This window comes from Streptosporangium sp. 'caverna', from assembly GCF_003203775.1.
In the GTDB taxonomy this organism is placed as follows: domain Bacteria; phylum Actinomycetota; class Actinomycetes; order Streptosporangiales; family Streptosporangiaceae; genus Streptosporangium; species Streptosporangium subroseum.
Window position 1 is genome coordinate 1,547,255 of the sequence record NZ_CP029711.1, and the last position, 113,589, is coordinate 1,660,843.

Annotated in this window: 108 protein-coding genes, 1 tRNA gene and 2 riboswitches (1 of these 111 running past the window's edge); of the genes, 74 read left to right on the forward strand and 35 right to left on the reverse strand. The window is 68.8% G+C overall.

Going from position 1 to position 113,589, the window contains the following annotated elements:
* Nucleotides 1–685 carry the end of a DEAD/DEAH box helicase gene (locus tag DKM19_RS06930; protein ID WP_204358681.1) on the forward strand. The gene continues 1,067 nt to the left of window position 1, outside the view, so only the last 685 of its 1,752 coding nucleotides appear in the window; the start codon falls outside the window, past its left edge; its stop codon occupies nt 683–685.
* A 153-nt stretch (nt 686–838) separates the two neighbouring features.
* Here DKM19_RS06930 and DKM19_RS06935 read toward each other — a convergent pair whose 3' ends face one another.
* A complete protein-coding gene (locus tag DKM19_RS06935) occupies nt 839–1,402 on the reverse strand; it encodes a hypothetical protein (protein ID WP_110694998.1) in 564 nt (187 codons plus the stop codon).
* Nucleotides 1,403–1,602: 200 nt separating this feature from the next.
* Here DKM19_RS06935 and DKM19_RS06940 point away from each other — a divergent pair, with 200 nt between their 5' ends.
* Nucleotides 1,603–1,890 (forward strand): hypothetical protein, encoded by a 288-nt coding sequence (locus DKM19_RS06940; RefSeq protein WP_110694999.1) that lies wholly within the window; start codon nt 1,603–1,605, stop codon nt 1,888–1,890.
* 9 nt (nt 1,891–1,899) lie between these two features.
* Here the strand turns inward: DKM19_RS06940 and DKM19_RS06945 are convergent, their stop codons facing one another.
* Nucleotides 1,900–2,475 (reverse strand): isochorismatase family protein, encoded by a 576-nt coding sequence (locus DKM19_RS06945; protein WP_110695000.1) that lies wholly within the window; start codon nt 2,473–2,475, stop codon nt 1,900–1,902.
* 5 nt (nt 2,476–2,480) lie between these two features.
* Entirely contained in the window at nt 2,481–3,770 is a 1,290-nt protein-coding gene (locus DKM19_RS06950) for a nicotinate phosphoribosyltransferase (RefSeq protein ID WP_110695001.1), read from the reverse strand.
* A gap of 40 nt (nt 3,771–3,810) precedes the next feature.
* On the opposite strand from DKM19_RS06950, the gene clpS reads away from it, so the two are divergent.
* From clpS to DKM19_RS06975, 6 genes are all read left to right on the forward strand, one after another.
* A complete protein-coding gene (gene clpS, locus DKM19_RS06955) occupies nt 3,811–4,098 on the forward strand; it encodes an ATP-dependent Clp protease adapter ClpS (protein WP_089208117.1) in 288 nt (95 codons plus the stop codon).
* Between the two features lie 100 nt (nt 4,099–4,198).
* Nucleotides 4,199–4,708 (forward strand): DUF2017 domain-containing protein, encoded by a 510-nt coding sequence (locus DKM19_RS06960; RefSeq protein ID WP_110705523.1) that lies wholly within the window; start codon nt 4,199–4,201, stop codon nt 4,706–4,708.
* A 9-nt stretch (nt 4,709–4,717) separates the two neighbouring features.
* Entirely contained in the window at nt 4,718–5,134 is a 417-nt protein-coding gene (locus DKM19_RS06965; RefSeq protein ID WP_110695002.1) for a Mov34/MPN/PAD-1 family protein, read from the forward strand.
* A 52-nt stretch (nt 5,135–5,186) separates the two neighbouring features.
* The gene (locus tag DKM19_RS49315; protein WP_162641340.1) at nt 5,187–5,324 is read left to right on the forward strand and encodes a hypothetical protein; all 138 of its coding nucleotides are present in this window, start codon (nt 5,187–5,189) and stop codon (nt 5,322–5,324) included.
* A 95-nt stretch (nt 5,325–5,419) separates the two neighbouring features.
* Entirely contained in the window at nt 5,420–5,698 is a 279-nt protein-coding gene (locus DKM19_RS06970) for a MoaD/ThiS family protein (RefSeq protein ID WP_110695003.1), read from the forward strand.
* Nucleotides 5,699–5,781: 83 nt separating this feature from the next.
* Nucleotides 5,782–6,729: a PLP-dependent cysteine synthase family protein gene (locus tag DKM19_RS06975; protein ID WP_089208118.1), complete on the forward strand. Its 948-nt coding sequence runs from the start codon at nt 5,782–5,784 to the stop codon at nt 6,727–6,729.
* Between the two features lie 286 nt (nt 6,730–7,015).
* On the opposite strand, the gene DKM19_RS06980 is transcribed toward DKM19_RS06975, so the two are convergent.
* Entirely contained in the window at nt 7,016–8,938 is a 1,923-nt protein-coding gene (locus DKM19_RS06980) for a DUF3352 domain-containing protein (RefSeq protein ID WP_110695004.1), read from the reverse strand.
* A 532-nt stretch (nt 8,939–9,470) separates the two neighbouring features.
* On the opposite strand from DKM19_RS06980, the gene DKM19_RS06985 reads away from it, so the two are divergent.
* The 6 genes from DKM19_RS06985 to DKM19_RS07010 all read left to right on the forward strand — a co-directional run bounded on the left by DKM19_RS06985 (nt 9,471) and on the right by DKM19_RS07010 (nt 15,445).
* Nucleotides 9,471–10,262: a thioesterase family protein gene (locus DKM19_RS06985; protein WP_110695005.1), complete on the forward strand. Its 792-nt coding sequence runs from the start codon at nt 9,471–9,473 to the stop codon at nt 10,260–10,262.
* Nucleotides 10,263–10,425: 163 nt separating this feature from the next.
* A complete protein-coding gene (murI, locus tag DKM19_RS06990; protein WP_369988216.1) occupies nt 10,426–11,280 on the forward strand; it encodes a glutamate racemase in 855 nt (284 codons plus the stop codon).
* Nucleotides 11,281–11,385: 105 nt separating this feature from the next.
* Entirely contained in the window at nt 11,386–12,138 is a 753-nt protein-coding gene (locus DKM19_RS06995) for an MBL fold metallo-hydrolase (protein WP_110695006.1), read from the forward strand.
* 5 nt (nt 12,139–12,143) lie between these two features.
* Nucleotides 12,144–12,860, forward strand: a complete 717-nt coding sequence (gene rph / locus DKM19_RS07000; protein ID WP_089208119.1) for a ribonuclease PH — start codon at nt 12,144–12,146, stop codon at nt 12,858–12,860.
* A complete protein-coding gene (gene rdgB / locus DKM19_RS07005) occupies nt 12,818–13,462 on the forward strand; it encodes an RdgB/HAM1 family non-canonical purine NTP pyrophosphatase (RefSeq protein ID WP_110695007.1) in 645 nt (214 codons plus the stop codon). Before rph ends, rdgB begins: the two co-directional genes overlap by 43 nt.
* Nucleotides 13,463–13,753: 291 nt before the next feature.
* A complete protein-coding gene (locus tag DKM19_RS07010; protein ID WP_110695008.1) occupies nt 13,754–15,445 on the forward strand; it encodes a molybdopterin-dependent oxidoreductase in 1,692 nt (563 codons plus the stop codon).
* Nucleotides 15,446–15,498: 53 nt separating this feature from the next.
* Here DKM19_RS07010 and DKM19_RS07015 read toward each other — a convergent pair whose 3' ends face one another.
* Nucleotides 15,499–16,422: an SDR family oxidoreductase gene (locus DKM19_RS07015; protein ID WP_110695009.1), complete on the reverse strand. Its 924-nt coding sequence runs from the start codon at nt 16,420–16,422 to the stop codon at nt 15,499–15,501.
* Nucleotides 16,423–16,525: 103 nt separating this feature from the next.
* Between DKM19_RS07015 and DKM19_RS07020 the strand changes: the two genes are divergently transcribed.
* A complete protein-coding gene (locus tag DKM19_RS07020) occupies nt 16,526–17,203 on the forward strand; it encodes a TetR/AcrR family transcriptional regulator (protein WP_110695010.1) in 678 nt (225 codons plus the stop codon).
* 63 nt (nt 17,204–17,266) lie between these two features.
* Here DKM19_RS07020 and DKM19_RS07025 read toward each other — a convergent pair whose 3' ends face one another.
* Complete coding sequence (locus tag DKM19_RS07025; RefSeq protein WP_110695011.1) at nt 17,267–17,833, reverse strand: NADPH-dependent FMN reductase; 567 nt, start codon at nt 17,831–17,833, stop codon at nt 17,267–17,269.
* Between the two features lie 86 nt (nt 17,834–17,919).
* Here DKM19_RS07025 and DKM19_RS07030 point away from each other — a divergent pair, with 86 nt between their 5' ends.
* The 3 genes from DKM19_RS07030 (at nt 17,920) to DKM19_RS07040 (ending at nt 19,654) form a co-directional block, all read left to right on the forward strand.
* Nucleotides 17,920–18,492, forward strand: a complete 573-nt coding sequence (locus DKM19_RS07030) for a MarR family winged helix-turn-helix transcriptional regulator (RefSeq protein ID WP_110695012.1) — start codon at nt 17,920–17,922, stop codon at nt 18,490–18,492.
* An 83-nt stretch (nt 18,493–18,575) separates the two neighbouring features.
* On the forward strand, nt 18,576–19,388 hold the full coding sequence (locus DKM19_RS07035; RefSeq protein ID WP_239514123.1) for a toxin glutamine deamidase domain-containing protein: 813 nt from the start codon (nt 18,576–18,578) through the stop codon (nt 19,386–19,388).
* Nucleotides 19,385–19,654 (forward strand): hypothetical protein, encoded by a 270-nt coding sequence (locus DKM19_RS07040; RefSeq protein WP_089207993.1) that lies wholly within the window; start codon nt 19,385–19,387, stop codon nt 19,652–19,654. Before DKM19_RS07035 ends, DKM19_RS07040 begins: the two co-directional genes overlap by 4 nt.
* A gap of 30 nt (nt 19,655–19,684) precedes the next feature.
* On the opposite strand, the gene DKM19_RS07045 is transcribed toward DKM19_RS07040, so the two are convergent.
* From DKM19_RS07045 to bcp, 8 genes are all read right to left on the reverse strand, one after another.
* A complete protein-coding gene (locus tag DKM19_RS07045) occupies nt 19,685–22,204 on the reverse strand; it encodes an ABC transporter permease (protein WP_110695014.1) in 2,520 nt (839 codons plus the stop codon).
* Between the two features lies 1 nt (nt 22,205).
* Nucleotides 22,206–22,976, reverse strand: a complete 771-nt coding sequence (locus DKM19_RS07050; RefSeq protein WP_110695015.1) for an ABC transporter ATP-binding protein — start codon at nt 22,974–22,976, stop codon at nt 22,206–22,208.
* A gap of 180 nt (nt 22,977–23,156) precedes the next feature.
* Nucleotides 23,157–23,747 (reverse strand): LysE family translocator, encoded by a 591-nt coding sequence (locus DKM19_RS07055; protein WP_162641341.1) that lies wholly within the window; start codon nt 23,745–23,747, stop codon nt 23,157–23,159.
* 114 nt (nt 23,748–23,861) lie between these two features.
* Nucleotides 23,862–24,527 carry a response regulator transcription factor gene (locus tag DKM19_RS07060; protein WP_239514418.1) on the reverse strand — a complete coding sequence of 222 codons (666 nt, stop codon included), beginning with the start codon at nt 24,525–24,527 and terminating at the stop codon, nt 23,862–23,864.
* Nucleotides 24,528–24,535: 8 nt separating this feature from the next.
* Complete coding sequence (locus DKM19_RS07065; RefSeq protein WP_110695017.1) at nt 24,536–25,696, reverse strand: sensor histidine kinase; 1,161 nt, start codon at nt 25,694–25,696, stop codon at nt 24,536–24,538.
* Nucleotides 25,697–25,992: 296 nt separating this feature from the next.
* Complete coding sequence (locus DKM19_RS49320) at nt 25,993–26,133, reverse strand: hypothetical protein (protein WP_162641343.1); 141 nt, start codon at nt 26,131–26,133, stop codon at nt 25,993–25,995.
* Between the two features lie 124 nt (nt 26,134–26,257).
* A tRNA-Leu gene (locus DKM19_RS07070) sits at nt 26,258–26,330 on the reverse strand.
* Nucleotides 26,331–26,870: 540 nt separating this feature from the next.
* A complete protein-coding gene (bcp, locus tag DKM19_RS07080) occupies nt 26,871–27,335 on the reverse strand; it encodes a thioredoxin-dependent thiol peroxidase (protein WP_110695018.1) in 465 nt (154 codons plus the stop codon).
* Nucleotides 27,336–27,446: 111 nt separating this feature from the next.
* Between bcp and DKM19_RS07085 the strand changes: the two genes are divergently transcribed.
* On the forward strand, nt 27,447–27,773 hold the full coding sequence (locus DKM19_RS07085; protein ID WP_089207999.1) for a DUF3618 domain-containing protein: 327 nt from the start codon (nt 27,447–27,449) through the stop codon (nt 27,771–27,773).
* Between the two features lie 137 nt (nt 27,774–27,910).
* Here the strand turns inward: DKM19_RS07085 and DKM19_RS07090 are convergent, their stop codons facing one another.
* Complete coding sequence (locus tag DKM19_RS07090) at nt 27,911–29,110, reverse strand: amino acid deaminase/aldolase (RefSeq protein WP_110695019.1); 1,200 nt, start codon at nt 29,108–29,110, stop codon at nt 27,911–27,913.
* Between the two features lie 148 nt (nt 29,111–29,258).
* Between DKM19_RS07090 and DKM19_RS07095 the strand changes: the two genes are divergently transcribed.
* Entirely contained in the window at nt 29,259–29,879 is a 621-nt protein-coding gene (locus DKM19_RS07095) for a DUF6286 domain-containing protein (RefSeq protein ID WP_162641345.1), read from the forward strand.
* A gap of 227 nt (nt 29,880–30,106) precedes the next feature.
* Here DKM19_RS07095 and DKM19_RS07100 read toward each other — a convergent pair whose 3' ends face one another.
* The 5 genes from DKM19_RS07100 to DKM19_RS07120 form a co-directional block, all read right to left on the reverse strand.
* A complete protein-coding gene (locus tag DKM19_RS07100; RefSeq protein ID WP_204358683.1) occupies nt 30,107–32,119 on the reverse strand; it encodes a hypothetical protein in 2,013 nt (670 codons plus the stop codon).
* Nucleotides 32,120–32,457: 338 nt separating this feature from the next.
* Nucleotides 32,458–33,834 (reverse strand): L-serine ammonia-lyase, encoded by a 1,377-nt coding sequence (locus tag DKM19_RS07105; protein ID WP_110695021.1) that lies wholly within the window; start codon nt 33,832–33,834, stop codon nt 32,458–32,460.
* Nucleotides 33,835–33,908: 74 nt separating this feature from the next.
* Complete coding sequence (gene gcvH, locus DKM19_RS07110; protein ID WP_110695022.1) at nt 33,909–34,298, reverse strand: glycine cleavage system protein GcvH; 390 nt, start codon at nt 34,296–34,298, stop codon at nt 33,909–33,911.
* Nucleotides 34,295–35,386 (reverse strand): glycine cleavage system aminomethyltransferase GcvT, encoded by a 1,092-nt coding sequence (gene gcvT / locus DKM19_RS07115; protein ID WP_110695023.1) that lies wholly within the window; start codon nt 35,384–35,386, stop codon nt 34,295–34,297. Before gcvT ends, gcvH begins: the two co-directional genes overlap by 4 nt.
* Before the next feature lie 33 nt (nt 35,387–35,419).
* Nucleotides 35,420–35,514: riboswitch (glycine riboswitch) on the reverse strand.
* Nucleotides 35,515–35,613, reverse strand: a riboswitch (glycine riboswitch).
* 146 nt (nt 35,614–35,759) lie between these two features.
* Nucleotides 35,760–36,374 (reverse strand): PadR family transcriptional regulator, encoded by a 615-nt coding sequence (locus DKM19_RS07120; protein WP_110695024.1) that lies wholly within the window; start codon nt 36,372–36,374, stop codon nt 35,760–35,762.
* A 64-nt stretch (nt 36,375–36,438) separates the two neighbouring features.
* Here DKM19_RS07120 and DKM19_RS07125 point away from each other — a divergent pair, with 64 nt between their 5' ends.
* Both DKM19_RS07125 and DKM19_RS07130 read left to right on the forward strand, forming a co-directional pair.
* Nucleotides 36,439–37,149, forward strand: coding sequence for an ABC transporter ATP-binding protein (locus DKM19_RS07125; RefSeq protein WP_110695025.1), 711 nt, complete (start codon nt 36,439–36,441; stop codon nt 37,147–37,149).
* Complete coding sequence (locus DKM19_RS07130; protein WP_110695026.1) at nt 37,146–39,923, forward strand: FtsX-like permease family protein; 2,778 nt, start codon at nt 37,146–37,148, stop codon at nt 39,921–39,923. Before DKM19_RS07125 ends, DKM19_RS07130 begins: the two co-directional genes overlap by 4 nt.
* Before the next feature lie 17 nt (nt 39,924–39,940).
* On the opposite strand, the gene DKM19_RS07135 is transcribed toward DKM19_RS07130, so the two are convergent.
* From DKM19_RS07135 to DKM19_RS07150, 4 genes are all read right to left on the reverse strand, one after another.
* Nucleotides 39,941–40,636 (reverse strand): gamma-glutamyl-gamma-aminobutyrate hydrolase family protein, encoded by a 696-nt coding sequence (locus DKM19_RS07135; protein WP_110705526.1) that lies wholly within the window; start codon nt 40,634–40,636, stop codon nt 39,941–39,943.
* Between the two features lie 388 nt (nt 40,637–41,024).
* Nucleotides 41,025–41,789 carry a 3-oxoacyl-ACP reductase gene (locus DKM19_RS07140; protein WP_110695027.1) on the reverse strand — a complete coding sequence of 255 codons (765 nt, stop codon included), beginning with the start codon at nt 41,787–41,789 and terminating at the stop codon, nt 41,025–41,027.
* Between the two features lie 5 nt (nt 41,790–41,794).
* Complete coding sequence (locus DKM19_RS07145; protein WP_110695028.1) at nt 41,795–43,141, reverse strand: aldehyde dehydrogenase; 1,347 nt, start codon at nt 43,139–43,141, stop codon at nt 41,795–41,797.
* Nucleotides 43,142–43,143: 2 nt separating this feature from the next.
* Entirely contained in the window at nt 43,144–44,487 is a 1,344-nt protein-coding gene (locus DKM19_RS07150) for a glutamine synthetase family protein (RefSeq protein WP_305000299.1), read from the reverse strand.
* Nucleotides 44,488–44,607: 120 nt separating this feature from the next.
* Between DKM19_RS07150 and DKM19_RS07155 the strand changes: the two genes are divergently transcribed.
* Both DKM19_RS07155 and DKM19_RS07160 read left to right on the forward strand, forming a co-directional pair.
* The gene (locus DKM19_RS07155) at nt 44,608–45,327 is read left to right on the forward strand and encodes a FadR/GntR family transcriptional regulator (protein ID WP_110695030.1); all 720 of its coding nucleotides are present in this window, start codon (nt 44,608–44,610) and stop codon (nt 45,325–45,327) included.
* Nucleotides 45,328–45,380: 53 nt separating this feature from the next.
* Nucleotides 45,381–46,136, forward strand: coding sequence for a hypothetical protein (locus DKM19_RS07160; RefSeq protein WP_239514124.1), 756 nt, complete (start codon nt 45,381–45,383; stop codon nt 46,134–46,136).
* A 222-nt stretch (nt 46,137–46,358) separates the two neighbouring features.
* Here the strand turns inward: DKM19_RS07160 and DKM19_RS07165 are convergent, their stop codons facing one another.
* Nucleotides 46,359–46,853: a GNAT family N-acetyltransferase gene (locus DKM19_RS07165; RefSeq protein WP_110695032.1), complete on the reverse strand. Its 495-nt coding sequence runs from the start codon at nt 46,851–46,853 to the stop codon at nt 46,359–46,361.
* Nucleotides 46,854–47,121: 268 nt separating this feature from the next.
* Between DKM19_RS07165 and DKM19_RS50520 the strand changes: the two genes are divergently transcribed.
* From DKM19_RS50520 to DKM19_RS07185, 4 genes are all read left to right on the forward strand, one after another.
* Nucleotides 47,122–47,319 (forward strand): hypothetical protein, encoded by a 198-nt coding sequence (locus DKM19_RS50520; RefSeq protein ID WP_204358685.1) that lies wholly within the window; start codon nt 47,122–47,124, stop codon nt 47,317–47,319.
* Between the two features lie 335 nt (nt 47,320–47,654).
* Entirely contained in the window at nt 47,655–49,382 is a 1,728-nt protein-coding gene (locus DKM19_RS07175) for an ABC transporter ATP-binding protein (RefSeq protein WP_110695033.1), read from the forward strand.
* Nucleotides 49,383–49,805: 423 nt separating this feature from the next.
* Entirely contained in the window at nt 49,806–51,491 is a 1,686-nt protein-coding gene (hutU, locus tag DKM19_RS07180) for a urocanate hydratase (RefSeq protein WP_110695034.1), read from the forward strand.
* Nucleotides 51,492–51,581: 90 nt separating this feature from the next.
* Nucleotides 51,582–52,406: a MurR/RpiR family transcriptional regulator gene (locus DKM19_RS07185; protein ID WP_089208014.1), complete on the forward strand. Its 825-nt coding sequence runs from the start codon at nt 51,582–51,584 to the stop codon at nt 52,404–52,406.
* A gap of 37 nt (nt 52,407–52,443) precedes the next feature.
* On the opposite strand, the gene DKM19_RS07190 is transcribed toward DKM19_RS07185, so the two are convergent.
* From DKM19_RS07190 to DKM19_RS07200, 3 genes are all read right to left on the reverse strand, one after another.
* Nucleotides 52,444–53,208 carry an ABC transporter permease gene (locus DKM19_RS07190; protein ID WP_110695036.1) on the reverse strand — a complete coding sequence of 255 codons (765 nt, stop codon included), beginning with the start codon at nt 53,206–53,208 and terminating at the stop codon, nt 52,444–52,446.
* Nucleotides 53,209–53,236: 28 nt separating this feature from the next.
* A complete protein-coding gene (locus DKM19_RS07195) occupies nt 53,237–54,196 on the reverse strand; it encodes an ATP-binding cassette domain-containing protein (RefSeq protein ID WP_204358687.1) in 960 nt (319 codons plus the stop codon).
* 180 nt (nt 54,197–54,376) lie between these two features.
* Nucleotides 54,377–54,907, reverse strand: coding sequence for a PadR family transcriptional regulator (locus DKM19_RS07200; RefSeq protein WP_110695037.1), 531 nt, complete (start codon nt 54,905–54,907; stop codon nt 54,377–54,379).
* A 38-nt stretch (nt 54,908–54,945) separates the two neighbouring features.
* On the opposite strand from DKM19_RS07200, the gene DKM19_RS07205 reads away from it, so the two are divergent.
* The 6 genes from DKM19_RS07205 to DKM19_RS07230 all read left to right on the forward strand — a co-directional run bounded on the left by DKM19_RS07205 (nt 54,946) and on the right by DKM19_RS07230 (nt 61,029).
* Entirely contained in the window at nt 54,946–55,272 is a 327-nt protein-coding gene (locus tag DKM19_RS07205) for a hypothetical protein (protein ID WP_162641348.1), read from the forward strand.
* A 10-nt stretch (nt 55,273–55,282) separates the two neighbouring features.
* Nucleotides 55,283–55,969, forward strand: a complete 687-nt coding sequence (locus DKM19_RS07210; RefSeq protein WP_110705528.1) for an SDR family oxidoreductase — start codon at nt 55,283–55,285, stop codon at nt 55,967–55,969.
* 90 nt (nt 55,970–56,059) lie between these two features.
* Nucleotides 56,060–57,223 carry an allantoate amidohydrolase gene (locus DKM19_RS07215; protein ID WP_110705529.1) on the forward strand — a complete coding sequence of 388 codons (1,164 nt, stop codon included), beginning with the start codon at nt 56,060–56,062 and terminating at the stop codon, nt 57,221–57,223.
* Nucleotides 57,211–58,584 (forward strand): formimidoylglutamate deiminase, encoded by a 1,374-nt coding sequence (locus DKM19_RS07220; protein ID WP_110695039.1) that lies wholly within the window; start codon nt 57,211–57,213, stop codon nt 58,582–58,584. The genes DKM19_RS07215 and DKM19_RS07220 overlap by 13 nt, the downstream gene beginning before the upstream one ends.
* Nucleotides 58,585–58,673: 89 nt before the next feature.
* Complete coding sequence (gene hutI / locus DKM19_RS07225; RefSeq protein ID WP_110695040.1) at nt 58,674–59,843, forward strand: imidazolonepropionase; 1,170 nt, start codon at nt 58,674–58,676, stop codon at nt 59,841–59,843.
* Between the two features lie 247 nt (nt 59,844–60,090).
* Nucleotides 60,091–61,029, forward strand: coding sequence for an RNA polymerase sigma factor RpoD/SigA (locus tag DKM19_RS07230; RefSeq protein ID WP_110695041.1), 939 nt, complete (start codon nt 60,091–60,093; stop codon nt 61,027–61,029).
* Between the two features lie 386 nt (nt 61,030–61,415).
* Here DKM19_RS07230 and DKM19_RS07235 read toward each other — a convergent pair whose 3' ends face one another.
* Nucleotides 61,416–62,345: an ABC transporter substrate-binding protein gene (locus DKM19_RS07235; RefSeq protein WP_110695042.1), complete on the reverse strand. Its 930-nt coding sequence runs from the start codon at nt 62,343–62,345 to the stop codon at nt 61,416–61,418.
* A gap of 264 nt (nt 62,346–62,609) precedes the next feature.
* On the opposite strand from DKM19_RS07235, the gene DKM19_RS07240 reads away from it, so the two are divergent.
* The 7 genes from DKM19_RS07240 to DKM19_RS07270 all read left to right on the forward strand — a co-directional run bounded on the left by DKM19_RS07240 (nt 62,610) and on the right by DKM19_RS07270 (nt 71,268).
* Nucleotides 62,610–63,923 (forward strand): ammonium transporter, encoded by a 1,314-nt coding sequence (locus DKM19_RS07240; protein ID WP_110695043.1) that lies wholly within the window; start codon nt 62,610–62,612, stop codon nt 63,921–63,923.
* Complete coding sequence (locus DKM19_RS07245; protein ID WP_110695044.1) at nt 63,920–64,258, forward strand: P-II family nitrogen regulator; 339 nt, start codon at nt 63,920–63,922, stop codon at nt 64,256–64,258. The genes DKM19_RS07240 and DKM19_RS07245 overlap by 4 nt, the downstream gene beginning before the upstream one ends.
* Before the next feature lie 3 nt (nt 64,259–64,261).
* A complete protein-coding gene (locus tag DKM19_RS07250) occupies nt 64,262–66,541 on the forward strand; it encodes a [protein-PII] uridylyltransferase (protein WP_110695045.1) in 2,280 nt (759 codons plus the stop codon).
* A 260-nt stretch (nt 66,542–66,801) separates the two neighbouring features.
* A complete protein-coding gene (locus DKM19_RS07255; RefSeq protein ID WP_162641349.1) occupies nt 66,802–69,891 on the forward strand; it encodes a nitrate- and nitrite sensing domain-containing protein in 3,090 nt (1,029 codons plus the stop codon).
* Nucleotides 69,888–70,310, forward strand: a complete 423-nt coding sequence (locus tag DKM19_RS07260; RefSeq protein ID WP_089208025.1) for a roadblock/LC7 domain-containing protein — start codon at nt 69,888–69,890, stop codon at nt 70,308–70,310. The genes DKM19_RS07255 and DKM19_RS07260 overlap by 4 nt, the downstream gene beginning before the upstream one ends.
* 27 nt (nt 70,311–70,337) lie before the next feature.
* A complete protein-coding gene (locus DKM19_RS07265) occupies nt 70,338–70,700 on the forward strand; it encodes a DUF742 domain-containing protein (protein ID WP_089208026.1) in 363 nt (120 codons plus the stop codon).
* A 10-nt stretch (nt 70,701–70,710) separates the two neighbouring features.
* Complete coding sequence (locus DKM19_RS07270) at nt 70,711–71,268, forward strand: ATP/GTP-binding protein (protein ID WP_110705530.1); 558 nt, start codon at nt 70,711–70,713, stop codon at nt 71,266–71,268.
* A 262-nt stretch (nt 71,269–71,530) separates the two neighbouring features.
* Here DKM19_RS07270 and DKM19_RS07275 read toward each other — a convergent pair whose 3' ends face one another.
* On the reverse strand, nt 71,531–72,460 hold the full coding sequence (locus DKM19_RS07275) for an ABC transporter substrate-binding protein (RefSeq protein ID WP_204358688.1): 930 nt from the start codon (nt 72,458–72,460) through the stop codon (nt 71,531–71,533).
* A gap of 809 nt (nt 72,461–73,269) precedes the next feature.
* Between DKM19_RS07275 and DKM19_RS07280 the strand changes: the two genes are divergently transcribed.
* Nucleotides 73,270–75,885: a nitrate- and nitrite sensing domain-containing protein gene (locus tag DKM19_RS07280; protein ID WP_239514127.1), complete on the forward strand. Its 2,616-nt coding sequence runs from the start codon at nt 73,270–73,272 to the stop codon at nt 75,883–75,885.
* A 159-nt stretch (nt 75,886–76,044) separates the two neighbouring features.
* Complete coding sequence (locus DKM19_RS07285; RefSeq protein ID WP_255415506.1) at nt 76,045–76,521, forward strand: DUF742 domain-containing protein; 477 nt, start codon at nt 76,045–76,047, stop codon at nt 76,519–76,521.
* Between the two features lie 52 nt (nt 76,522–76,573).
* Here DKM19_RS07285 and DKM19_RS07290 read toward each other — a convergent pair whose 3' ends face one another.
* Nucleotides 76,574–77,626, reverse strand: a complete 1,053-nt coding sequence (locus DKM19_RS07290; RefSeq protein ID WP_110695048.1) for an SIS domain-containing protein — start codon at nt 77,624–77,626, stop codon at nt 76,574–76,576.
* A 79-nt stretch (nt 77,627–77,705) separates the two neighbouring features.
* On the reverse strand, nt 77,706–78,674 hold the full coding sequence (locus DKM19_RS07295; protein WP_110695049.1) for an aminoglycoside phosphotransferase: 969 nt from the start codon (nt 78,672–78,674) through the stop codon (nt 77,706–77,708).
* Nucleotides 78,675–79,037: 363 nt separating this feature from the next.
* Between DKM19_RS07295 and DKM19_RS07300 the strand changes: the two genes are divergently transcribed.
* From DKM19_RS07300 to DKM19_RS07315, 4 genes are read left to right on the forward strand one after another with little or no spacing between them, the layout of a single operon-like run.
* Nucleotides 79,038–80,180: a spermidine/putrescine ABC transporter substrate-binding protein gene (locus DKM19_RS07300; protein WP_204358689.1), complete on the forward strand. Its 1,143-nt coding sequence runs from the start codon at nt 79,038–79,040 to the stop codon at nt 80,178–80,180.
* Nucleotides 80,180–81,061 carry an ABC transporter permease gene (locus tag DKM19_RS07305; protein WP_204358690.1) on the forward strand — a complete coding sequence of 294 codons (882 nt, stop codon included), beginning with the start codon at nt 80,180–80,182 and terminating at the stop codon, nt 81,059–81,061. Before DKM19_RS07300 ends, DKM19_RS07305 begins: the two co-directional genes overlap by 1 nt.
* A complete protein-coding gene (locus tag DKM19_RS07310) occupies nt 81,054–81,827 on the forward strand; it encodes an ABC transporter permease (protein ID WP_110705534.1) in 774 nt (257 codons plus the stop codon). Before DKM19_RS07305 ends, DKM19_RS07310 begins: the two co-directional genes overlap by 8 nt.
* Nucleotides 81,827–82,852, forward strand: coding sequence for an ABC transporter ATP-binding protein (locus DKM19_RS07315; RefSeq protein WP_089208031.1), 1,026 nt, complete (start codon nt 81,827–81,829; stop codon nt 82,850–82,852). Before DKM19_RS07310 ends, DKM19_RS07315 begins: the two co-directional genes overlap by 1 nt.
* On the opposite strand, the gene DKM19_RS07320 is transcribed toward DKM19_RS07315, so the two are convergent.
* A complete protein-coding gene (locus DKM19_RS07320) occupies nt 82,846–83,472 on the reverse strand; it encodes a TetR/AcrR family transcriptional regulator (RefSeq protein WP_089208032.1) in 627 nt (208 codons plus the stop codon). The genes DKM19_RS07315 and DKM19_RS07320 overlap by 7 nt on opposite strands.
* A 126-nt stretch (nt 83,473–83,598) precedes the next feature.
* Between DKM19_RS07320 and DKM19_RS07325 the strand changes: the two genes are divergently transcribed.
* The 6 genes from DKM19_RS07325 to DKM19_RS07350 all read left to right on the forward strand — a co-directional run bounded on the left by DKM19_RS07325 (nt 83,599) and on the right by DKM19_RS07350 (nt 90,989).
* Nucleotides 83,599–84,870: a glycosyltransferase gene (locus DKM19_RS07325; RefSeq protein ID WP_204358691.1), complete on the forward strand. Its 1,272-nt coding sequence runs from the start codon at nt 83,599–83,601 to the stop codon at nt 84,868–84,870.
* Nucleotides 84,871–84,905: 35 nt separating this feature from the next.
* Nucleotides 84,906–86,303, forward strand: coding sequence for an aminobutyraldehyde dehydrogenase (locus tag DKM19_RS07330; protein ID WP_110695050.1), 1,398 nt, complete (start codon nt 84,906–84,908; stop codon nt 86,301–86,303).
* Nucleotides 86,304–86,498: 195 nt separating this feature from the next.
* Nucleotides 86,499–89,612: a nitrate- and nitrite sensing domain-containing protein gene (locus DKM19_RS07335; RefSeq protein WP_162641351.1), complete on the forward strand. Its 3,114-nt coding sequence runs from the start codon at nt 86,499–86,501 to the stop codon at nt 89,610–89,612.
* Nucleotides 89,609–90,031 carry a roadblock/LC7 domain-containing protein gene (locus tag DKM19_RS07340; protein ID WP_110695052.1) on the forward strand — a complete coding sequence of 141 codons (423 nt, stop codon included), beginning with the start codon at nt 89,609–89,611 and terminating at the stop codon, nt 90,029–90,031. Before DKM19_RS07335 ends, DKM19_RS07340 begins: the two co-directional genes overlap by 4 nt.
* Nucleotides 90,032–90,040: 9 nt before the next feature.
* On the forward strand, nt 90,041–90,442 hold the full coding sequence (locus tag DKM19_RS07345) for a DUF742 domain-containing protein (RefSeq protein WP_089208036.1): 402 nt from the start codon (nt 90,041–90,043) through the stop codon (nt 90,440–90,442).
* 7 nt (nt 90,443–90,449) lie between these two features.
* Nucleotides 90,450–90,989, forward strand: a complete 540-nt coding sequence (locus tag DKM19_RS07350; protein ID WP_089208132.1) for an ATP/GTP-binding protein — start codon at nt 90,450–90,452, stop codon at nt 90,987–90,989.
* 680 nt (nt 90,990–91,669) lie between these two features.
* Here DKM19_RS07350 and DKM19_RS07355 read toward each other — a convergent pair.
* Entirely contained in the window at nt 91,670–92,443 is a 774-nt protein-coding gene (locus DKM19_RS07355; protein ID WP_239514128.1) for an ABC transporter ATP-binding protein, read from the reverse strand.
* A 254-nt stretch (nt 92,444–92,697) separates the two neighbouring features.
* Here DKM19_RS07355 and DKM19_RS07360 point away from each other — a divergent pair, with 254 nt between their 5' ends.
* The 9 genes from DKM19_RS07360 to ffh all read left to right on the forward strand — a co-directional run bounded on the left by DKM19_RS07360 (nt 92,698) and on the right by ffh (nt 103,387).
* Nucleotides 92,698–93,684, forward strand: coding sequence for an ABC transporter substrate-binding protein (locus DKM19_RS07360; protein WP_162641352.1), 987 nt, complete (start codon nt 92,698–92,700; stop codon nt 93,682–93,684).
* Nucleotides 93,681–94,460, forward strand: coding sequence for an ABC transporter permease (locus DKM19_RS07365; RefSeq protein WP_110695055.1), 780 nt, complete (start codon nt 93,681–93,683; stop codon nt 94,458–94,460). The genes DKM19_RS07360 and DKM19_RS07365 overlap by 4 nt, the downstream gene beginning before the upstream one ends.
* Complete coding sequence (locus tag DKM19_RS07370) at nt 94,457–95,326, forward strand: ABC transporter permease (protein ID WP_110695056.1); 870 nt, start codon at nt 94,457–94,459, stop codon at nt 95,324–95,326. Before DKM19_RS07365 ends, DKM19_RS07370 begins: the two co-directional genes overlap by 4 nt.
* A 25-nt stretch (nt 95,327–95,351) precedes the next feature.
* Nucleotides 95,352–96,641 carry a flavin-dependent oxidoreductase gene (locus tag DKM19_RS07375; RefSeq protein ID WP_110695057.1) on the forward strand — a complete coding sequence of 430 codons (1,290 nt, stop codon included), beginning with the start codon at nt 95,352–95,354 and terminating at the stop codon, nt 96,639–96,641.
* Nucleotides 96,642–96,889: 248 nt separating this feature from the next.
* On the forward strand, nt 96,890–100,045 hold the full coding sequence (locus DKM19_RS07380; protein ID WP_110695058.1) for a nitrate- and nitrite sensing domain-containing protein: 3,156 nt from the start codon (nt 96,890–96,892) through the stop codon (nt 100,043–100,045).
* Nucleotides 100,046–100,100: 55 nt separating this feature from the next.
* On the forward strand, nt 100,101–100,514 hold the full coding sequence (locus tag DKM19_RS07385; protein ID WP_204359038.1) for a roadblock/LC7 domain-containing protein: 414 nt from the start codon (nt 100,101–100,103) through the stop codon (nt 100,512–100,514).
* A gap of 303 nt (nt 100,515–100,817) precedes the next feature.
* Complete coding sequence (locus DKM19_RS07390; protein ID WP_089208134.1) at nt 100,818–101,174, forward strand: DUF742 domain-containing protein; 357 nt, start codon at nt 100,818–100,820, stop codon at nt 101,172–101,174.
* A gap of 13 nt (nt 101,175–101,187) precedes the next feature.
* Nucleotides 101,188–101,748 (forward strand): ATP/GTP-binding protein, encoded by a 561-nt coding sequence (locus DKM19_RS07395; protein WP_089208133.1) that lies wholly within the window; start codon nt 101,188–101,190, stop codon nt 101,746–101,748.
* A gap of 85 nt (nt 101,749–101,833) precedes the next feature.
* Nucleotides 101,834–103,387 (forward strand): signal recognition particle protein, encoded by a 1,554-nt coding sequence (gene ffh / locus DKM19_RS07400; protein WP_110695059.1) that lies wholly within the window; start codon nt 101,834–101,836, stop codon nt 103,385–103,387.
* A gap of 303 nt (nt 103,388–103,690) precedes the next feature.
* On the opposite strand, the gene DKM19_RS49325 is transcribed toward ffh, so the two are convergent.
* Nucleotides 103,691–103,987, reverse strand: a complete 297-nt coding sequence (locus tag DKM19_RS49325) for a hypothetical protein (RefSeq protein ID WP_162641354.1) — start codon at nt 103,985–103,987, stop codon at nt 103,691–103,693.
* A 267-nt stretch (nt 103,988–104,254) separates the two neighbouring features.
* Between DKM19_RS49325 and rpsP the strand changes: the two genes are divergently transcribed.
* The 12 genes from rpsP to dprA all read left to right on the forward strand — a co-directional run bounded on the left by rpsP (nt 104,255) and on the right by dprA (nt 113,382).
* On the forward strand, nt 104,255–104,761 hold the full coding sequence (gene rpsP / locus DKM19_RS07410) for a 30S ribosomal protein S16 (protein ID WP_110695060.1): 507 nt from the start codon (nt 104,255–104,257) through the stop codon (nt 104,759–104,761).
* A gap of 1 nt (nt 104,762) precedes the next feature.
* Nucleotides 104,763–105,005: an RNA-binding protein gene (locus tag DKM19_RS07415; protein WP_089208046.1), complete on the forward strand. Its 243-nt coding sequence runs from the start codon at nt 104,763–104,765 to the stop codon at nt 105,003–105,005.
* Between the two features lie 103 nt (nt 105,006–105,108).
* A complete protein-coding gene (gene rimM, locus DKM19_RS07420) occupies nt 105,109–105,624 on the forward strand; it encodes a ribosome maturation factor RimM (protein ID WP_110695061.1) in 516 nt (171 codons plus the stop codon).
* A gap of 1 nt (nt 105,625) precedes the next feature.
* The gene (gene trmD, locus DKM19_RS07425) at nt 105,626–106,399 is read left to right on the forward strand and encodes a tRNA (guanosine(37)-N1)-methyltransferase TrmD (protein ID WP_110695062.1); all 774 of its coding nucleotides are present in this window, start codon (nt 105,626–105,628) and stop codon (nt 106,397–106,399) included.
* Nucleotides 106,400–106,702: 303 nt separating this feature from the next.
* Nucleotides 106,703–107,056 carry a 50S ribosomal protein L19 gene (gene rplS / locus DKM19_RS07430; protein WP_089208049.1) on the forward strand — a complete coding sequence of 118 codons (354 nt, stop codon included), beginning with the start codon at nt 106,703–106,705 and terminating at the stop codon, nt 107,054–107,056.
* A 155-nt stretch (nt 107,057–107,211) separates the two neighbouring features.
* Nucleotides 107,212–108,081, forward strand: a complete 870-nt coding sequence (gene lepB / locus DKM19_RS07435; protein WP_110695063.1) for a signal peptidase I — start codon at nt 107,212–107,214, stop codon at nt 108,079–108,081.
* 9 nt (nt 108,082–108,090) lie between these two features.
* Nucleotides 108,091–108,720 (forward strand): signal peptidase I, encoded by a 630-nt coding sequence (gene lepB / locus DKM19_RS07440; protein WP_110695064.1) that lies wholly within the window; start codon nt 108,091–108,093, stop codon nt 108,718–108,720.
* Between the two features lie 64 nt (nt 108,721–108,784).
* A complete protein-coding gene (locus DKM19_RS07445) occupies nt 108,785–109,471 on the forward strand; it encodes a ribonuclease HII (protein WP_089208052.1) in 687 nt (228 codons plus the stop codon).
* Nucleotides 109,472–109,510: 39 nt separating this feature from the next.
* Nucleotides 109,511–109,834, forward strand: a complete 324-nt coding sequence (locus DKM19_RS07450) for a DUF2469 domain-containing protein (RefSeq protein ID WP_089208053.1) — start codon at nt 109,511–109,513, stop codon at nt 109,832–109,834.
* Nucleotides 109,835–110,140: 306 nt separating this feature from the next.
* A complete protein-coding gene (locus DKM19_RS07455; protein ID WP_110695065.1) occupies nt 110,141–110,494 on the forward strand; it encodes a YraN family protein in 354 nt (117 codons plus the stop codon).
* A gap of 63 nt (nt 110,495–110,557) precedes the next feature.
* Nucleotides 110,558–112,204 (forward strand): YifB family Mg chelatase-like AAA ATPase, encoded by a 1,647-nt coding sequence (locus DKM19_RS07460; protein WP_110695066.1) that lies wholly within the window; start codon nt 110,558–110,560, stop codon nt 112,202–112,204.
* Nucleotides 112,198–113,382 carry a DNA-processing protein DprA gene (gene dprA, locus DKM19_RS07465; protein WP_204358692.1) on the forward strand — a complete coding sequence of 395 codons (1,185 nt, stop codon included), beginning with the start codon at nt 112,198–112,200 and terminating at the stop codon, nt 113,380–113,382. The genes DKM19_RS07460 and dprA overlap by 7 nt, the downstream gene beginning before the upstream one ends.
* Nucleotides 113,383–113,589: the final 207 nt, after the last annotated feature.

A 113,589-nucleotide genomic window follows, 5' to 3' on the forward strand; every position in this document is an offset into this window, starting at 1 on the left:
CGGCGTCTACGCCACGAGCATCTCGACCCCGCTGTTCTTCGCGCAGGCCGTCGGTCGTTTCGTCCGCGCGCGCAAGCGAGGGGAGTTCGCCTCGGTGTTCCTGCCCTCGGTGCCGACCCTGATGGGGCTGGCAGGGGAGATGGAGACCGAGCGCGACCACGTGCTCGACCGCAAGCTGCCCGAGGAGGGGCTCGACGACCTCCTCCTCGAAGACGCCCAGCGCCAGAAGGACAATCCGGATGTCCTGGGTGACGAGCTGCCGTTCGAGACCCTGGAGGCGGTCGCCACCTTCGACCGGGTGCTCTTCGACGGCGGCGAGTTCGGCAGCGCCGCCGAGACCGGCTCCCCCGAGGAGGAGGATTTCCTCGGACTCCCCGGGCTGCTGGAGCCCGACCAGGTGCGGACCCTGCTGAGCAAGCGCCAGTCCGACCAGCTCAAGGCCAAGCGGAACAAGCCCGAGCCCAAAGAGCCTCAGATCACTCCGCACGAGCTCATCGCCAACCTCCGCAAGGAGCTCAACGGCCTGGTCGGAGCCTGGAACCACCGCACCGGGCAGCCCCACGGCGTCATCCACGCCGAGCTCCGCCGGGCCTGTGGCGGCCCGGCCATCGCGCAGGCCTCCGCCGAGCAGATCCAGGAGCGGATCGGCAAGATCCGCCAATGGGCCACCCAGCGGTCTCACTAGGGGCCACCCGGCGGGTCCAACGGGTCACCCAGCGGGTTCCCCATCAGGGGTCACCAGGCGGGGTTCCCAATGGGCCGTCCAGCGCGGTCCCACTAGGGGCCTACCCGGCGGTCCCGATGGCCACCCGGCGGTCCCGCCCAGGACGCAACCTGCTCAACGCAGGGCGATCGGTCTGCCGCTCCGGCCGTCGATCGCCCTGAGCTCCCCCGTGTCGAGCAGCGGCGGCGCGAGGGGCACCTTCATGGAGGCCACTCCGTCCGCCACGCTCACCGGGAGCGTCCTGGCGCCGGTGGGCCTGCGCTTCATGTCTCCCTCGTGCATCCAGACCTTGATCGCACGCTTCCCGTGGCGCAGGACGACGGTCGCGGTGCCACACTCGTCCGTCCTGGCCGCCCAGAACAACGTCATGCTGCGCAGCGTGCCCTGGTGCCGGGCCAATCGCGCCCGCTCAGGGGCGGGCAGCCGGGTGGGGCAGGATGCCGCCTGCCGGATACCTTTCGCCGCAGGGGTCGCAGGGGTCGCAGGGGCCGCAGAGAACGGGGACGCGGCGACCGGAGTCGGCTCGGGAGGCTGGGCGGCCGAACTGGCCCAGATCGTGGCCGCCTCCAGCGAGACCAGCACCATGACGCTCGTCAGCCGGATCAGCGTCCCGCCTCTGAACAGATTCCACAGGCACAGAGGGGTCAGGACCAGCCATGAGATACCGAGCACGAACACGTGAGATCACCACCGGTGGTATGAGGATTGCAACTCTCCGTGATACTCCTGTCGCACCGGGTCGCGACGGTGTTTAACCTTTCATATCCAATCGGTGATCGTGCGCATTCCAAGCGTTACGATCCTTGAAGTCGTCTGGCCCACGACCATCTCCGGCCCCCTCCACCGGCGCCCAGGTATTTTCGTTCGAAAGAGGTCGCATGTTGTCAGAGTTGATGCGCGTGGAGATCCGGGAGTACGTGGCTCCGATGTTCGAGCAGGTCATGACGAGGATGGACACCCTCGCCACCAAGGAGGAACTCAAGAAGGTCCAGGACGATGTGTCGGTCCTGAAGGAGGACGTGTCGGTCCTGAAGGAGGATGTGTCGGTCCTGAAGGAGGATGTGTCGGTCCTGAAGGAGGACGTGGCAGGTCTCAAGGAGGACTTCAGGGGCATGGACGGGAAGCTCGATCGGATCATCCAGTGGCTGGGGATGCCGCCGAGCTGAGGGCGTCGGTCAGGCCGAGCGGACCACCGGGGTGCCGGTGAGCAGGACTCCGGCGGAGTCGAGCTCGGACAGGGCGGCCTTGGTGGTCGGAGCGGCCACTCCGGCGGTCAGATCCAGCAGCACCTGTACGGCCAGGCCGTTCCTGGCCGCGTCCAGGGCGGTGGCCCGTACGCAGTGGTCGGTGGCGATGCCGACGACGTCCACCGTGTCCACCTGGCGTTCGGAGAGCCAGTCGGCGAGGCTCGAGCCGTCGGAGGAGGCGCCCTCGAAGCCGCTGTAGGCGGCGGCGTGGGCGCCCTTGCTGAACACCTCCTCGACACGTGCCGTGTCGAGGGCCGGGTGAAAGTCCGCACCCGAGGTGCCGGCCACGCAGTGGATGGGCCAGGTGTTCAAGTAGTCCGGTTCGGCGGAGAAGTGGGCGCCGGGATCCACGTGGAAATCCCGGGTGGCCACGATGTGGTCGTAGTGGTGTGAGGCGGCGTGCAGGGAGATGGCGGCGGCCACCTCGCTGCCGCCGCTCACCGCCAGGCTGCCGCCCTCGCAGAAGTCGTTCTGGACATCGGTGATGATCAATGCGGTGGCCACGCGCCCTAGTCAAACATGGTCGGGATCGCGGCGTAACCCCGGGACAGCTGATGGGCAGGGGCCGGGAGCTCGGCGACCGCGTCGCGGTGCCGCCCGCGGATCTTCTCCAGGGTCTCCCGGCCGACGACCTCGCCGTCCTTGACCAGCTGGACCTGGAGCGGGCGTGCATCCGCGGGCGGGTCGCCTGCGACGGTGACCAGCTCGGCGATCGCCGTTCCGGTGGCGTCGAGCTTGCGGAAGGCGTCCTTGCGACCGCCCCTGCTGGGTTTGCCCACCGACTTCTTGGCGACCGGCCGCATGATCCCGTCGGCGTCCTCGCGGGCCACGAGCTTGTAGACCAGCGCGGCCGTGGGCGAGCCGGAGCCGGTGACGAGCGAGGTGCCGACGCCGTAGACGTCCACGGGGGCGGAGGCCAGTGCCGCGATGGCGTACTCGTCCAGGTCGCTGGTGACGATGATCCGGGTCTTGTGCGCCCCCAGCGCGTCAAGCTGCTCGCGGACCTCGTGGGCGACCTGGGCCAGGTCGCCGGAGTCGAGGCGGACGGCGCCCAGGCTGGGGCCGGCCAGATCCACCGCGGTCCGTACGGCCTGCGCCACGTCGTAGGTGTCCACGAGCAGCGTGGTGCCGGTGCCGAGCGAGTTGATCTGGGCCTGGAAGGCCTGTTCCTCGGAGTCGTGCAGGAGCGTGAAGGCGTGGGCCGCGGTCCCGGCGGTCGGCACGCCGTACGCGTGGCCGGCCATGAGGTTGGAGGTGGCGGAGAACCCGGCCAGGTAGGCGGCCCGGGCGGCGGCCACGGCCGACATCTCGTGGGTGCGCCGCGATCCCATCTCGATGAGCGGCCTGGATCCGGCGGCGTGGATCATCCGGGAGGCCGCGGTGGCGATCGCGCAGTCATGGTTGAGGACCGACAGGATCACCGTCTCGAGGAGCACGGCCTCGGCGAACGTGCCCTCCACGGTCATGATCGGAGAGCCGGGGAAGTAACACTCACCCTCGGCATAGCCGTACAGGTGTCCGGAGAACCGGTAGTCGGCGAGAAACTCCAGGGTGCGCGCGTCGACCACATGGTTGTCCCTGAGGAAGGTGAGATCCTCGTCTTCGAAGCGGAAATGCTCCAGCGTCTCAAGAACGCGGCCGGTCCCCGCGACCACCCCGTATCGCCGTCCTCCGGGCAGTTGCCGCGCGAAGACCTCGAACACCGCGCGCCGCGATGCGGCCCCGCTGCGCAATGAGGCCTCCAGCATCGTCAGCTCATAGTGATCAGTAAGCAACGCACTGCTCATGGCCATCGTCATGAGTCGAAGACTAAGGCCGGGGTAGGGCAGACTGGTGAATGTGGGTAGCACCGCTCCAACGGAGGTCGAGCGTCCGTCAATCGACGTACGGCCCGATCTGCCATGGTTGACGATCGTCTGGAATGACCCCGTCAACCTGATGTCCTATGTGACCTATGTCTTTCAGTCCGTCTTCGGTTACTCGAAGGAGAAGGCGGAGAAGCTGATGCTGGACGTGCATCACAAGGGCCGGGCCGTTGTGTCCAGCGGTACCCGCGAGGAGATGGAGCGCGACGTGCAGATCATGCACTCCTACGGCCTGTGGGCGACCGTTCAGCGGGATTCATGAGCGGTCGGCGGACCAGGTCCGGCTCGTCGCGCGACGGGCGGCGTTCGAGCCTCCCGCGAGGCCGGCGAAGAGTGGTGGGTGAGAAGTGAGCTCGGGGTTCATGCCTGGACGCAGGGGCGGTGTGATCACGGTCTTCGACGCGGCCGAGGTCTCGATCCTGCGCTCGCTGGTCTCCCAGATCCTCGGCCTGATCGAGCCGGGGGAGACCGGAGACGACCCCCTGGAGCGGGCGCTCGGCATCGGCTCGTCCGAGCAGTCCACCGATCCGGTGCTGGCCCGGCTGTTCCCCTCGGCCTACGAGGATCATGAGCAGTCCGCGGAGTTCCGCCGCTACACCGAGGCGACCCTGCGCGACGGCAAGCGGGCCGACGCCCAGACCATGCTCGACAGCGCCGAGCCCGGCCGGGTGGAGCTCACCCAGGAGCAGGCGCAGGCGTGGATGCGCGCGCTGAACGACGTACGGCTGGCGCTCGGCACCCGGCTGGAGGTGACCGAGGAGATCCATGACGAGATCGCCGAGATGCCGGAGGACGATCCCCGCTACCCGGCGTATGTCACTTACGACTGGTTGACCTACCTCCAGGACACCCTGGTCCGTGCCCTTTGGTAACTTCCAGACATGCTCACCATCTCTCGGGAACTGGTTGACAAGATCATCGCGCATGCCCGGGCCGACCACCCGGACGAGGCCTGTGGCGTGATCGCCGGGCCGATCGGCTCGGACTCCCCCGAGCGGTTCGTCGCGATGGAGAACGCCGAGCGGTCGCCCACGTTCTACCGCTTCGACTCGCTGGAACAGCTGCGCGTCTGGCGGGAGATGGACGACCTCGACGAGGAGCCGGTGATCATCTATCACTCGCACACCGCGACCGAGGCCTACCCCTCCCGCACCGACATCAGCTACGCCTCCGAGCCGAACGCCCATTACGTGCTGGTCTCCACCCGCGAGGAGCTGGGGGAGAAGGCGGAGTTCCGCTCGTACCGGATCGTCGACGGGGTCGTGAACGAGGAAGAGGTCACGATCACTTTGGGGTGATCGGCGGCCCGCTGACCGATACGGCCGTGCGGGGATGGGTAAACTGGCAAGCATGTTGACCGCTGACCCGAGCCCGGAGGACGTCGTGCTCTCGCGTCCCGGTGCGTGGGCGCGGCAAGCGGATGTCGCGCCGGTACAGAACTTCCTGTTCGCGCACACCCCGTCCGTCGTCGTCTACGACTGTCGCTGACCCGGTATTCCGGAATCCTCCCGTGCCCGCCGGTGTTCTGAATCCGGTGGGCGGCACTCCCATGACGACTGACGACACAAGGAGATTGACCCGCGATGGCCATCGAGATCCGCATTCCGACCATCCTGCGCACCTACACCGACGGAGCCAAGGCCGTGGACGCCAAGGGCGCCACGCTGGAGGAGCTGATCGACGATCTGGAGGCCGGGCACCCCGGGCTGAAGGACCGTCTGATCGACAAGGGCGCGCTGCGCCGCTTCGTGAACGTGTACCTGAACGACGAGGACGTCCGCTTTCTGGGCGGGCTGGAGACCCCGGTCGCGGACGGCGACACGGTCACCGTCCTGCCCGCCGTGGCCGGCGGCGCCCGCTAGTCGCACAGCGCCGCCTGCCCCACCGGGCCGGCGGCGCCCGCTGATGTTCCCTGTTCGTTGGCACGATGCGGAAGCCGTACATCATGCGCTTTGACTCACTGATCGACTCGGTCGGCCGCACGCCCCTGGTCGGGCTGCCCCGGCTGTCCCCCTCGCAGGACGTGCGGATCTGGGCCAAGCTCGAAGACCGCAACCCGACAGGTTCGATCAAGGACCGCCCGGCGCTGTGGATGATCGAGCAGGCCGAGAAGGACGGGCTCCTCCAGCCGGGCTGCACCATCCTCGAACCCACGAGCGGCAACACCGGCATCTCGCTGGCGATGTCCGCCCGGCTCAAGGGCTACAAGCTGATCTGCGTGATGCCGGAGAACACCTCCGAGGAGCGCCGCCAGCTCCTGCGCATGTGGGGGGCGAAGATTATCTCCTCTCCCGCGGCGGGTGGTTCCAACGAGGCGGTCAGGGTCGCCAAGGGCCTGGCCGCGGAGAACCCGGACTGGGTGATGCTCTACCAGTACGGCAACCCGGCCAACTGGCGTTCCCACTACGAGTCGACGGGCCCGGAGATCCTTGAGGACCTCCCGTCCGTCACCCACTTCGTGGCCGGTCTCGGCACCACGGGCACGCTGATGGGCGTCGGCCGGTTCCTGCGCGAGCGCGTCCCCGACGTGAAGATCGTCGCCGCTGAGCCGCGTTACGGCGAGCTGGTGTACGGCCTGCGCAACGTCGACGAGGGCTTCATCCCGGAACTCTACGATCCCGATGTCCTGACCACGCGCTTCTCCGTCTCCTCCGCTGACGCGCTCCGGCGCACGAGGGAACTGCTGAGCACCGAGGGCATCTTCGCCGGTGTCTCCACCGGCGCGGCCCTGCACGCCGCCCTCGGCATGGCGAGCAAGGCCGTTCAGGCAGGGGAGCGGGCCGACATCGCGTTCGTGGTGGCGGACGGCGGGTGGAAATACCTGTCCACCGGCGCCTACGAGGGGACGCTGGACGAGGCCGAGGAGCGACTCGAAGGCCAGCTCTGGGCGTGACCGGCCCCGCCGCGAACGAACCCCGAGATGGATCCGGCTCCGGCGTGAACAGGCCCTGAGACGACAGAGCCGGGAGCGAACGGGCTCCGAGAAGAACGCGGTTCCTGGAGTGAACAGGCCCTGAGACGACGGGGTCGAGAGCGAACGGGCTCCGAGACGAACGGGCTTCTGATGTGAACGGGTCCTGAGATGACAGGGCCGACGACAAGGGCGGGCGTCCCCGATGGGGGCGCCCGCCCTTGTCGTCTCCGGTCGGCTGAGATCGCCGATCACCGGCTGGAGCCGCTTAGTTGAACAGGACCCTCAGGGCGAACGAGGAGTCGCTGCCGGACTGGGTGCCGCTCATGCCCACGGCGCGCAGGGTCTGGAGGTTGGCCTTGTCGTCGCCCTGCAGGCCCTGGAGGTAAAACTTCTCGACCTTGTCCAGGTCGACGTAGACCGCGAAGGTCGCCTCGTCGGCATTGGGGATCGCGATCTTGAAGCTCTCGCTGTCGCCCAGCGTGCCGTCCTTGGCGAGCTCGGCGGCGTAGTCCTGCGCGCTGGCCAGGACGTAGGTGCCGTCACCGGGAGTCTTGGCGAGCTGCGGGACGGCGGTCCCGGAGTCGGCCAGGAACTTCTCGATCTTGCCGACGACCTCCTGGGCCTTGGCCGGGTCGGTGACGATCCGGGCGCCGAACCTGGGCTGGTTACCGTCGAGGCCGGTTCCGTCCAGGGCCAGGGTGAGGTTCTTGCCGAGCAGCGTCGCCAGGTCGTCGGGGAGCGTCAGCCCGTACTTCTGCTGGGCCTGCTCGGCGAACTGCTTGAAGGACACGCCGCCGGTCTTTTCGGCCGACTTCATGATCTCTGCCCACTGTTTGCCGATCACGTCACCGAGGCCGGAGATCGAGACCGCACCGGCGGTGGAGGCCGGAAGCACGCTGATCCGGGAGGGCTCGGGGGTGCCCATGTCCAGGTTCTGCGCGCCCCGGCCGATGCCGGCCAGCTCGACGTAGTCGCCGTCGAAGCGGAGCGCGCCCGCCACGCGAAGGTTCTTGATCTGGGCGAGGGCGGTGTCGTCCGCGGCGGCCAGCTCGGGGGCGAGTGCCGCGATCTTGCTCGCGTCCATCCAGAAGGAAAGCACGCCGGTCTCGCCGAGGGCGCTCAGGTCCTCGGAGAAGTTGGCGTTCTCCGCCAGCGGCGGGGCACCGACGGCCTGGTCGGCCTCCGCCTGGGTGGGGGTGAGGAGCGCGTAGTCCTCGCGGAAGGCGATGCCGTACTTCTCCTCGCCCATCAGCTTGGCGATCCCCGTCTTGGCCGCGGCCTCGTCGGTGACCTGAACGGCCACCACGACGCCGGGCGTGGGGTTGCCCTTGGGGGGAGCGAGCACGGCCAGGCCGATGCGTTCGCCGAGCCAGGGCTGGACGTCGGCGGCGTAGTCGATCTTGCTGAGGTCCTGGTTGTCCTTCTTGATCAGGTCGAAGATGGCCGCGCGCGGGTCGTCGCCGCTGAAGGAGTCCTTGGTGACGGTGAACTTCCGCGCGATGCTGAACAGCGCCAGCTTCTGGTTCGCCGCCGGGTCGAGGTCGAGACGCACGTACCCCATGGCATCGCCGGGCAGGACATCGTGCGGCTGCGTGCCGCCGCCACTGAGCAGGTTGACCGCGAAGACACCGCCACCGCCCACGAGGACCACGATCAGCGCGGCGATCGCCGCGAGCAGCCAGCCCTTGCCACCCTTGCGGGTGGGCGGTGCGGGCGGCTGTCCGGTGCTCAGGTAGTCGGGGCCCTGCTGTTGCCAGCCGGCCTGCTGTCCGTAGGCGGGCTGCCCATAGGTCGGCTGCCCGTAGCCGGGCTGCTGTCCACCGGCCTGCTGGCCGTAAGCCTGCTGTCCGTAGGCCGGCTGCTGGTGACCCTGCTGGGTGTGACCCTGCTGGGTGTAACCGGGCTGGGTGTAGCCGGGCTGGGCCTGCTGGTAGCCCCCCGGGGGCTGCTGGGTGTAGCCGGGCTGGGCCTGACCCCCCGCGTTCTGCTGCGGGTAGCCAGGCTGCTGCGGGTAGCCGGGCTGGGGGTATCCAGGCTGGGCCGGCTGCGGGTAGCCGCCCTGCTGGGGATGGTTCTGGGCGTATGGCTGATCGTTCTGCTGCCCACCCTCGTTCCTGCGGTAGGCGATCGTCCTGTCGGATTGCTCATCCGGCGTAGGCGACTGGTCGGGGGGGTTATTGGCAGGCATGCTCACTCACAATGTGGGTTTCTCGGATATAGAGAAGTAAGTTAGTGCACATTGCTAGCAATCGGCTTGCATTGAACTAACTGCGTGATTGCTTCGTCTAAGCCGAATCAGGCCCTTCCAGGGCCTGGACCAGCTTCATCGGCACGATCCCGTCGTTTTCGGTGGTGGCCATGGCGTCTCGGAAGACCAAATCGCCCCCGTTGCAGAACGTCGTAGAAGAGCCGGAACATTGTTATGAACAATCGGCTCGCCCGGTCGCCCGGGTTGCGGATGGACCCCGGCATCATCGGGGGCCGCCATCCCCCGCCCCCCTGGAAAACCTCCCGAAGACCCTCCGCGGCCCTCCTCGCGAACCTCTCCGAGACCTGCCGAGAGTGGCTCCGAGAACCTTCCGGCACCTCCCTGAAAATGGTTGCCGGTCTTTTGGTGAAAGCACGTTTTCCCTGTTAGCGACACGTTTGAGAGGTCGGGGAGGCGAGGTTCACCCGGAATGGGTAGGGTGAGTTCTCTAGAACAAGGTTCGGGAGCGTGGATGACGAAGTTCGATGAGGCGACACGGGCCGTCCGGGTGGACGAGAACACCTACGACGTGTCGCTGGACCCCGGATACTCGGTCGGTGGTCCGCTCAACGGTGGTTACCTGATGGCCGTGATCCTGCGCGCCGTCGTGGACGCCTCCTCTCACGAGCACCCGGTGACCACCAGCGCGCAGTTCCTGCGCGCGCCCCGGCCCGGTCCCGCCCGGGTGCGGTTGGAGCAGATCAAGGCCGGTCGCACTGCCACGATGACCCGCGCCACCCTGATCCAGGACGACAGGTCCTTCATCGAGACCCTCGTCACAACGGCGACCCTCGCCGACGTCGTCCCCGACTGGATGGACGGTCCCTCGGCGGTCATGCCGCCTCTGGAGCAGTGCGTCAGGCTGCCCGATCCCAAGCCCGAGTCGAACATGACGCTCAACGAGCAGATGGAGATGGCGTTCGACCCGCCCACCATCGGCTGGCTTGACGGAAGGCCCACCGGACGCCCCGAGGGCCGCGCCTACTTCCGGATGGCCGAGCCGCAGGATCCCGACCCGTATGTGCTGGCCCTGGCCGTGGACGTGCTCCCGCCGGTGGTCTTCTCCGCCGGAGAGCGCGGCTGGGCGCCCACGGTCGACCTCACCTGGCACCTGCGCGCCTTACCCGCCCCGGGCTGGCTCACCCTGCTCGGCAGCGGCCGCATGATCAGCGACGGCTGGTTCGACGAGGACGTGGAGGTCCGCGACTCCACCGGTCGCCTGGTCGCGCAGTCCCGTCAACTGGCCCGGGTCGGGCGCGGCTGAGCCGGCGACGGCCGGAAGCCGGCGCGATCGGTCCGGGCACGGCGCCGCCCGACGGGGCCGCGCGCCGGCCTCTGGGCCGGGCACGGTGGAACGGCTATCCCTGAGATGAGAATCGTCGATGTGAGGATTCTTACCGTGATCTATCGGCCCAGGTCGCCTAACCTTGGGAACCGTGTCGCAAGCGAGTATTGGAATATTTGACAGTGGCGTGGGCGGTCTCACGGTGGCCAGGGCGATCATCGATCAGTTACCCAACGAATCGATCTTCTACGTGGCCGACACCGCGCGGCAGCCGTACGGCCCCAAGACCATCGCGCAGGTCCGTTCCTACGCGCTGGAAGTGATGGATCACCTCGTCGAACACGACGTCAAGATGCTGGTGATCGCGTGCAACAGCGCCAGCGCGGCAGTGCTGCGGGACGCGCGCGAACGCTATGACGTGCCGGTCGTCGAGGTGATCCAACCGGCGACGCGCCGTGCCGTACGGGCCACCCGCAACGGCAGGGTCGGAGTGATCGGGACCCGGGCCACGATCGAGTCGATGGCGTATCACGACGCGTTCGCCGCGGCACCCGACGTCCGGCTGACCGGAGTGGCGGCTCCCCGGCTGGTGGAGTTCGTGGAACGGGGAGAGACGATGAGCGACGAGCTCATCGAGGTCATCCGCGGTTACATGAAGCCGATTCTGGACGACGGATGCGACACGTTGATTCTGGGATGCACGCACTACCCACTGCTCACCGGGCCGATCTCCTACGTCGTGGGAAACGGGGTCACCCTCGTGTCCAGCGCCGACGAGACGGCCAAGGACGTCTACCGGATCCTGCACGACCGGGGCATGGCCGCCGTAGGGGGCGCGCCTGAGCACCGTTTCCGTGCCACCGGTGACGCGAGCGTCTTCGCCCAACTCGGACGCAGGTTCCTCGGACCTGAGATCGAGGCGGTCGAAGTCGCAGTAGTGGGGGATGTTTCCACCAATGGACTGGACGGTTCTCGTGAGGAAGCTCCGGTGATCTGAACCGAGGACCGAATGGGCACAGCGGATGAGCGGCGTGAGAAGACGCCGGTCACCGGTGCCCGAACTGTGACGCGTAGCGTCGCAATGGGAGAGTAGGAGGCCGCCTTGAAATTGACAATCATCGGGTGCTCGGGAAGTTTCCCCGGCCCGAACAGCCCTTCCTCCTGCTATCTGCTGGAGGCCGAGGGGTTCCGCATGCTGCTGGACTTCGGCAACGGCGCGCTCGGCGCGCTGCAGAGGCACATCGGTCTCTACGACGTGGACGCGATCTGCCTGTCCCACCTACATGCCGACCACTGCCTCGACATGTGTCCTTACCACGTGGTGCGCACCTACTCCCCGCAGGGCCCGCAGCCCCGGGTGCCGGTCTACGCTCCCGCCGACGCGCCGCAGCGGCTGTCGTCCGCCTACGCCATGCCCGACGAACCACGGCTGGAGACCGCCTTCGACTTCATCGGGCTGACGCCCCGGGTGTTCGAGGTGGGTCCGTTCGAGGTGACGGCCGCGCTGGTGAACCACCCGGTGGAGACCTACGGGTTCAGGGTCTCGTACGGCGGGCGCTCGGTGGCCTACTCGGGTGACACCGGTGAGTCCGCAGAGCTGGTCAAGCTCGCCGCGGGGGCTGACGTGCTCCTGTGCGAGGCATCGTTCCTGGACAAGCCCGACCTTCCCCATGATCTCCATCTGAACGGCCGGCAGGCCGCCGAGCACGCGGCGAGGGCGGACGTGGGGACACTGGTGCTGACCCATCTCGTGCCCTGGAACGACTGCGGCCAAATCCTGGAGGACGCCTCCCGGGGTGGGTTCGGGGGACGGACGGAGCTCGCACGGAGTGGGGCCACGTATGACCTAGGGTGAGTTTCATGGCTCGCGCAGATGGACGTTCTCCCGATCAACTCCGCCCCGTCACCATCACCCGTGGTTGGCTCGCACACGCCGAAGGGTCGGTGCTCGTCGAGTTCGGCGGCACCAAGGTGCTCTGCGCCGCCTCCGTGCAGGACAGCGTGCCACGCTGGCGCCGGGGCAGTGGCCAGGGCTGGGTCACGGCCGAGTACGCCATGCTGCCGCGGGCCACGAACACCCGTAACGACCGCGAGTCGGTGCGCGGCAAGATCGGCGGCCGGACGCACGAGATCTCCCGCCTGATCGGCCGCTCCCTGCGGGCCTGCGTCGACTACAAGACCCTGGGCGAAAACTCGATCGTCATCGACTGTGACGTGCTCCAGGCAGACGGCGGCACCCGTACCGCCGCGATCACCGGAGCCTACGTGGCGCTGGCCGACGCGGTGAGCTGGATGCGCGAGCGGAAGATGTGCAGCGGCGACCCGCTGATCGACTCGATCGCCGCCGTGTCGGTCGGCGTCGTCGGATCCACGCCGCTGCTGGACCTCTGCTACACCGAGGACGTCGCGGCCGAGACCGACATGAACGTCGTGATGACGGGATCGGGCGAGTTCGTCGAGGTTCAGGGCACGGCCGAGGGCAAGCCGTTCAACCGCGCCGCATTGGACGAGCTGCTCGACCTCGGCATCGCCGGATGCGCGGAGCTCACCCGTCTGCAGCGGGAGACGCTGGCGTGAGCGCGCGAGTGGTCCTGGCCACCCGTAACGCAGGGAAGATCGTCGAGCTCCGCCGGATTCTGGCCGACGCCTCGGTGCCCATCGAGATCGTCGGTCTTGAGGAGTTCCCCGAGATCGGCGACGTCGCCGAGACCGGCCTGACATTCGCCGAGAACGCCCTGCTCAAGGCCCATGCGGTCGCCAAGCAGTCCGGCCTTCCCGCGATCGCCGACGACTCCGGCCTGTGCGTGGACGCGCTGAACGGCATGCCGGGCATCTTCTCCGCTCGCTGGTCCGGCAGGCACGGTGACGACGAGGCGAACCTGAACCTGCTGCTCGCGCAGGTGTCGGACGTGCCGCGCGAGCGCCTCGGCGCCCACTTCGCGTGCGCCGCCGCGCTGGCCCTGCCTTCGGGGGAGGAGCGGGTGGCCGAGGGCGCGCTGTACGGCGTGATCATCGACGCGCCGCGCGGGAGCAACGGCTTCGGCTACGACCCGATCTTCGTGCCCGAGGGGGAGAGCCGGACGACCGCCGAGCTGTCGGCGCAGGAGAAGGACGCCATCAGCCACCGGGGCCGCGCCTTCCGCGCCCTGGTCCCGATCCTCGTGGAAACGGTCGGATAGCCGGTCCTCTCTGGACTGGAACGGGAATCGGCGAGGACCAGGATCGATCGACGCTGTGGAAAGCGCGGGGCCGCCGGGTTCCTTTCGGGGCCGGGCGGCGCGAGAGTCGGCGAAGATCGATCTACGCTGTAGAAGGCGCGGGGCAGCCGGATTCCTCCGAGGGCCCGGCGGCGCGAGAATCAAGCTCGATCGATGCGGCGGAGAGCCTGGCGCCCCGATGACGGCGGGTCCGGGCCGGGCTGTAATCGGCGCGTAAGATCTTACGGTCCCCGGGGGGCGTAGCGTCGGAGCATGAAGAGCAACAGGCGCACGCCCCTGTGGGCGGCGGCGCTGATCGGCCTGGTATCCGGTGCGATGGCGGTCGGGGTCTCCCTGCTGGTCGCGGGTGTGGTGAAAGCCTCGGCCTTCCCCGTCATCGCGGTCGGCAACGCCGCCGTCGACCTCACCCCGGCCGGGCTCAAGGACTGGGCGATCCGCGCCTTCGGGGAGAACGACAAGAACATCCTGCTGCTCGGCATCTTCGTGGTCGTCGCGGCGCTCGCCGCGGGCCTCGGCATCCTCGCCCTCCGCGAGATCCGGTACGGCCTGGCGGGCCTGGCCGCGTTCGGTGTCATCGGGATCATCGCCGTCCTGACCCGCCCCGGCGCGGGCGTCGTGGACGTCGTCCCCACGCTGGCCGGCGTCGGCGCAGCCATGTTCGCGCTCCACTGGCTCATCAACCGCGCCTTCGTCCCCCGCCCGTCCGTCTCCCGCCCTCCCGGTTCGGCTCTCCCCAGTCCTCCTGCCTCCGGCTCTCCCGTCTCCAACCCGTCTCCCTCCGGCTCGTCCTTCTCCGCGGAGAGCGGCACGGAGACGGCGGAGCGGCAGAACGCGCCGGCGCCGCCGATCATGCGGGCGGGCAACGACCTCCGTTCGTTCGACCGGCGAGGACTGCTGACCGGAGTGATCGGGGGTGCCGTCGTCGCCGGAGTGGCGGGGGCGGCCGGGCAGATGCTGTCGGGCCGGGCGGCGGTGAGCGCGGCCAGGGTCGACCTCACGCTGCCGCGACCCGCGGTCCCGATGGCCCCGCTTCCCGCCGGAGTCGACTTCAAGATCAAGGGGCTGTCGCCGTTCGTCACCCCGAACAATGACTTCTACCGGGTGGACACCGCCCTCATCGTGCCCCAGGTCGACCCCCGCAACTGGACGTTGAAGATCTACGGCCTGGTGGACCGGCCCGTCGAGCTCACCTTCGCCGATCTGATGAAGCGCTCCATCGAGGAGGCCGACGTCACGCTGTGCTGCGTCTCCAACGAGGTCGGCGGGCCGTACATCGGCAACGCCCGCTGGCTGGGCGTCCGCATGGCGGATCTCCTGCGCGACGCGGGCATCCAGAAGAACGCCGACATGCTGCTCAACACCTCCGCCGACGGCTGGACCTCCGGCACCCCGATCGACATCGTCCTCGACGGCCGCGACTCGATGCTGGCCTTCGGGATGAACGGCGAGGCGCTCCCCGTGGACCACGGCTTCCCGGTCCGGCAGGTCGTCCCCGGCCTCTACGGTTACGTCTCGGCCACCAAGTGGGTGACGGAGATCAAGGTCAGCCGGTTCGACCAGGAGGAGGCCTACTGGACGTCCAGGGGCTGGTCGGCCAAGGGGCCGATCAAGACGGAGTCGCGGATCGACCTGCCGCATGACGGCGACAGCATCCCGGCGGGCCGTACGGTGATCGCGGGCGTCGCCTGGGCGCAGCACAAGGGGGTGGACGCGGTCGAGGTGCGCGTCGACCAGGGGCCGTGGCGTCAGGCCCGGCTGGCCGAGGCGCCGACGGCCGACACCTGGCGCCAGTGGGTGATCGACGACTGGGACGCAGTCCGGGGAAGCCACGTCATCCAGGTGCGAGCCACCGACGCCACCGGCTACACCCAGACCGAGGCCCTGGCCGACGTTGTCCCGGACGGGGCCACCGGCTGGCACACCATCACCGTCGAGGTCGCCTGACCCCGGCTCCGGTTCCGGCTCCGGCCTGGGTCAGGTCCTGGCTCCGGCCTCGGTCAGGCGACGTGGGCGGCCAGGGTGACGCCGGTGAGGCGTTCGGCCTCGGCCCACAGGCGGGCGTTGGTCACGGGGTCCAGGGCCCTGCGGGGCGGGCGGGCGGTGACGGTGGGGCCGACCAGGCCGCCCCATCTGCCGGGACCGTAGTAGCCGCCGGTGACGGCCTCGGGGCTGGTGGCGGCGTACAGCAGTGGCTCGGTGCCCTGCTCGACGCCCTGCGAGGGCACGACGGTGTTGAGCAGGGCCTGCAGGCGCGACGGCCTGCCGCCTCCGAGGCTCGCGCCCGCCGTCTGGAGGTTGGTGAGGGTGTAGCCGGGGTGGGCGCCGTTGCTCATCAGGTTCCAGCCGCGCTGGGCGGCGACGGCGGCGAGGTGCCGGGTGAGCATGAGGTCGGCGAGCTTGGACTGGGCGTAGGCGCGGTTGGGGCTGTAGCGGCGCTCCCGCTGCAGGTCCTCGAAGGTGATCCGGCCGTAGTGGGCCGTGCCGCTGCTCATGGTGACCACGCGCGGCGCGGCGGCGGCGAGCACCGTCGGCAGGAGCCGGACGGTCAGGGCGAAGGGGCCGAGGTAGTTGCTGCCGAACTGCAGCTCGAAGCCGTCGGCCGTGGTCATACGGGTGGGCGGAGCCATCACCCCGGCATTGTTGATCAGCAGGTCCAGTGGGGTGCCGTCGGCGATGAGCCCGTCGGCGAACTCCTTGACCGAGGCGAGGTCGGCCAGGTCGATCCGGCGGATCTCAAGGTTGGCGTGTGGGTGCCGCGCCAGGATCTCGGCGCGGGCCTGCTCGCCCTTGGCGACCGTGCGGACGGCCATCACCACGCGTGCCCCGGCGGAGGCGAGGCGCCGGACGGCTTCCTTACCGGTGCCGCTGTTGGCACCGGTGACGACGGCGAACTTCCCGCTCTGGTCGGGGACGGTGTACATAGTGACTCCTGCGCGACTTGTTAGAGACTGGCGGTCTGTTGTTCTGAACATTAGCGGACCGGCAGTCTGTTAACAAGGGACCGCCGGTCTGTAGAATGCTGGCATGGTGACCTTCCAACGTGCACGCAGCGAGGAGCAGCGCGCGGAGCGCAGGCGGGTGATCCTGGACACCGCGGCCGCGATGCTGGCCGAGATGCCGGTGGCACAGGTGAGCCTCAACGAGCTGAGCCGGCGCGTCGGCCTGGCGAAGTCGAACGTCCTGCGCTACTTCGAGTCCCGCGAGGCGGTGCTGCTGGAGTTGCTCGACGTCGCCTTGCGAGAGTGGCTGGAGCAGCTCGACGGCGCGCTCACCGCCGCGGTCGACGCCGGCGCGGCGCCGTTCGAGCGCGGAGACCAGGTGGCCGCCACGCTCGCGACCTCGCTGGCGGCCCGCCCGGTGCTGTGCGATCTGATCAGCGCGCAGGCGGCGGTGCTGGAACGCAATGTCTCCCCGCAGATCGCCGCGCAGTACAAGCACGCCGCCGTCGCGAACGCGCACGTGCTGGTCCGGCTGGTGCGCGAGCACGTGCGGGAGCTCGGCGAGCACGACGCGATACGGTTCGCCGGCGCCGCGATCATGGCGACCGGCGCGGTGTGGATCCACGCGCAGCCCTCGGCCGCGATGCTGGCCGCCTACGAGGCCGACCCCTCGCTGGCGGCCATGCGACTCGACTTCACCGACACCCTCCGCGGGATACTCGAGGTGCTGCTCACGGGGCTGCTCGCCCGCCCATCCCGCTGAATGGGAGCAGTCCACCGCCATTCGCGCGTGAGCGCGCCAGGCGACCGGCAGGCGGCGGAGCGGCTAGGCCGATGTCCGCATCGCGGACATCGCCTGGGTGAGCCTCCCGAGCTCGTCCAGCATTCCGGTCGCCGAGGCGGACAGGTCGTCGTCGACGACCAGCCGGCCGTCCGCGTCGAGCTGCCTGCGGGTGAAGATGGTCACCGCCTCGCCGGCGGGCACCATGCGCAGGGTGGTGACCACCTGCTTCATCATCTGGACGGCGCGCAGGCCACCTGACATCCCGCCGTAGCTGACGAAGCCGACAGGCTTGTAGCGCCATTCGTGGTACAGGAAATCGATCGCGTTCTTCAACGGTGCGCTGAAGGCGTAGTTGTACTCCGGCATGACAAACGCGAACGCGTCCGCCTCGCCGATCGTGGCGCTCCAGTCCTTGCTGTGCCGGTGGAGGTAGTTTCCCGTGGCGGGGTGCTCGGGCTCGTCCAGGAACGGCAACCCCACCTCGGCCAGGTCGACGATCTCCACGGTGAATCCGCCGTGCTCCACGGCGTGCCGGGCGAACCAGTCGCCGATGTTCCGGCCCACCCGGCCCGGCCGGGTGCTGGCGACGATGACCTTCAACAGCGGCATGGCGTGCTCTCCCTCAAATTGTTTACGTGTAAACAGAGATTGCCAATGCTTTGGTTACATGTCAACCAGTGGCTAGGGTGGCTCCCATGACGGACCCGCGATGGCTCGACGAGCGAGAGTTCCGGGCATGGCTCGGCTACCGCCGGATGCGCCTGCTGCTCGACGCCCAGATCGCCCGTGACCTCACCCGCGACTCGGGTCTGTCCGACCCCGACTACGACGTGCTGTCGACGCTGAGCTCCAGCCCTGACCGCCGTTGGCGGCTCAACGCGCTCGCCGCGCACATGCTGTGGTCCAAGAGCCGCCTGTCCCGCCACATCAGCCGGATGGAGGAGCGGGGCCTGGTCACCCGCGAGAACTGCGCCACGGACGCGCGAGGTGCGATCATCGTCCTCACCGACGGCGGTATGCGCGCCATCGAGGCGGCGGCGCCCGACCACGTCGAGTCCGTCCGCCGCCATCTCATCGACGTGCTCACCGGCGAGCAGATCGAGGTCCTCGGTGACATCGCCGACACGGTCCTGCGCCACCTCGTCGATGAGCTCGGCACCGAGAAGGATGAGCTCGGCACCGAGAAGGCCGAGGTCGTCGGCACCGCTGCCGGCCCCGCTGTCGGCACGGCCCCGGTGCGCCTCTCAGGGGACGCGGAAGAACGTTAGGCCCCCGATCTGGCCAACTGGCCTGCGTCGTGCGGTCGGTCGCCTTAACATCGGGCTCTCGGTGACTGGGCGAGGGGGACCGCGTGACTGAGTGTTTTTTGCCTGCGGGCGTCTACAACCCCGTCGTGACCGCGGACGGGAAGCGGTGGCGGGACTTCGAGCTGGAGGCGCAGGTGCCGGTCGCGGCTGCGGGGCCGCAACAGACCGAGCGAGTACGGGAGCATGAGCGGGCACGGGAGCCCGAGCGGATGCGGGAGCCCGAGCGCGCGCAGCGGATGCAGTGGCGGCCCGCGGTGCTGGACCGGTGCAGGCCGTACGGCGTGGCCGGAGGGCTGGCGCGGCCCGACCCGCAGACCGAAGAGGACATGGTGCGAGCCGTGCCGGTGACCGAGCAGGGGGTCCCGCGCCGTTTCCCGGATCCCCGGGGCATGTGGATCAGGCTGATCAACGGGTCCGGGGCCGCGGAGGACCCGTTCAGGGCGACCAACGCGGTCGACTGCGCGCTGTCGGTGCTGTCCACCTGGCACGGCGTGCCGGCCGTGGCCGCACCCCGGCGGCCCGAGTACGACCGGGTCGGCAAGCCGCTGCTCAGCGGTGAGGCCGGTGGAGCGGCCAGGGCCGAGAGATGGCTGGGACAGCGGTTCCAGTACGTGGGGCAGGGGCGGCACGCCTACGTTCCGATCGCCCAGGCGCTGCTGGCCGGGGGACACGGGGCCGCCGCCATCATCATCACCCGCTGGCCGGCCGGTGGCAGCCACGCGTGGAACGCGGTGAACTTCGACGGAGAGGTGATCTGGATCGACGCGCAGCGGGGTCACATGGCGGTCGACCCGCCGTACGAATCGGTGACCGGCGTCTTCTGCGTCGTGATCGACAGGGAGGGAAGGCGACTGTGAATCCCGACCAGGCCAGGGCCGTCGCGGAGGAGTATTTCAACGGCGTCCGGAATCCGGGCTCCGCCACCGAGATCAGGATTTATGCCTTCAAGGAGGGATATGTCGCCTGGTCAAAGGAGCCCGAGGCCGACGATCCCAGCGTGCTGCCCGACACGGTCGGAGCCGGATGCGTGGTCATCGACAGGGCCACCGGAGAGCTTGTCATCCGGCCGCTTCTCAACCCCGAGACGGTGGCCGAGCAGTGGCCGGGGCGCCGCCCCCGATAGAAGACGCCCCGGCCACGGGGATGACTCCGGTCAGCCGGCGGCGAGCGATCCCACGATGGAGGCGCGCGCCGCCCTGCGGGCCGGAAGCACCGCGGCGAGCACCCCGGCCAGGCCGGACAGTGCCACGAACGCCAGAATCTGCAGGACCGGCAGCTGGAACGCGACGTCGGCGGCCAGTGTCTGCCCTGCGGCCCAGCCGAACGTGACGCCGAGCACCACGCCGACCAGCGCGCCGATGAGTCCCAGGATCAGCGCCTCGACGACGAGCATCCGCCGCAGCTGGGGCCGGGTCAGACCGAGCGCCCGCAGGAGCGCCGACTCCCGGGTCCGCTCGTGGACCGAGAGGGACAGCGTGTTGGCGATGCCCAGCAGTGAGATGAGGACCGCCAGGCCCAGCAGGCCGGTGATGATCATCAGCATCATGTCGAGTGTCTCGTCGAACGCGCCCCGGAGCTCGGTGGAGCTGGCGACCTTGGCCGTGGGATACGGCTGCGCCGCCGCGTCGACCGCCTTGCGGGCCTGTTCGGGGCTGACGCCGTCCTTGGCGTTGATCATCACCCAGCTGTCGTCGACCGGGCCGAAGTAACGGTCGAACTCCTCCGCCGGCACGGTCACGCCGGTCAGGTTGCTCTCCCCGGAGTCGAAGGTGCCCACGATCGTGAGGTCGACCGTGCCCGCCTCCGTGGTCCGTACCGGGATCCGATCGCCGACCTTGACGCCGAGCCGCTTGACGACGTAGTCGGAGACGACCGCGGTCCCGGGCTTGAGGACGTCGATCGAGCCCGCGTCGAGCTTCGGCCTGAAATCCGATCCCGCGGTGAACGCCCCGACCTGATACTCCTCGTCCTTGTCCCCGATCTTGGTGGAGGTCTCGCGGGACGCGACGACCGAGGTGAGCTCGGGTCTGGTCCGCAGGTCCTCGGCCAGGGCGCGGGGCAGCCCCGACCCGCGGTCCTGGGTCTGGACCATGTAGTCGACGGGAAACTGGTCGTCGAGCTGCTGGGTGAACGTCACCCGCATCGTGCCGGTGAGGACCGCGATGAGCGTCATCAGCGTCACGCCGACGGTGAGCGCGACGGTGGTGGTCGCCGACCGCTTCGGGTTGCGCCGGGAGTTGTCCACGGCGAGCCTGCCCGGCACCCCGAAGAGCCTGGTGGGCAGCCAGCCCACGAAGGCGCCGAGCGGCTTGACGATCACCGGCCCGAGAACCAGCACCGCGAGGAAGACGAAGGAACCGCCCGCCGCCACCGCGAGAAGCGCGGCCTCTCCGGGTCCCATGCCCACCCCGGCCACCGTGCCGCCCACGCCCACGACCAGGAGCAGCGCCGCGAAGATCACGCGGAACAGGCCGGCCTTGAAGGTGTGCTCCTCGACCTGCGAGCGCAGCGCCGCGATCGGTGCGACCTTCGTCGCCGACCGTGCGGGCAGCAGCGCCGCCCCCACCGTGACGACGAGGCCGATCAGCAGGCCGAGGCCGATCGTGCGCGTGGTCAGGGCCGCGCTCCCGGTGGGGGGCAGCGACGTGCCGGCCCCGGCGAGTACGGCGAGCGCCCCCGCGCCCAGCCCGTAGCCGAGCAGCAGGCCCAGCACCGACGAGAGGAGGCCGACCACCGCCGACTCCAGCACGATGGAGCCGAACACCTGTCCGCGCGTCGCCCCGATGCAGCGCAGCAGGGCCATCTCGCGGGTCCGCTGGGCGACCAGGATGTTGAAGGTGTTGTAGATGACCAGCGCGGCCACGAACATCGCCACCAGGCCGAACATCAGCAGCCCCAGCGTCAGCAGCTGAGTGTTGGCGCCGTTGCTCTGGGCCAGGTCGGCGGCGTACTGCTCCCCGGTCCTGACCTGGTAACCCGCGCCCAGGGCCGCGGCGACCGAACCGCGCACCGCCTCCTGCGTCGCACCCTCCGAGGCGAGGACGTCGATCTCCTTGAAGCCCTTCGCCCCGGTCATCGCCTTGGCCGTCTCGGTGGTGTAGCCGACCGCACCGCTGTAGAGGAGCTGCTGGTCGAGGCCGGCGTCGAACAGGCCCACCACCGTGAACTCGTGCCTGGCGTTCTTGGAGTCCAGCACCGCGATGGTGTCACCGATCTTGAAGCCGCGGGTCTCGGCGGTGTTCTCGTCGAGTACGGCCTGCGTCGCGGCCTTCGGGGCGGCGCCGCTGGTGATCGAGGTGCGGTTCAGCGAACTCTCGGGGATGGAGATGCCCGCCGTGGGGAAGTCCCCGGCGGCCTTGCCGTCCTTGCCGATCAGGGCGGACGTGCCCTGCACGAGCCCCTGCGCGTCGGCCACGCCGTCGGCGGCACGGATCTTCTCCAGTACGGCGCCGGACATGGGCCGCGCCACGCCGGTGCTCTCGTCCCGCACGGGAAGCACGGAGACATCGATCTTGTCCGCCGCCGCGGAGAACTTCTGGCTGAAGCCCACCTCGATGGTGTCGGTGAGCACAAACGTGCCCGCGATGAAGCCCACCCCCAGCGCGATCGCCAGCGAGGTGAGCAGCAGGCGCAGCTTGTGCGCCCGCAACCCGGCCAGGGTCGTCCTCAGCACCTCAGGCCTCCAGCTTGATCAGCATGTCGAGCACGGACTGCGGGCTCGGCTCCGCCAGCTCGCTGACCAGTAGGCCGTCACGCAGGAACACCACGCGTCCGGCGTAGGAGGCCGCGACCGGGTCGTGGGTGACCATCACGATCGTCTGGCCGAGCTCCCGTACCGACGTGCGCAGGAAGGACAGGATCTCGGCGCCGCTGCGCGAGTCCAGGTTGCCGGTCGGCTCGTCGGCGAAGATGACCTGCGGCTTGCTGATCAGGGCACGGGCCACCGCGACGCGCTGCTGCTGGCCGCCCGACAGCTCGGTCGGCTTGTGGCCGAGCCGGTCACGCAGGCCCACGGTCTCCACGACCCGGTCGAACAACTCCTTGTCGGCCTGACGTCCGGCGATCTCCAACGGGAGCCGGATGTTCTGCTCGGCGGTCAGCGTGGGCAGCAGGTTGAACGCCTGGAAGATGAAGCCGATCCGCTCACGGCGGAGCAGGGTGAGCTGCTTGTCGCCCAGCCCGGTGAGCTCCACGTCTCCGATGTGCACCTGCCCGGCGCTGACCGTGTCCAGCCCGGCCAGGCAGTGCATCAGTGTGGACTTGCCCGATCCGGAGGGGCCCATGATCGCGGTGAAGGCACCGGTCGCGAAGGAGACGTCCACCCCTCGGAGGGCATGCACGGCCGTGTCCCCCTGGCCGTACACCTTGGTCAGACCTCTGGCCGTCACGGCCGGTGCCGTGTTCTCCCGCGCGTTCCACGCGCCGACCTCTCCGGTGATGGTCACGTCAATTCTCCTCGGCAACGTATGCGTTATGGCTGGACAAACGCTATTGCTGGGGCGAATGGGATTCATCGGACTGGCGGACGGACTTCCCCTCCACCGCAGGACTCTTCCGGACGGGCCGGTCCTACCTGCGGGGTAGACCCGCCTCGGCCATTCGGCCGAGAGCTGCGGAGTCCGGGCTCAGACGAGGTTGTCCCCGGCGAGGATTCCGGCGAGGCCGAGGAAGCACGCGCCGCTGCCGGCATCGACCCTGCGCTGGGTCCGAGCCGGGATGCCGGTGGCTCCGAGACGGCTGCCGAGTCCGACGTAGGTGAGGCCGACGAGGAGTTCGATGCCGAGGTAGGCTCCGCCGAGCATGGCGAGTTGCGTGTCGGTGCCGCCTTTCGGCCCGCCGGTGAACTGGGGCAGCAACGCGGCGAAGAGCAGCAGGGCCTTGGGGTTGCTGATCGCGACGATGAATTCGTTGATGACCAGCGGCCGCAGACCCCTGCCGGCCGCGGGGGCCGAGTCGGCCGCCGCGGGTGGGGCCCGCCAGGCGCGCCGCAGACTTGAGAACCCGATCCACGCGAGGTAGACGACGCCCACCCACTTGATCACCGTGAGCGCTGTGGCCGATGCCGTGAGCGCCGCGCCGAGCCCTGCCACGACCAGCCCGATGAGGATGACGAAGGCGACCAGCCGCCCGCCGATTCCGGCGAGGGCGTACGCGGTGCCGTGACGTACGGCGTTGCTCAGGCCGAGGAGCTGATTCGCGCCGGGGATGAGGGACACGAGCAGAGCGGTAGGGATAAAACCAGCCCAATTGATCATAAATGTCCACTTTAGTACTCAAAGTGTAGATTATTGGGCTGGGCAATCGGGGACGGGCGGGCGGCCCGTTCGTCCCTAATCCGTTGAATGCGGCGTCACAAGTCCTGTCTCGTAGGCGTACACGACCACCTGGGCCCGATCCCTCAGGCTCAGCTTGGCCAGCACCCGGCCCAGATGCGTCTTGACCGTCGCCTCCGCCAGACTCAGCCGGACCGCGATCTCCGTATTCGACAGTCCCCTGGCCACCAGCACGAGAACCTCCCGCTCCCGCGAGGTCAGCCCGGTCAGCCTCGCCTGCTCGGCCGCCCCGGGAGAGGGAAGATGCACGGCGAAACGCTCCAGCAACCGCCGCGTCGTACTCGGCGCCACCACCGCGTCCCCGCTGTGCACCGAGCGGATCCCGCTGACCAGGTCCGGAGGCGGCACATCCTTCAGCAGAAACCCCGAGGCGCCCGCCTTCAACGCCGCGAACGCGTAGTCGTCCAGGTCGAACGTGGTCAGGATCAGCACCCGGGGCCTCTCGCCCGCCGCACAGATGAGCCGGGTCGCCTCCACTCCGTCCATGACCGGCATCCGCACATCCATCAGCACGACGTCGATCGCCGTCGTCCGCGCGGCCTCGACCGCCCCGACCCCGTTGGCCGCCTCCGCGACGACCTCGATTCCGGGCTGCGCGCTGAGAATCATGCGGAACCCGGCGCGCAACAACTCCTGATCGTCGACCAGCATCACGCGAATCACCTGCTCGCTCAAGCCGCCCGACTCTCCCCGATCTCACCCGTCGGCAGCCGGGCGGTCACCCGGAACCCGCCCCCCGTCAGAGGCGCGGCCTCCACGGTCCCGCCGAACATGGCGACCCGCTCTCGCATGCCCACCAGGCCGTGCCCACCCTCGCGCCCAGGTGCCGCGGCGCCACGACCGTCGTCGGTCACCCGTAAGAGCAGCTCACGCACGCCGTACTCCATCTCAACCGTGGCCCTGCTGCCGGGGCCGCCATGCTTGAGGGTATTGGTGAGCGCCTCCTGGACGATCCGGTACACCGTCAACTGCTCGCCCTCGGGAAGTTCCTGCGGGACGCCGGTGACCCGCAGATCGACGGGCAGCCCGGACGAGCACACCTGTGCCACCAGATCGTCCAGCTGCGACAGGCTCGGCTGCGGTGCGTACTCCTCGGGGCCGCTGTCGGTCCGCAGCACGCCCACCATCCTGCGCATCTCGGCCAGCGCCTGCCGCCCCGTGGCCGACACCGCCTGCATGGCCCTGCGCGCCTGCTCGGGATCGGTGTCGATCGCGTAACCCGCCCCGTCGGCCTGAACGATGATCACACTCACGTTGTGCGCGACCACGTCGTGCAGCTCGCGGGCGATCCGGGCCCGCTCGGCCGCCGCGGCCAGCCTGGCCTGCTGGTCACGCTCGTGCTCGGCCCGCTCGGCCCGCTCCTCCAGGCTCTCCAGATAGCGGCGGCGGGTGTTGGAGTAGATCCCCGTGATCCAGATCGCGACGACGAACACCGAGGTGTTGATGAAGCCGGTGAAGTTGGGATTCGCCGCGATCTGCCCGAAGGAGAGGAGGAGCCCCAGCTCGGCCACCAGGCCCGCGGCGACCGCCCAGCGCGGAGAGCAGCGGGACGCCACGCCGTACATGGCGATGAGCACGGCGAGGTTGAAAAAGAGGAGCGGGACGCCGAGGAGCCACTGGCCGAAACTCACCAGCGAGACGATCGCGAACACCGTCAGGGGACGCTTGCGCTGCCAGAACAGCGGCACGCTCAGCAGCAGCCCGAGCCCCAGAAACCCCGGCAACCCGAGGCCGAGACCGAGACCGCCCCAGGGCATCCTGTCGTCCACGACGACGAGCCACATGTTGAGCAGCGATACCAGCAGGAACGGTGTCAGCCACAAGGCGTCCACGGTCCCGGGATGGCGCCGACTCCAGGCGCGTAGTCTGCCGAACACATCACCACGATACGTAGGTGGAGATCAAAGCCCTTCCCCCTCAAGGGGGAACCTGATGTACGACCCAGGTCGCACATTTTGTCCTGCTTACGCAGTCTTTACGACTCTTCCGGAAGGATGCTTGCTGGGAGCACCCTTCGGGGTGAGTAAAGGGAGATTGTTTGTGGTGATCAATCACAACAACGCCGGGTCGCGCGGCGAGTGAGAACCGCCGCGCGATCCGGCGGCCCAGCCCGGTTCAGTGAGGATCATCACACCGGATCGCCGATCCCGTCCTTGACGGTGGAGTCCGGCGGCTTCGCCTCTTCGCGCTCGCCCATCTCGCTGAAGGCGGCGGCGTAGTCCTCTTCGATGGTGGATTCGCGCAGCAGTTGAATTGCTTTGCGGATCACCGCGGATCTCGATTTGGCGCGCTTCTGGTCCAGGTAGTATTCGATGAAGAATACGTCTTGGCTTGAAATGGTGACGCTGGTGTTTATTGGTTTGAGATCGACGGTGTAATCTTTAAGGCGGTTGTGGGGTCGACGAGATTCGAACTCGCGCTGGACGACACCTAAAATCGTTGCCTCTACCGTTGGGCTACGACCCCTATTCTTTCCTGCGAAATTATCTGTCTGTGAATGGCAGTTCGGACAGAGGAATCGCAGGTTTTCTTTTCTGTTGTCCAGCCAGTCGCCGCTGATGTGATCAACGTGCAGGGTCAGCCCCCGGCCCAGCCAGACGCCCTCGATCTTACAGGCAGCGCACTGGTACGGCATCCCGATTGCCGTCAGGGTCCGGCGAAGCTGGGAAGGGTCTGGTCGAGGACTTCCCTCGGGTCGCACGGTGAGAACCTGTTCCGGCCGACGGCGCTGGGGCGAGACCTTCCCCTTGTTCGGGGCGACCCTGCGGAAGTGAGAGGTGTCGATCCCGAAGCGCTTCAGCTGGCGGCTGATGTGGGCGTGGTTGCCGCCCGCGATGGTGATGCCGAGATGGCGGAGGACGTCGGCGATGCTGAGGGAGACGGCCGCCGCTGCGGCCAGCATTTCGGGGGTGTATTTGTATTTGATGGGCATGCCCCAAGGTTATGCAATGGGACCGACAATTCTTGGGGCATGCGCGGGCCACATTAAATGGCGAAATGGGGCATTTAATCGAGGCCGAGTTCGCGGCGCAGGCGGGCCACGTGGCCGGTGGCCTTCACGTTGTAGAGGGCCTTTTCGATTTTGCCGTCGGCGTCGATGACGAAGGTGGAGCGGATGACGCCGACGGTGGTCTTGCCGTACATCATCTTCTCGCCGTAGGCGTCGTAGGCCTTGTGGACCTCCAGCTCGGGATCCGACAGGAGGGGGAAGGTCAGGGCGTCGCGTTCGACGAAGTCGGCCAGCTTCTTCGGCTTGTCCTTCGACACGCCCAGGACCACGAAGCCGGCCGCGGTCAGGGAGGCGAGGCTGTCGCGGAAGTCGCAGGCCTGCTTGGTGCAGCCGGGGGTCATCGCGGCGGGATAGAAGTAGAGGATGACCCGCTTGCCACGGTAGGTGTCCAGGGACACGGTGGCGCCGTCGGCGGCGGGAAGCGTGAAGTCCGGGGCGGCGTCGCCGGGCTCGAGTTTCATAAGGTTTCCTCCGAGGAATCGTCCCCGGCCAACTTACCGGGCTGTCTGAAGTGTCGTGAGAGGGTCGGACCTGACAGACTGATCAATGTCAAGGGGTATGAGAGGAGAGCCATGGCGGACACCGATCCTGCGGAGCTGGAGCGGCAGATCGAGCGCACGCGCGGGGAGCTGGCCCAGACGGTGGACGCCATCGTGGACCGGGTGAGCCCGAAGCGGGTCGCGGAGCGGGGCGTGGCGAAGGTCAGGTCGGACGTGGAGCACTTCGTCGCGCAGGTCGGCGACCTGGTGAACGGGGCGGCGGCGCGGCCGGCCAGGTTCGAGGGTGAGCCCGAGGGCCTGTGGACGGACGAGCAGCCGAACCTGGCGCCGGTTCTGATCGGTGTGGGGGCGGTGCTGGCGATCGGCGCGGTGATCATGCTTTGGCGACGCCGACGGTAGGCCGGCGGTGGAGCGGCGCCCGTGGTGAGCGGCGCCCGTGGTGATCCGGCTTTTCGCGGTGGGCTGAGGATCCAGGGGCCGGAGGTTGACGGTGATCCGGCCTGTCCGTGATGGATCCGCCGGTTGAGGGTCGAGGGTCAGAGGAAGGTACGGCCCTCGCCTCGGTAGGTGGGGACCTCGTCCACGACCTTGTCGCCGTCGATCAGGTGCAGGCTGGCGAAGCGCTCGCAGAGTTCGCCCGCCTTGGCGTGACGGAACCAGACGCGGTCGCCGATGCGCAGGTCCTCGGCCGCCTGGCCGAGCAGGGGGGTCTGGACCTCGCCCGCACCCTCGTCGGAGTCGTAGCGCAGTCCGCACGGCAGGTAGGGCTGGGGCAGGCGGTTCTGTCCGGGGGAGCCGGAGGCGGAGTAGCCTCCGCCGAGGACGGTGACGACGTCGGGCGCGGGGCGGCGGACGACGGGCAGGGCGAACAGGGCGGCGGGGCGGCCGGTGAAGCCGCGGTAGAAGTCGAACAGGCGGGGGTGGAAGAAACCAGATCCCGCGGCGACCTCGGTGACGGCCTTCTCACGGACGGTCTTCTCGATGCTGCCGGTGCCGCCGCCGTTGACGAACTCCAGCTCGGTGACCTGGCGGACGGCCTGGACGATCCGGCCCCTGCGCATGATCAGCTCTCGCCGGGACTGGGCCTGCATCCAGCGGATGGCCTGTGTGAGGGCGGGGTTGCCCGGCGGGTCGTCGCCGACTCCGGCGATCTGCGCCTCGTAGGCCATGAGACCCACCAGCCGGAATCCGGGCCGCTTGGCGGTCGCGGCGGCCAGGTCGGCGGCCTGTTCGGGCTCGCGGATGGGGGAGCGGCGGACGCCCGCCCGGAACCTGCCGCCGAAGGCGACGAAGCTCGCGTCGATGTCCAGGCATACCCGGATCTCGTGGCGGTTGCGATTTTGGACGTCGGCGACCGCGGACTCGATGAGGTCCAGGTGCTCGATCCGGTCCACCATCACCGTGATCTCCTGTGCCGCGGTGGTGTCGGAGGCCAGTTCGGCCAGCGCGGCCCGGTCCGCGGTCGGGTATGCGACGAGCACGTCGCGCACGCCGGTGGAGACCAGCCAGAGCGCCTCGGGCAGGGTGAAGGCCATGGTCCCCGTGAACCCGTCCATGGCGAGGATCCGCTCAAGCACGGGCCGGGACCTGATGGACTTGCTGGCGACTCTGATCGGCTTGCCCGCGGCCCGCTGGACCATGCCGGAGGCGTTCGAGCGCAGGGCCGCGAGGTCGAGAACGGCGAAGGGCGGATCCAGGTGCGCGGTGGCCTGGTCGTAGCGCTGTCGATCGTCCATAACGGCAGGATAACCCGACCCGACAGAATATGAGCATCATTCATGTTAGGGATTCGGCGGTAAATTCTCCTGCCGGGACGATCCCGAGATCGTGCAAGTGGGCGATTGCACCCCGCCGGGGAACGCGAGGCCGCGTACACATGTCCGGGTGACGACTACTCTCCAGGAACCCCTGGCGGGCGCGGAGGCCAAGGCCGCCGGCGAACACCTGCACACGGTGCGTCGCAGGTCGGTGCGGATGCTGAGGCCGGGGAGGTCTCCGGCTGGCGTGGTGGTGGCTCTGACGGCGTCCGTCGTGCTGTCCGCCGCGGCCGTGATGACGGTCGGCCTGATGATGGGCTCGCCGGTCGGGCGGGTGCCGTACAGGAGGCTCGTCAACGGGCCCGGGGCGTGGAGCTGGTCGGATCCCGCAACCGTCGCCGTGGCATTTCTCCTGATCATGGTCGGGCTCCTGCTGCTCGGGCTGGCGGCGGTGCCGGGACGGACCCGGCTGGTGCCGTTGGAGTCCGGGGACCCCCTGACGGTGATGGGCCTGACCAGGTCCGGGCTCCGCCGTACGCTGCGGCAGGCCGCCGAGTCGGTGAACGAGGTGAGTAGGGCGCGGGTACGGCTCACGTCGCAGGACGTCGAGGTCACCGTGTTCACCGACGCGGACAGGACCGGACCGTTGCTGCGCCGGGTGGGCGCGGCGGTGGGCGATCGGCTGGCGGGCCTGGGCGCGATGTGCGGGGGCGAGGTCGTGGTACGGCTGCGCAGGAGAAGGGGCTGATGAAGGCATACCTGGGCAACCGGATCGGCCTGGCCGTCACCGGGGCGGTGCTGACCGGAGCCGGGCTCTACGGTTTCCTGCGGGGATGGGGCAGGATTTCCAGCCTGCCGAGTGGAGAGCGGATCCTGAGCCGGGAGTTCCCCGGCAGGCTGGCCGGGCATCCGTGGGCGGGGTGGCTGGTCTCGCTGACGCTGGTGGTGCTGGCGCTGCTCGCGATCCGGTGGCTGCTACACGCCGTCGGATGGAGGCGCTGGGGGAGGCGCACCAAGGCCGGGACCGCGATGCTCGTCGGTGCCCTTGAAGAAGTCGAAGGGCTCAGCCGTGCTCGCGTGAGGTTCGTAAGGGACGAGCGAGTTCGGATCAGGGTGAGCTGTACGCCTACGGCCGATGTCGGCAAACTCGTGACGCGGCTCAACAAGGGCGCCGTCGGCAAGGTTCGCGGGACGCTCGGGGATCCTGAACTGGGGGCGGTCGTCCGCCTGCACGTCCGCCGCCGCTGACCGCTCGCGCAGGAACCTTTCGCGCCGGGGCTCATCCTTCCAGAACCCTTCGTGCGGGGACTCCTCGCGCGGGGGCTCCTCGCGCCAGAACGCTGAGCGAGGAGAACTGTCGCGCTGCAGTCCCTCACGCTGGAATCCTTCGCGCAGGAGCCCCTCGCGTTGGAATTCCTCACGCGCGAGCCCTTCGCGCAGGAGTCCCTCGCGCAGGGTCCCCTCGCGGAACCCCTCGCGCTGGGATTCCTCGTGCCGGATCTCCTCGGGCTGGGACTCCTCGATCGGGGACTCCTCGTGCCGGGACCTGCCGTGCCGGGGTCGCCGGCTCCCGGCCTCCTCATGTTCGGGGCTCTCCTGCCGGGCGCCGAAGGCCAGACCGGCGGCCAGGCAGAGCAGCGGGAGGGCGGGCACGACGTAGCGGTGGTCGAAGGCCGCGATGAAGGGCGGCAGGATCAGCAGCATGGTCCCCGCGGCCCACGGCAGCAGTACGGCGCCGCCGAGCCGCCGCAGGCGCATCAGGACGCCGACGAGGCCCACCAGCAGGATCACCGCCAAGAACGGGCCACGCACGAAGCCGTTCTGCTGGTAGGCGCGCAGCCAGCCGGCGTACGGCTCGACCAGGGAGGGCGCGCCGGAGGTGCCCTGGTAGGCCGTCGTCAGCTCCTCGGCGGTCTTCCCCTGCGAGGCGACCCCCTTGGGGAAGGGTTTCGCGTCGTCGGGGAAGACATACGCGCTCTGCGGTCCGGGGACGGGGTAGACGCGGCGGTCCCAGTCGAATATGTGGGCCACGTCGGTCAGGCCCGCCCGGAGGAAGTCCAGGGGCTGGGCCAGGATGGCCTGGGTGGCGAAGGCGCCGGCGAGCTTGTCGCGTTCGGCCCAGGTGCCCTTGATCTTGTTCAGCGGGGACTTGCCGTCCCAGATGTAGACCGGCGGCGCCGCTCGTTCGCTCACCGGCTCCGTGGGGCAGAGCGCGGCCTCCGGTCCGGCGGGCTTGATCTTCGCGCAGTCGGCGAAGGTGACGGTGCGCGCCCACAGGAAGGCGTTGCCCCGGGTCAGCCCGTAGCTCCCGTACTCGGAGCCGAACCAGACGGCATAGGAGCCCAGGCCGATCACGGCGGCCAGCGTGGCGGCGGTGATCGCCTTCCACCCGGCCCGGCGGATCAGCATGCAGACCAGTGCCACGGCGATCAGCGGCAGCCCGATCGTCCGGGTGACGGTCCCCGCGGCCAGCAGGAACCCGGCGAGCAGCGCGATCCACACCGGCGGCCGCCGCCACCACAGCAGCAGCGTGACCGCGAGCACCGCCAGGAACTGGAAGAGCAGGTCCGCCATGACGAGGTGTTCGAGCTGGACCTGGTGGACGTCCAGCAGCACGGGCAGCGCGGCGAGTGTCGCGCCCCATCCGGGCAGCCCGCCCAGACGGCGCAGCAGCAGGTAGACGCAGACGGCCACGGCCAGCCCGAGCAGGTGCTGGACCACGACCACGGCCTGGACGCTGGACAGCGGTTGCAGCATCCACAGGAACAGCGAGTAGCCCGACGGGCGCGACTCCATGGGCCGGGGGTCGAGCCCGCCGCCGAGGTAGACGAAGGAGTCGGCCCAGAACCACAGGGCCGGCCGGTAACCCAGCACGGCCAGGGCCCGGAGCCCGCCGCCGACCAGCAGGGCGGCCAGGAAGAGCCAGTGTGCGCCGAGGAAGCGGAGCAAGCGCGGAGCGCGACTCGCCGGGGGCGTTCCCGTTGACACCAGAACCTCCTGAGTCTCTCCGACAAGGCCACCCAGCATAGGTGCGAGATCAGATGGTCTTGTACGAGATAGCGAAGGTTGCGGTGATTGGTCTGTTTGTCGAATGGGTGAATCGGTGGTCAGCGCGGCCGGCCGGCACGGGGTGTGGGCCGGCCGGCGGTCAGCGCGGGCCGACCGGCACCGGGTCTGAGCCGGTCGATGGCCGGCGGGGGCCGGCCGGCGTCAGGTGCGGGCCGGCCGCCGGTCGGCGCGGGCCGACCGGCACCGGGTCCGAGCCGGTCGGCGGCCGACGAGGACCGGCGGGCATGCGGGGCCGACCGGTCGTCGACGACGGTCGATCAGCATTCGATGACGTTCACGGCGAGGCCGCCGCGACTGGTCTCCTTGTACTTGTCGAGCATGTCGCGACCGGTGTCGCGCATCGTTTTGATCGCCTTGTCCAGGGACACGAAGTGCCGGCCGTCGCCGCGCAGCGCGATCCTGGCCGCGGCGATGGCCTTGATCGAGGCCACCGCGTTGCGCTCGATGCACGGAATCTGGACCAGCCCGCCGATCGGGTCGCAGGTGAGACCCAGGTTGTGCTCGATGCCGATCTCGGCGGCGTTCTCCACCTGCTCGGGGGTGCCGCCCAGCACCTCGGTGAGCCCGGCGGCGGCCATCGAGCAGGCCGAGCCGACCTCGCCCTGGCAGCCGACCTCGGCGCCGGAGATGGAGGCGTTCTCCTTGAACAGCACACCGATCGCTCCGGCGGTCAGCAGGAAGCGGACCACGCCCTCGTCGTCGGACTTCCGCGTGAAGCGGTCGTAGTAGGTGAGCACCGCGGGGATGATGCCCGCGGCGCCGTTGGTGGGGGCGGTGACGATCCGGCCGCCGGCGGCGTTCTCCTCGTTGACGGCGAGGGCGAACAGCGAGACCCAGTCCATCGTCTGCAGCGAGTCCTTGTCCGGGGACTCGCTCTGCAGCTGCCGGTGGAGCTGGTGGGCGCGGCGGCGGACCTTCAGGCCGCCGGGCAGCACGCCCTCCTTGGCGATGCCCCGCCGTACGGACTCCGACATGACCTGCCAGAGGTGGAGGAGCTGGGCGCGGATCTCGGCCTCGGTGCGGCCGAAGGCCTTCTCGTTCTCCAGCATCAGCCCGGAGATCGACAGGCCCGTCTCGCGGCAGTGGGCGAGCAGTTCGACGGCCGACAGGAAGGGGTACGGCACCACGGTGTCGTCCTGCTTGATCCGGTCGGCGCCCGTGGCGTTCTCGTCCACGACAAAACCGCCGCCCACCGAGTAGTAGACCTTCTCGCGGTGGGCCTCGCCGTTCTCCGCGAAGGCGGTGAAGCGCATGCCGTTGGGGTGGCCGGGAAGGGAGATCTTGCGTTCGAAGACCAGGTCCTCGCCGATGACGAAGGGGATCTCGTGGGAGCCGTACAGGGAGATCCTGCCGGACGTTCGCATGGCGGCCAGCCGCTCGTCCACGGTGTCGACGTCGACAAGCTCGGGCTTCTCGCCCGCCAGGCCGAGCAGGACGGCTTTGTCGCTGCCGTGCCCCTTGCCGGTCAACCCGAGCGAGCCGTACAGGATGACCTCGACCCTGGCGGTTTTCTCCAGGAGCCCATCCTCGTTGAGCCCCCGGGCGAACTTGTGGGCGGCGGCCATCGGGCCACCGGTGTGGGAGCTGGACGGGCCAATTCCGATCTTGAAAAGATCGAAGACACTGATCGTCATTGATCTGGTCCTTCACATCGCCGTGATCACGCGTACGCGTCGGTACGCGTGATCACGGCGCAAGATGGGAGATTTTATGACTCACCGGAGGTGAGCGCGGTGTACTCCTCGGGCGACAGCAGGTCGTCGGCGGTGCCCTCAATACGGATGCGGAACAGCCAGCCCTCGCCGTAGGAGTCGCTGTTGACCAGCGAGGGGTCGTCCACGACCGTCTGGTTGACCTCGACGATCTCGCCGCTGACCGGGGCGAAGATGTCGCTCACCGACTTGGTCGACTCGACCTCGCCGACCGCGTCGCCGGCGGCGACCGTCGTACCGGCCTCGGGGACCTGTACGAAGACCACGTCACCCAGCGCCTCGGCGGCATACGCGGTGATGCCCACGGTGAGGGTCAGGCCGTCGTCGACGCCGGCGATCCACTCGTGTTCCTTGGTGTACTGCAGGTCCTCGGGAATGCTGCTCACTTTTTCCTCCTGTAGAAAGGCAGTTCGACGACGTCGACTGCCTCGTGGCTACCCCGGATGTCCACGGCCAGGCCGGTGGACAGGCCGTTGTCCACATAGGCCATCGCGATGGGCCTGCCCAGTGACTGGGAGGGCGCTCCGCTGGTGACCTCGCCGACGACGCTGCCGTCACCGGCGACGACCACCGGATACCCATGGCGGGGCACCCTGCGGCCGGTCGCGATCAATCCGACCAGGCGGCGGGTCGGCGGGACGTCCTTGAGCGGTTCCAGGGCGGCCCGGCCGACGAAGTCGCCCGGTTTGTCAAACCTCACCACACGGCCCAGCCCGGCGTCGAACGGAGTGTGCTCCGCCGACAGTTCATTGCCGTAGAGCGGCATGCCCGCCTCCAGGCGGAGGGTGTCGCGTGCGGACAGTCCGGCGGGGATCAGGCCGTACGGCTCGCCCGCCTTGGTGAGCGCCGCCCAGAGCGGCTCCGCGTCACCGGCCGGGACGAACAGCTCGAAGCCGTCCTCGCCGGTGTAACCGGTGCGGGCGACGAGCGCCTCGCGGCCGGCCACGGTGGCGGGAAGCCCCGCGTAATATTTGAGCCCGTCGAGGTCGGCGTCGGTGAGCTCGCCCAGGATGGCCTGTGCCCGCGGGCCCTGGACCGCGATCAGCGCGTACTCCTCGGAGCGGTCGTCCACCGTCGCGTCGAAGTCCTTGGCGCGATCGGTGAGCTCGGCGGCGACGCGGGGATAGTTGGAGGCGTTGGCGACGACCATGAACTCGTCGGGGGCCAGCCGGTAGACGATCAGATCGTCCAGCACGTGGCCTTCGGCGTCGACGATCATCGTGTAGCGGGCGCGGCCCGGCTCGACGGCGGAGATGTAGCCGACCAGCGCGTAGTCGAGGGCCTCGCCGGCCTGCGGGCCGGTCACGAAGATCTCGCCCATGTGGGACAGGTCGAACAGTCCTGCCGCCTGGCGGACCGCGTTGTGCTCGGTGGACTCGCTGCCGTAGCGGAGCGGCATCAGCCAGCCCGCGAAATCGGTCAGCGTCGCGCCGAGGGTCTCGTGGACGCCGCGCAGCGGCGTAGGTCGGGACATGTTCGCACCTCAGGCAGGGGACAGATGAGAGCATCCTCCCCCTCTGTCATGGGTGCCTGAGAGTTTCGCCCGATTTTTGCCGGACTTTCACCTTCGGCGAGGCCGCGGGGCCTGCTTTCCAGAGGACACCTACCCGTACGGTCCTTTGCCTTGAGAGGTTCGCGGGGAGGGCTTGCTCCTTCAGGGGTCCTGGTCTGGCTGTCAGGACGCTCTCCCGCACGGGATTCATCGGTGTTGCGACCAGCCTAACGGCCCGCACCTGCCCGGCGAAATCCCCCTGCGGTGAGGCCCCCTTCCCGGCGCCTCCCCGTGCCTGGCCCGCCTTGCCGGCGGGTCGCTCCGCGCCCCGGGATCGGACATCGGGAAGGCGGGGTCAGGCGCTTTCGCCCGCCGTGAGCAGACCGTCGCCGGGGAGGTCGTCCTCGGCGGGCGCGTCCTCGGTCCGTACGGTGCGCACCGCTCCGCCGCCGGCGGCCGTCGCGGCCAGACGTTCCTCGGCGCCGTCGACGATCTGCAGGTCGGCCCTGGTGTGCGCGATGGCCGCGTCGACGAGCAGGGACACCAGGGGGTCGTTCTGCTCGCGGCGAAGGCGCGTCAGCGCGGCCAGGTCCGACAGGTATGCCCTGCGCTGCGCGGACACGAACGCGCCGAGGGACTCCGTGCCCAGCCGGCCGGCCGCGAGCAGCTTGAGGAACAGCTCGTCCCGGAACCCCGACGAACGGATCCACGGGGTGCCCGCCCACTCCCGGAGCTCGTCGGCGCCCGCCTCGGTCAGCTGGTAGAGCGTCTTGTCCGGGCGGTCGCTCTGCGCCACGTGGCTGCGGGTCACGTGACCGTCCCTGACCAGCCGTTCCAGGATCTGGTACAGGTGCCCGATGTTGAGACCGCCCCACTGGGGGCCGACCGCCGACTCGAACCGGGCCTTGAGTTCGTAGCCGTGGCTGGGCCCGTCGGCCAGCAGGGTGAGTACGGCATGGCTAAGCGGCATGGTTCCTACATTGCCACAGGGTAAGGGTTTCGCGGCCTTCATACATTGTGACAATGTATCGACCATGAGCGTTGACGTCAGCTTGAGAGGCATCAGCCGCGCCTACGGCTCGACCAGGGCGCTCGACGAGGTCAGCCTGGAGGTCGAGGCAGGTCAGGCGGTCGCGTTCATGGGGTCCTCCGGAGCGGGCAAATCCACGCTGCTCCATCTCGTCGGTGCGATGGATCTCCCTGACGGGGGCGAGATCCACGTGGCGGGGGAGCGGGTCGACATCCTCGGACGCAGAGGTCTGGACCGGCACCGGCGCCGCGTGGGTTTCGTCTTCCAGCGGTTCCACCTGCTTCCCGCCCTCAGCGTGCTCGACAACGTTCTTGCTCCCGTGCTTCCGCGGCGGGTGGACTTCGACCGCCGGGCGCGGGCCCGCGAGCTGCTCGGCTCGGTCGGGCTGACGGGCAGGGAACGGGCGCTGCCGGGAGAGCTGTCGGGAGGCCAGCAGCAGCGGGTGGCGATCGCCCGGGCGCTGATCGGCCACCCGCCCCTGCTCCTGGCGGACGAGCCGACCGGCAACCTCGACAGCGTCACCGGACAGGAGATCGTCGACCTGCTGTTCTCGATCCGGGAGGAGTACGGGATGACCATGCTGATCGCCACCCACAACCCGGAGGTGGCGGCGGCGTGCGACCGGGTGGTCCGGATGCGGGACGGCCGGATCGTCGGGGACGACCGGGTGACGCCCACCGAGGACGTGCTCGACCGGATCGGGCGTCTCGGATGATCCGCCTGGTCCGGGCACAGCTCCGACATCGGCTCGGCCGGGCCCTGGTGCTGCTGCTCGGCATCGTGATCGCGGCGACGGGCTTCACCGTGCTGACCGGGACCGCCGCGACCCAGCGCCTGGAGATCATCGGCACGGTGGAGAAGAACTTCCGCTCGCAGTACGACATCCTGGTCCGCCCGAAGGGCTCCGCCACCACGCTCGAACGCTCGCAGGGGCTGGTCCGCGCCAACCACCTGTCCGGCATCTTCGGCGGCATCACCATGGAGCAGTACGAGAAGGTCAAGGCTGTCAACGGCGTCGACATCGCCGCCCCCATCGCCATGATCGGCCACTTCGAGCAGATCGGGAGGTCCCTGATCGACGTGACGGACCTGCTGCGCCGGGGCGACCGCACCATGTTCCGGGTGGAGCGCACCCGCGTCACCGACCGGGGCCTCACCCGGATCCCGTTCCGGCAGCCGCAGTACGAGTACGTCACCCGCCGCCAGGTCGCGCTCAGCATGCACAAGTACAGGGAATACGACCGTCTCACCGCGGGGGCGTGGGAGAAGCTCGACGGCGGCCGGCAGGTCCGGTTGAGCACCTCGCTCGACTGGCCCCAGGGATTGGCGGCCAGCGCCTTCCCCTCCGAGCGGACGATCCCTACCAGTGGGTACTGGTCGCTGCAGAACGGCGAGGGACCGCTGTTCGGCCCCGGGCTGTGGGACCCGCCGCGCGGGCGGGCGGCGATCCGGATCGAGCAGGAATTCCCCTTCCTGCTCGCCGCCGTCGACCCGGTCGCCGAGGCCCGCCTGACCGGGCTGGACCGGGCGGTGGTGGAGGGGCGTTACCTCGGGTACGACACGCCCCAGGAGGTGTCGAGCGAGGTCAAGATGCTCGCGGCGTCCATTCCCTACGTCGACCAGCAGGACGAGATCGTGATCCGGCGACTGCCCGAGGAGGTGACGGAGAAGGTCATCCAGGGCATGCCGGCCAAGCGGTTCCTGTCCTACCTGGACACGCGGCGAGGCGAGGCGGTCAAGCGGACGACCATCGGCGCCGAACAGGTCTACGAGAAGATGCTCGACGACTGGACGGACTTCCCCCCGAACCAGTTCTGGCCGCTCAAGCGGTACTGGACGTCGGCGCCTGCCGAATACCGAGAGCGGGACGGGCGCAGGCTCGCCGCGCTCCCGGTGCGGAACGCCCCCGAGGCCTGGACGACTCCGTTGGTGAAGGAGAACAGCTCCCCGGAGAACAACGCCCCGACCGCCCCGGTCGGGGCGGTCGACACCCAGTTCCGCACCCTGACCTACCGGACGATCCAGGGCTGGGTCTTGGACGGACTCAACAGCCGCGTCGTCGGCAGGTTCGACCCCCGCAAGCTGCCGGGGTTCACCGAGCTGACCCGTCTGGCGATGCAGACCTACAGCGCTCCCGTCGCCCGGCCGGGCGACGACCGGACCGCGGCGTTGCTCGGGAACCGGACCCTGCTGCCCAACGACAACGTCGCCGGATACCTTCAGGCTCCGCCGCTGCTGCTCGTCAACCTCCAGGAACTGGAGAAGATCAACCGGAGGACCGAGGGGCAGCCCGCGCTGAAGGCGCCGCTGAGCGTGATCCGGGTGCGGGTCGCCGGTGTCACCGGGCCCGATCCGGTGAGCCGGGAGCGGATCAACCAGGTGGTCAGGGACATCGTCGCCGCCACCGGGCTGGAGGTGGACATCACGGTCGGCTCGTCGCCGTCGCCGGTAACGGTGGAGCTGCCCGCGGGGTCCTTCGGGCGTCCCGCGCTGACTCTCGAAGAGGGATGGGTGAAGAAGGGCGTCGCCTACCGGATCCTGGACGCCGCCGACCGCAAGTCGCTCGTACTGTTCGTCCTGGTCCTGGCCGTCTGCGGGCTGTTCGTGGTCAACGGCGCGGCGGCGGCCGTGCGGGCCAGGAGGTCCGAGCTCGGCGTGCTGGCCTGCCTGGGCTGGTCACGGCCGAAGCTGTTCGGGACCGTGCTGTCCGAAGTGGGGACGGTCGGGCTGCTGGCGGGCGTCGCGTCCGCCGCGCTGGCAGGCCCGGTCGCGTCGTGGTCGGGGGTGGCGCCGCCGGGGCAGCGGGCATGGCTGGCGGTCCCCGCCGCGATGACGCTGGCGCTGCTGGCAGGCCTGGTCCCGGCCTGGCAGGCCTCACGGGTGCCGCCCGCGGAGGCGGTACGGCCCGCCGTACGGCTGCCGCGCCGGGCGCGCTCGCCGCGCGGGGTGGCCGGGCTGGCGATGAGCGGGCTGACCAGGTTTCCCGGCCGGACCCTGCTGGGCGCGGCGACGCTGGCGGTCGCGGTCTTCGCGTTGACCGTGCTGCTCGGCGTCACCTACGGCTTCGAGGGCCGGGTGGTGGGCTCGCTGCTCGGTGACGCCATCGTGGTCCAGAGCCGACCGGCCGACTACGCGGCGATCGCGGTGATGTTCCTGCTCGCCGCGCTGGCCGTGGCCGACGTGCTCTACCTCGGTGTGCGGGAGCGCGACACCGAGCTGGCGGCACTGCGCGGGTCCGGCTGGACGGGCGGCGCGCTCGCCCGCCTGATCGTCCTGGAGGGGGCCGGCCTCGGCCTGCTCGGCGCGCTCGCGGGAGCCCTGGGCGGGGTGACGGCGTCGTTCGCGCTGGCGGGCGAGCTTCCGGCCGTGGTGATTCTGGGAGCGGGCGTGGCGGTGATGGTGGCCGTCGTACTCGCCACCCTCGCCTCGGTCGTCCCCGCCCTGCTCGTCCAGCGGCTGCCGTTGGCCCGCATCCTCGCCCAGGAGTGAGGAGGCGGAGATCTCGCTCAGAGGCGGATGTGCTCGACCAGGGCCTCGAACAGGGCGGACTCGTCCTCGGTCTCGGGGTGCCACTGGACCGCGAGGGCGAACGGGTGGTCCACCAGCTCGACGGCCTCGATCGTGCCGTCCTCGGCGTGAGCGGTCACGGTCAGGCCCGTCCCCAGGCGGTCGATCGCCTGGTGGTGGGAGTGGGCCACGTCCACGCTCTCGGTATCGAAGATCTTGGTGATCTGGCCGCCCGGCTCCAGCCGTACGGGCATCCGGCCGTAGCGACCGGGGGCCGGGGCATGCCCCTGGTGGCCGACGACGTCGGGAAGGTGCTGGTGGAGGCTGCCGCCGAGGGCGACGTTCAGGATCTGGAGGCCCCGGCAGATCCCCAGGAACGGGACGCCCCGCTCCAGGGCCGCCCGGGTCACCCCGAGCTCGGCCTCGTCGCGGAAATCACGGACGTAGCCGGTCCGCTCGTGCGGGATCTCGCCGTACCGCGCCGGGCTGACGTCTCCGCCACCGGCCAGGACCAGCCCGTCCAGGCGGCCCACCAGCGCGGAGGGGTCGCCCGCCGGGGGCAGGATCACCGGTTGCCCGCCCGCGCGGACCACGTGGTCGACGTAGTCGTACGGCAGGAGCGCGGTGTTCATCTCCCAGGCGGCGAACTTCGCGGGTTCGACGTAACAGGTGATTCCGATGACGGGACGGGCCATGATCTCTCTCTTACCGGATGCCGGGACGTAGGGCATCGTGCCCGCGTCCCGGCACGTTATCGATGACGACGATCTGACGTCCTCCGCGGCTGTGAAAACCGGGGATTCCAGCACCCGGCCTTCCGGCCGGGTCTGTCGGTTCGCGGTTCACCGGCCCGGGCAACCCCGAAGCCTCCCCGCGCGGACACGGCAACGCCCCGCCGCGCTCGAACAAAAACATGCTCCACTTGGCTGTCGCGGAACACCTCAACCCTACCGACCCCGACCCCACCCAGGGAAAACACAAGAAGTGCTTCCCGCCCGCCCCGAATATCCGGTGACATAAGACACCCCTGGGGGGGTGAGGTACGACATGCCGCCCCAAGACGGTGGCGTACGTCCCGAGCGGCTACATCGGGGTCACGTACGCGCCCGAGATGCCGCCGTCCACCAGGAACTCCGACCCGGTGATGAAGCTCGCGTCGTCCGACGCCAGGAAGGCCACCGCGGCGGCGATCTCGGAGGCCTCGGCGAACCGGCCGACCGGGATGTGCACCAGGCGGCGCTGCGCCCGCTCGGGGTCCTTGGCGAACAGTTCCTGCAGCAGCGGCGTGTTCACCGGTCCCGGGCAGAGGGCGTTCACCCGGATGCCCTCGCGGGCGAACTGCACGCCGAGTTCGCGGGACATGGCCAGCACGCCGCCCTTCGACGCGGTGTAGGAGATCTGGCTGGTGGCCGATCCCATCACGGCCACGAAGGACGCGGTGTTGATGATCGAGCCCTTGCCCTGGCGCTGCATGTAGGGGATGGCGTATTTGCAGCACAGATAGACCGAGGTGAGGTTGACCTCCTGGACCCGGCGCCAGGCGTCGATGCCGGTCTCCAGGATCGAGTCGTCGTCCGGCGGCGAGATGCCCGCGTTGTTGAACGCGATGTCCACGCTGCCGTAGGTGTCGAACGCGGTCTGGTACATCCGGATGACGTCACTCTCGCTGGTGACGTCGGCCTTGACGAACAGGCCGCCCACCTCGGCCGCGGCCGCGGATCCGCTCGGCTCGTCCAGGTCTGCGCACACGACGTGGGCGCCCTCCTCGGCGAACCGGCGTGCGGTGGCCAGGCCGATGCCGCTTCCCGCACCGGTGATGACGGCCACCCGGCCCTGCAAACGCTGCATATCTGTCAATCCTCCGAAATGAAGACGTTCTTGGTCTCGGTGAACGCGGACAGGGCGTCCGGGCCCAGTTCGCGTCCGAGCCCGGACTGTTTGAAGCCGCCGAACGGCGTCCAGTAGCGGACGCTCGAATGGGAGTTCACGCTGAGGTTGCCCGCCTCGACCGCCCGCGCCACCCGGAGCGCGCGGCCGACGTCCCGGGTCCAGATGGATCCGCTGAGTCCGTACCGCGTGTCGTTGGCGATCCGTACGGCGTCCGCCTCGTCGTCGAACGGCACCACCGACACCACCGGCCCGAAGATCTCCTCGGTGTACGCCGGGTCGTCCAGCGTCCGCGGGGTCAGGATCGTCGCGGGGAACCAGAAGCCGGGGCCGGACGGGCACGAACCCTGTAGGTGGGGGGTCCCGGTGACGAAGGAGGCCACCCGGCTGCGGTGCTCGGCGCTGATCAGCGGGCCCATCTCGGTGCTCTCGTCGCGGGGGTCGCCGACCTTGACCTTCAGCACCGCCTCGGAGAGACGCGCCAGGAAGTCGTCGTACACCGAGCGCTCGACCAGGATCCGCGAACGTGCACAGCAGTCCTGGCCCGCGTTGTCGAACACGGCGTACGGCGCGGTCGCCGCCGCCTTCTCCAGGTCGGCGTCGGCGAAGACCACGTTGGCGTTCTTGCCGCCCAGCTCCAGCGTGATCCGCTTGACCTGCCCGGCGCATTTCGCCGCGATCTCCTTGCCGACCTCGGTCGAGCCGGTGAACACGATCTTCACCACGTCCGGGTGGTCGACCAGCCGGACGCCCGCCACCTCCCCGACTCCGGGCAGGACCTGCAGCACCCCTTCGGGGAGACCCGCCGCGAGAGCGAGCTCGGCCAGTCGCAGGGCGGTCAGCGGCGTCCACTCGGCGGGCTTGACGATCACGGTGTTTCCCGCGGCCAGTGCCGGGGCCACCCCCCAGGTCATGATGACCATCGGGAAGTTCCACGGCACGATCACGCCGACGACGCCCAGCGGCTCCCGGAACGTGACGTCCAGCCCGCCGGGCACCGGGATCTGCAGGCCGTGGTTGCGCTCGGGCGCTCCGGCGTAGAAGTTCAGCACGTCCCGGACGTTGCCGGCCTCCCAGCGGGCGTTGCCGACCGTGTGCCCGGAATTGGCGATCTCCAGCTGGGCCAGCTCCTCGGCGTGCTCCTCCACCAGCGAGGCGAACCTCCGCAGCAGCCGGGCCCGGTCCCCGGGTCCGACGTTCCGCCAGGTGGTGAACGCGCGCCTGGCGCGCTCCACCGCCCGGTCCACCTCGGCGGCGTCCGCCATCTCGACGTCGGCGACGACCTCTTCGGTCGCCGGGTTGATGATTTTCACGCTCACATCCGTTCGAATCCCCTGAAAAGCTCCCAGTCGGTGACCGCCGCGTCGAAGGCGGCCAGCTCCACCCGGGCGTTGTTCGCGTAGTGCGCCACGACATCCTCGCCGAAGGCGGTCCTGGCCAGCTCCGAACCCTCCCACAGCCCCAGCGCCTCCCGCAGCGTGGACGGCACGGTGTCGGCGCCCGAGACGTAGGCGTTCCCCGTGAACGCCTCCTCAAGGGGCAGCTCGTGCTCGATGCCGTACAGCCCGGCCACGATCAGCGCGGAGACCGCCAGGTAGGGGTTGACGTCGCCGCCGGGCACCCGGTTCTCGATCCGCAGCGACTGCCCGTGGCCGACCAGGCGCAGCGCGCAGCTCCGGTTGTCCACGCCCCACTTGATCGCGGTGGGGGCGAAGCTGCCCGGCACGTACCGCTTGTAGGAGTTGATGTTCGGGGCGTAGAGGAGGGTGAGCTCGCGCATGAAGGCGAGCTGTCCGGCGATGAAGTGCTGCCCGATCCCGGACAGCCCGTGCGGTTCGGACCCGGCCATGATCGGCTCCCCGTCGCCGCTCCTGAGCGAGATGTGGATGTGGCAGGAGTTGCCCTCGCGCTCGTTCGGCTTGGCCATGAAGGTGATCGACCGGCCCTCCTGGGAGGCGATCTCCTTGGCGCCGTTCTTGTAGATGGAGTGGTTGTCGCAGCTGGCGAGGGCGTCCGCGTAGCGGAAGGCGATCTCGTGCTGGCCGAGGTTGCACTCGCCCTTGGCCGACTCGACGTACATCCCCGCGCCCTCCATGCCGAGCCTGATCCTGCGCAGCAGCGGCTCGATCCTGGCGGTGCCGAGGAGGGAGTAGTCGACGTTGTAGAGGTTGGCCGGGGCCAGGTCGCGGTAGCCGCGCCGCCAGGCGTCCTCGTAGGTGTCGTCGTAGACCACGAACTCCAGCTCGGTCCCGACGAACGCCCCCCAGTCCCGCTCCTGGAGGCGGGCCAGCTGCCTGCGCAGGATCTGCCGCGGGGAGGCGGTCACGTCGGAGCCGTCCTCCCACACCAGGTCGGCCATCAGCAGCGCCGTACCCTCCTGCCACGGCACCCGCCGCAGGGTGGACAGATCGGGCTTCATCACGAAGTCGCCGTATCCTCGTTCCCATGACGACATCGCGTAGCCATCGACCGTGTTCATGTCGATGTCGACCGCGAGCAGATAGTTGCAGCCCTCGGAGGCGTGGTCCAGCACCTCTTCCAGGAAGTAGCGCGCGGACAGTCGTTTTCCCTGCAGGCGACCCTGCATGTCGACCACCGCAAGCAGTACGGTGTCGATTCGTCCTGCCCGTACCTCGTCGTGAAGCTCACCGACGTCCACTGCGCTCTCCTCGCCGGAGTCCTTTGGGCTAGTATCAGACCATTGATGCATGAGGGGTCTCTTGTCAAGGGGGCGCGGGGGATTGGGCGGGATCTCGCGACCGTCAAGGGGGGAGGCAGGATGAGCGAGGTGTCGCGACTGGCAGCCGTACTGCGTCCCGTGCGCGGAGGCAACGCCTTCGAGGAGACCGTGGAACGCCTGCTCCAGGTCATCAAACTTGGCATGGTGACCGAGAAGCTGCCACCGGAGCGGGAGCTCGCCGTACAGCTCGGGATCAGCAGGGTCACCCTGCGCGAGGCCATCCGCGCCCTTCAGGAGGCGGGTTACCTCGACGTACGGCGAGGCAGGTACGGCGGCGCGTTCGTCACCTACGCCCCGCCGCCCCCGAGCCAGGTAGAGCTGCGCAAGGCCGTGAACGACATGGGCACCGACGACCTGGCCGACGCGCTCACCTTCAGGATGGCCGTGGACTGCGGCGCCGCCCAGGTGCTCGCCACCGCCGAGCTGAGCCAGGCGCAGCGGAACACGCTGCGGGAGCGCCTGATGGAGGTCAACTCCGCCGGGCCCGACGACTACCGCCGCCTCGACACGGCCTTCCACCTGGCCATCGCGGAGATGACCGGCTCTCCGCTGCTCGCCGCGACCGGCGCCGACGCCCGGCTCCGGGTCACCGACCTGCTCAACGCCATCCCGGTGCTCCAGCGCAACATCGAGCACGCCGCCACCCAGCACGAGGCGATCCTGGCGGCCATCCTGAACGGTGATCCCGACGCCGCGCGTCGCGCGGTGGCCGAGCACCTTGAGGGCACCGCGGCGCTTCTGCGCGGTTTCCTCGCATAAGCGGATCTCTCGCATAACCTGGGAGAGCAGTGGGGGATTTGTTCGGGCAACGCATGGTGGACACAGAACGGCTACCGCTGTTCTGTTTCTTCGCCGCGCTGATCGTCACCTTCGTGCTCACCAGGATCAACGTCCGGCTCATCCGCGCCAAGATCGGCTGGTTCCGCAACCTCAACGTCGGTGAGATGCACATCCACCACGTGGTGTTCGGCGTGGTGCTGACCCTGCTCGGCGGGGTGTCAGGTCTGATCATGTCGGACATCTCCGCCGGCTGGTACGCCGTGACGGCCGCCGTCTTCGGCATCGGCGCCGCCCTGATCCTGGACGAGTTCGCGCTGATCCTGCACCTGCGCGACGTCTACTGGGAGGAGGAGGGCCGCGCGTCGGTCGACGCCGTGTTCATCGCGATCGCGGTCACCGGCCTCCTCCTGATCGGCCTGCGCCCGCTGGGCTGGGAGAACTCCGACGGCACGCTCCGGGGAACGTGGATCACGGCCGGCTTCATCGTGGCCAACCTCGTGCTCGCGGTGATCACCTTGCTCAAGGGCAAGATCTGGACCGGTCTGGCGGGCCTGTTCGTCCCGGTCCTCCTGGTTCCCGGCGCGGTACGGCTGGCCCGCCCGGGATCTCCCTGGGCCCACCTGTTCTTCGCCCCCGGCGCCCGCCGTCCCCAGCCCCGCAAGATGGCCACGGCCGAACGCCGGGAAGAACGCTGGCGCCGTCCGGTGATCCGCGCCAAGATCGCTTTCCAGGAGTTCGTCTCCGGCCGGCACGACCTCCCCTCCACCCGCCGCCGATCCCGGCGCTGAGCACCTCGCCCGCCCGTGTAACGAGGAACTCTTCTCGCCAAGGCGGCCTCAACGCCGGCCGGCGGAAGCTTGAAAGCTCAGGCGGGCTTCGCCGTTGGGATGGGTTCCCATCTAGTGCCGCGTCAGGCTACGTTCGCCTTCTTGCCGCGAGCGTCTCCGCAAGGTCGTGGCTCGGGTGAACGTCGCGTGGCCGCTGGTCCCCGATCGCCGGATGGAGATGCGTCAGTCGGCCGACGGCGTGCCTGGCTCCCTGCTCAGTAAGATTCCGCGAGGTCCGAAGCCCGCCGAAGAATAGAAGCGGACGGCTTCCTTGTTCGGCGCGAAGATGCCGGCATAGACGATCGCGACACCGCGCTCTGCGGCGGCTTGCTCCGCCGCCGCCACCAAGGCCAACCCCACGCCCTGGCCGCGATGTCCGTCCAGGACGACAGTGTGGATCTCGGCCGCGCGGCGGGGAACCAGGATCTGATGGTCCGGGGGATCTGCCAGCAAGACCACCTCCACCATGCCCACCACCTCGCCCGCCGCTTCAGCGACCAAGATCACTACCTTGGACTCGACCGAGAGTGTCTCCTCGAAGTGCCCGCGCACGGTTTCGATGTCGGGCACGCGGTAGATGACCGGATCGAGTTGGACGTGCCTTTCGGCATTCGCGAGACGCAGGCGGACAAGCGCGGGCACGTCCTCGCGCTCGGCAGCCCTGACCAAGATCGCCATGAGCCGGATCCTTCCACCGCGCCCACTCAACCACAAGGCATGTGGGCCAGCTCAAGACGAGGCGAACGTTGCCTGAAGCGGCACCGGTCGCCTCGCGCATCTGATCGTCCGATGGCCTTCTCCACGAGCGGATGTCCTCTGGCGAGATGCCTGCCGGATTAGGCCGGTGGTGAGGCTGAGGGCTCAGGAGGGACGGCAAAGGTCCTGAGGCGCATAGTCGGCCGTTTATGGGGCAGTTGACGGCCCTTCCTGTCGAAGGGTGTGGATCATGGGTCTCATGGAGAAGCTCAACCTGCGTGCGATGAAGGCTCAGGCCAAGCTGAAGCTGGGTCGTCGCACCGGGAACCGCCGGTTGGCCGCCGAGGGCCGGACCGAGGAGGCCGAGGCGAAGCTGCTCAAGACCCAGGACGAGATCCTGGACACCGTGGCCGAGATGCGCAGGGAGTACGGCGTCAAGCGCCGCTGATCTTTAGAGCATCGCATCGAATGCCGGTGTTCCGTTGATCGGGGAGTGATCCCGATCAACGGAACACCGGCATTCGGCGATTCGGGCTGCTTTCCCGCCCTGCCGGTCAGGGGCTCGGAGTCCGCGGCGGAGGTGCCTGGAGCTTTCTCCGGGGCATTTCCGGATCCCTGGCCGTCAACTTTGGTTGACAGGATCGACCATGTCAACTTATGTTGACGTGGTCGGTTTTTGGCTGTGGAAATGGAATCGGGCGGAACGCCCGGGGTGAGCGCGTGCGAGGTAGACAAGAAGAACAGCGACCGGGGGCCGGTCCCTTCAGTCCAGAGGAGACCGCAGTGCCCGAGACCGCGTCCTGGCGGCTTCTGATCGGCTATATCCGGCCCCACAGACGGGCCCTGCTGCTGGGAGGAGTGCTCAGCCTCGTCGGTTCCGTGGCCGGGCTGGCGATGCCGCTTCTCGCCAAAACGGTGATCGACGCCTTCGGTGAGCAACGCTCCCTGCTCGGGCCGGTGCTCGGCCTGACGGCCGCGGTGCTCCTGGGCGCGGGCGTCGGCGCGCTCGGCAGATACGTGCTGGAGCGGATGGGCGAGGGCATCGTGTACTCCGCCCGGCGGAGCCTGGTGGACAGGATGCTGCGGCTGCGAGTGCCGCAGGTGGACCAGCTCAAGCCGGGGGACCTGCTGTCCCGCGTGACCTCGGACACCACGTTGCTCCGGGCGGTGTTCACCGACGGCGTCGTGGAGACGATCAGCGCGGTGTTCATGCTCGTGGGCGCCATCGTGATGATGGCGATCATGGATGGGCTGCTGCTGCTCATCACGCTGGCGGTCCTGGTCGTGGTGGGTTCGCTCGTGGGCCTGGTCATGCCGCGGATCCGCAAGGCCGCCATGCAGGCGCAGATCGCGGTGGGCGAGATGGGCGCGGTGCTCGACCGGGTGCTGCAGGCCTTCCGCACGGTCAAGGCCAGCGGAGCCGAGGAGCGGGAGATCGCCGCGGTGGGAGAGGCGGCCAGGGAGGCGCGGGACCGGGGCATCGCGGTGGCCTGGCTGACCTCGATCGCCGGGATCTCCGCGTGGCTCTCCGCGCAGCTCGCCTTCGTGACCGTGCTCGGCGTGGGCGGGGCGCGGGTCGCCGCCGGCACGCTTGAGGTGTCCTCGCTGATCGCGTTCCTGCTCTACCTGTTCTACCTCGTCGCTCCCATGGGCCAGCTGATCCAGGGATTCACGCAGGTGCAGAACGGCCTGGCGGCGGTGAAGCGGATCCGGGAGATCGAGGAGCTCCCGGCCGAGGAGCCGGACGACACGGTCTACCACGTCGGCAGGACCCCCGCGGGGGTCCGCTTCGAGGGCGTGGTCTTCCGCTACGGCGACGACCGGCCGATCGTCCACGACGACGTCTCCTTCGAGGTCCCCGCGGGCGGGCTGACCGCCCTGGTCGGCCCGTCGGGCGCGGGCAAGTCCAGCGTGTTCGCCCTGCTCGAACGGTTCTACGAGCAGCAGGCCGGGACGATCACGGTCGACGGCCGCGACATCAGGCAGTGGCCGCTGGCCGAGCTCCGCGCCGGTCTCGGCTACGTCGAGCAGGACGCGCCGGTGCTGGACGGCACGCTCAGGGAGAACCTCGTCTTCGCCGCGCCGGGGGTGGATGAGGCCGACATCTGGCGGGTGCTCGCGCGGACCCGCCTGGAGGACCTGGTCTCCCGGCTCCCCGAGGGACTGGAGACCAGGGTCGGCCATCGCGGGATCATGCTCTCCGGCGGCGAGCGACAGCGGGTCGCCATCGCACGCGCCCTGCTGCGCACCCCCCGGCTGCTCCTGCTCGACGAGGCCACCTCCCAGCTCGACGCGGTCAACGAGCTACGGCTCCGCGAGGTGATCGCCGAGGTGGCGACGGAGACGACCGTGCTGGTGATCGCCCATCGCCTGTCCACGGTGACCAGCGCCGACCGGATCGTGGTGATGGAGGCGGGCCGGGTGCGGGCCGTCGGCACCCACCGCGAGCTGCTCACCGACGACGATCTCTACCGCGAGCTCGCCGCCACCCAGTTCCTGCTCCCCACCTGAGAGCGTGATCTCCCCGGTCACGGTCCGCCGCTGGTCTAGTCCGCTCCTCAGGTTTGGCGCGAATTATGCAAATGTGCGGGGTGAGTAGGGAGATCGTTCGGACACGGGGTCCATTGGCTGATTCGCCACCGGGAAAACCGGGCATCCACGCCTGTGCGGAGCCTCTCCTTCGCGTGAGGGCGTCCATCGGACGCTTGCCGAGCTCGACCCCCCGGACTCGTCCGTGCGGGACGAGTGTGGGCGATGATCGTGACGGCGACCAGGGGTCGGGGGCATTTCAGGGTACGTCGCCCGGAGTGCCCCCTTCTTCTGATCCGATCTGACCTGTGGTTCTCGGTCTGATCTCTGTCCGCCGGGTTGACCTGTGGCCTTCGAGTGACAAATATGAATGCGTTCATTCAGGTCTGATGGGGAGGCTCGGCGATGACCGGCAGCCGGATCGTGCGCGCGCCGCGCGGCACCACGCTCACCGCGAAGGGGTGGCCGCAGGAGGCCGCGCTTCGCATGATCCAGAACAATCTGGACCCCGAGGTGGCCGAGCATCCGGAGGAGCTCGTCGTCTACGGCGGTTCGGGCAAGGCCGCGCGAGACTGGCGTTCCTTCGACGCGATCACCCGCACCCTGACCACGCTGGAGGGTGACGAGACGCTGCTGGTGCAGTCCGGCCGCCCCGTCGGGGTGTTCCGCACGCACGAATGGGCGCCGCGGGTGCTCATCGCCAACTCCAACCTGGTGCCCGACTGGGCGAACTGGGAGGAGTTCCGCCGCCTGGAGGCCGCGGGCCTGACCATGTACGGGCAGATGACGGCCGGGTCCTGGATCTACATCGGCACCCAGGGCATTCTGCAGGGAACCTACGAGACCTTCGTGGCCGTCGCCGCCAAGCTCGCCGCCAGGAAACCCCTCCACCGCGCCGGCTCGTCGGCCGACCTCTCCGGGACGATCACGCTGACCGCCGGGCTCGGCGGCATGGGCGGCGCCCAGCCGCTGGCCGTGACCATGAACGGCGGCGTGGTCATCTGCATCGACTGCGACCCGAGGTCGATCGACCGGCGGATCGAGCACCGTTACCTGGACGTGAAGGCCAAGGACCTCGACGAGGCGCTGCGCCTCGCCTACGAGGCCCGTGACCAGGGCAGGCCGCTGAGCATCGGCGTCGAGGCCAACGCGGCCGAGGCCGTTCCCGAACTGCTCCGCAGGGGCGCCGAGATCGACATCGTCACCGACCAGACGTCGGCGCACGACCCGCTCATGTACCTGCCGGCCGGCATGGCCTTCGCGGACATGGCCGCCGAGCGGGAGAAGGACCCTGCCGCCTTCACGCGGAGGGCGCGCGAGTCCATGGCCAGGCACGTCGAGGCCATGGTCGGCTTCCAGGACGCGGGCGCCGAGGTCTTCGACTACGGCAACTCGATCCGGGGCGAGGCGCAGCTCGCGGGCTACGCCCGGGCCTTTGACTTCCCCGGCTTCGTGCCCGCCTACATCCGGCCGCTGTTCTGCGAGGGCAAGGGCCCGTTCCGCTGGGCGGCGCTGTCAGGATCCGCCGAGGACATCGCCAAGACCGACCGGGCGATCCTGGAGCTGTTCCCGGACAACGAACCGCTGACCAGGTGGATCCGGATGGCCCAGGAGAAGGTCCACTTCCAGGGGCTGCCCGCGCGGATCTGCTGGCTCGGGTACGGCGAGCGCCACCTGGCGGGGGAGCGCTTCAACGACATGGTGGCCTCCGGCGAGATCGAGGCCCCGCTGGTGATCGGCCGCGATCACCTCGACTGCGGCAGCGTCGCGAGCCCGTACCGGGAGACCGAGGGCATGGCCGACGGCTCCGACGCGATCGCCGACTGGCCGCTGCTCAACGCCATGCTCAACGTGGCCTCCGGAGCCGCCTGGGTCTCCATCCACCACGGCGGCGGCGTCGGCATCGGCCGTTCCATCCACGCCGGCCAGGTCACCGTGGCCGACGGCACGAAACTCAGCGCCGAGAAGCTCAACCGGGTCCTCACCAACGACCCCGGCATGGGAGTGATCCGCCACGTCGACGCCGGTTACGACGACGCCGTCACGGTCGCGGAGGAGCGCGACGTCCGTATTCCGATGCGCGAATCCTGAGGACACGGCCTGCCCCGGGCCCCGTCTCGGTGTATGAACGACATGGGGCCCGGGGGAATGCTCGTGGGGTGTCGGGCGGTTGGAGGGGGCGTGGGGGACGGACTCGATCAACTTCTGGAGGGTCGGCGGCTGTCGCCCGTGCAGCGGCGGATCGCGCGCTACCTCGGAGACCATCTGGCCGAGGCCATCTTCCTGTCCAGCGTGGAGCTGGCCGAGCGGGCCGGGGTGAGCCAGCCGTCGGTGACCAGGTTCGCCATGGTGCTCGGGTTCGCGGGATACCCGGAGCTCAGGCAGGCGCTGCGACCCTTCGTCGTGGGCGGGCGGAGCTCGTCGCGGGCCAACGACCTGCAGACCGCGATCGACGTGGAGATCGAGAACCTGCGGAGCGTACGGCAGGGACTGGCCGACCCCTCGACCATCGTGGAGCTGGGCACCACGCTGGCCGGGTGCGAGCCCCTGCCGGTGCTGGGGCTGCGGGTGTCGAGCGGGCTGGCCACCACGTTCGCCTACTTCGCCCGCCGGATCCATCCCGACGTCCGCCTGCTGACCCACGGCGGCTCCGAACTCGCGGACGGGCTGCACGCCGCGCGCAGGGCGGGAGCGGGCTGGCTGATCGCGGTGATCCTCCCGCGCTACCCGGCCGAGGCCGTGCAGGCCCTCAAGAGCGCCCGCGAGATGGGTCTGCGGATCGCGGTGATCACCGATCGGTGTGACGTGCCGTTCGAGGCCGACGTGATCCTGGACGCCCCGGTCGGCGAGCGGCTGGTGTTCGACTCGCACGCGGCGCCGCTCGCCCTGGCCATGGTGCTGGTGGAGGCCATGGCGGACGCGGCGCCGCTGCGGACGCGGGCCCGGCTGGAGGAGTACGAACGGATGACCGACCAGGCGGGGGTCTTCACCGGCCAGCTCGACTGACCCGCCGGCCCCTGACCCGCCGGCCCCGGCGGGTCGTTCAGCCCGCGATGCGCTTCATCGAGCGGACCGCCCAGCCGAGGGAGAGCACGGCCAGCACGAGGAAGAGGCCGAAGGCCAGCGGGATCGAGCCGTCGGAGAAGTTGTCGGCGAACAGCGCCCGACCGGCCTCGACCGAGTAGTAGAGCGGGTTGAACCTGGCCGCCGTCTGCATCCAGTCGGGTCCGAGTGAGATCGGCAGCATCATGCCCGCGAGCAGCATCAGCGGCAGCGTGAAGAGCTGCACGACCTGCGACATGCCGCCCTCGTCGCGGATGGACAGGGCCAGGCCGTAGGAGAGGCTGGAGGCGAAGAGGCCGGTCGCGGCCATCAGCAGCAGCACGAGGAGCAGCGCCGGCAGGCTCAGCCGCAGTCCCATCAGTACGGCCACACCCATCACCAGGAGCGCCTGGAGGATGAGCACGATCATGTCCTTGAGCACGCGGCCGAGGATGATCGCCGGCCGCCACGCCGGGCTGACCGCCAGCCGCTCCAGCACGCCGTTGCGGGTCTCGTTGATCATGGAGAAACCGGTGAACAGCGAACCGAACAGGGCGACCATCATCATCACGCCGGGGGTGAAGACCAGCAGCGCGTTGGCAAGCGTCCCGCCGGAGGGTTTCCCGCCGATGGGCAGGCCGGTCAGCAGGGGAGCGAACAGCAGGAGATAGAGGATGGGCTGCATGAGACCGAACAGCGGCCATACCGGGTTGCGGCGGACATTTCCCAGCTCGTAGCCCAGAAACAGCATGGTGTGTCGAAACATGGGGGGTTCCTAAGGGGGTCGGACGGCGTCAGGCGGCGTCGCGGAGGGAGCGGCCGGTGTGCCGCAGGAAGACGTCGTCGAGCGTGGCCCGGTCGAGGGAGATGGACCGGATCGCCAGGCCGCCCACCTCCAGGGCACGGAGCAGCGCGGGCAGGTTGTGCTCGCCGTCGTCGAGGTAGGCGCGCAGGGCGTCGCCCTCCGCCTGGGTCTCCTTGATGTACGGCTGCGTGGACAGAAGCTCCCGGGCGGCGGCCTGGTCGTCGATCCGGAGCGTGACGACGTCGCCCGCCACCTCCTTCTTGAGCTCCCCGGGGGTGCCCTCGGCGACGATCAGGCCGTGGTCGATGATGACCAGCCGGTCGCACAACGCGTCGGCCTCGTCCAGGTAGTGGGTGGTCAGCAGCACGCTGGTGCCCTGGTCGCGAAGGGCGCGGACCTCGTCCCACAGGTTGGCGCGGTTCTGCGGGTCCAGGCCGGTGGTGGGCTCGTCCAGGAAGATCAGCGGCGGCCGGTTCACCAGGCCGATGGCCAGCGCGAACCGTCGCTTCTGACCACCGGAGAGCGTCTTCGCCGGGCGGTTCGCGATCTCGGTCAGGCTGAAGGTCTCCAGCAGTTCGTCCGCGCGGACGAGCGCCTGCCTACGGGAGAGCCCGGTGATCCGCGCGGCCAGGAGCAGGCTCTCGCGGCCCGGGGCGTTGTCGTCCACGCCTCCGGCCTGGCTGACGTAGCCGATCTTCTCCCGGACCTTGCCTGCCTCGTTCACCACGTCGTGCCCGGCCACCCGGGCGGTCCCGGAGGTGGGGGCGGTGAAGGTGGCGAGCATGCGGACGGTGGTCGTCTTGCCGGCGCCGTTCGGGCCCAGGCAGGCGAAGACCTCGCCCTCGTCGACGGTCAGGTCGATGCCCCGGACCGCCTCGACCTCCTCGGTCCTGCCCCGCCCGCGTTTGGCGGTGAAGGTCTTGCGCAGGCCGTGCGCTTCGATGATCATGATTCTCCGTTTCGGGGGGAGTTCCGGGCGCCGGAGGGCGCGTTCGGGAAGTGCCGGGAGCCGGGGGCGTTCGGGAGGATCGGGGGAGGCGGGGAAGGTGAGTTTCCGGGGCCGGAAGGGAGGGGCGGGGGGCTCCGGAGAGACTAGGACCCTCCTCCGCTGGAAACTCAACTGGTTTTTTCAGGGGAGCTTGCCGTTCCTGACCTTCTCCACGGCCTCGTCGAGCCAGGTCAGCTGGGCCTGGAGCTGGAGGACGTTGAGCCGCAGGCATTCGTCGATGTGCCGGGGGGCGCCGTGGGCCGTCTTGGCGCCCATGGCGCGTTCGGTCATTCCGATGGCGAACTGGAGCTGGGCGGCCCTGGCCTCCATCGCGGACTTCAGCTCGGAGGACGTCAGGCGGTCCATGAAGGTGAGCGCCACCTGGAACGGATCCACGATGGGCTTGATCTCCCACCAGTTGCTCAGCAACTGCCGCCCGAACTCGGCCCGGCCGACGGCGGTGATCGCGTAGACCGTCTTGCCGCCCTTGCCCTCCACCTCCCGCTCCAGGAGGCCCTCGTCGGCCATCTTGCCCAGTCCGTGGTAGATCGAGCCGTAGGCCACGTTGGCCCAGTGCTGGGTGCCCATGAGTTCGAGGCGGCGCCGTACCTCGTAGCCGTTCAGGGGGCCGTCGAGCAGTACGCCGAGAAGGAGGACGCGAGTGGAGGACATATTCAAATTTGTATTCAAGTTTGTATATGGTGTCAACCATGCGAGAGATCAGACGTGACGCCGACGGCGCCCTGCTGGGCTTCATCCGGCCGGTCGGCGAGGCGTGGGAGCCCGTGACCGTGTTCGGCTATCCGCTCGGGGAGCCGTGTTCGGAGGAGGAGGCGTTCGACGAGGTCCACCGCACCGGTCTGGAGGTGCTGATGCGCCGCTGGGAGTTCCTGGAGGACGGCGAGTGGTACCGGTGCGTGATCCTGGAGGCCGCGCCCGAGGAGGTCCGGATCCAGCCGAGCGATCACCGTTACCCGCACAACGTTTACGCCCTCACCCTGGAGCGCCCCGGGCCCGCGACATTCCGCCACGAGTAGGGTGGCCCGCATGTCTGAACGACCGACCGCGCTGGTCACCGGAGCCTCCAGAGGGGTTGGGGCCGCGATCGCGCACGCCCTGGCCCCGACACACGACCTGCTGCTCGGCGGCCGGGACGCCGAAGGGCTGGCCAAGGTGTGCGACGGCCTGCCGGGCGCCCGGCCGTGGCCGGTGGAGCTCACCTCCGTCACCGAGGCCGACGTCGCCGGGATCGACCGGCTCGACGTGCTGGTGCACAGCGCGGGCGTGATGGCCCTGGGGCGGATCGAGGAGACCCCGGCCGAGGTCTGGCGGCGCACGATGGAGATCAACGTGGTCGCGGTGGCCGAGTTGACCCGCCTGCTGCTGCCCGCGCTGCGCGCGGCGCACGGTCATGTCGTGTTGATCAACTCGGGATCCGGGCAGCGGTCCAACCCCGGCTGGGCCTCGTATTCGGCCAGCAAGTTCGCACTGCGCGCCCTCGCCGACGCGCTCCGGGCGGAGGAGCCCGGCCTCCGGGTGACCACCGTCTACCCGGGGCGGACCGCCACCGACATGCAGCGCGAGGTCCGGGCCCAGGAGGGCGGGGCCTACGAGCCGGAGAAGTACCTGGACCCGGACTCGGTGGCCCGGGCGGCGCTGGCGGCCCTGACGGCCTCCCAGGACGCCCACGTCACCGAGATCACCGTCCGTCCGTCGGGCGGGCCGGTGAGCTGAGACTGGAATCCCGCCGTTCTCTGAGATTTTTCGCGCACACGGTTCGCCAATGAATGATCCCATTCACATAATGGGAGGGTGTTCGACGAGATGTGGGGTGCCATCGAGCACCTCGGACGTGACGACCGGACCCGGGGCTACCTGCGTGACGCGTGGTCGCCCGCCGATCTGGAGCTCAGGCAGTGGTTCCGCCAGGAGGCCGCCAGGCGCGGTCTCGATCTGCGTGAGGACCGCAACGGTAACCTGTGGGCCTGGTGGGGGGACCCGTCGGAGCGGCCGGGCGTGGTCACGGGCAGCCACCTCGACTCGGTCCGGCAGGGCGGCGCCTTCGACGGCCCCCTCGGCGTCGTGTCGGCCTTCGCCGCCCTCGACATGCTGCGGGCCGGCGGCTTCGAGCCCGGCCGGCCCCTGGGGATCGCCTGTTTCACCGACGAGGAGGGCGCCAGATTCGGCGTCCCGTGCATGGGTTCCCGGCTGCTCACCGGAGTGCTCGACCCGGACAGGGCCCGTGGCCTGACCGACGACGAGGGCGACTCGCTGGCGGAGGTGCTGCGCAGGGCCGGGCGTGACCCGGATGAGCTGGGCCGGGACACCGAGACCCTGGGACACGTCGGCGTATTCCTGGAGCTCCACGTCGAACAGGGGCAGGACCTGGTCCACCGGGACGCGCCGGTCGGTGTGGCCTCGGCCATCTGGCCGCACGGCCGCTGGCGGTTCGACTTCCGCGGCCAGGCCAACCACGCGGGCACCACGCGTCTGGAAGACCGCGACGACCCGATGCTGCCCTTCGCCCGGACCGTGCTGCGGGCCCGCGAGGCCGCCGAACGGGGCGGCGTGGTGGCCACCTTCGGCAAGTTCCGCGTGTCGCCCAACAACGCCAACGCCGTTCCCGGCCTGGTCAGCGCCTGGCTGGACGCCAGAGGCGGCGAGGAGACCGCGGTCAGGGCGCTGGTCGCCGAGCTGGTCGAGTTCTCCGGCGCCGAGGTCAGCGCGGAGTCGTGGACCCCGGTCGTCGACTTCGACGTGGTCCTGCGCGAACGGATCGCCGCAACCGTCGGGGGCGCCCCCGTCCTGGCGACCGGAGCCGGCCACGACGCCGGGATCCTCGCGTCCGCGGGCGTGCCCAGCGCGATGGTGTTCGTTCGCAATCCGACGGGCATCTCACATTCTCCGGAGGAATACGCCGAGACGGCCGACTGCCATGCGGGGGTCACCGCTCTCGCCACCGCCCTGGAGGACCTGTGCAGGAGTTGAGCTACTGGTGCGAGCTGGCCTGGCTGCCGCCGGGCGAGGTCGCGGCGGGAGTGCTCGTCAGGGTCGAGGGCTCCCGGATCGCCGAGGTCACCCGCGGCGTGACCCGTCCCCCCGAGGGAGCCGTACGGCTCGGCGGGCTGACCGTCCCCGGCCTGGCCAACGCGCACTCCCACGCCTTCCATCGCGCCCTGCGCGGGGTGACGCAGCGGGAGAAGGGCAGCTTCTGGACCTGGCGCGAGCAGATGTACGGCGTCGCCGCGACGCTGGATCCCGACTCCTATCTCAAACTCGCCAGGGCCACGTTCGCGGAGATGGTGCTGGCGGGGATCACCTGCGTCGGGGAGTTCCACTATCTTCACCACACCCCGGGCGGCACGCCGTACGACGACCCGAACGCCATGGGTCACGCGCTCGTCCAGGCCGCGCGGGAGGCGGGTCTGCGGATCGCGCTGCTGGACGCCTGTTACCTGACCGGCGGCGTCGGCACCCCGCTGAGCGGTGTCCAGCTGCGGTTCGGCGACGGGGACGCCGACAGGTGGGCGATGCGGACGGAGTCGCTCACGAAGTGTTACCGCAGCGCGCGGGACGTGGAGATCGGGGTGGCCATTCACTCGGTCCGCGCGGTCCCCGCCGAGCAGATGCACCTGGTCGCGGAGTTCTCCCAGCGTCACGCGGTCCCGCTGCACGCCCATGTGTCCGAGCAGCGGGCGGAGAACACCGCCTGCGTGGAGAGGTACGCCGCCAGCCCGGTCCAGTTGCTGAGCGAGTACGGCGCGCTGGGTCCCCGCTCGACCGCCGTGCACGCCACGCACCTGTCCGACGTGGACATCGCGCTGCTCGGCGGCTGCCGTACCCACGTGTGCATGTGCCCGACGACCGAGCGCGACCTCGCCGACGGCATCGGCCCGGCCAGGGCGCTGTTCGACATGGGCTCGCCGATCACGCTCGGCTCCGACAGCCACGCGGTCGTCGACCTGTTCGAGGAGGCCCGCGCGGTCGAGCTGGACGAGCGGCTGGCCACCGAGCGGCGCGGTCACTGGTCGGCCGCCGAGCTCCTGGCGGCCGCCACCGTGGCGGGGCACGCCTCGCTCGGTTTTCCCGACGCGGGCATGCTCCTCGCGGGCGCCTGGGCCGACCTGGTGTCGGTGCGCCTGGACTCGGTCCGTACGGCGGGCGCGTCCCAGGCGGACGCTCCCGAAGTCGTGATCTTCGCCGCGACGGCCGCCGACGTGCACTCGGTGGTGTCGAGCGGCCGTCAGGTGGTCGTCGACGGCCGCCACGTCCTCGGCGACGTGGGCGCCATGCTCGGCGAGGCGATCGCCGAGGCGCGGGGTCTTGGAGGGCACAACGGGGAAAGGTAAGAGCGCCGCGGAGTGAGCAGGTCGGTTCGGAGACGGCGCCGGCCTCGTGGCGGACAAGGAGAGGCCGACGGCGGGAAACGGTAGGCGGGATGAGGAGCGGTGAACGACCTGTGAGCACTCTTTTCGATCAAATCGGTCTGCTCTACACCGGTGATCCGGGACGGGAGGAGATCGAGAACGCGGCCCTGGTGGTCGACGACGGCCGGGTGGTGTGGGTCGGGCCCGCCGGTGGCGCCCCCGGCGCGGACGAGCGGGTGGATGTGGACGGCCGATGCGTCATCCCGGGATTCGTGGACAGCCATGCCCACCTCGTCTTCGCCGGAGACCGCACCGCCGAGTTCGCCGCCCGCATGTCGGGAGCGTCCTACACGGCCGGCGGCATCCGCACCACGGTCGCGGCCACCCGCGCCGCCACCGACGTCCTGCTCGCGACGCGAACGGCCGCCCTGGTCGCGGAGATGCAGGCCCAGGGCACCACCACGGTCGAGATCAAGAGTGGCTACGGCCTCACGGTCGAGGACGAGCGCCGCTGCCTGGAGATCGCCCAGGCGTTCACCGAGGAGACCACCTACCTGGGCGCGCACGTCGTGCCGCCCGACGCGTCCTCGGCCGACGACTACGTCCGCACGGTGACCGGGGAGATGCTGGAGGCCTGCGCGCCGTACGCCCGATGGATCGACGTGTTCTGCGAGCGCGGCGCGTTCGACGCCGACCAGACCAGGGAGATCCTGCTCGCGGGGACGAAGGCGGGACTGCTGCCCAGGATCCACGCCAACCAGCTGGGCAACGGCCCCGGCGTGCAGATCGCCGCCGAGGTGGGCGCGGCCTCCGCCGACCACTGCACCCACCTGACCGCCGAGGACGTCTGGGCGCTGTCGTCGTCGGGGGTGGTGGCCACCCTGCTGCCCGGCGCGGAGTTCTCCACCCGCTCGCCGTACCCGGACGCACGGCGCCTGCTGGACGCCGGGGTGACGGTCGCGCTGGCCACCGACTGCAACCCCGGGTCGTCCTTCACCTCCTCCATGCCGTTCTGCGTGGCGCTGGCGGTGCGGGAGATGCGGATGACGCCGCTGGAGGCGATCAGGGCCGCCACGTACGGCGGAGCCAGGGCGCTGCGCCGCGGTGACATCGGCACGCTGCGGGTGGGATCCAGGGGCGATCTGGTGATTCTCGACGCCCCGGCCTACGTCCATCTCGCCTACCGGCCGGGGGTACCGCTGGTGGCGCAGGTCTGGAAGGAAGGCCGCCGCCTGGTCTGAGTCCGTATCCGACCCTGCCCGGCCCGTGTTTAAGCCACCGCGATCGGGGAAAGTCGCGGGCTTTGTGACGGTATGGACGAAGGCATCCTCCTTGAGGAGGAATCCGAAACCGTTCTCCAGGCGTACTTCTTGAGGGAATCTTTGCTCTGGCCCGTCCGTTGAATAGTCAAGCGGCATGTTCGTGCATGTAAGGGGCCATTGGCAGTGTGCGGATATGCCATAAGCAGGCGGAGCGAGGTGCCATCGGATGGCAAGGCCGACGGGGAATCGGACGCAGGACCAGCACGTCTCTGATCGAGACCTGCTCGGGACTTATCTGGCAGAAATCGGGCGTGTGCCTCTGCTGACCGCGGAGGAAGAGGTCGAACTCGCCAAGCGGATCGAGGCAGGTCTCTTCGCGGAACAGTTGCTGGACGGCGGGCTGGCGGAGCCGCGGGTCGCGGATGCCGCCGATGAGGAGCTTGAACGACTGGCCATTTCAGGACAGCGGGCCAAAGATGAATTCATCGAGGCCAATCTACGTCTTGTGGTGGCGGTAGCGCGCAAATATTCCGGGCGGGGAATGCCGCTCATCGATCTGGTCCAGGAGGGGAACCTGGGCCTGGTCCGCGCCGTCGAGAAGTTCGACTACCGGCGCGGTTACAAGTTCTCCACGTATGCGACCTGGTGGATCCGCCAGTCCGTGGGGCGCGCGATCCACGAGCAGGCCCGGCCGGTTCGCCTGCCCACCCACGCGGGTGAGCAGATGACCAGGTTGATGCGGGTCCGCCGCGACATGCTGGCCGAGCTCGACCAGGAGCCGACGGACGCCGACCTGGCCGCGGTGCTCGAACTGCCGATCGAGCGGGTCCGCGAGCTGCGCCGCTGGGCCTCCGACCCCGTCTCCCTCCAGCTCGGCGTGGGTGACGAGGACGAGACCGAGCTCGGCGACATGATCGCCGACGACACGTGGGCCAATCCGGAGCAGCAGGCCATGGACACCCTGGAGCGCGAGCGCCTGGAGGAGTGGCTGATCGGGCTGGAGGGCCAGACCCGCGAGATGCTTCGCTGGCGCTACGGCCTGATGGACGGGCGGGAGCACACGCTGACCGAGGTGGGCGAGCGCTACGGCATCGGCCGTGACCGCGCCCGCCGCATCGAGCGCGACGCCCTGGCCCGGCTGCGGAAGATGGCCATGGCCGCCTGAGGCGGCTCATCGATCGGGTATGGCCCGCGCGAGCCGTACCCGATCGAGGGCGCTCTGCCCTGCGCTCCTTTCGAAAGGGTGATCCGCCCTGAACGGGCCCGTGGGGATCGCTTCAGCCGCGCGGAGTCCACTGGGCGGTCCGGGAAGCGAGCGACTACGGTGCGCACGCCGTACGGCCAGATGTAAGGGCGCGGAGGTGGGCGGGTGGTACGGCCGGCGTATAAAAGCCCGCAACCATCGCGCCCGCCAGGCCGGAGGCCTGAGTCGCCGGAGCGCGACTGAGACGGCCGGCCGTACCGCCCCGCCCACCGGAGCGCATACGGTGACCGACCGTCCAAGAGGTGCCCGCATCAGAATGAGCAGAACCCCGGCCGAGCCTCATCACCTTACGGCTTGGCGTACTTCTCCAGGTCGTCGAGGATCTTTCCGGCGGCGGTGACGCCGATGCCGGTCATCCAGGTCTCGTCGTTCACGTTGTGGATCTTTCCGGCCTTGACCACCGGCAGGTTCTTCCAGAGCGGGCCCGCGATGACCGAGGCCTGGGTCTGCACCGCCTGGTCGCCGAAGGCGGTGTAGAAGAGCACGTCGCCGTCGGCCTGGGCGAGGTTCTCCTGGCTCAGCTCACCGAAGCGCTTGTCCTCGACGTCGGGCAGCATCTGCGGCGCGGGGCGGCCGAAACCGGCGTCGCCGACGACGATGCCGCTGAACGACTCGGGGCCGTACATCCGGATCGGGCCGGGCATGAAGCGCACGATGCTCACCTTGACCGCGTCGGAGCCGCCCAGAGCCCGCGCCCGGGCCTCGTAGTCGGCGAGAAGCTTCTCCCCCTGCGCCTTCTTCCCCAGCGCTTCGGCGTCGAGCAGGAAGTTCTCCTTCCAGGTGATCCCGACCCGGTCGGTGAAAACGGTCGGCGCGATCTGACTGAGCTTGGCGTACAGCGGTTCCTGCCGGAACTTCGAGCCGAGGATCAGGTCCGGCTTGAGCGCGGTGATGGCCTCAAGGTTGGGTTCCTGGATGGTGCCGACCACCTTGACGGCGTCAAGCGCGGGTCCCAGGTATTTCGGCCAGGTCTGGTTCGCGCCCGCCTGCGTCGCGCCGACAGGGGTGAAGCCCAGGGAGGCCAGGCTGTCGAGTTTGTCGGTGTCCAGCACGATGACCCGCTTGGGAGATTCGGGCACCTTGGTCTCGCCCATCGCGTGCTTGATCGTTCGGGTCGGGCCCTCGGCGGCCTGATCACCGCCGGAGGAGCCGCAGGCGGAGACGGCGAGGACGGACAGCACGACGGCGGCCGCGGCCCTGGCTATGCGGATGGTCATGGGGGTCCCCTCGATTTATTAGGTAAGGCATGCCTAAGCCTAGTTGTGGTCATCTCCAGGTCAAGACGGGACCTGTCCGAAACACCGGTGAAACACGGTGGGGCCGAGATTCACAGATGTGAAACACGCAGAGTCACGACCTGAAACGGCGGAAGAACACGCTTTGGCGCAACGTCAGTGCGCGGCCGGTCGATGGAGCCCAGGAAGCGATCACTGCGCCTGTGAAATCGGCCACACGCCATTTGTAAGGGAGGGTCGCGTCGAATGAAGATCGATAGCGGCACCACTGCCTGGATGCTCACAGCCACCGCACTGGTGTTGCTGATGACGCCTGGCCTTGCGTTCTTCTATGGGGGCATGACCAGGGCCAAGAGTGTCCTGAACATGATGATGATGTCGTTCGTCAGCATCATCACCGTCACTATTGCCTGGGTTATCTACGGGCACTCTCTGACTTTCACCGACAACGGCAGCGAGCTTGTCAACAAGTTCATCGGCGGCTTCAGCGCCCTTGGACTGCAGAGTTTGGTCGAAACGGCCACAAAGGACGACGGCACCGGCATGCCGAGCCTTGTCTTCTCGGCCTTCCAGCTGACCTTTGCGATCATCACCGTCGCGCTGATCAGCGGTGCCATCGCCGACCGGGCGAAGTTCGGCGCCTGGGTGCTCTTCAGCGCCGTCTGGGTGACCATCGTCTACTTCCCCGTCGCCCACTGGGTCTGGGGTAACGGCTGGTTGTTCAACCTCGGCATCGAGGACTTCGCCGGCGGCACCGTGGTCCACATCAACGCGGGAGCGGCGGCACTCGCCCTCGCGCTTGTGCTCGGCAAACGCGCAGGGTGGCGCAAGGAGCCGATGCGACCGCACAACCTGACCCTGGTGCTGCTCGGCGCCGGTCTGCTGTGGTTCGGCTGGTTCGGCTTCAACGCCGGCTCCGAGCTCGCCGTGGACGGGACCGCCGGGCTCGCGTTCATGAACACCCAGATCGCCACCGCGGTCGCCGCCGGTGCGTGGCTCGTGGTCGAGAAGCTGCGCGACGGCCACGCCACCAGCCTCGGCGTCGCCTCCGGCGCCGTCGCCGGTCTGGTCGCGATCACCCCCGCCTGTGGTTTCGTCGACCCCTGGGCGGCCATGGTCATCGGCCTGCTGGCCGGTGCGATCTGTGCCTACGCCGTGGGCCTGAAGTACAAGTTCGGCTACGACGACTCGCTCGACGTGGTCGGCGTGCACCTGGTCGGCGGTGTGGTCGGCGCGGTCTCCCTCGGTTTCCTCGCCGCCTACCCCTTCCTCGACCAGCAGAGCACCGGCCTGTTCTACGGCGGTGGTCTGAAGCAGTTGGGCCTGCAGGTTCTCGGCCCGGTCGCGGTCGGCGCCTACTCCTTCATCCTGACCTGGATCATCGCCAAGATCATTGACAAGGTGATGGGCTTCCGGATCGGTGCCGAGGAAGAGATCACCGGCGTCGACATCACCTCCCACGCCGAGACCGGTTACGACCTCGGCACCATCCACTCCTCGGGCGTGGCCGCCGTCAACGGACCGGTTCCCGCCCCGGCGTCTAAGAAGGTGGACGCATGAGACTCATCACCGCGATCATCAAGCCGTTCAAGCTCGATGACGTGAAGGCGGCCCTGGAGCAGTTCGGGGTCAAGGGAATGACGGTCAGCGAGGCCAGCGGATACGGCCGCCAGCGCGGTCACACCGAGGTCTACCGGGGCGCCGAGTACCAGGTGGACCTGGTGCCCAAGGTCCGCGTCGAGGTGCTCGCCGAAGAGGAGGACGCCGACGATGTCATCGACGTCATCGTCAAGGCCGCGCAGACCGGCAAGATCGGTGACGGCAAGGTCTGGTCCGTTCCCGTGGAAACCGTGATCCGGGTCCGTACCGGCGAGCGCGGACCTGAGGCGCTTTAAACGGTGAGAGGCGACACTCGCTCGTACGCCGCGGCCCGCAAGGAGCGGGCCGCGGACATCGACCGCTGGCTGACGGACCTGCTCCGGACCGCCTGTGGCACGCCGTACGGGCCAAACGGGGGAACGACAAGAAACGTTGACGAGCGCGGCGCCCTCACCGGGGTCGCGCTCGTCGCGGTTGGGAGCCTGGGGCGCTCCGAGCTCGCGCCGGGCAGCGATCTGGACCTGGTCCTGCTGCACAACGGGCGCGACGACGTGGCGCGCATCGCCGATCGCATCTGGTATCCGATCTGGGATTCCGGCGTCGGTCTCGACCACTCGGTCCGGACCGTCGACGAGGCCGCCAAGGTCGCCAGAGAGGATCTCAAGGCGGTGCTCGGGCTGATCCAGGCCCGGCACGTGGCGGGGGATCCCGAGCTGACGCGGTCGGCGCGCGAGATCGTGCTCGCCGAGTGGCGGGCCGACTCCCGGCGCCGTCTGGGTGAGCTGCGCGACGCGACGGACAAGCGGGCAGAGACGAGCGGTGAGCTGGCGTTCCTGCTCGAACCCGATCTCAAGGACGCGCGCGGCGGGATCCGCGACGTGCAGGCGATGCAGGCGGTGGCGGCGGCCTGGGTCGCCTCGGCCCCGGGCCCGAGGGTCCGCGAGGCCTATGAGCTGCTGCTCGACATCCGGCACGGCCTGCACCTGGTGACCGCTCGCGGTGCCGACCGGCTGGTGCTCCAGGAGCAGGACGCGGTCGCCGGGATTCTGGGCCTGCTCGACGCCGAGGCGCTGATGCGCAGGCTCGCCGAGGCCGCCCGGACGATCGGCCACGCCTTCGACGCCACCTGGCGCACCGTGGACCGGCTGCTGACGGGCCCCACGCCGAGAGGGCGCCGCCCGCTCGCGGACGGCGTCGTCGAGCACGGCGGCGAGGTCGTGCTCGCCCGCGGGGTCAACCCGCGCAAGGATCCGGTGCTCGTCCTGCGCGCCGCGGCCGCGGCGGCGGAGGCGGGACTGCCCCTCGCGCCGGCCACCATCACCGCGCTGGCCACCCAGTCGCCGTCCCTTCCCGTGCCCTGGCCGGACGAGGCGCGGGACGCGCTGGTGGCCCTGCTCGGCACCGGGCGCGCGGCCGTTCCGGTCTGGGAGGAGCTCGACCAGGCGGGGGTGCTGGTCCGGCTGCTGCCCGACTGGGAGCGGGTGCGCCATCGCCCGCAGCGCAACCCCGTGCACCGCTACACCGTGGACCGGCACCTGATCGAGGCGGCCGCCGGAGCGGCCTCCTTCACCCGTGAGGTGTCCCGGCCCGACCTGCTGCTCATCTCCGCGCTCCTGCATGACATCGGAAAGGGCTATCCCGGCGACCACTCCACCGTCGGCGCCGTCGTCGCCCGCGACATCAGCGCCCGGATAGGGCTGCCTCCCGCGGACGTGGACATCGTGGAGACCGTGGTCCGCCATCACCTGCTGCTGCCCGAGACCGCCACCCGGCGCGACCTGGACGACCCGGTGACGATCTCCCGGGTGGCCGAGGCCGTGGGCACGCGCGAGGTGCTCGAACTGCTGGCCGCCCTCGCGGTGGCCGACGGCAACGCCACGGGTCCCGCCGCGTGGAACTCCTGGAAGGCCTCGCTGGTCGCCGACCTCGTGCGCCGGGTCCGCTCGGCGCTCTCCGGCACCCCGCTGCGGCCCGCGCCCTCGTTCTCGGTCGAGCAGGCCTCCCTGGCCCGCCACGGCGGCGGCGCCGTACGGATCAACGGGGGAGCGGTCACCGTGGTCGCGCCAGATCGGGCCGGACTGCTCTGGCGCGCGGCCGGAGTGCTCGCCGCGCACCGGATGGTGGTCCGCGCCGCCTCGGCGGCCTCGGCGGGATCGACCGCCATGATCGAGTTCTCGGTCATCCCCGAGTACGGCTCGCCGCCCGACCCCGCGACACTGGAGGCCGACCTCCGGCTGGTCCTGGCCGGACGGCTCGACATCGAACAGCGCCTGGCCAGAAGGACCAGATCGCTACGCCCGACCCGGGTGCCCGTGGCGCCGCCCCGGGTGACGCTCGTGGACGACGCGTCCAACACGGCGACCGTCATCGAGGTGCGCGCGCATGATCGACCGGGACTTCTGTGGCGAATCGGTAGAGCATTTGGTGAATGTGGCCTTGACGTGAGGGCCGCACGTGTGGAGACTCTCGGCGCAGAGGCGGTAGACGTCTTCTACGTGGTTGACAGGGCCGGCCGTCCTCTGACGGACGAGGCTCAGCGGGTGCAGGTGCGCGACCAGGTGCTGTCCGCCCTGCGGTAACCTTCGTCAATCATTCAACCGTCTCCTTCGTAACGATTAAGTCCGGTATGTCGGCTTTGCCGAATCTTTCACGTGACCTTGTGGTCTGATGAATCCCACTTGTGTCGTGATGGTGAGGGGTAGCGAGAGCGGTGACGACGGCGACAACCGATAGCGGGGGTGCTCCGGCACACGACCGTGGCAAGCGGCCTGCCGCCCGGTTCGGCTTGAGAAACTGGCGCGTTCGCTCGCGCCTTACGGCGCTGATCCTGGTTCCGACCGTGGTGGGCGTCGTGCTCGCCGCCACCCGTGTCGTCACCTCCATTGACAGCGTGGCCGGATACCAGCGGACCGCTGCCGCGGCGGACTACTCGGGAGGGCTGCGCGACCTGGCCCAGGCGCTCGGACTGGAGCGCGACCGCGTTGCCTGGTCATTGTTCCAGCCCTCGAACAAGGGGCTGAAGGACAGCGCCGACGAGCAGAAGAAGACCGTCGACGCGATCGTCAACCGGGTCCGGCTCCAGCTGCAGGGGATCGACGAGTCCTACGGCCCCCGAGTGGCCAAGGCGGCGAAGGACGTGACCTACCAGCTCGCGGGACTGCCCGAGTTGCGCAAGGTGACCGGCACCGCCCAGGTGGAACGGTACAACCAGATGGTCTCCCCGCTGCTGCAGCTCCACGAGGAGCTGACCCTGGTCAGCGACGATTCGGAGATCATCGGTAACACCCGTGCGCTCAGCGCTCTGGCCCACGCCAAGGAGGAGATCTCCCAGCAACGGGCTCGCCTGCTGGCCGGCTACTACGCCCCCACGCTGATCAACCCGCAGGAGCTCGAGAAGTTCATCGCCTCCCGCTCGCGCATGCAGGAGTACGAGGCGGACTTCAGCGTCGAGGCGAGCCCGGACAACGGCCAGCTCTTCGTCAGCGCCATGCAGGACGAGAAGGTGACCCGCGCCGAGCTGACCAAGGCCAGGGCGATCTTTCTCGCGAGCGACCGGAGACACACCGGCCGGCTGATCTCCGATTTCAACGCCGTCAAGCAGTGGTTCTCGGACAACGGCACCACCATCGACCGGATCAAGAAGGTCGAGACCCAGGTCGCCAGTGACGTGGTCACCCGGGCCCGCGAGCTGGAGGACACCGAGCAGCGCAACGCGATCATCACGGCCGGGCTGATCCTGGTCCTGCTGCTCCTGGTCCTCGGTCTCACCGTCCTCATCGCCCGCTCGATGGTCCAGCCGCTGCGCCGCCTGCGGGTCGAGGCCCTGGACGTGGCCGGATTCAGGCTTCCCGAGGTCGTGCGCCGTCTCCGGGTCTCCGGAGACACCCAGACACCTGACATCGCCCCCATCTCCGTCGACACCAAGGACGAGATCGGGGAAGTCGCCAAGGCCTTCGACGAGGTCCACCGGCAGGCCGTCCGGCTGGCCGCCGAGGAGTCCGAGCTCCGCTCCAACATCAGTGCCATGTTCGTCAACCTGTCGCGCCGTACGCAGACCCTGGTCGAGCGGCAGATCTCGCTGATCGACGGTCTGGAGAAGGGCGAGGAGGACGGCGGCCGCCTGTCGGACCTGTTCAAGCTCGACCACCTCGCCACCCGCATGCGCCGCAACTCCGAGAACCTCCTGGTCCTCGCCGGTCACGAGCCGACCCGCAGGCGTAGCCAGCCGGCCAAGCTCGTCGACGTCGTGCGCGCCTCGCTGTCGGAGGTCGAGGACTACGAGCGCGTCCAGGTCAAGGTGCACCGCGCGATCTCGGTCGCGGGCAGCACCGCCAACGACATCGTCCACCTGGTCGCCGAGCTGGTGGAGAACGCCATCCAGTTCTCCCCGCGGGCCAGCCAGGTCGTGGTCTCCAGCAGCATGATCGAGGGTGGCGGCGCGCTGCTCGCGGTCAGCGACGTCGGCATCGGCATGACCAACGAGGAACTGGTCGAGACCAACCGCCGCCTGGCCGACCCGCCCGTCGTGGACGTGTCGGTGTCGCGGCGGATGGGCCTGTTCGTGGTCGGCCGCCTGGCGCTCCGCCACGGCATCCGCGTCCAGCTCCGCCCGCAGGAGGTCGGCGGCCTCGTCGCCATGGTCCTCCTTCCGCCGGAGCTCATGGTCGAGATGGTCCAGCCGACCCAGACCCCGTCGTGGGGCGTCAACCCGCCCCCCCAGCAGAGTTCGTACGGGCAGGCCTCCTTCGGTCAGACCTCCTTCGGTCAGACCCCCGTCTCGCGGGATCCCTCGTACGGGGATTCGTCCTTCGGTCAGCCCGCTGCCCCGCGATCCCTTTTCGGGGAGACGCCCGCTCCGCGGAGCCCCGCGTACGGTGAGTCGTCCTTCGGAGAGGCTCCCGCTCCGCGAACTCCTTTCGGTGAGCCTCCCGCTCCGCGAACTCCTTTCGGTGAGCCTCCGGCTCCGCGGGGCTCCGCGTACGGTGAGTCGTCCTTCGGAGAGACCCCCGCCTCGCGAATTCCCTTCGATGAGACCTCCGTCTCGCCGGGTTACGGGGAGTCGTCCTTCGGCCGGGCACCGGGCGCGGCCGACCCGCAGACACCCCCGTACGGCTCCACGTCGATGTCCGACGACCATTCGGCCTCCGGCCGGCAGGGGTTCCCGGCGCCCTCGCTCGGCGCCCCGGTGACCGGCGAGTTCGCCCTTCCCCGGCGCCCGGCGCAGGACACGAACGGCAACGGATCCACCCCTCCCACGGGGTTCCCCAGCTGGGGAGAGGCCTCGTACGACGACGCGGAGACCTCGTCGATGCCCGCGGTGGGATACTCCCCGCTCGAAGCCGAGCCGGAGGAGTTCCTGCCCATCTTCGCCTCGATCGAGTCGGCCTGGTTCCGCCGGGCAGACGACGAGAGCGAGCGCGAGGCCGTCGTCGAGGAGCCCGCGCAGGGAGCGGCGGCGCCGTTCCCCGGCCCGCTGGACTCCCCGGCCGGGTCCGGTCCGGCGACCGGCGTGCCGTTCTCCGAAACGATCCAGGGAACCACCGGCTCACCGGTTCGTGAGCCGGTGGCGGAGCCGATCCACGAGTCGCTTCGTGAGCCGATCCGCGGATCGGCCAGGGAGGGGGTTCCGGTGCGAGAGACCGGAAACTGGCAGACGCCGGCCGACGCCGGATGGCAGGCGGCGCAGGCGGCGGTTGATCCCGCCCTCGGCGGGGTCACCGCGGCAGGCCTGCCCAAGCGCACTCCCAGAGCCAACCTGGTGCCCGGCGTCGCAGCCAGTGTGCTGCCGTCCACCACCCCGATGCCGCCGATATCGGCGGACCGTGTACGTAGCCGCCTGTCGAGTTTCCAGCAAGGTGTGCGACGGGGCCGTGCTGAAGTAGATGAAGATGCCACCGGTAACCCGGGGGTCAAGGAGGAGGGTTCGTGACGACTCTGAGCCATGAGGCACGCAGGTTCGACTGGCTGATCACCGAGTTCGTCCGCGGTACCCCCGGGGTCGCGCATGCGGTGTGCGTCTCGGCCGACGGACTGCGGATCGCCAGCTCCGAGGGTTTTCCAACCGATCGAGCCGACCAGCTGGCCGCGGTCGCGGCCGGCCTGCTGAGCCTGACCGTGGGCGCGTCGCGCGTTTTCGAGGGCGGCGCGGTCACCCAGACCGTGGTCGAGATGGAACGCGGCCTGCTGCTGGTGATGGCGATCAGCGACGGTTCGGTGCTCGCCGTGCTGGCCTCTCCCGAGTGCGACATGGGTCTGGTGGCCTATCAGATGACCCTCCTCGTCGACCGGGCCGGCCAGGTGCTCACCCCGGCTCTCCGGGCCGAGCTGCAGTCCTCCCGGAGCCGATAGTGAGCGTGTTCTTCACAGGAGAGGGCCGTGCTCGGCGGTGACGGAACCGGGGACGAAGAGCCCCTGTTCCGTCCATATGCGGTCACCGGTGGCCGATCCGAACCGCGCTATCACATGGCTCTGGAAACTCTGGTCTCCTCCTCGTTCATCATGGAGGAGGATATGGCCCTGCTCACTCCCGAGCAGGATGCCATCATCAGGCTGTGCCGTTCGTTCCGGTCGGTCGCGGAGATCTCGGCCCTGCTGAGGATTCCGCTCGGCGTGGCCCGCGTGCTGGTGGCCGACATGGTCGATGAGGGCCTGGTCCGTATCCATCAGCCACGTCTCGAACAGGGACAGCCGGATCTCAACATGCTCGAAAGGGTTCTCAGTGGACTACGCAGGCTCTAATCACGGAGGCCTGACGTCAACGAAGATCGTTGTCGCGGGCGGGTTCGGCGTGGGCAAGACCACGTTCGTGGGCGCCGTGTCGGAGATCCTCCCGCTGACCACGGAGGCGGTGATGACCGACGCCAGCGCCGGCATCGACGACCTCGGCCTCACTCCGAACAAGGCGACGACCACCGTCGCCATGGACTTCGGCCGCCTTTCGCTGGACAAGGACCTGATCCTCTACCTGTTCGGCACCCCCGGTCAGCACCGGTTCTGGTTCATGTGGGACGACCTGGTCCGCGGCGCCATCGGCGCGGTGGTCCTGATCGACACCAGGCGGCTGGCCGACGGCTTCCCTGCGATCGACTACTTCGAGGAGGCCAAGCTCCCCTTCGTGGTCGGTGTCAACGGCTGGGACGGGCAGTTCCCGCATTCGGAGGACGAGGTGCGGGAGGCACTGGCGCTGGCCCCGCACATTCCCGTCGTGCGCACCGACGCCCGCTACCGCGACTCCGTCAAGAGCACGCTCATCACCCTGGTGGAGCATGTCCTGCGAGTCCGCGCGGCCTATGGCACGCCGGTCTAGGGAAACCCAGGGAAAACCAGGGAAAACAGAGCTCCCGCCGAGGCGGCCGTCCGCGAGTGTTCGCCCGCGTGACGGCCGCTTTTCGCGTCCGGCCTGACGCCTCCGGGCCGACCGGCCGGCCCGGAGGCGCCGGTCGGCCCGGGCCCTCGCGGCCGAGCGCTGGGATGCCGGGGAACAGCCGGTTGGGCCCCCACGGCCGGAGCGCTGGGACGTCGGGGTCGGTCGGCTGGATCCTCGCGGCCGGAGCGCTGGGACCTCGGGGTCAGCTGGGCACCCAGTCCTTCCAGACGATCCTGTTCGCCTTGATCCACTTCGCGGCCGCCTGGTCGGCGTTGAGGCCGTTGTTGGTCATGTCGTTCGCGACCGCGTTCTGCTGGGCGTTCGTCCACACGAAGTTGCGCACCAGTTCGTAGGCCCTGCCGCCGGTGTCGGCGAACCGCCTGCTCACGATCTTGTCGAGCAGGTAGGGCGGATAGTCGCACTTGACCTCGGCGGCTCTGGCGTCACAGCCGATCGCGTACGGCGGAAGATTGATCTTCACCAGTTTGGTCTGGGCGAAGAGCCACTGTGGTTCGTAGAAATACATCAGCAGCGGGGTACGCTGCTCGGTCGCTCGCCTGGCGGCGTCGATCAGGGCCTTCTCGCTGCCCGCGTAGACGACCTTGTAGTCGAGGCCGAGATTGCGGACCAGCGCCTCGTCGTTGGTGACGTATGAGGGGTCTCCGTCAAGGAGTTGGCCTAAATCGCCAGACTTATTCGTTTTGAATAGATGGGCGTACTTGTTGAGCTGCCGCCAGTCGGTGATATCCGGGTATCGGTCGGCCATCCATTGTGGGACGTACCACCCAATGGCGCCTTTGTTGCCATTTCTTCCAGCGGAGACCGCGACCTTCTTCTCCTCGATGTAGGTTTTCTTCTCCGCCTCGCGTCCCCAGTTTTCGACGATGACGTCGACCGTGCCCTTTTCGAGTCCCTTCCAGGATTCGGCCTCGTTGAGCGGCACTTCCCGCACCTGGTAGCCGAGCTCCTGGGTCAGGAGGCGGGAAAGGACCGCCGCGCTGGCCTCGTAGCCCGCCCACCCGTTGATGGCGATCTTCACGGTGCCGCCGGTCGCCGGAGGTCTCTCCTGCTCGCCGCTGCACGCGGTGAGGAGAAGGAGCGCCGCGGCTGCCGCCGCGAGTCGTCTTCTCACGAGGCCGGCCGATCGGTTGCTTGGGGACCCGGAAAAGCCCGGGCCGTCGGATAAGGCCACTCTCTCCTCCGAAGCTCGACGCCAGGATCCGCCGAGTGTAGCGAGGGCCGGCCCTCCGGCTTTCGCGCCGGGCATGAGGGGCCGCGGGGAGGCGTCTTCGGGAGGCGATCGTGTCTTCGGCGGAGTTCCTTGAAGCGGGATGGCCGCATGCGGTAACGTTCGTTTTCATCGAACATAGGTTCGAAATCGAGCCGATCGAACGAGGGTGAGTTTCGGCGATGCGACGGAGCCGCCGGCTCGGCGCCGACGGCGCGGGAGCCCCCCTGCTGTGCGGGGGTGGAGCGCCGATCCGCGCACCCGGCGCCGACGGGAGGCCTCTCGGGCGTTCGTGCCGGAGGGGAGGTCAGGGGCGCAGGGGGCGGGACATAGCGGAGATACCGCAAATAGCAATATTTTGATCTCCTAGAGATCGTTGCGACCCCTCCACCCTGCCGTCCGCCCGTCTGCGCGTCCGTAATGGAACGATGCAAACGGTCATATATATGGGATAAACACCCGATAATGGTATTTAGATGCCCAAATCCGGAGCCCTGGATCTTGGTTGGAGCTCCAGGTTTTGTCCTCTGTCGCCCAGTGAACCGGGCATTTGTTTGGGCTCGGTTCCATTGGCCTCGTGGGTTGAGATGTGCTCGAATTGCCCGGAGTCATGGGAAATTCGGCCAGGCGGCTCATCCACCGAGAGGCAGCGTTCGGTGAGTACACACAAGGTCCAAGCTTCGGGCAGCGGTCTGCGCCTGCGGAATTGGCGCGTGCGTTCGAGACTCGTCGCGCTCATCCTGGTGCCCACCGTCGCCGCGGTGCTGCTCGGCGGAGTTCAGGTATTCGCCTCACTGCGCGCTGCCACCGACTACCAACGGGTCAACGACCTCGCCAGGCTCTCCGACCATGTCGGCCAGCTCACCCATGAGCTGGCCTCCGAACGCGACCGCATGGCCTGGTTCATCGCCCTCGGCCGGCCGCAGGGCGGCGTGAAGATCGTGACCGACCGGATGAGCTCGGTGGACGGAGCGGTGAGGCGCGTCCGCGACAGCGGCACCCCGCTCATCGACGTGATGAGCGGCCGTACCAGGGACAAGGTCGAGACCGGGCTCGCCCGGCTGGACGATCTCCAGCCGTTGCGGGACCAGGCGCTGAAGTCGACGCTGCTGCCCGACGCCGCCATCGACGCCTACTCCCTGATCATGGCCGACCTGCTCTCCCTCCACGACGAGCTCGGCAGGGGCAGCGCCGACGACGTGCTCCTGGGCCAGGCTCTTACCCTGGGCGCGCTCGCCCGCGCCAAGGAGGCGCTCTCACTCCAGCGGGCCCTGCTCACGGTGGTGCTGGTCGCCGAGCGGTTCGAGCAGGGGCAGATGGAGACGTTCCTCGGCGCGCTCTCCACCGAGCGCAACGAACGCAAGACCGTCGCCGCCGAGGCCGGAGGCGAGGGCCGCCGCCTCTTCGACGAGACCGTCAACGGCAGGACCGCCGACCGGGCTGAGTTCCTCCGGGAGCTGATCCTGCTCCGCGCGGCCTCCGGCGCCCCGCTGAAGGGGCTGGACCTGGCGAAGAAGGACGACGCCAAGGAGTGGTTCGACGCGTCGTCGGTGACGATCGACCGGATGCGCGAGGTCGAGAAGCGGTACGCCCAGGACATCGTCGTACGGAGCCAGGAGCTGAGGAACGCCGAGCAGAGCCGTGCCCTGCTGGTCGCCGCAGTGGTCGCGGGCCTGCTGCTGATCGTGCTGCTGATCACCACCGGCGTGGCGCGCTCGCTGGTCAGACCGTTGCAGCGGCTGCGCAGGGAGGCGCTGGAGGTCGCCGGAGAACGGCTGCCCGCCTACGTCCAGCAGGTGCGCGAGTCGCGTGACGGTGAGCTCCCCGCCGAGGTGCCGTCGATCGGAGTCGTGTCCCGCGACGAGATCGGCGAGGTCGCGCGGGCGTTCGACGAGGTCCACCGGGAGGCGGTACGACTGGCGGGCGACGAGGCCAGGCTGCGCAACACGGTCAACGCGATGTTCGTCAACCTCTCCCGCCGGAGCCAGACACTGGTGGAACGCCAGCTCACCCTGGTCGAACGGCTGGAGCGCGGCGAGCGCGACGACCAGCGCCTGGCCGACCTGTTCAAGCTCGACCACCTGGCCACCCGCATGCGCCGCAACAGCGAGAACCTCCTGGTCCTGGCCGGGCAGGAGGTGGTGCGGCGCTGGCGTCAGCCGGTCGAGCTGATGGACGTGGTCCGGGCCTCACTGTCGGAGGTGGAGAACTACGAACGGGTGGTGACCCGGGTCAACTCCGAGGTCGCCGTGGCGGGCCCGGCGGTGAGCGACGTGGTCCACCTGCTCGCGGAGCTGGTGGAGAACGCGGTCTCGTTCTCGTCCAGGGCCAACGAGGTCGTGGTGTCCAGCAGCCCCATCGACGGCGGCGGTGTGATGATCTCGGTGGCCGACCAGGGCATCGGCATGACGCCCGACGAGATCTCCCAGGTGAACTGGCGCCTGGCCAACCCCCAGACCGCCGACGCCTCGGTCGCCCGCAGCATGGGGCTGTTCGTGGTCGGCCACCTCGCGCTCAAACACGGCATCCGCGTTCAGCTCAGCCCCCAGGAAACCGGCCTGAACGCCATGATCGTCCTTCCCGAGAGCCTCCTCGCCCCTCTCCCCGATGCCACCCCCCTCCCCGGCCCCCTCACCGGCACCGATGCCGCGCCTGCGCGGTTCGGCGGTCCGCTCCCCGCGGTTCCCCTCCTGGCGGCGCCGTTCGCTCAGGAGATGCCTGCCGTGCCATCGCAGACCTGGCCCGCGGGGATGGCGGAGCCGAGCGTGTGGAACCCACCCGCCGAACGGCTCACCTGGGCGGAGCGGGAGGACAGCCGGTTTCCCCAGCCGCCGCCCGGCCCGCTCGACCGTCGCCCCGGCGAGGCGAACGGCATCGGATCGATGCCGAACGGGGGAGCGTCGCCGCCGGATTCGGAGGACGAGTTTCTGCCGATCTTCGCCGCGGTGGAGTCGGCCTGGTTCCGCATCGCCGCGGATCTCGCGGAGAACCCCACCGGGGAGCCCTCCACCGCCGAGTTCCCCGCCGTGGATCCGGGCCGGGCCGTTCCCGCGGAGCCCCGGGCCGAGCCCGATTCCTGGTCGTCCCCCGGTGACAGCGGCTGGCGCGCCGCCCAGGCGGCGAGCGTCCCCACCTCCGGTGGGACGACCGCGTCGGGCCTGCCCAAACGGGCTCCCAGGGACAATCTGATCCCCGGCTCGGTGAGCCCGCTCAACGAGCCCCAGCCGCCCGCGGCGCCCATCTCGGCCGAGAAGGTCCGCAGCCGGTTGTCCAGTTTCCAGGAGGGCGTGCGCAAGGCCCGTAACGAGCTCCCGAACCGGGAGAATTAAACCGTGCCGGGTGAATACTGGAATGATCGACAGGGGTCTCGAGAGGGTCGTGGTCTGCCACAGGAAGACCCTCCCCGATATCGGCAGAGGTCCAGGGACGGTCATGTGCCGCCGCGGGAAGACCCTCCCCGATACCGGCAGAGGTCCAGGGACGGCCATGTGCCGCCCCAGGAAGACCCGCTCCGATATGACGCGCAGGCCGAACCTCCTGGCGACGACCCGTGGTCCGAGCCCCCGGCGTACAACTCGCAACAGGACGTGCCCCTCCCGTACGGCGCGGCATACGGAGAGCCTCCCGAGGAGGAGAGCTCGCTGGTGCGGATGTACACCGTCAGCCGCGGGCGGACCGCTCCGCGCACCAAGCTCGCCATGGAGGCCCTGGTCTCCTCCGCGACCACCGAGCAGCTCGGCCTGTCCTACATCCGCGAATACCGGGTCATCAGCGAGCTCTGCCGTCAGATCCGCTCCGTCGCCGAGATATCCGCCCTCCTCGGCACCCCCCTCGGCGTCGCGCGCGTCCTGATCTCGGACATGGAGTCCGAGGGCCTGGTCCGGATCCACCACCCCCAGATCGATGAGAGGGGCCCGGGGCCCGACCTGCTCGAACGCGTCCTCGGAGGTCTCAACAGCCTCTGACCGCCTCGTGGTCCGCAGCCCCATGGGGGCTCCGCGCGCCGAGGCGCACGGGTTATCCGGCGAGCCACCACCGGGCGGCGATGAGCTCGGCCACCAGCGTCTCGGTCAGGAGCGCGACGTCGGGGTCGTCGTCGTGGCGGTAGCGGACGGAGCCCTTGGCGTCGGGGAGCTCGCCGCCGACGGTGAGGACGGCGGAGCCGCGCTCGCGGATCCACTCCATGGCCTGGTCGTCGTAGGGGGAGCCGGGGAACAGGATGGCCCGGTAGTCGAGGGTCTTGGTCAGGTAGACGTCCACGTGGGACCAGTCGCCGGTCTCGCACGCGTCGGCCGCCCGGCGGGGACCCTCGCGGAACATCAGGGCGGACTGCTCGGCGGAGGACAGGCGTTCGGCGGGGGCGATCGTGTAGACGCCGTTCGGCCCGTCGAGCAGGCTCATCGCCGGCTCCAGCCACTCGCCGCGACGGTCCAGCAGGTCGGTGGTGGCCTCGGCCGTACGGCGCAGCAGGCCGGGCACGTCCAGGCGAGCCCCGTCCACGCCGGGCACCTTCACGCCGGGAACGTCCAGGCCGGGCATGGGCGTGCCCGGCAGGGACTCGGGGCCGGGGAGCGGGCCGGACGTGGTGGCGGTGAGGTGGTTCTGCAGGGCCAGGAGCAGGCCGATGGTGTGCTGGAAGGTCCGGCAGGACACACCGCCGCGCTCCTCGCCCGCGACCATGGGGACCACCAGGTCGGCGCCCTCGGTGATCGCGGAGCCGGGCCTGTTGGTCAGGGCGAGCACGAAGGACCGGCCGCGATAACGGGCGACCGCGTCGAGGGTCTCCCTGCTGCCGCCGGTGGCGGAGATCGCGACGACCAGGGTGTCCGGAGTCGCCGGATAGGACGCGGTGGCCGAGGCGTACTCGGCCACCGCGTCCACGCCCGCCGCCCGCAGGCGCAGGGCGGCCACCCGGGCGGCGTATCGGGAGCTGCCCATGCCGAGGAAGACCACCCGCCGGATGCCGGCCGGGATCCCGTCGAACGGGTCTCCGGTCTCCAGGGTGCTCGCCAGCGCGGCCAGCGCGGCAGGCTTGGCCTCCAGGTCGGCGAGGTACAGCTCGGGGTTCACATGCGCTCCTTCAACTTCAGCGTTGGACCATCGGTGCCGATTTCAGCGTCGGGTCATCGGTGCCAAGACCGATGTCGGGTCACCGGTACCACGACCGTAGGACGCCCATGGGTGCGTAACGCCAGCGGGGGAGGTGACCGGCGGCGTAGATGAGCTCGCGGCACTCCTGCTCGACCTCGAACGGGCGGAGCAGGGAGCGGTCCAGCAGGTCGGCGTGGCCGAGCTCGGTCAGGCGGCCGACATAGGCGGACTCCAGGGCGGCGCGGGCGCCGGCGGCCCATCCGGCGATCACGTGGGGGTCGGCGTCGCGGCGCTTGACGGCGACCTGGCCGACGTGTTCGAGGCTGGTGGTGAGCTGGGCGAGGTCGCGGGCGGCGGGCTGGAAGGGCTCCGCGCCGACGACCGTCGGGTTGCCGTCGAAGTCGATCACAGCGTAGCCGTCACGCCAGCGGAGCATCTGACCCACGTGCAGGTCGCCGTGGATGCGGATCAGCGGGGTGGCGCCGGAGGAGGCCAGCGGGGCGATCTCCGCGCGGAGTGCGCCGGCGTGGGCCGAGAGCCAGTCGCCGTCGTCACCGCCGGTCAGCGTGAGCGCCGTGTTCACGGCCTCTTCGGCTCGGGTGAACCACGGGTTCACCGGCCTAATGTCATGATGTCCGTGTTTGTCCTGTGTGTGCCGTACGGGGAACGTCGCGGTGCGCACGGGGTCGGGGAAGGTCTCGGACGGGGTGGCCATCGCCGCGTGCAGATCGGCGGAGAGGACGCCCAGGTCGGCGGCGAAGGACGTGCCGCCGGAGACGGCCTCGTCCACGCACCACTCCCAGCCGTCCACGGCATCCGGGAGGTAGGCGGTGACCAGGGCGAGCAACAGCTCGCCCTCATCGTCCCTGCGGGACACGGCCGCGTACGGCGTGGCCGTCGCGGTGAAGCCGACCGAGGTCAGGTGGGCGAACACGTCCGGGGTCGGCTGGGGTAGCGGGGCCGGAGGAGTGAGCCATTTCACGACCACGCTCTCGCCGACGACCACTGAGCGATTGGTCTGATCCACGTCGAACCCGCGTTCGCCGGCCGGATCATCCTGACGATTCGATGACGTTTGAGTACCACTTGAGAAACCGGAAGCGGCGGGTTCGGGAAGAGGGTGAAAGTGACGAACGATGAATGGTTCGGAAACAGCGCAGGTCAAAGCCTCAACTAGTTGGCTTGTTCGCCCGTCGCCGGCCTCCGGAACCGTGTCGAGTCGGTTCCATATTGAACATCGGTTCACCAAACAAACCAGGCTTTCCAGGGGCGGTGTCCCGAAAAGTCTTGCTCAAGTTATTCTTGGCTGCAACACTCCTGCTTTGGTCTGCCGTGTCTACTGCGACCAGTCTGCCCCCACTTACACTGAATTTTGAAGGAGAATGCGGCCGTGTCCCGTATCCGGTACACCCGTCGTTTTCCGGCTGCCGTCATGGTGGTCGGACTTGCGCTCGCAGCATCGGCCTGCGGCGGGGAGGCCGCAGACAACACTGCCGCCGTCCCTGCCGCCAGTGCCTCTTCCGCGCAGCTCAACCCGAACGCGGATCTTTCCAAGCAGAGCGTGGCCATCTCGGTGTGGCCCGGCTACACCCCCGAGGACCTCCCCGCGAAGGTCAAGGCCAAGCTCGGGCTGGACCTGAAGGTCGCGCTTCATGACACCAACGAAATCATCATGGCGAAGCTGACCGCGGGCACCGACACGGGTTTCGACGTGGCCTTCGTCTCCGGCCAGTACGCCCAGGCCCTCAACGAGGCCGGCCTGCTGGAGCCGATCCACCCCGAGCTCATCCCGAACCTTGCGAACCTCTACCCCGAGGCCAAGGAGCTCGCCTACGACAAGGGCAACACCTTCTCGGTCCCCTACACCTGGGGCACCACGGGCATCTGCTACCGCACCGACCTGGTGAAGACCCCGCCGACGAGCTGGGAGGACATCCTCAACCCGCCCGCCGAGGCCGTGAAGAAGGTCACGATGATGACCACCGAGCGCTGGCTGGCCCTGCCCGCCCTCAAGGCGCTCGGCTACTCGGTCAACACCAGGAGCGACGACGAGCTCGCCAAGGTCAAGGCGAAGCTGCTGGAGGCCAAGCCGAAGCTGCTCGGCTACGACGACACCACCTTCGGCGACAAGCTCAAGAGCGGCGAGACCGTGATGGCCGAGGCGTGGGACGGCTGGTGCCCGACCACCGAGAAGAACATCAAGTTCATGGTGCCGCCGGTGGTCAACGGCAAGGGGGGCAGTGACCTCTGGGTGGACACGATGGTCGTGCTGAAGTCCTCCAAGAACAAGGAGGCCGCCCACGCGTTCATCAACTACATCCTGGACCCGGAGATCCACGGCTGGGCCGCGGAGACGATCCTCTACAAGGTCCCGAACAAGGCCGCGATGGACTCCATCGACCCCGCGCTCAAGGCCGCCAACGCCCCGCTCCAGATGACCCCCTCGCAGCTGCTCGAGGGTGAGTCCATCGTCGACCTCGGCGAGGACTCGGTGAAGTTCACCCGGCTCGCGACCGAGGTCTCGGCGAAGTAGTGGCACGTTCCACCGTCTCCGGCGCGCCTGTGAAGTCACAGGCGCGCCGGTCGCGTGCCCTGGGACGGCTTGTCTTCCTGGGGCCGGGTCTGACCTACCTGATCGTTCTTCTGCTGGTCCCGCTGGCGCTGCTTCTCAGCTACATCCCCTTCCGCAGGGGCCGCTTCGGCGGCATCGTCTACGAGCTGACCGGGGAGAACTTCACCCGGTTGATCGATCCGCTCTACCTCGACGTCGTGCTCGGTTCGCTGAAGATCGCCACGATCGCGACGGTGATCGCCCTGCTGGTCGGCTATCCGACGGCGTACCTGATCGCTCAGCTTCCCCGGAAGTGGAAGACGATCGCCCTGGTCGCGATCGTGCTGCCGTTCTGGACGAACTTCCTGGTCCGCATCTACGCCTGGATCATCCTGCTCAGCGGCCCCGGCCTGGTGAACTCCACGCTCATGGACCTGGGGCTGATCGACAAGCCGCTGGAGCTGCTCTACAACCAGGGCACCATCATCACCGGCCTCGTCTACTCCTACCTGCCGCTGATGGTGCTGCCCCTGTACGCGGCGATCGAGAAGCTGGACCCGCAGCTCCGCGAGGCCTCGGCCAACCTCGGAGCCAGGCCCGCCCGGACGTTCCTCTCCGTGACGCTGCCGCTGACCCTGCCGGGCGTGATCACCGGGTGCCTGTTCGTCTTCGTGCCGAGCTTCGGTAACTTCGTCGTTCCCGAACTGCTCGGCGGCGGCCGTTCGATCATGGTCGGCAACCTGATCAGGGACCAGTTCCTCAAGGCGCGCGACTGGCCGTTCGGAGCCACCCTCTCGCTGGCGCTGATCGCCGTGCTGATCGTCCTGCTCCTCCTGCAGGCCTGGAGTGCCCGCCGTGCGTAGACCCCGCCTGATGTACGTCCCCTTCTGGATGACCTACGTCTTCCTGTACACGCCGATCGTGGTTCTTGTTGCGATGTCGTTCAACTCCGACGACTCGCCCTACACCTTCGGCGGCTTCAGCCTGAAGTGGTACGGCGAGCTCGCCTCGGACGCGAACGTCCGCGAGGGCCTGATCAACACGTTGATCGTGGCGGTCGGATCCACCGTGCTGGCCACCGCGCTCGGCACCCTGCTGGCCGTGGGCCTGGCCCGCCACAGCAGGTCACGGCTGCTGGACGCGATCAGCGTGATGCCGGCCGTCCTGCCCGACCTGGTGCTGGGCATCGGCCTGCTCGTGTTCTACGCCACGATCAAGGCGACCCTCGGCCTGTACTCGGTGGTGCTGGCGCACACGGTGTTCGGCATGGCGTTCGTGACCGCGGTGGTCCGGACCCGGCTCGCCAACAGCGACACCTCCCTGGAGGAGGCGTCCAGGGACCTGGGCGCGACGCCGTTCACCACGTTCTTCCGCATCACGCTGCCGCAGCTCGCGCCGGGCATCGTGGCGGGTGCGCTGCTGGCGTTCACGCTCTCCATCGACGAGTTCGTGATCGCGTCCTTCACCGCGGCGCCGCTCGAGCCCACCCTGCCCATCGTCATCTACTCAATGGTCCGCTTCGGGGTCACTCCGGAGATCAACGCGCTGGCCACACTGCTGCTCGCCGTGAGTTTCACCGTAGTGATCGCGGCGCAGCGGATGACCCGACTGACGGAGTCCCTGTCCTAATGTTGCAGATCACAGGTGTCAGCCGCCGGTTCGGCGACATCACGGCTCTGTCGGAGGTCTCCCTGGAGATCCGGCAGGGCGAGTTCTTCGCGCTGCTCGGTCCCAGCGGCTGCGGCAAGACGACCCTCCTGAGAATCCTGGCCGGCTTCGAGGCCCCCGACGAGGGCACCGTCACGCTGGACGGCGAGGACCTTCTCCGGCAGGCCGCGCACCGCCGGCCGGTCAACCTCATGTTCCAGTCCTACGCGCTGTTCCCGCACATGACCGTGGCGAAGAACGTCGCCTACGGCCTGGAGAGGGAGAAGCTGGCGGGGGCGGAGATCCGCCGCCGGGTGGGCGAGGTCCTGGAGAAGGTCGGGCTGGACACGATGGCCGGGCGCAAACCGCAGCAGCTCTCCGGCGGCCAGCGGCAGCGGGTCGCGCTGGCCCGCGCGATCGTGAAGCGGCCGCGCCTGCTGCTGCTGGACGAGCCGCTGTCGGCGCTGGACAAGAAGGTGCGCGCGGAGATGCAGCTGGAGCTCAAGCGGCTCCAGAACGAGGTCGGCATCACCTTCGTCGTGGTCACCCACGATCAGGAGGAGGCCATGTCCCTGGCCGACCGGATCGCGGTCTTCAGCGAGGGCAGGGTCCAGCAGGTGGACGCGCCGGTGGAGCTGTACGAACGCCCGCGCACCCCGTTCGTCGCCGGCTTCGTGGGGGCCAACAACCTCTTCGAGGGCAGGGCCTGCTCGGTCGGCCTGGCCAGTGACGGGCTCGGGGTGCTCCCCGGAGTGTCGACCCTGCCCGACGGGACGCCCGCGCTGCTCGCCGTACGGCCGGAGCGGCTCAGGCTGGACGGCCAGGGCGTACTCCGCGGAGACGTCGTCGACGTCAGCTTCTACGGCGGTGTCTCGCACGTCTCGGTCCGGGTGGCCGGGCGCTCGACGCCGGTTCTGGTGGCCACCCAGGGGGCCACCCAGGTCCAGGCGGGATCTCCGGTGGCACTCTCCTGGTCTGCCGGGGACGGAGTGCTGATCCCTCAGTGAGACGTCTTGAGCGGGTTGTTCGCCTTGAGCGGGTTGCCGGTCGCGATTCTGGCATAGGCCAGGATCAGCTCGACCGCCTCCTCCGGGCCGATCACCGGGTGGCGGGCCGTTATGCGGTAACCGTACGCATCTTCGAGCGCGACCAGGTTGCGGGCGATGACCAGCGCGTCACCGGTCAGGGTGAAGGTCCCCAGCGCGGCTCCGGTGTCCAGGATGCTCTGGTAGAGCGAGACCTGGCGGTCGTAGAGCGTGGTGAGCAGCAGCGCGTACATCCTGTTGCGGGCCGCGGCTCCGCCGAGCTCGTTGAGCAGCCGGACGTCCGGGTCGTCCGGGCCGTGCGGCAGACCCGAGCGGATGGTCACGACGAGCTTCTCGGCGGGATCGCGCATGCCGTTGATCCGCTTGAGGCGCTGCTCGTAGAAGCGCTCCATCCCGGCGTGGTGGGCGTCGACCAGCAGCTCGCCGAGGCGGGGATAGTGGTAAAGGACGGCCCCGGAGGTCAGTCCGGCCTCCTCGGCGACGTGGTTGAGATGAACTCCCTCGGTGCCGTACCGGATGATCGCCCGGTGCGCGGCCGCGATGAGATCCAGACGCCGATCCGCCCGCCCCTTGCGCGTCATAATTCCCCGCTCGTCGAAGACCATTCTCTGTGCCGGGGTCCATAGTGACCGTTTTCGGCCGGTTTTGCTAGCTAGACAATTGAATCGCTCTTCAAAAAGCCAACAACCTAGACGCTAGGAGGCGTGGTGTCTCTCACGATCCTGTTCATGCCGGAGAGTGCCTACGGGCCGACGAACAACTGCATCGGCATCGGTGACATTCTGCGTCGGCGTGGACACCGCGTCGTCTTCGCCGCTGAATCCTCCTGGAAGGGAAAACTGGAGGCTCTGGGTTTCGAGGAGGATCTGGTCGACCTCGCGCCGCCGTCTGAGGAGGAGCAGGACGCGGGACAGTTCTGGAAGGACTTCATCCGGGACACCGCCCCCGAGTATCGCAAGTCGACTCAGGTGCAGCTGGAGACGGTGACCAAGCCGATCTGGGACGCGCTCATCGACGGCGTGAAGTACTGCGAGCCGCAGCTGAAGGCGATCATCGAGCGTGTTCAGCCCGATGTCATCGTCGAGGACAACGTCATCACCTTCCCGGCGCTGCTGACGGCGGGCAAGCCGTTCGTCCGCATCGTCTCCTGCAACCCGCTGGAGGTGCGCGGCGAGGACGTGGCGCCGGTCTTCTCCGGGCTGCCCGCCGACGACCGTTCGGAGTGGGACGCCTTCCGCGCCGAGTACGACCGCACCCACCGTGAGATCTGGACGGCCTTCAACGAATGGGTCGTCGCCCAGGGCGCCGAGCCGCTGCCGGACCTGGACTTCATCCACGAGGGGGACCTGAACCTCTACGTCTTCCCCGAGATCACGGACTACATCGACGCCCGCCCGCTGCCCGCCTCCTGGCACCGCCTGGACTCCTCGGTCCGCGAGACCGACGGCGGCTTCGAGCTCCCCGCGTCGCTGGCCGACAAGGACGGCGCGCTGGTCTACTTCTCGCTCGGCTCGCTCGGCTCGGCGGACGTCTCCCTGATGCGGCGGGTCATCGAGGTGCTGGGCACCACCCCGCACCGCTTCATCGTCTCCATGGGTCCGCTGCACGAGGAGATCGAGCTCGCCGACAATATGTGGGGCGCCGAGTTCGTGCCGCAGACTAAGATCATTCCCCTGGTGGACCTGGTCATCACGCACGGCGGCAACAACACCACCACCGAGGCGCTGCACTTCGGCAAGCCCATGATCCTGCTGCCCCTGTTCTGGGACCAGTACGACAACGCGCAGCGTGTCCACGAGCTCGGCTACGGCGTGCGCCTGTCCACCTACGAGTTCACCGACTCCGAGCTGACCGGCGCACTGGAGCGGCTGCTCGGCGACACCGGACTCCGCGAGCGCCTGGCCGCCGCCGGCGAGGAGATCCGCCGGCGTGACGGCCTGCGCAAGGCCGCGGACCTGATCGAAAAGGCCGGCGCCTAAAAGGTTCCCCGCACGACCACGATGAGGGAAGTTCCATGGGCAAGTTGATCAACCCGGCAACCGGCGAGCTCCTGCGGGAGGTGGCCGACACCCCGCTCGACGGGGTGGCGGCCGCCGTACGACGCGCGCGCGCCGCCTTCGAGGAGTGGAGCGCGGCGACCCCGGCCGAGCGGGCCAGGGTGATGCTGCGCTTCGCCGACCTCGTCGAGGACGACGCCGAGGAGCTCACCCGGCTGGAGGTCTCCGAGACGGGCAAGCCCGCGACGGTGTTCCGCGACGGCGAGCTGCCGTTCGCGGCCGACAACCTTCGCTTCTTCGCCGGGGCGGCCCGCTCGCTGGACGGCACCGGCGCGGGGGTGCTCAGCTCCGGCTACACCTCGGTGCTGGTCCGCCGCCCGGTCGGCGTCGTCGGTTCGATCGCCCCGTGGAACTTCCCCCTTGTCATGGCCGTGTGGAAGATGGGCCCCGCACTCGCGGCGGGAAACGCGGTGGTCATCAAGCCCGCACCGCAGACGCCGGGCACCACGCTCAGGCTGGCCGAGCTGTTCGCCCGTGCCGGGGCGCCCGAGGGCCTGCTTCAGGTGGTTCTCGGCGACGCGGAGGTGGGAGAGGCCCTGGCCGGTGATCCGGGCGTCGACATGGTGAGCGTCACGGGCTCCACCGCGACCGGCCGCGCCGTCATGCGCGGGGCCGCCGGATCGCTGAAGCGGGTCCACCTGGAACTCGGCGGCAAGGCCCCGGCCCTGGTCTTCGGTGACGCGGACCTGGCCGAGATGGCCAGGGGAGTCGCGATGGGCGCGACGTACAACACGGGTCAGGACTGCACGGCCGCGACCCGCGTCTACATCTCCCGCGAGGTGTACGGCGAGGCCGTCGAGGCGCTTCGCGCGACGCTCGAACAGATCAAGGTGGGGGATCCCTGGGATCCGGCCACCGACATCGGCCCGCTGATCTCCGCGGGTCACCGCGACCGCGTGCACGGCTTCGTGGAACGTTCTGGCGCCTCCGTGCTCTGCGGCGGCGCCCCCCTGTCCGGCCCGGGCTTCTACTACCCGCCGACGCTGATCGCCGACGCCCGCCAGGACAGCGAGATCGTCCAGGGCGAACTGTTCGGCCCGGTGCTGGTGGCCCTGCCGTTCGACGGTGAGGACGAGGCGGTACGGCTGGCCAACGACACTCCCTACGGCCTGGCCTCCTCGGTCTGGTCCAGGGACGTGGCCAGGGCGCTGCGTGTCTCCCACCGGCTGGACGTGGGCGTGACCTGGGTCAACGACCACCTGCCCATCGCCTCCGAGGCGCCGCACGGCGGGGTCAAGGGAAGCGGCTTCGGCAAGGACATGAGCCAGGAGGCGGTCCAGGAATATTCGGTGACCCGCCACCTGATGATCAAACATCAGGCTCCGGAGGCCAGAGACTCATTCCGGCCCGCTTGATCTTTGATGTCGAAAATCCCTTTTGTGGGCTTTCGTCGGCATTTACTCCATTCGAAGTGACATAAAGGATGTGCTCAAATTGCTTCCGCCGCTTCCAAACCTGTCGAGGGGCTACGTAGGCCAGTGATGACACAAGACCGCCGGAGCCACCGCGCGTCAGGGGTGGGCAGTCGACTCCTGCCGGCGAACTGGCGTGTGCGTCCCCGTCTGGTCGCGCTGATCCTGCTCCCGACCGCGGCGGCCGTCCTGCTGTCCGGTCTTCAGCTGACCGCCTCGCTGTCCACCGCCGCCGAGTACGGCAGGATGACCGAGGTCGCCTCACTCGTCGAGGGTCTTGGCACCCTCTCCCACGAGATGGCAGAGGAGCGCGACCTCACCGCCTGGTACATCGCCAACAACCGCAACGCCACCCGGTTCAAGCGGGTCAAGGATCAGCAGCAGACGGTCGACCGGACCTCCAAGCAGGTTCTGAGCGCCATCGACGGCCTCGACGGCGCGCAGACGGCTCGCGTCCGCACCGAGACCTCCCAGATGCGCCGCTGGCTGGAGGGTCTCCCAGGTCTGCGAAAGCTGATCACCGGGAGCAATGTCCTTCCGCGCGCCGCCCTGGGCATGTACTCGCGGATGATCGCCGACTTCATCACCCTCCACGACGACCTGGGCCGCAGCGGCGGCGACGAGCGCCTCATCGGTGACGCGCTCGCGCTCGGTGCGCTGACCCGGGCCAAGGAGCAGGTCGCCAGGGAGCGGGGCATCCTGCTCGTCGGCCTGATCCAGCGGAAGTTCGACTTCGACGACCCGGCCGACTTCCTGGGGGCTTACAAGAGCCAGGAGAGCGAACTGGCCTCCTTCCGGGCGACCGCCACGGCCGACGACATCAAGCGCTTCCGCGACGTGGTCAGCGGCCCGAAGATCGACAGGGCCGACGCCATGCGTGCCCTGGTCATGTCCCGCATGCGCGAGAACAAACCACTGGCCAGGCTCGGGATCACCGAGTGGTACGACTCCTCCACCGCGATGGTGGACGCCATGCGGACCGTCGAGCGCGGCCTCTCCGCCGCGGTGGTCTCCCGCAGCCAGGAGCTGGAGAGCGCCGAACAGCGCAGCGCCTTCATCTCCGGTGCCGCGATCCTGGTCCTGCTGGTTCTGATCCTGCTGATCACCGCCTGGGTGGCCGGCACGCTGGTCCGGCCGCTGCGCAGGCTGCGGACCGAGGCGCTCGAGGTGGCCGACACCCGGCTGCCGGAGACCGTCCGCGTGCTGCGGGAGTCCGGCGACCTCGCTCCACACGTCGAGGTGCCCTCCATCGGAGTGGTCTCCCGCGACGAGATCGGGGAAGTGGCGCGGGCCTTCGACGAGGTCCACCGCGAGGCCATCCGGCTGGCGGGCGACGAGGCCCGCCTGCGGAGCAACGTCAACGCGATGTTCGTCAACCTCTCCCGGCGCACCCAGTCGCTCGTGGAGCGGCAGATCGACCTCATCGACGACCTGGAGCAGGGCGAGCAGGACGACGCCCGGCTGGGCAGCCTCTTCAAGCTGGACCACCTGGCCACCCGCATGCGCCGCAACTCCGAGAACCTCCTGGTCCTCGCCGGCCAGGAGCAGAGCCGCCGGTGGAGTGAGCCGGTCCCGCTCAGCGACGTCGTCCGCGCCTCCCTGTCGGAGGTCGAGAACTACGAGCGGGTGACCCTCCGGGTCGAGTCCGGCATCCTGGTCATCGGCCAGGCCGTCAACGACATCGTCCACCTGATCGCGGAGCTCGTCGAGAACGCGATCTTCTTCTCGCCGCAGGACACCAAGATCACGGTGACCAGCAACGGCAACGAGATGGGGGCCGTCATCCTGGCGGTCACGGACTCGGGCATCGGCATGAGCGAGGAAGAGCTGGCCGAGGCCAACCGCCGTCTGTCCGAGCCGCCCGCGGTGGACCTGTCGGTCTCCCGCCGGATGGGCCTGTTCGTGGTCGGCCGCCTGGCCATGCGCCACGGCATCCGGGTTCAGCTACGGCGTCCGGAGGTCGGCGGCCTGAGCGCCGTCGTCCTCCTTCCCGTGCAGGTGGTGGCCCAGCCCGAGCCGGCGATGGCCGGCCCCGCCGGGCAGTCCGGACTGTCCGCGTCGTTCGGCGCCCCGGCGAACCAGGCCCCGTTCGGCTCCGCGTCGAACGGCAACCAGGCCTCGTTCGGCTCCGCGTCGAACAACCCGGGTCTCTTCGACTCCACATCGAACAGCCCGATCCAGTTCGACGCCACGTCGAACAGCCTGGGGTCCTTCGGCGCCACGTCCGGCAACATGGACTCGTTCGGCCTGGCGTCGAACAATCCCGACCCGTTCGGCTCGGCGTCGAACAACCCGGATCCGTTCGGAGCCGCTCCGGTGCGCGGGGCACGGCCGCCCCAGGGACCTCAGGGGCCGCAGGGGCTCGCTCAGCCGCCGGTTCCGGCACAGCCGCCCCAGCCGCCCACTCCGGCGCAGGGGTCGAACAACCTCTGGTCGGCGCCGGTGGTGTCCGCCTCCGCGGTGGAGGATCTGTGGTCGTCGCCTTTCTCGTCGACCTCGCAGACGTCCTTCCCGCCGCCGGGACAGGAGGTCCCCCAGCCCGATCCGTGGGCGCAGCAGCGGGCGGACCTGGCGGAGGACACCCAGACCATGCCCGCGGTCGAGACGTCGGCGCCGGACTCGAAGCCGGACGAGTTCCTGCCGATCTTCGCGGCGGTGGGATCCGACTGGTTCCGCGGCAGCGACGCCGGAGCCGAATCCGAGGTCGAGCCGCTCGACTCCGCACCCGCGGACCCCGCGACTCCCGCAGCCGAGGCCGAGGCCGGTCTCCGGCCGCTGGAGCCCCGGGTCCGTCGGCCAGGGCCGCACGGCCTGGAGCCCCGACAGCCTAAAACCCCTCAAATCGGCGCTCAGGGCCCCGCGGGGCTCCGGGCCGCTCAGCCCCAGGAAGGTCCCCCGCAACTGTCACAGAGGCCGCAGCAGCCCCAGCAGACACAACAGCCCCGGTCGGCCGCGCCGCCCGTTGGCAGGCAGCCGTGGAGCACTCCCGCGGACCAGGGCTGGGCGGCCGCCGAGGCCGCCAAGAAGCCCGCGGAGGGTGGCACGACCGGAGCGGGTCTGCCCAAGCGCGTGCCGAAGGCGAATCTCGTTCCCGGATCCGCCTCCGCGGCGCCGGCGGCGCCGGCGGCCCCGATGCCGCCGATCTCCGCGGAACGGGTGCGCAGTCGTCTGTCCAGTTTCCAGCAAGGCGTACGGCAGGGCCGCGCTGAGATGAGCCAGCGGTCCAACGCCGTCGAGGGAGAGAACCAGTGAACAACCAACTCAGTCAGGCCGCCCGCGGCTTCAACTGGCTGATCACCGAGTTCGTCAAGGAGATGCCGGGGGTGGCGCACGCGGTGATCGTCTCCGCGGACGGCCTTCCGCTGGCCTACTCGCAGGGCTTCCCGAGGGATCGCGCCGACCAGCTCGCCGCGATCACGGCAGGCCTGATCAGCCTGACCCAGGGGGCCGCCCGGGTCTTCGAGGGCGGCTCCGTTTCGCAGACAGTGATCGAGATGCAGCGGGGTCTCCTGCTGACCATGTCGATCAGCGATGGTTCAGCGCTGGCCGTACTGGCTTCGCCGGACTGTGACATGGGCCTTGTGGCCTACCAGATGACGCTGTTGGCAGAGCGTGCCGGCCAGGCGCTCACGCCTGCGCTCCGCGCCGAGCTGCAGTCGGTTCAGCGATAGGGGGGTGATATGGACGCACCGGGTTGGCGTGGACCGGGGGAGGAGTCCCCTAACACGTCTCAGGCGAAGAGTGGGCGAGATCGTTTGATTCGCCCGTACGCTGTGACCGGGGGACGGACCGCCCCCCGGATACAGCTTGCTCTTGAGGCGCTGGTTTCCTCGGCGACGTTGGCGAACGTGGATATATCCACGCTCTCCACGGAGTACCAGGCGATCATTTCGTTGTCCCGGCAGGTGCGCTCGGTCGCCGAGTTGTCGGCGTTGTTGCGCATGCCGTTGGGTGTGACCCGTGTACTGATCGCGGACATGGCGGCCGAGGGCCTGGTGCAGCTTCACCAGCCGCAGCTGGATGCTGGAAAGCCGGATCTCAACTTGCTTGAAAGGGTGCTCAGTGGGCTTCGCAGGCTCTGACGCCGGATTGACATCGACGAAGATCGTTGTTGCCGGCGGGTTCGGTGTCGGCAAGACGACCTTCGTTGGTGCGGTCTCCGAGATCATGCCGCTGACCACGGAAGCGGTGATGACAGAGGCGAGTGCGGGAGTCGACGACCTCTCGCACATTCCGACCAAGCGGACCACCACGGTCGCCATGGACTTCGGCCGGGTTTCGCTGGACCGCGATCTGATCCTGTACCTGTTCGGTACGCCGGGTCAGCACCGGTTCTGGTTCATGTGGGACGACCTTGTGAAGGGTGCGATCGGTGCGATCGTGCTGGTCGACACCAGGCGGCTGGCGGACAGCTTCCCGGCGATCGACTACTTCGAAGAGGCCGGGCTGCCATTCGTCGTGGCGCTGAACGGTTTCGGAGGCTCACACGCTCACGGTGAGGAGGAGGTGCGCGAGGCCCTGACGATCCCCCCGCACATTCCTGTCGTACGGACCGACGCCCGGTCCCGCGACGCGGTGAAATCAACCTTGATCACTTTGGTCGAGCACGTCCTCACCCTCAGGGTCTGAAAGTTACAGCGTGGGCCCACCCCAACGGGTGGGCCCACGCTGTGTTTTCGGAGTGTCCGCAGTACCTCGCAGTACCTCGCAGCATCCCCGCAGCACCCCGTGGTACCCGCGCCAACCGGCGGGCCCCCACTGGCACCGGTCCCCGCGTCTCGTGGCGGGAGAACGGCCATCGGCGGGCGCACACCCCGGTTCGGCCCGGCGACGGCGGCCCGGACAGGCGGCACGTCGGCAGAGCCCGTACGGAGATTCGATCCTCCGCCGGTGACGGTGGTGGCCCGGACGGGCGGCGCATCGCCTACGGAAATCCGTTCCGCCGAGCCGCGGCGGTGTGAAAATTCGATGACGATTTGAATTCGTTTCGAACGCGGAACCTATTTCTCATGAAGATCTTTCTCATAAAGATCTTTGGTCGCATTCGGCCATTTGATTCGCGTCGGCGCGTGCAATCGAACAGCGCGTGATCGGGCGGTTGCGATCGAGTGAAAGAACGGGGCGATCGCGGATCGGCGGGGCCGGAATCAATGGCGACAGCCGAAAGCATGCCCGCCTCGTATAACCGGCGGACATGCTTTTGAACGTTCCATCAATAAAATTGTCCGCGAAGCAATCGCACGCGGTGTGAGCTGGGGGTTCAGGGGAATACGTGCCCGTCGCCGGCTGAGCCGAGATTCAGGCGACCATCACGCGAGGGCCGGCTCGACTCCCCTGACCAGGCGGCCGACCTCGGCGCGCAGGCGGACGAACTCCGGATTCTCCCTGGTGGTGATCTGGTTACGGGGACCTGGGAGGTTGACGCGCAGATCGCCGACGACCCTCGAAGGCGATTTGGACAGCACCACGACCCGGTCTCCGACGTAGACGCTCTCGTCGATGTCGTGGGTGATCAGGACGATCGTCATCTGGTGACGCTCCCTGACCTGCAGGACGAGATCCTCCAGGTCCTCCCTGGTCTGAGCGTCGACGGAGCCGAACGGCTCGTCCATCAGCATCAGCGCGGGACGGTAGGCCAGCGCCCGGGCGATCGCCACGCGCTGCTGCATGCCACCGGACAGCTCGAAGGGGTATTTACTCGCGGCGGCGGGCAGGTCGACCTGCTCCAACGCCTCCTGGGCGGCGGCCATGCGCTGCTTGCGGTCCATGTTCCGGCGGCGCAGCGGCAGGGCGACGTTGTCGGCCACCGACATCCAGGGGAACAGCGAACGGCTGTAGTCCTGGAAGACGACGGCCAGGTTGTCGGGCGTCTGCCGTACCGGGACTCCGCTGACTTCGATGGTTCCGCCGGTCGGCTTGATGAGCCCGGCGATGGAACGCAGCAGAGTGGACTTTCCGCAGCCTGAGGGGCCGACAATGCAGAGAAGCTCGCCCTCGGCGACGCTCAGTTCGAGCCCGCCGATGGCCCGGTGCGCTTTCTCGCCACTGCCGTAGGTGTGGGTGAGGTTGGCGATCTCAAGCAAGGTGATTCCTAGGGCGCGATTCGCTGGAGCTTGTGCGGGGACTCTATCGGAGGTCAAGTCCGCAGTCATGTTATGTCCGATTTATGCCCTTTTGTCATTTATCGTGACATATGTTCTAAATCGGAAATTTGATGCCAGAGTGGTAGAAGTCATTTCATAGACATGTATGTGCGCTACGATCCTGCCATTCTCTTTCCGAAGATCGTTTCTTCATGCTGTGCGGTCTTCTCTTGCTGTGCGGTCCTGGAGGATCCATGAAATTACGCTCATCCATCGTCGGAATCCTGGCGCTGGCGCTTATTGCAGCCACCGGATGCAGCGGCGCCGAGGAGTCCACCAAGGCCACGGCCGCCGGTGGGACCACCCTCGAGAAGACCAAAATCAACATCGGCACGATTCCGGTCGTCGACACGGCCCCGCTGCAGATCGCGATGGAGAAGGGCCTGTTCAAGGCCGAGGGCCTCGACGTCACGCTGACCACCCTCGCGGGTGGCGCCGAGGCGATCCCGAAGCTCAAGAGCGGCGCGCTGGACATCAGCTTCGGTAACTACGTCTCCTTCTTCAGCGCCGACGCCAAGGGCGTCATCGACCTGAAGATCGTCTCCGACGGCTTCCAGAGCGCCAAGGGGACGCACACCATCATGGTGGCCAAGGACAGCCCGATCCAGACCGTGGCCGACCTCAAGGGCAAGACCATCGCGGTCAACACCAAGCGCAACATCTCCACGATGCTGATCCGCGCCGCCGCCAAGGCGAACAACTTCGACCTCGACGAGGACAAGAACTTCGTGGAGTTCCCCTTCCCGGAGATGGAGGGCGTGCTGAAGGGTGGCAAGGCCGACGCCATCCAGCCCGTGGAGCCGTTCGGCACCTTCATCGGCCAGTCCATCGGCGCCCGGGTCATCTGGGACACCTCGCAGGGCCCGACCGCCGACTTCCCGATCGCCGGCTACGCGGCGACCTCGGAGTTCGTCAAGGCGAGCCCCAACACCGTGGCGGCGTTCCAGCGGGCGATGGGCAAGGCCATGGCGCTGGCGGCCGACCGGGCGAACGTGGTCGCGATCATTCCGAAGTACACCACCATCAAGGCGGACGCTGCGGCCAGCCTCGCCATCGGCGGCTTCCCCACCACGCTGAACGCCACCAGGCTCCAGCGGGTCGCCGACACCATGCACGAGTACGGCCTTCTCGATGAGACCCTCAACGTGCAGGACCTCATCGCGGCCCCTTCGGGCAAATGAACAGAACCCGTGTCATCCGAGGGGTGATCGGAGCCTGCGCGACGATGGTCCTGGCCGAGATGATCGTCCGGCTGGGGATCGTCGACTCGGAGGTCGTACCACCGATCTCCGAGGTGCTGCTCCGATCCGTCACGCTGGCGGGGGACCCCGTGTTCCTCGCCGGCGTGGCGGACACGGTCCTGGCCTGGTTGGTCGGATTGGTCCTGGCCGTCGTCGTGGCGGTCGTCGTCGGAGTGGTGCTCGGATCGGTCCCGTGGCTGAGCACGCCGAGCAGGATCGTGGTGGAGTTCCTCCGCCCGATCCCCTCGGTGGCGCTGATCCCGCTGGCGATCCTGCTGTTCACCTCCGAGACCGAGATGAAGATCTCGCTGATCCTCTACGCGGCGTGCTGGCCCATCCTGCTCAACACGCTCTATGCACTTCAAGACGTGGATCCCGTGGCGAAGGACGCGATGCGCAGTTTCGGCTTCGGCCCCCTGGCCGTGCTCTGGCGGGTCTCGCTACCCAGCGCGGCCCCGTTCGTGGCGACCGGGGTGCGTGTCTCCGCGGGCATCGCGCTGGTCGTGGTCGTGAGTGCCGAGCTCCTGAGCGGCGGCTCGAGCGGCCTCGGCGTCTTCCTCATCAACGCGAGCAGCTCCGGAGGTAACACCGACGTGATGCTGGCCGGCGCGATCTGGGCGGGAGTCCTCGGCCTCCTCGTCAACGCGCTGCTGGTCCGGGTGGAGCGCGGCGCCTTCCGCTGGCACTTCGCCCGCACCGAGAGGACGGCGGCATGAGCCAGGCCGGTACGGCGACGCATGACGACACCAGCCGGCACGCCCGTCCTCCGGGCCGGGCCGTCACGGCGGTGCGCGGCGTTCTCGTCGGGGCGTTCTCCCGGTTCTGGCTCGCGATCGTGTTGATCGCGGCCTGGGAGGTGGCCACCCGGATCATCCAGGAGAGCTACTTCCCGCCGCCGTCGGAGATCGTCGTGGCGATGTACGAGCTGTGGTTCTCCGGCCCGGCGAGCCAGCTGTTCCTCACCCAGGACGCGCTGGACGACTTCGGGCACAGTCTGTACAACCTCTTCGGCGGCTGGGTGCTCGCCTGCCTCGTGGGGGTTGCCATCGGCATCGCGCTGGGCCTGTCCCGCAAGCTGGCCGACTACATCGAGCCGATGATCCACTTTGGGCGGGCGATTCCGCCGCCCACGCTGATCTCCTTCTACATCGCGGCGTTCCAGCTCGGGACGCCCATGCAGGTGGCGACCATCGTCTCCGGCGTCATCTGGCCGGTGCTGCTCAACACCATCGACGGTGTCCGCACGGTGGAGCAGCTCCACCTGGACAGCGCCGAGGTCTTCGGCGTGCGGGGGGTCCGGAGGCTGCTGTGGATCGTCATCCCCGCCGCGGCTCCCAAGATCGTGGCCGGTCTCCGGATCAGTCTCGGCCTCGCCCTCATCCTGATGATCCTGTCCGAGCTCATCGGGAGCACCGTGGGCATCGGCTCGCTCCTCATCGGCGCCCAGCGCAGCTTCGAACTGCCCCAGATGTGGGCGGGAATCGTGATTCTGGGCGTACTGGGCTACCTGCTCAACGCCGTCTTCGTGGCGGTGGAGAAGCGGGCACTCAGGTGGCACCTGAGCTCGCGGGGGGCGACGTGAACCCCGGGCGGACATCGAGGCGGCCATGCAAGTACTGATCATCGGCGGTGGCATCGGAGGGCTCACCACCGCGCTGAGCCTTCACGCCGCCGGTATCGACTGCCTGGTCGCCGAGTCGGCTCTGGAGCTGCGCCCCCTCGGGGTGGGCATCAACCTGCAGCCGCACGCCGTCCGGGAGCTGATCGAGCTCGGCCTGGGGGACGAGCTCGCGAAGGTCGGCGTCCCGACGAGTTACCAGACCTACACGGACAGGTTCGGCGGGACGATCCTGGCGCTGCCGCGCGGAAGGCACGCGGGATACAACTGGCCCCAGTACTCCATTCACCGCGGGGAGCTGCAGATGCTGCTCCTCGCCGCGGTGCGTGAACGGCTCGGCCCTGGTGCCGTCAGGACCGGGCTGTCGCTGGAGGACTTCGAGCAACACTCGATTGAAACTGCCGGGAGCGCGGAGTTCACCGGGGTTACGGCGTCGCTGCGTGACGTGCGGACCGGCGAGCTTCTGAAGGAGACGGCCGACGTCCTCGTGGGCGCGGACGGCATCCACTCGACCGTGCGCGCCCGGCTGCATCCCGACGACGGACCGCTGATGTGGAACGGGATCCGGATGTGGCGGGGAACGGCCGAGGGAGATCCCTTCCTCGACGGCACCACGCTGATCGTCGCGGGTGCCATGGCGGTGTCCAAGTTCGTGGTCTACCCCATCTCGGCGCCGGTCCGGGGGAGAGCACTGATCAACTGGGTGGCCGAGGTGGCGATCGCCGAACCCGGCCCCCTTACGGCCGCCGACTGGTCGAGACCCGGCCGACTGGAGGACGTGCTCCCGCATTTCGCCGGCTGGCAGTTGCCCTTTCTGGACGTGCCGGCGCTTATTTCCGGTTCTGGGCGGATCCTGGAATATCCGATGGTGGACAAGGATCCGCTTCCCTGGTGGGGGACCGGCAGGGTCACTCTGCTGGGTGACGCCGCTCACCCGCTGTATCCGGTTGGTAGCAACGGCGGCTCGCAGGCCGTACTGGACGCCCGTGTTCTGGCCATGGAACTGGCCGGTGCGGCCGACCCGGCCGCGGGACTGGCCGCGTACGAACGGGACCGCAGAACCGCCACCACCAAACTCGTGCTTGCCCATCGTGAGCTGCCCATAGAGGAGACCATCACCTTGGTCACCGAGCGAGCGCCCGATGGATTCGACGACATCAAAGACGTGCTCACATCGAAGGAACTGACGGATATGGCCGCTGCCCAGCAGCGGATCACCGATATGGACATTAAAGCTCTTAACGACCGTTCCTCATGGAATGTCGCATATCAGGCGTAATAGTGATGATTCATCGTTTGAGCGTCGCAGGTACCAGGGAGCCGTCGATGAGGGAATTAGGCAGATATGGATGGAAAGTCCGATTTGAGGTACTTAGGGGCATTGGCCGAATTCAGGGAGCTGTGCTCCAATAACCCTCGCCCCATGGACGCGTCGGTGTCTCACACCTCCCAGGTGTTTCACACCGCTCAGGTGTTTGACGCGATCCTCTCCGTACCCGGCCGCCCGACGAGAGGCAGCGGATATCTATGAGGACAGCATCACCGCGTGAGGCCTCCGACATCGACAGGGCACTCGAAGCGTCCAGAGACCAGGACGAGGACAGGGCCAACGAGTACGGGGCCCCCGAGGTCCGGCGCGGCGGCAGGTTCGCGCTGCGCAACTGGCGTGTGCGATCCAGGCTGATCGCCCTCGTTCTCATCCCGACCCTCGCCGGAGTCGCCTTCGGCGGTCTTCGGATCGTGTCCTCGGTGTCCAGCGCCGCCGATTACGAGCGCGCGGGAGCGATCGCCGACTTCGCCATCCGCCTGAGCAACCTCACCCACGAGCTGGCACTGGAGCGAGACCTCTCCGTGCGCTTCATCGCCGAGGGGCGCCGCACGGCCACCACGCGCACGGCGATGAGGAACCAGCAGGCGGTCGTCAACAAGGCCGCCGCAGAGGTCCGGGCGAAGGTGGACTCGGTCGAGCAGATCAGCCAGGGCAGCTCGGGCGGGCAGCGCATCCACGACGAGATCGCCCAGGTGCGCAGCCGCCTGACGGAGCTCACCAGCATGCGCCAGGTCGTCGCGACCACCGAGATGCTGGCCCAGCCCGCCCTGGACATGTACTCGCGGGCGATCCTGGACCTGCACGCGATCCACAACGAGATCGGCCAGGGCGTCACCAACGACGAGGCCCTCACCGGCAGCGTCGGCGCGTTCGGCGCGCTGACCCGCGCGAAGGAGCAGGCCTCTCGCGAGCGCGCCGCCCTCGTGATCGTCATTACCTCCCAGCGCTTCGTCGGCGAGAGCTTCGACGCCTTCGTCTCCTCCCGCGCCCAGCGCGACAGCGAGCTCGTCACCTTCCGCTCCGAGGCCTCGCTCGCCCAGCGCCAGGCCTACGACGACACGGTGAGCGGCCCGAAGAAGGACCAGGCCGAGCAGCTCCGCGTCCGCGCGCTGATCGCCCCGACCCTGAGGCAGCTGCCGGGCGCCGCCCCCCTGCTGCCCCGGACACAGGCGCAGATCGACAAGTGGTTCAGCTCCACCAGCGACGTCATCGAGAACATGCGCGACGTCCAGAAGAGCATCGGCGAATCGATCGTCGTCCGGACCAAGGAACTCCAGCAGGCGGAGCAGAACAGCGCGCTGATCGGCGGGGCCGTCGTCACGGTCCTGCTGCTCTTCGTCCTCGCGATCACCGTCCTGATGGCCCAGTCGCTGGTCCGGCCGCTGCGCACGCTGCGTACCGAGGCCCTGTCGATCGCCGGTCGCCGGCTCCCGGAGACCGTGCAGAAGCTGCGGGAGGGCGGAGAGAACGCCGCTCCCCTGGAGATCTCCCCGATCGGAGTGGTCTCCGACGACGAGATCGGCCAGGTGGCCCGGGCCTTCGACGAGGTCCACCGCGAAGCCGTACGTCTGGCCGGTCAGGAAGCCACGCTGCGGAGCAACGTCAACGCGATGTTCGTCAACCTCTCCCGGCGAAGCCAGACTCTGGTCGAGCGTCAGCTCTCACTGATCGAGAGCCTGGAACAGGGCGAGCAGGACGAGGCCCGTCTCGGCAGCCTGTTCCGCCTCGACCACCTGGCCACCCGCATGCGCCGTAACAGTGAGAACCTCCTGGTCCTCGCCGGTCAGGAACCCGCGCGCCGCTGGAGCCAGCCGATCCCGCTGATCGACGTGGTACGCGCCTCGCTCTCCGAGGTCGAGAACTACGAGCGGGTCAACCTGCAGCTCTCCACCGGTGTGGCCGTGGTCGGCACGTCCGTCAACGACGTCGTGCACCTGATCGCGGAGCTCGTGGAGAACGCGATCTCCTTCTCCCCCAGGGAGACCAAGGTCATCGTGTCCAGCAACCGCATCGACGGCGGCGGCGTGATGATCTCGGTCAGCGACATCGGCATCGGCGTGACCCCCGAGGAACTCGCCCAGGCGAACTGGCGACTGGCCAACCCCCCCGTGGTGGACGTCTCGGTGTCCCGCCGGATGGGCCTGTTCGTGGTCGGCCGTCTGGCCCTGCGGCACGGTATCCGCGTGCAGCTCAGGCAGCAGGACGGCGGCGGTCTGACCGCCATGGTCCAGCTCCCCGAGAACATGCTCTCCGCCCCCGCCAACCGGCAGATGCCCGGCGGTCCCGGAATGTCGCAGAGCGGCGACTGGGCCGGATCCATGACCTCGATGGACCGGGCGCCGGTGATGGCCAGCCCCACCTCGCTCGACCCCGCCCAGCAGGCCTTCGCCTCGTTCGAGGCAGCCCAGCGCTCCTTCGACATCGGGCAGCAACAGCAGCAGCAGTTCAACTCCTTCGAAGCCCCGCGGCCCTCCTACGACAGCGGCCAGTACGGCAACGCCCGGCCGGCCCAGGGGCCGCCGAGCGGCACGCCGAGCTGGGCGAACACCTCCCAGGTGGAACCCGGACCGTGGCCGAACGACCCGATGCGCGGTGGTGACTCCGGGATCTGGTCCCAGACGTCGAACGCGCTGAACACGCCCGTACGCGGGGCGGACTCCGATGTCTGGTCCAACAACTCCTCGACGCAGGCCGTCAACTCCGAGGGATGGGGCAGCACCTCGATCCACGGTGGCGACTCCGTCGGATGGCCGTCCACGGGCAACTCGGGAATGTTCGAGCGACGTGGGTTCGACACCGCGGACAACACCGGCCCGTTGCCGGTGGTTCCCGACTCCTCACCCATGGAGGAGGCGCGGGAGGAGTTCCTGCCGATCTTCGCGGCGGTCGAGTCGGACTGGTTCAGGAAGGTCGAGCCCGTCGCGGTCGCGCCCGTCCAGGACCAGCCCGAGACGGTCAAGGAGACCTCCAGGCCCCAACCGCTGCCCCAGCAGCAACAGCAACAGCAGAAACCACAACAGCAGCCCGCCCCGGCACCGGAATCCTGGTCGTCGCCGGCGGACGTGGGCTGGCAGGCGGCTCAGGCGGCCAGCGAGCCCTCACTTGGCGGGGTCACCGGTTCGGGGCTGCCCAAGCGGGTGCCCAAGGCGAACCTGGTGCCCGGAACGGCCGCTCCCGATCTGAGCGCGGCCTCCCAAACCCCCATGCCCCGACCCGTGGTCTCCCCGGAGGCGGTGCGCAACCGACTGGCGAGCTTCCAGCAGGGAGTCCGACAGGGCCGCGCGGCAGCCAGGGGCGAAACAGGCGACGGGCAGCCGTATCCCGATTTCGGTCGAAACGTTGAAGGAAACTAGGAGGACCGATGACTGAGCTCATCATGGTCGCCAAGGAGGATGACACGTGCGCGAAATGAGCCAGGCCGCCCGGGGGGTCAATTGGCTGATCACCGATTTTGTGAGCAACGTCCCAGGCGTGGCGCACACGGTTGTGGTGTCGGCGGACGGTCTGCCGTTGGCGTATTCCGACGGGTTCCCCAGGGACCGGGCGGACCAGCTGGCCGCTGTGGCCGCGGGTCTGATCAGTCTGACCCAGGGCGCCTCGAGGGTTTTCGAGGGTGGAGCCGTCACACAGACCGTGGTGGAGATGCAGCGAGGGCTGCTCCTCATCATGTCGATCAGTGATGGTTCCTGCCTCGCCGTACTGGCCGCCGCCGACTGCGACATGGGGTTGGTGGCTTACCAGATGACGTTGCTCGTCGAGCGAGCCGGTCAGGTTCTGACACCGGCCGTCCGTGCCGAGCTTCAGTCTTCTCACCCTCGGTGATGGCGATGACGCTAGGAGGCTGCCGTGGCAGGCCGCGGTTGGACCGGTGAGGGTGACCCGTTGAGCGGGTCGCCTTATCAGGCGACGGACGACCCTTACCGTCAGCAACAGGGAAATCCCTACCAGCCGACGGAGGATCCTTACCGTCAGCAACAGGGGAATCCCTATCAGCCGGCGGACGAGCCCTATCGTCAGCAGGGGAATCCCTATCAGCAGACGGAGGACCCCTATCGACAGCAGGGTGCTCCTCCCTACCCGCAGACGGAGGACCCTTATCGTCAACAGGGTGCTCCGTCGCATCTCATGCAGCCGCCACAGGGGGAGCAGAGCTCCCTCGTCCGGCCGTATGCCGTAACCGGGGGGCGGACCGCCCCCCGGACCCAGCTCGCCCTGGAGGCACTGGTCTCCTCGGCGACGTCTGTACACCAAGATCTATCCACCCGCACTCCGGAGTACCAGGCGATCAGCGCCTTGTGCCGGCAAGTGCGTTCGGTCGCTGAGATCTCCGCGATGCTCCGCATCCCGCTCGGCGTGACCCGGATCCTGGTCGCGGACATGGCGGCCGAGGGTCTTGTTCAGCTGCATCAGCCGCAGCTGGACGCGGGCAAGCCGGATCTCAACCTGCTGGAAAGGGTGCTCAGTGGACTTCGCAGGCTCTAGCCGCGGCGGCGGCCTGACATCGACGAAAATTGTCGTCGCCGGTGGATTCGGCGTGGGTAAGACCACGTTCGTGGGGGCGGTGTCGGAGATCGTACCGCTGACCACCGAGGCGGTGATGACCGATGCCAGCGCCGGCATCGACGATCTCGGTCTCACTCCCAACAAGACCACCACCACGGTCGCGATGGACTTCGGCCGCGTCTCGCTGGACCGGGACCTGATCCTGTACCTGTTCGGTACGCCGGGTCAGCACCGGTTCTGGTTCATGTGGGACGACCTGGTCCGCGGCGCCATCGGGGCCATCGTGCTGGTCGACACCCGGCGGCTGGCCGACAGCTTCCCGGCGATCGACTACTTCGAGGAGGCCAAGCTCCCCTTCCTGGTGGCGGTCAACGGATGGGACGGGTCCTACCTGCACGGTGAGGACGAGGTGCGGGAGGCGCTGACCCTGGCGCCGCACATCCCCATCGCCCGGACCGACGCGCGTTCGCGCGACGCGGTGAAGGCCACGCTCATCACGCTGGTGGAGCACGCCCTCACCATGCGGATGGCCGTTCCCGGCTGGGGCCGCTAGGCGCCAAGGCGTCAGTCGCACCTCCCAACGAGATAGGCTGGGAGGTCGAGTCGCAGACCTGTAGCGCAGAGGCTGGCCAAATCACGTGTTCGAGACACTTTCCGACCGGCTGACATCGGTCTTCTCCTCCCTCCGTTCCAAGGGTCGGCTGTCCGAGGCCGACATCGACGCGACCTGCCGCGAGATCCGCATCGCGCTACTCGAGGCCGACGTCGCGTTGCCCGTGGTCAAGACGTTCGTCGCCCAGGTCAAGGAGCGCGCTCGGGGCGTCGAGGTCTCCCAGGCCCTGAACCCGGCGCAGCAAGTCGTCAAGATCGTCAATGACGAGCTTGTCGAGATCCTCGGCGGCGAGACCCGGCGGCTTCGCTACGCGAAGAACCCGCCGACCGTCATCATGCTCGCGGGCCTTCAGGGCGCCGGCAAGACCACGCTGGCGGGCAAGCTCGCCCGCTGGCTGCGCGAGCAGAACCACACCCCGCTGCTGGTCGCCGCCGACCTTCAGCGCCCCAACGCGGTTCAGCAGCTCGCGGTCATGGCCGAGCGCGCGGGCGTCGCGGTCTACGCGCCCGAGCCCGGCAACGGCGTCGGCGACCCGGTCGCCGTGGCCCGCCAGTCGATCGACCACGCCAAGCGGCAGCAGCACGACATCGTCATCATCGACACCGCCGGCCGTCTGGGCATCGACCAGGAGCTGATGAGGCAGGCCGCCGACATCCGCGACGCGGTCTCGCCCGACGAGGTCCTGTTCGTGGTCGACGCCATGATCGGTCAGGACGCCGTCTCCACGGCCCAGGCCTTCATGGAGGGCGTCGGCTTCGACGGCGTCGTGCTCACCAAGCTCGACGGCGACGCCAGAGGCGGCGCCGCCCTGTCGGTCCGCCACATCACCGGCAAGCCGATCATCTTCGCGTCCACCGGTGAGAAGCTCGAAGACTTCGACGCCTTCCACCCGGACCGGATGGCCTCCCGCATCCTCGACATGGGTGACATCCTCACCCTGATCGAGCAGGCCCAGAAGACCTTCGACGAGACCGAGGCCGCCAAGATGGCGGGCAAGCTCACCTCGGGCGAGGGCTTCACCCTGGAGGACTTCCTCGAGCAGATGATGATGGTCCAGAAGATGGGGCCCATCAAGAACCTGCTCGGCATGATGCCCGGCATGGGGCAGATGCGAGAGCAGCTCAACCAGGTCGACGACCGTGACCTGGACCGCGTCGCCGCCATCATCCGTTCGATGACCCCCGGCGAGCGTCAGAACCCGAAGATGATCGACGGCTCTCGCAGGGCTCGCATCGCCAAGGGTTCCGGCGTGACCGTGACCGAGGTGAGCGGCCTGGTCACCCGTTTCTTCGACGCCCAGAAGATGATGAAGCGGATGGCGGGCGGAATGGGCATCCCCGGCATGCCGGGGAGCCGCAAGGCGGGCAAGGCCGCGCAGAAGAAGGCGGCCAAGGGGCGCCGGGTCAGTGGCGACCCGCGCAAGGCGGGGCTGGCCAAGGGCGGGCCCGACTCGGCTGACGCCCCCGCCCCGAGCGCGGGCGGCGTCCTCGGAAACCTGGGCGGCAGGCAGCTCCCGCCGGGCCTGGAACTGCCGCCGGGCTTCGACCCCTCGAAGTTCAAGCTCCCCGGCCAGAAATGAGCGACGGGGGCTTTCACCGGCGGGCACGGTGGATCTGGGTGGTCATCGTGCTGGGTTTCATCGTCGTGACGGCCCTGGAGTTGCTCGGCGTACAGCCCAAGTAGGGCACTGAGTCTCAAACGGGTTCGAACGGCTCTCGGGTAGGTCGGTCCGGGCGGTTTGAGCGGGCGTTTCGGATGCCGTGGTGAGCCGGGTGGACCGTTCGGCTCCTCTGACGGCTCGGACGGATGACCCGGCTGGTGCGTGAGAAGGCGGCGGGGACCGCGGGAAACCGCGGTCCCCGCCTTCGTCGTCACATGCCCGTCATCGGTCTCGAGGCTCCCACCCGCCCCGAGACTCCCACCCGTTCCGAGGTCTTCTGTCACCCGGGGCGGGGGAAGGGGCCGGAGGCGAGAGCCGGATCGTGGACGGGGTCGCGGACGGGGCCGGGGGCGCGGTCGAGGCCGGGGCGTCGTTGACGCCGGTGTGGGTGGTGCCGGGGGCGTCGCCGGGGGGCATGTCGGCGAAACCGGCCGGGGTCGCCCTGATGGCGAGTACCGCACCCAGTACGGCGACGGATCCGGTCGCGGTCAGCAGCAGAGATCTCAGGGTGGTTGCCACGGCGGTCATTTAGCGCAGCAGATCGAGCCGTCCAGCACGCCGGACACACGCGAATTACCGAGATTTGCCCTCTGCCAGTCGTACGAGATGTCTGGGGATTGGCCAGGCACTGCCGCGCGTCTGGCACAATGGCATGTTGGAACATCGTGACACGTGGGTGCCCTCTCACCCCCGCGTGCCATGCCTGTCCCTCGATCGGTCCTCTCTTCGTGCCCCACTCGACGAGATGCCGTTCACCCACGCTCTAATGCAGGAGAGACCACACCAGTGGCAGTCAAGATCAAGCTCAAGCGGCTCGGCATGATCCGCAACCCGCAGTACCGCATCGTCATCGCCGACAGCCGCACCAAGCGTGACGGCCGGGCGATCGAGGAGATCGGCCTGTACCACCCGAAGGAGAACCCCTCGCGCATCGAGGTCAACTCCGAGCGGGCGGCTTACTGGCTGAGTGTCGGCGCGCAGCCGACCGATCCGGTGTTGAAGCTCCTCAAGCTCACCGGTGACTGGCAGAAGTTCAAGGGCGAGCCCGCTCCGGCTCCGCTCCTGGTCGCCGAGCCCAAGCCCGACCGTCACGCCATCTACGAGTCCGCGGCCAAGGAGGCGCTGTCCCTTGAGGCCGCCGCCACCACGCCGAAGAAGTCGACTCGTAAGGCCGCTGTGAAGGCCGACGAGCCCGTCGCCGAGGCACCGGCTGAGCCCGTCGCGGCCGCCGAGCCCGTCGCGGTCTCCGAGGAGAAGCCGGCCGTGGAGGAGAAGCCGGAAGGCGAGGCCTGAGGTGCTCGAGGAGGCCCTCGAGCACCTGGTGAAGGGCATCGTCGAACATCCCGACGAGGTCCAGGTTCACGGCCGCCGCATTCGCAGCGGGCGTGTGCTTGAGGTCCGGGTCCACCCCGAGGACCTCGGCAAGGTCATCGGCCGTGGCGGCCGTACGGCCAAGGCGCTTCGCACTGTCGTGAACGCTCTGGGCGACGGCAAGTACGTTCGGGTCGATCTGCTCGATCTGAACGAGGCCCGCTAGCCGACACGAGATCCACCAAGCGAACGGGTCACCCACCGAGCGTGGGTGACCCGTCTGCTTTCCATCTTCTTTTCGTGACACACAAATATTTGAGGAGGCGGGCGTGCAGCTTGTCGTAGGACGGATAGGCCGCCCGCACGGACTCCGGGGCGACGTGTCCGTGGAGGTGCGCACCGATGAGCCCGACAAGCGGTTCGTCGCCGGAGCGGCCATCGCCACCGAACCGGCGTCCACCGGCCCGCTGCTCATCGAGTCCGTGCGCTGGCACTCCGGAACCCTGCTGATCAGGTTCGAGGGCGTGAACGACCGCGACCAGGCCGAGGAGCTCCGCGGCACCATGCTCGTCATCGACTCGGCCGACATCCCGCCGCCCGAGGACCCCGACGAGTTCTACGACCACCAGCTCATCGGCCTCGCCGTGGTCACACCCGACGGCGAGCGGGTCGGCGAGGTGTCCGACGTGCTCCACCACGGCCAGGACCTGCTGGTCGTACGGCGCGGCAAGGCCGACGTCTACGTGCCCTTCGTGAAGGCGCTGGTTCCCGTCATCGACCTCGACAAGGGCATCCTCGTCGTGGACGGGCCGGCCGGACTGCTCGACCCGGATGCGATCGCCTGACATGCGTGTCGACGTCATCTCGATCTTCCCCGAATACTTCGCCCCGCTCGACGTCTCCCTCATCGGCAAGGCCCGCGAGCGCGGCATCCTCGACATCCATCTCCACCAGCTCCGCGACCACGCCCACGACGTGCACCGCACCGTTGACGACACCCCCTACGGCGGCGGCCCGGGCATGGTCATGAAGCCGGACCCGTGGGGCGAGGCCATCGACGCCGTCCTCGCCGCCGATCCGGCCACCCCGCCCAGGATCGTCGTGCCGACCCCCAGCGGAGTGCCCTTCACCCAGAAGCTCGCGATGGAGTACGCCTCGGAGCCCTGGCTGCTGTTCACCCCCGCCCGCTACGAGGGCATCGACTCCAGGGTCATGGCCGAGTACGGCTCGCGAATGCGGGTGGACGAGGTCGGCATCGGCGACTACGTGCTCGCCGGTGGCGAGGTGGCGGTGCTGGTGATGCTCGAGGCGGTCGGACGGCTGCTGCCCGGAGTCCTGGGCAATGTCCGCTCGGCCGTGGACGACTCGTTCGCGCCGGGAGCGATGGAGAACCTTCTCGAGGGTCCCGTCTACACCAAGCCGCCGGAGTGGCGGGGGCACGAGGTCCCGGAGATCCTGCTCTCCGGGCACCACGGCAAGATCGCCCGGTGGCGGCGGGACGAGGCGCTCCGCCGTACCGCCGCGAACCGTCCCGAGCTGCTGGCCATGCTCGATCCGGAGAGCCTGGACAAGCACGATCGGCTGATTCTGTCGGAGCTCGGACTCCCCACCCAGCCCTGACCTGCCCGTTCGATCGTCACGGCCTGGCCGTGGGCCGAGCGCCCAACCGGCGGCCCCGTCCGTCCCGCCTCGCCTTTCGACGCGGTCCGCCGAGGCGTTCGGACGGGTTGGTTTTCAGTCTGCCGCGAAGATATGGCAGACTGAAGCGTTGTCGTCGGTCGTTCACGGGTCGGCGCGCACTGCCGGGTAGAGCGACTCCGGCTTCCAGGAGACCATCCACTTCAGCACGTGTGTCCATCATGATGCCGCCTCATCGCGGTCGGGTGGACCTCCGCGTGCGCGCGTAAATGAGGTAGCACTGCCATGCACACGCTGATCAGCGAGCTCGAGAAAACCGCGCTCCGCACCGATGTCCCGGACTTCCGTCCTGGTGACACGCTCGAAGTTCACGTCCGCGTCATCGAGGGCAGCCGCTCCCGTGTCCAGATCTTCAAGGGTTTTGTCCTGCGCCGCCAGGGCGGTGGCTCCCGCGAGACCTTCACCGTCCGCAAGGTCAGCTACAGCGTCGGTGTCGAGCGGACCTTCCCGGTGCACAGCCCGGTCATCGAGAAGATCACCCTCGTGAGCCGCGGCGACGTCCGTCGCGCCAAGCTCTACTACATGCGCGACCTGCGCGGCAAGGCCGCCCGCATCCGCGAGAAGCGCGACGCGCGCTAGAGCGCCCGGTAGCCTTCGCCTGGCCCGCACCCTCTATTCTCTGGGAGCGGGCCAGACGCATGTAAGGAGGTTTGGCCTCCTATGGCAAGACGCATAGCTGTACGTACCCCACCACGCGAACGGTTGACCTCGGGCATCATCTAGGCTCGTCAGCGATGACTAGCGAAGACCGGGAGTACGGCGCAGCTTCGCGTCGACCTGTCGAGGACGAGGTGGACGTGGTCGCCGAAGAAACGCAGAAGCCTGCCAAGGGTGACAAGGACAAGAAAAAGGGCTCTTTCTGGAAAGAGCTGCCAGTCCTGGTCGTCGTCGCACTGGTCCTCGCGCTCATAATCAAGACCTTTGTGATCCAGGCCTTCTACATCCCCTCGGAGTCGATGGAGAACACCCTTCTCGTCAACGACCGGGTCCTGGTCAACAAGCCCGTCTACCGGATCCGTGACATCGAGCGCGGTGACGTGGTGGTCTTCTCCGGAGTCGAATCCTGGGACGGCGAGGTGCAGTTCGAGGAGCCGTCCAACCCGGTGGCCGGTTTCTTCCGCTGGGTCGGCACGGCCTTCGGCGTGGTGCCCGGTGAGAAGGACTACATCAAGCGGGTCATCGGCGTCGCCGGCGACACGGTGAAGTGCTGTGACGTACAGGGCCGGGTCACGGTCAACGGGGTCCCCCTCGACGAGGAGAGCTACCTTTACCCCGGCGAAAAGCCGTCCACATCGGAGTTCGAGGTCAAAGTGCCGCCGGGCCGCCTGTGGGTGATGGGCGACCACCGCTCTGTCTCCCTCGACTCCCGCTCCCACCAGGGTGACCCCGGTGGGGGGACGATCCCGGTGGACAAGGTGATCGGCCGGGCCTTCGTGATCGTATGGCCTTTCTCCAGGGCCACTATTCTTCCCATTCCAGACACCTTCAGCCAGCCGGCTCTCAAGGCCGCCTCCGCGGCGGCGGGAGCCGCTCCGCTCCTCGCCGGTTTCGCGGGGGCCGTGCCGTTGCTGCTGTGGCGTCGTCGCTGGCTTTCAAGGCGGTAGCCGTACCTCATGACCGTTGACCCCGAGGCCAAGAAGGAAAACGAGCCCGAGAAGGGCAAGAGGAAAAAGTCATCCGGAAAGGGCGGCCTGCGCGAGTCGATCTTCCTGCTCGTATGCGGTGTGGTGGTGGCGCTGCTGCTCCAGGCCTTCGTCTTCCAGTCGTTCTGGATCCCTTCGGAGTCCATGGAGAACACCCTCGTCGAGCACGACCGAGTGATCGTCAACAAGCTGCACGGCGCCTCCGAACGCGGAGACATCGTCGTCTTCAAGGGCTGGAACAACGAAGACACCATCAAGCGGGTCATCGCGATCGGCGGTGACACCGTGAAGTGCTGCGACGCCCAGAAGCGGATCACGGTCAACGGGGTGCCGATCGACGAGGGCGACTACCTGTACTCCATGGACTTTCCCTCGGGTGATCCGTTCGAGAAGGTCGTGCCCAAGGGGCGCCTGTGGGTCATGGGCGATCACCGTTCGGCCTCCGCCGACTCCCGGGACCACGAGGTGCACGAGGGGGACGGGACGATCTCCGAGGACGACGTGGTCGGTCGCGCCTTCGCGATCTACTGGCCGTTCTCCAGGGCGACCATCCTTTCGACGCCCGAGACGTTCACCAAGTCGTTCACCAAGGTGAGATAGCAGTACCGAATGCGCCGGATGGGGCGTACTCTCTGGGAATGGTTGCTCTGTCTGCCGTGGTGCCATGACGGTTGCGTTTCGCCCCAGACCCAGTGTGGTCCGGAGGGATTCGGGACTGTACGGCTATGAGCGGGCTCTCACGCGCCGCGGGCTGGGTCCCGTGGCGGGAGTCGACGAGGCCGGTAGAGGGGCCTGCGCCGGGCCACTGGTGGTCGCCGCGGTGGTGCTGGGCCGTCCGATCGACGGCCTGAACGATTCCAAGCTGCTGACGGCCTCCCGGCGCGAGGCGCTGTACGAGCGGATCACGGCGACGGCGGAGGCGATAGGCCTGGTGGTGATCCCACCGGGCGAGATCGACACGAGGGGCCTCCACAAATCCAACATCGATGGAATGCGCCGGGCCGTGGCGCGGCTATCCTGTGAGTTTGGTTATGTGCTCACCGACGGGTTTCCCGTCCCAGGGCTGCCCGTCCCGTCACTCGGCATATGGAAGGGTGACCAGGTCGCGGCCTGCGTCGCCGCAGCCTCGATCGTGGCCAAGGTAACACGAGACAGGATGATGATCGCGCTGGACGAATGCCATCCCCGATACGGCTTCGCCGTACACAAGGGGTATGGCACCGTAGATCATCGCAGGGCCCTTGAGACTTACGGCCCTTGTCCGGATCACCGTTTCTCCTTCTCGACGGTGGCGCGGTCAGGGGCGGGCGGGGTGATGGGTGAGAATGAAGTGGGGGCCGGTGTCGCCTGATCGGGCGGGCCGGGGAGGGCGTTTAACAGGAGGACCGGTATGAGCGCAGAGGATCTCGAGAAGTACGAAACCGAGATGGAGCTGCAGCTTTACCGTGAGTACCGTGACGTCGTCGGCTTGTTCACCTATGTGGTGGAGACCGAGCGGCGTTTCTATCTCACCAACTCCGTCGATCTGGACGTCCGCACAGCTGAGAACGGCGACGTGTTCTTCGACGTGAAGATGCAGGATGCCTGGGTCTGGGACATGTACCGGCCCGCGAGGTTCGTGAAAAACGTGCGCGTGGTCACCTTCAAGGATGTGAACGTCGAGGAGCTCGCCAAGCCGGACCTGCAGATGCCCAAGGAGGGCTTCTCCGGCTGAGACGTCCTTCACGAGTCCTCACCGGCCGATCGAGGGGCGCTGCCCGACGAGCGCGGCCCCGTAAGTTCTGGTCCGTATGCGCTGGGGCGCTTGGCGAGTGCCGCCTGCCGCGCCTGAAGCGCTGTTTGACGAGCGTTGCTCCGTAGGCGCTCGGTGCTCCGCGAGCACTTTTCGAGGAGTGCGGCTCGCGGTCGGCTGAGAGTTGTCCACAGGCGTGACCTCTGGTGGCTGTGTGTCCACAGAGCCGGATTCGGCTCCTCGGGGCCGTGGTGAACTGAGCGAAGGTCTGGAACCGGAGGTGGTTCCATGGCCACGAAGGATGAGCTCGGTAAGCACGGTGAGCAGGTCGCCGTCGACTATCTGCTGGCACACGACATGCAGATCCTGGATCGCAACTGGCGGTGCCCGGACGGAGAGATCGACGTCGTCGCCCGCGAGGGGCGGACGCTCGTCGTGGTAGAGGTGAAGACCAGGTCCGGCCGCACTCACGGCACCGCCTTCGAGGCGGTGACCGAGGCGAAGATCGCCCGCCTGCGCAGGCTCGCGGGCAGATGGCTGGGCGAGCAGGCCGAGGGGTTCGACGCGGTCCGCATCGATGTCATCGCGCTGGAGCGGTTCGCCGGAGACCTCGTCATCCGCCATGAGCGGGGGATGAGCTAGATGCCTCCGAAGACCTCTCCCGGACTGTCCTGGATCATCCGCCACCTCCAGGGGGTGGCGTGAGTGGCCGTCGCACGCACACACTGTGTCGCGCTGATCGGCGTGACAGGCCACCTCGTCGAGGTCGAGGCCGACGTGGGCAACGGCATGGCCGGTCTCCATCTCACCGGCATGCTGGACACCGCGCTGAGCGAGGCACGAGATCGAGTTCGCTCGGCCGTGGTCAACAGCCGTCACACATGGCCCGACGCGCGGATCACCGTCAGCCTGTTTCCCGCCAGCCTGCCCAAGCGAGGAAGCATGTTCGACGTCGCGATCGCCGTAGCCCTGCTGGCGGCGGCCGGAGTCGTGCCCATCGCCAAGGTCGCCGAGCCGTTCTTCCTGGGTGAGCTCGGTCTCGACGGCTCCGTGAGACCGGTGCGAGGCGTGCTCCCCGCAGTGCTGGCGGCCGTCGCCGCCGGCGCCCGCACCGTCGTCGTCCCCGCACGCAACGCCGCCGAGGCCGGTCTCGTGCCGGATGTGACCGTGATCCCGGCCGCCACCCTGGGGCAGCTGGTGAGCTGGCTCCGGAGCGACGATCCATTCGACGGCCTGCCCGCCGAAGGATCCGGCCCCGGCGGGGCAGGGACCGGCGCGCGGCCGGCCTCCTCCGGTGTGCCCGGATTCTCCCGGTCCTCGGGCGGGCCCGGCTCCTTCGCCGATCCCGGGTTCTCAGCCGGGCATGGAGCCTCCTCGGGCCCCGGCGCGATACTCCCCGACCTGGGAGACGTGGCGGGCCAGCCCCTCGCCCGCCACGCGCTGGAGGTCTGCGCCGCCGGTGGGCACAATCTCTGGATGCTGGGCCCTCCCGGCACCGGCAAGACGATGCTCGCCGAGCGATTGCCCACCCTGCTCCCGCCCTTGCAACTGGATCAGGCCCTTGAGGTGACCGCGATCCACTCGGTCGCCGGAGTGCTGCCCCAGGACCGCCCGCTGCTGATCCGTCCGCCCTTCATGGCGCCCCACCACACCGCGACCGTCGCGGCCATCATCGGCGGTGGCGGCGGGATGATCCGCCCCGGCGCGGTCTCGCTCGCTCATCGGGGAGTCCTTTTCATGGATGAGGCCCCCGAGTATCCGATGGCCGTGCTCGACTCGCTCAGGCAGCCGCTGGAGTCGGGCAGGGTGACGGTCTCCAGGGCACTGGGCTCGGTCACGTTCCCCGCCAGGTTCATGCTGGTCCTGGCCGCGAACAAGTGCCCGTGCGGGCAGCCGTCCGTCGCCAGTGACCCGTGCAGGTGCACTCCCACGGTCCGGCGCCGCTACCTGGGCAGGCTCTCCGGCCCGTTGCTGGACCGCGTGGACGTCAAGGTCAGCCTCCACCGGTCGACCAGGCGTGAGCTCCTCGCCGACCGCCGGTTCATCGAGTCGAGCCGGGTGGTGGCCGAGCGGGTGCTGGTCGCGCGCGAGCGTGCCGCCAAGCGATTGGCGAACACGCCGTGGCGGTGCAACGCGGAGGTGCCCACCCGTGCGCTCCACACCGAATACCGGCCGCCGCCGAAGGCGATGTTCCCTCTCCTCCAGCAACTGGACAGCGGCCGGTTGAGCGCCCGCGGGCTCGACCGGGTGCTCAAACTGGCCTGGACCCTGGCCGATCTCGGGGGCAAGAAGGAGCCCGAGCTCCACGAGACCAACTCCGCACTCGGACTGTGGCTGGGGGAAGAATGGTGAGCGACAGGCTCGCACGGGTCACGCTGCTGCGGCTGGCCGAGCCGGGAGACGCCGTGATGGGCAGGCTCGTCGCCTCCTACGGCCCGGAGGCCGCCGTCGGACAGATCCGTGAGAGGGCCTTGGATCCCGAGTTCACCCGGTGGTTCGTGAGCTCCCATCGCAGGAGTTCGGCCGGATCGCAGGATGGGCAGCCCGCCGCCAGGCTCGCTCGGATGCTCGCCTCCTGGTCGGCTCGGCTGGAGACGGCCGACGCCGTCAGAGATCTGGCCGAGGGCGAGTGGGGAGGCGCCAGGCTGGTGATCCCCGGCGATCCCGAGTGGCCGACCCAACTGGACGACCTGGGAGACTCCCGGCCACACGCTCTCTGGCTCCACGGTGAGGCCGATCTGCGATTCTCCTGCCTCCGATCCGTCGCGGTCGTCGGTTCGCGGGCCGCCACACCCTACGGGACGCATATCGCGGCGGAGTTCGGAGCCGGGCTGGCCGAGCGACATTGGGGTGTCGTTTCGGGCGGGGCGTACGGCGTCGACGGGGCGGCCCACCGTGGTGCCCTGGCAGGTGAGACGGCGACTGTCGCCGTGCTCGCCTGCGGCACCGACATCGCCTACCCCAGCGCGCACCATCAGCTGTTCGCGGCCGTGCGCTCGCAGGGCGTGCTGGTGAGCGAGTGCCCGATGGGCGCCCACCCGACCCGGCTGCGGTTCCTGGTCCGCAACCGGGTCATCGCCGCGCTGTCGCGGGGCACCGTGGTCATCGAGGCGGCCGTGCGCAGCGGGGCGCTCAACACCGCGAAGCACGCGATCGCGTTGAACCGTCACCTGGCCGCCGTTCCAGGGCCGGTGACCTCGGAGAACTCGGCCGGATGCCACCGGTTGATCCGTCAGGGAACGGCCACCTGTGTCACCGCTCCGGAAGAGATGATCGAGCTTGTCGGCGCGATGGGCGCCGATCTGGCTCCCGAGCCGCGTGGCCCGGTGCTTCCCCGGGATCAGCTGGACCCGGAGACGCGGCGGGTCCTCGAGGCCATGCCCGCCCGGATCGGGGTGGGCCCGGCGACGATAGCGGTGGACGCGGGCGTCGACCTGGAGACGGTGCTCTCCTGTCTTGGTGGCCTGGCCGCCGCCGGATACGTGGAGCGCGGATCCCGAGGCTGGCGCCTACGCCCCGAGCGTCCTTGACCTCTTCCCATGGCGGGTTCGCATGCGCATGACGATTCCCATGGGGGTTCGCATGCGCATGACGACCGGTCGCCAGGCATGACGACCGGCCGCAGAGGGGACGTGAGCTCTCCGGACATCGCCTTTGGCAATACGTTCCATCCAGCGCCTCCGATCCCGCCGGCTCACTCGGCCGGCCGGATGGCAGGAGGCATCGCCGTGCCTGGT

What these genes read in the sequence shown, in the direction of transcription:
- DKM19_RS07030 (WP_110695012.1), top strand. Translation starts at nt 17,920, where the DNA reads ATGACGGACCCGCGATGGCTCGACGAGCGAGAGTTCCGGGCATGGCTC.
- DKM19_RS07345 (WP_089208036.1), top strand. Translation starts at nt 90,041, where the DNA reads ATGGACGCACCGGGTTGGCGTGGACCGGGGGAGGAGTCCCCTAACACG.
- DKM19_RS07140 (WP_110695027.1), bottom strand. Translation starts at nt 41,789, where the DNA reads ATGCAGCGTTTGCAGGGCCGGGTGGCCGTCATCACCGGTGCGGGAAGC.
- DKM19_RS07165 (WP_110695032.1), bottom strand. Translation starts at nt 46,853, where the DNA reads ATGGCGATCTTGGTCAGGGCTGCCGAGCGCGAGGACGTGCCCGCGCTT.
- gcvT (WP_110695023.1), bottom strand. Translation starts at nt 35,386, where the DNA reads ATGTCCCGACCTACGCCGCTGCGCGGCGTCCACGAGACCCTCGGCGCG.
- hutU (WP_110695034.1), top strand. Translation starts at nt 49,806, where the DNA reads ATGACCGGCAGCCGGATCGTGCGCGCGCCGCGCGGCACCACGCTCACC.
- DKM19_RS07450 (WP_089208053.1), top strand. Translation starts at nt 109,511, where the DNA reads ATGAGCGCAGAGGATCTCGAGAAGTACGAAACCGAGATGGAGCTGCAG.
- DKM19_RS06940 (WP_110694999.1), top strand. Translation starts at nt 1,603, where the DNA reads ATGTTGTCAGAGTTGATGCGCGTGGAGATCCGGGAGTACGTGGCTCCG.
- rdgB (WP_110695007.1), top strand. Translation starts at nt 12,818, where the DNA reads ATGCGCGGAGCTCACCCGTCTGCAGCGGGAGACGCTGGCGTGAGCGCG.
- hutI (WP_110695040.1), top strand. Translation starts at nt 58,674, where the DNA reads ATGAGGAGCGGTGAACGACCTGTGAGCACTCTTTTCGATCAAATCGGT.
- DKM19_RS07155 (WP_110695030.1), top strand. Translation starts at nt 44,608, where the DNA reads ATGAGCGAGGTGTCGCGACTGGCAGCCGTACTGCGTCCCGTGCGCGGA.
- DKM19_RS07025 (WP_110695011.1), bottom strand. Translation starts at nt 17,833, where the DNA reads ATGCCGCTGTTGAAGGTCATCGTCGCCAGCACCCGGCCGGGCCGGGTG.
- DKM19_RS07010 (WP_110695008.1), top strand. Translation starts at nt 13,754, where the DNA reads ATGAAGAGCAACAGGCGCACGCCCCTGTGGGCGGCGGCGCTGATCGGC.
- DKM19_RS06950 (WP_110695001.1), bottom strand. Translation starts at nt 3,770, where the DNA reads ATGACGATGGCCATGAGCAGTGCGTTGCTTACTGATCACTATGAGCTG.
- DKM19_RS07240 (WP_110695043.1), top strand. Translation starts at nt 62,610, where the DNA reads ATGAAGATCGATAGCGGCACCACTGCCTGGATGCTCACAGCCACCGCA.
- DKM19_RS07360 (WP_162641352.1), top strand. Translation starts at nt 92,698, where the DNA reads ATGAAATTACGCTCATCCATCGTCGGAATCCTGGCGCTGGCGCTTATT.
- DKM19_RS06975 (WP_089208118.1), top strand. Translation starts at nt 5,782, where the DNA reads ATGCGCTTTGACTCACTGATCGACTCGGTCGGCCGCACGCCCCTGGTC.
- DKM19_RS07245 (WP_110695044.1), top strand. Translation starts at nt 63,920, where the DNA reads ATGAGACTCATCACCGCGATCATCAAGCCGTTCAAGCTCGATGACGTG.
- DKM19_RS06965 (WP_110695002.1), top strand. Translation starts at nt 4,718, where the DNA reads ATGCTCACCATCTCTCGGGAACTGGTTGACAAGATCATCGCGCATGCC.
- DKM19_RS07455 (WP_110695065.1), top strand. Translation starts at nt 110,141, where the DNA reads ATGGCCACGAAGGATGAGCTCGGTAAGCACGGTGAGCAGGTCGCCGTC.
- lepB (WP_110695064.1), top strand. Translation starts at nt 108,091, where the DNA reads ATGACCGTTGACCCCGAGGCCAAGAAGGAAAACGAGCCCGAGAAGGGC.
- bcp (WP_110695018.1), bottom strand. Translation starts at nt 27,335, where the DNA reads ATGAAACTCGAGCCCGGCGACGCCGCCCCGGACTTCACGCTTCCCGCC.
- DKM19_RS07235 (WP_110695042.1), bottom strand. Translation starts at nt 62,345, where the DNA reads ATGACCATCCGCATAGCCAGGGCCGCGGCCGCCGTCGTGCTGTCCGTC.
- DKM19_RS07445 (WP_089208052.1), top strand. Translation starts at nt 108,785, where the DNA reads ATGACGGTTGCGTTTCGCCCCAGACCCAGTGTGGTCCGGAGGGATTCG.
- rph (WP_089208119.1), top strand. Translation starts at nt 12,144, where the DNA reads ATGGCTCGCGCAGATGGACGTTCTCCCGATCAACTCCGCCCCGTCACC.
- DKM19_RS07365 (WP_110695055.1), top strand. Translation starts at nt 93,681, where the DNA reads ATGAACAGAACCCGTGTCATCCGAGGGGTGATCGGAGCCTGCGCGACG.
- DKM19_RS07160 (WP_239514124.1), top strand. Translation starts at nt 45,381, where the DNA reads ATGGTGGACACAGAACGGCTACCGCTGTTCTGTTTCTTCGCCGCGCTG.
- DKM19_RS07215 (WP_110705529.1), top strand. Translation starts at nt 56,060, where the DNA reads ATGTGGGGTGCCATCGAGCACCTCGGACGTGACGACCGGACCCGGGGC.
- rplS (WP_089208049.1), top strand. Translation starts at nt 106,703, where the DNA reads ATGCACACGCTGATCAGCGAGCTCGAGAAAACCGCGCTCCGCACCGAT.
- DKM19_RS07390 (WP_089208134.1), top strand. Translation starts at nt 100,818, where the DNA reads ATGCAGCCGCCACAGGGGGAGCAGAGCTCCCTCGTCCGGCCGTATGCC.
- DKM19_RS07230 (WP_110695041.1), top strand. Translation starts at nt 60,091, where the DNA reads ATGGCAAGGCCGACGGGGAATCGGACGCAGGACCAGCACGTCTCTGAT.
- DKM19_RS06960 (WP_110705523.1), top strand. Translation starts at nt 4,199, where the DNA reads ATGCCTGGACGCAGGGGCGGTGTGATCACGGTCTTCGACGCGGCCGAG.
- DKM19_RS07125 (WP_110695025.1), top strand. Translation starts at nt 36,439, where the DNA reads ATGAGCGTTGACGTCAGCTTGAGAGGCATCAGCCGCGCCTACGGCTCG.
- DKM19_RS07120 (WP_110695024.1), bottom strand. Translation starts at nt 36,374, where the DNA reads ATGCCGCTTAGCCATGCCGTACTCACCCTGCTGGCCGACGGGCCCAGC.
- DKM19_RS07205 (WP_162641348.1), top strand. Translation starts at nt 54,946, where the DNA reads ATGCGAGAGATCAGACGTGACGCCGACGGCGCCCTGCTGGGCTTCATC.
- DKM19_RS07385 (WP_204359038.1), top strand. Translation starts at nt 100,101, where the DNA reads ATGAGCCAGGCCGCCCGGGGGGTCAATTGGCTGATCACCGATTTTGTG.
- DKM19_RS07200 (WP_110695037.1), bottom strand. Translation starts at nt 54,907, where the DNA reads ATGTCCTCCACTCGCGTCCTCCTTCTCGGCGTACTGCTCGACGGCCCC.
- DKM19_RS07375 (WP_110695057.1), top strand. Translation starts at nt 95,352, where the DNA reads ATGCAAGTACTGATCATCGGCGGTGGCATCGGAGGGCTCACCACCGCG.
- DKM19_RS07330 (WP_110695050.1), top strand. Translation starts at nt 84,906, where the DNA reads ATGGGCAAGTTGATCAACCCGGCAACCGGCGAGCTCCTGCGGGAGGTG.
- DKM19_RS07105 (WP_110695021.1), bottom strand. Translation starts at nt 33,834, where the DNA reads ATGACGATCAGTGTCTTCGATCTTTTCAAGATCGGAATTGGCCCGTCC.
- DKM19_RS49315 (WP_162641340.1), top strand. Translation starts at nt 5,187, where the DNA reads ATGTTGACCGCTGACCCGAGCCCGGAGGACGTCGTGCTCTCGCGTCCC.
- DKM19_RS07020 (WP_110695010.1), top strand. Translation starts at nt 16,526, where the DNA reads ATGGTGACCTTCCAACGTGCACGCAGCGAGGAGCAGCGCGCGGAGCGC.
- DKM19_RS07090 (WP_110695019.1), bottom strand. Translation starts at nt 29,110, where the DNA reads ATGGACGATCGACAGCGCTACGACCAGGCCACCGCGCACCTGGATCCG.
- DKM19_RS06985 (WP_110695005.1), top strand. Translation starts at nt 9,471, where the DNA reads ATGACGAAGTTCGATGAGGCGACACGGGCCGTCCGGGTGGACGAGAAC.
- DKM19_RS07190 (WP_110695036.1), bottom strand. Translation starts at nt 53,208, where the DNA reads ATGTTTCGACACACCATGCTGTTTCTGGGCTACGAGCTGGGAAATGTC.
- DKM19_RS07315 (WP_089208031.1), top strand. Translation starts at nt 81,827, where the DNA reads ATGTTGCAGATCACAGGTGTCAGCCGCCGGTTCGGCGACATCACGGCT.
- DKM19_RS07195 (WP_204358687.1), bottom strand. Translation starts at nt 54,196, where the DNA reads ATGATCATCGAAGCGCACGGCCTGCGCAAGACCTTCACCGCCAAACGC.
- DKM19_RS07210 (WP_110705528.1), top strand. Translation starts at nt 55,283, where the DNA reads ATGTCTGAACGACCGACCGCGCTGGTCACCGGAGCCTCCAGAGGGGTT.
- DKM19_RS07015 (WP_110695009.1), bottom strand. Translation starts at nt 16,422, where the DNA reads ATGTACACCGTCCCCGACCAGAGCGGGAAGTTCGCCGTCGTCACCGGT.
- DKM19_RS07380 (WP_110695058.1), top strand. Translation starts at nt 96,890, where the DNA reads ATGAGGACAGCATCACCGCGTGAGGCCTCCGACATCGACAGGGCACTC.
- DKM19_RS07085 (WP_089207999.1), top strand. Translation starts at nt 27,447, where the DNA reads ATGGCGGACACCGATCCTGCGGAGCTGGAGCGGCAGATCGAGCGCACG.
- DKM19_RS06980 (WP_110695004.1), bottom strand. Translation starts at nt 8,938, where the DNA reads ATGCCTGCCAATAACCCCCCCGACCAGTCGCCTACGCCGGATGAGCAA.
- lepB (WP_110695063.1), top strand. Translation starts at nt 107,212, where the DNA reads ATGACTAGCGAAGACCGGGAGTACGGCGCAGCTTCGCGTCGACCTGTC.
- DKM19_RS07320 (WP_089208032.1), bottom strand. Translation starts at nt 83,472, where the DNA reads ATGACGCGCAAGGGGCGGGCGGATCGGCGTCTGGATCTCATCGCGGCC.
- DKM19_RS06970 (WP_110695003.1), top strand. Translation starts at nt 5,420, where the DNA reads ATGGCCATCGAGATCCGCATTCCGACCATCCTGCGCACCTACACCGAC.
- DKM19_RS07135 (WP_110705526.1), bottom strand. Translation starts at nt 40,636, where the DNA reads ATGGCCCGTCCCGTCATCGGAATCACCTGTTACGTCGAACCCGCGAAG.
- DKM19_RS07370 (WP_110695056.1), top strand. Translation starts at nt 94,457, where the DNA reads ATGAGCCAGGCCGGTACGGCGACGCATGACGACACCAGCCGGCACGCC.
- DKM19_RS07130 (WP_110695026.1), top strand. Translation starts at nt 37,146, where the DNA reads ATGATCCGCCTGGTCCGGGCACAGCTCCGACATCGGCTCGGCCGGGCC.
- DKM19_RS50520 (WP_204358685.1), top strand. Translation starts at nt 47,122, where the DNA reads ATGGGTCTCATGGAGAAGCTCAACCTGCGTGCGATGAAGGCTCAGGCC.
- dprA (WP_204358692.1), top strand. Translation starts at nt 112,198, where the DNA reads ATGGTGAGCGACAGGCTCGCACGGGTCACGCTGCTGCGGCTGGCCGAG.
- trmD (WP_110695062.1), top strand. Translation starts at nt 105,626, where the DNA reads ATGCGTGTCGACGTCATCTCGATCTTCCCCGAATACTTCGCCCCGCTC.